The 115343-nt window shown below is 71.2% G+C and carries 54 protein-coding genes and 2 pseudogenes (2 of these 56 cut by a window edge); 26 read left to right on the forward strand and 30 right to left on the reverse strand.

Features of this window, described 5'->3' with window-relative positions:
• From OV427_RS32820 to OV427_RS32855, 8 genes are all read right to left on the reverse strand, one after another.
• Positions 1-5: the 5' end (the start) of an IPT/TIG domain-containing protein gene (locus OV427_RS32820; RefSeq protein WP_267860154.1), read on the reverse strand. It extends 4108 nt beyond the left edge of the window; 5 of the gene's 4113 nt are visible here — the first part of the coding sequence; it begins with the start codon at positions 3-5; its stop codon lies beyond the left edge, outside the window.
• A 45-nt stretch (positions 6-50) separates the two neighbouring features.
• The gene (locus tag OV427_RS32825; RefSeq protein WP_267860155.1) at positions 51-1268 is read right to left on the reverse strand and encodes a peptidoglycan-binding protein; all 1218 of its coding nucleotides are present in this window, start codon (positions 1266-1268) and stop codon (positions 51-53) included.
• Positions 1269-1270: 2 nt separating this feature from the next.
• Positions 1271-1660, reverse strand: a complete 390-nt coding sequence (locus OV427_RS32830; RefSeq protein WP_267860156.1) for a hypothetical protein — start codon at positions 1658-1660, stop codon at positions 1271-1273.
• Between the two features lie 222 nt (positions 1661-1882).
• Positions 1883-2425 (reverse strand): MarR family winged helix-turn-helix transcriptional regulator, encoded by a 543-nt coding sequence (locus OV427_RS32835; protein WP_267860157.1) that lies wholly within the window; start codon positions 2423-2425, stop codon positions 1883-1885.
• A complete protein-coding gene (locus OV427_RS32840) occupies positions 2422-3234 on the reverse strand; it encodes a DUF3014 domain-containing protein (protein WP_267860158.1) in 813 nt (270 codons plus the stop codon). The genes OV427_RS32835 and OV427_RS32840 overlap by 4 nt, the downstream gene beginning before the upstream one ends.
• A gap of 27 nt (positions 3235-3261) precedes the next feature.
• A complete protein-coding gene (locus tag OV427_RS32845) occupies positions 3262-3789 on the reverse strand; it encodes an OmpA family protein (RefSeq protein WP_267860159.1) in 528 nt (175 codons plus the stop codon).
• Positions 3790-3879: 90 nt separating this feature from the next.
• Positions 3880-5250: a sigma-54-dependent transcriptional regulator gene (locus OV427_RS32850; protein ID WP_267860160.1), complete on the reverse strand. Its 1371-nt coding sequence runs from the start codon at positions 5248-5250 to the stop codon at positions 3880-3882.
• Positions 5240-7342, reverse strand: coding sequence for an ATP-binding protein (locus tag OV427_RS32855; RefSeq protein ID WP_267860161.1), 2103 nt, complete (start codon positions 7340-7342; stop codon positions 5240-5242). The genes OV427_RS32850 and OV427_RS32855 overlap by 11 nt, the downstream gene beginning before the upstream one ends.
• Positions 7343-7797: 455 nt before the next feature.
• Here OV427_RS32855 and OV427_RS32860 point away from each other — a divergent pair, with 455 nt between their 5' ends.
• The 3 genes and pseudogenes from OV427_RS32860 (at position 7798) to OV427_RS32870 (ending at position 33685) form a co-directional block, all read left to right on the forward strand.
• The gene (locus OV427_RS32860) at positions 7798-17691 is read left to right on the forward strand and encodes a non-ribosomal peptide synthetase/type I polyketide synthase (RefSeq protein WP_267860162.1); all 9894 of its coding nucleotides are present in this window, start codon (positions 7798-7800) and stop codon (positions 17689-17691) included.
• Positions 17655-32840: pseudogene (locus tag OV427_RS32865) on the forward strand (amino acid adenylation domain-containing protein); the annotation flags it as partial. The gene OV427_RS32860 and the pseudogene OV427_RS32865, both read left to right, overlap by 37 nt.
• 275 nt (positions 32841-33115) lie before the next feature.
• Positions 33116-33685 carry a thioesterase domain-containing protein gene (locus tag OV427_RS32870; protein WP_267860163.1) on the forward strand — a complete coding sequence of 190 codons (570 nt, stop codon included), beginning with the start codon at positions 33116-33118 and terminating at the stop codon, positions 33683-33685.
• Between the two features lie 29 nt (positions 33686-33714).
• Here OV427_RS32870 and OV427_RS32875 read toward each other — a convergent pair whose 3' ends face one another.
• The 9 genes and pseudogenes from OV427_RS32875 to OV427_RS32915 all read right to left on the reverse strand — a co-directional run bounded on the left by OV427_RS32875 (position 33715) and on the right by OV427_RS32915 (position 70907).
• Positions 33715-34959 carry an acyltransferase family protein gene (locus OV427_RS32875; RefSeq protein ID WP_267860164.1) on the reverse strand — a complete coding sequence of 415 codons (1245 nt, stop codon included), beginning with the start codon at positions 34957-34959 and terminating at the stop codon, positions 33715-33717.
• A 2-nt stretch (positions 34960-34961) separates the two neighbouring features.
• Complete coding sequence (locus OV427_RS32880) at positions 34962-36560, reverse strand: MBL fold metallo-hydrolase (RefSeq protein WP_267860165.1); 1599 nt, start codon at positions 36558-36560, stop codon at positions 34962-34964.
• Positions 36561-36636: 76 nt separating this feature from the next.
• The gene (locus OV427_RS32885; RefSeq protein ID WP_267860166.1) at positions 36637-38292 is read right to left on the reverse strand and encodes a cyclic peptide export ABC transporter; all 1656 of its coding nucleotides are present in this window, start codon (positions 38290-38292) and stop codon (positions 36637-36639) included.
• 13 nt (positions 38293-38305) lie between these two features.
• Positions 38306-39469 (reverse strand): thioesterase domain-containing protein, encoded by a 1164-nt coding sequence (locus OV427_RS50855; RefSeq protein ID WP_420718375.1) that lies wholly within the window; start codon positions 39467-39469, stop codon positions 38306-38308.
• A 17-nt stretch (positions 39470-39486) separates the two neighbouring features.
• Positions 39487-45600, reverse strand: a pseudogene (locus OV427_RS50860) (amino acid adenylation domain-containing protein); the annotation flags it as partial.
• Positions 45597-47006, reverse strand: a complete 1410-nt coding sequence (locus tag OV427_RS32900) for a cytochrome P450 (RefSeq protein ID WP_267860168.1) — start codon at positions 47004-47006, stop codon at positions 45597-45599. The gene OV427_RS32900 and the pseudogene OV427_RS50860, both read right to left, overlap by 4 nt.
• Positions 47007-47008: 2 nt before the next feature.
• Positions 47009-67804, reverse strand: a complete 20796-nt coding sequence (locus tag OV427_RS32905; RefSeq protein WP_267860169.1) for a non-ribosomal peptide synthase/polyketide synthase — start codon at positions 67802-67804, stop codon at positions 47009-47011.
• 408 nt (positions 67805-68212) lie between these two features.
• Positions 68213-69805: an MBL fold metallo-hydrolase gene (locus OV427_RS32910; protein WP_267860170.1), complete on the reverse strand. Its 1593-nt coding sequence runs from the start codon at positions 69803-69805 to the stop codon at positions 68213-68215.
• A gap of 64 nt (positions 69806-69869) precedes the next feature.
• Complete coding sequence (locus tag OV427_RS32915) at positions 69870-70907, reverse strand: nucleotidyltransferase domain-containing protein (protein WP_267860171.1); 1038 nt, start codon at positions 70905-70907, stop codon at positions 69870-69872.
• Between the two features lie 153 nt (positions 70908-71060).
• Here OV427_RS32915 and OV427_RS32920 point away from each other — a divergent pair, with 153 nt between their 5' ends.
• Together OV427_RS32920 and OV427_RS32925 are read left to right on the forward strand one after the other, a co-directional pair.
• Positions 71061-71861 carry a hypothetical protein gene (locus OV427_RS32920; RefSeq protein ID WP_267860172.1) on the forward strand — a complete coding sequence of 267 codons (801 nt, stop codon included), beginning with the start codon at positions 71061-71063 and terminating at the stop codon, positions 71859-71861.
• A gap of 97 nt (positions 71862-71958) precedes the next feature.
• A complete protein-coding gene (locus tag OV427_RS32925) occupies positions 71959-72954 on the forward strand; it encodes an NAD-dependent epimerase/dehydratase family protein (protein ID WP_267860173.1) in 996 nt (331 codons plus the stop codon).
• Between the two features lie 149 nt (positions 72955-73103).
• On the opposite strand, the gene proC is transcribed toward OV427_RS32925, so the two are convergent.
• The 3 genes from proC to OV427_RS32940 are packed head-to-tail and all read right to left on the reverse strand — an operon-like array spanning position 73104 to position 74501.
• Complete coding sequence (gene proC, locus OV427_RS32930; protein WP_267860174.1) at positions 73104-73967, reverse strand: pyrroline-5-carboxylate reductase; 864 nt, start codon at positions 73965-73967, stop codon at positions 73104-73106.
• 17 nt (positions 73968-73984) lie between these two features.
• Entirely contained in the window at positions 73985-74134 is a 150-nt protein-coding gene (locus OV427_RS32935) for a hypothetical protein (protein ID WP_267860175.1), read from the reverse strand.
• A 34-nt stretch (positions 74135-74168) separates the two neighbouring features.
• Complete coding sequence (locus OV427_RS32940) at positions 74169-74501, reverse strand: MarR family winged helix-turn-helix transcriptional regulator (RefSeq protein WP_240360343.1); 333 nt, start codon at positions 74499-74501, stop codon at positions 74169-74171.
• Between the two features lie 153 nt (positions 74502-74654).
• Here OV427_RS32940 and OV427_RS32945 point away from each other — a divergent pair, with 153 nt between their 5' ends.
• The gene (locus OV427_RS32945) at positions 74655-75590 is read left to right on the forward strand and encodes an FAD-dependent oxidoreductase (RefSeq protein ID WP_267860176.1); all 936 of its coding nucleotides are present in this window, start codon (positions 74655-74657) and stop codon (positions 75588-75590) included.
• 2 nt (positions 75591-75592) lie between these two features.
• Positions 75593-75811, forward strand: a complete 219-nt coding sequence (locus OV427_RS32950) for a hypothetical protein (protein WP_267860177.1) — start codon at positions 75593-75595, stop codon at positions 75809-75811.
• Positions 75812-75965: 154 nt separating this feature from the next.
• On the opposite strand, the gene OV427_RS32955 is transcribed toward OV427_RS32950, so the two are convergent.
• Together OV427_RS32955 and OV427_RS32960 are read right to left on the reverse strand one after the other, a co-directional pair.
• Positions 75966-76565: a DUF2378 family protein gene (locus OV427_RS32955; protein ID WP_267860178.1), complete on the reverse strand. Its 600-nt coding sequence runs from the start codon at positions 76563-76565 to the stop codon at positions 75966-75968.
• A gap of 169 nt (positions 76566-76734) precedes the next feature.
• Complete coding sequence (locus OV427_RS32960; RefSeq protein WP_267860179.1) at positions 76735-77619, reverse strand: alpha/beta hydrolase family protein; 885 nt, start codon at positions 77617-77619, stop codon at positions 76735-76737.
• Positions 77620-77897: 278 nt separating this feature from the next.
• Here OV427_RS32960 and OV427_RS32965 point away from each other — a divergent pair, with 278 nt between their 5' ends.
• From OV427_RS32965 to OV427_RS32995, 7 genes are all read left to right on the forward strand, one after another.
• Positions 77898-78764, forward strand: a complete 867-nt coding sequence (locus OV427_RS32965) for a WGR domain-containing protein (protein ID WP_267860180.1) — start codon at positions 77898-77900, stop codon at positions 78762-78764.
• 27 nt (positions 78765-78791) lie between these two features.
• Positions 78792-79202, forward strand: a complete 411-nt coding sequence (locus tag OV427_RS32970; protein ID WP_267860181.1) for a hypothetical protein — start codon at positions 78792-78794, stop codon at positions 79200-79202.
• Complete coding sequence (locus tag OV427_RS32975) at positions 79199-79915, forward strand: hypothetical protein (RefSeq protein WP_267860182.1); 717 nt, start codon at positions 79199-79201, stop codon at positions 79913-79915. Before OV427_RS32970 ends, OV427_RS32975 begins: the two co-directional genes overlap by 4 nt.
• A gap of 133 nt (positions 79916-80048) precedes the next feature.
• Positions 80049-81749, forward strand: coding sequence for a substrate-binding and VWA domain-containing protein (locus OV427_RS32980; RefSeq protein ID WP_267860183.1), 1701 nt, complete (start codon positions 80049-80051; stop codon positions 81747-81749).
• A 55-nt stretch (positions 81750-81804) separates the two neighbouring features.
• A complete protein-coding gene (locus OV427_RS32985; protein ID WP_267860184.1) occupies positions 81805-82614 on the forward strand; it encodes a hypothetical protein in 810 nt (269 codons plus the stop codon).
• Positions 82611-83804, forward strand: a complete 1194-nt coding sequence (locus tag OV427_RS32990; RefSeq protein ID WP_267860185.1) for a substrate-binding domain-containing protein — start codon at positions 82611-82613, stop codon at positions 83802-83804. Before OV427_RS32985 ends, OV427_RS32990 begins: the two co-directional genes overlap by 4 nt.
• A 245-nt stretch (positions 83805-84049) precedes the next feature.
• On the forward strand, positions 84050-86044 hold the full coding sequence (locus OV427_RS32995; protein WP_267860186.1) for a glycoside hydrolase family 88 protein: 1995 nt from the start codon (positions 84050-84052) through the stop codon (positions 86042-86044).
• Between the two features lie 58 nt (positions 86045-86102).
• On the opposite strand, the gene OV427_RS33000 is transcribed toward OV427_RS32995, so the two are convergent.
• Both OV427_RS33000 and OV427_RS33005 read right to left on the reverse strand, forming a co-directional pair.
• A complete protein-coding gene (locus OV427_RS33000) occupies positions 86103-86984 on the reverse strand; it encodes an aldo/keto reductase (protein ID WP_267860187.1) in 882 nt (293 codons plus the stop codon).
• Positions 86985-87214: 230 nt separating this feature from the next.
• The gene (locus OV427_RS33005; RefSeq protein ID WP_267860188.1) at positions 87215-87997 is read right to left on the reverse strand and encodes a hypothetical protein; all 783 of its coding nucleotides are present in this window, start codon (positions 87995-87997) and stop codon (positions 87215-87217) included.
• A gap of 220 nt (positions 87998-88217) precedes the next feature.
• Here OV427_RS33005 and OV427_RS33010 point away from each other — a divergent pair, with 220 nt between their 5' ends.
• Genes OV427_RS33010 through OV427_RS33025 form a run of 4 tightly spaced genes read left to right on the forward strand, consistent with a single transcriptional unit; the run spans position 88218 to position 92054 of the window.
• Positions 88218-88934 (forward strand): RNA polymerase sigma factor, encoded by a 717-nt coding sequence (locus OV427_RS33010; RefSeq protein ID WP_267860189.1) that lies wholly within the window; start codon positions 88218-88220, stop codon positions 88932-88934.
• Between the two features lie 3 nt (positions 88935-88937).
• Complete coding sequence (locus tag OV427_RS33015) at positions 88938-89729, forward strand: hypothetical protein (RefSeq protein ID WP_267860190.1); 792 nt, start codon at positions 88938-88940, stop codon at positions 89727-89729.
• A complete protein-coding gene (locus OV427_RS33020; protein WP_267860191.1) occupies positions 89716-91398 on the forward strand; it encodes a caspase family protein in 1683 nt (560 codons plus the stop codon). The genes OV427_RS33015 and OV427_RS33020 overlap by 14 nt, the downstream gene beginning before the upstream one ends.
• The gene (locus OV427_RS33025; protein ID WP_267860192.1) at positions 91398-92054 is read left to right on the forward strand and encodes a carboxypeptidase regulatory-like domain-containing protein; all 657 of its coding nucleotides are present in this window, start codon (positions 91398-91400) and stop codon (positions 92052-92054) included. The genes OV427_RS33020 and OV427_RS33025 overlap by 1 nt, the downstream gene beginning before the upstream one ends.
• Positions 92055-92057: 3 nt before the next feature.
• Here the strand turns inward: OV427_RS33025 and OV427_RS33030 are convergent, their stop codons facing one another.
• On the reverse strand, positions 92058-92858 hold the full coding sequence (locus tag OV427_RS33030) for a hypothetical protein (RefSeq protein ID WP_267860193.1): 801 nt from the start codon (positions 92856-92858) through the stop codon (positions 92058-92060).
• A 120-nt stretch (positions 92859-92978) separates the two neighbouring features.
• Positions 92979-93425 (reverse strand): Spy/CpxP family protein refolding chaperone, encoded by a 447-nt coding sequence (locus OV427_RS33035; protein ID WP_267860194.1) that lies wholly within the window; start codon positions 93423-93425, stop codon positions 92979-92981.
• Between the two features lie 400 nt (positions 93426-93825).
• Between OV427_RS33035 and dnaE the strand changes: the two genes are divergently transcribed.
• From dnaE to OV427_RS33060, 5 genes are all read left to right on the forward strand, one after another.
• Positions 93826-97377 carry a DNA polymerase III subunit alpha gene (gene dnaE / locus OV427_RS33040; protein WP_267860195.1) on the forward strand — a complete coding sequence of 1184 codons (3552 nt, stop codon included), beginning with the start codon at positions 93826-93828 and terminating at the stop codon, positions 97375-97377.
• A gap of 56 nt (positions 97378-97433) precedes the next feature.
• Positions 97434-98261 carry a crotonase/enoyl-CoA hydratase family protein gene (locus tag OV427_RS33045; RefSeq protein ID WP_267860196.1) on the forward strand — a complete coding sequence of 276 codons (828 nt, stop codon included), beginning with the start codon at positions 97434-97436 and terminating at the stop codon, positions 98259-98261.
• Between the two features lie 28 nt (positions 98262-98289).
• Positions 98290-98553, forward strand: coding sequence for a hypothetical protein (locus OV427_RS33050; RefSeq protein ID WP_267860197.1), 264 nt, complete (start codon positions 98290-98292; stop codon positions 98551-98553).
• A 166-nt stretch (positions 98554-98719) separates the two neighbouring features.
• Positions 98720-99760: a prephenate dehydrogenase/arogenate dehydrogenase family protein gene (locus OV427_RS33055; RefSeq protein WP_267860198.1), complete on the forward strand. Its 1041-nt coding sequence runs from the start codon at positions 98720-98722 to the stop codon at positions 99758-99760.
• Between the two features lie 20 nt (positions 99761-99780).
• Positions 99781-100227 carry a hypothetical protein gene (locus OV427_RS33060; protein ID WP_267860199.1) on the forward strand — a complete coding sequence of 149 codons (447 nt, stop codon included), beginning with the start codon at positions 99781-99783 and terminating at the stop codon, positions 100225-100227.
• Here OV427_RS33060 and OV427_RS33065 read toward each other — a convergent pair.
• Positions 100211-102841, reverse strand: a complete 2631-nt coding sequence (locus tag OV427_RS33065) for a U32 family peptidase (RefSeq protein WP_267860200.1) — start codon at positions 102839-102841, stop codon at positions 100211-100213. The genes OV427_RS33060 and OV427_RS33065 overlap by 17 nt on opposite strands.
• Before the next feature lie 116 nt (positions 102842-102957).
• Here OV427_RS33065 and OV427_RS33070 point away from each other — a divergent pair, with 116 nt between their 5' ends.
• The 3 genes from OV427_RS33070 to OV427_RS33080 all read left to right on the forward strand — a co-directional run bounded on the left by OV427_RS33070 (position 102958) and on the right by OV427_RS33080 (position 111600).
• The gene (locus OV427_RS33070; protein ID WP_267860201.1) at positions 102958-103758 is read left to right on the forward strand and encodes an SDR family oxidoreductase; all 801 of its coding nucleotides are present in this window, start codon (positions 102958-102960) and stop codon (positions 103756-103758) included.
• A gap of 170 nt (positions 103759-103928) precedes the next feature.
• Complete coding sequence (locus tag OV427_RS33075; protein WP_267860202.1) at positions 103929-109493, forward strand: lamin tail domain-containing protein; 5565 nt, start codon at positions 103929-103931, stop codon at positions 109491-109493.
• A 151-nt stretch (positions 109494-109644) separates the two neighbouring features.
• A complete protein-coding gene (locus OV427_RS33080) occupies positions 109645-111600 on the forward strand; it encodes a M3 family metallopeptidase (RefSeq protein ID WP_267860203.1) in 1956 nt (651 codons plus the stop codon).
• Between the two features lie 95 nt (positions 111601-111695).
• On the opposite strand, the gene OV427_RS33085 is transcribed toward OV427_RS33080, so the two are convergent.
• The 3 genes from OV427_RS33085 to OV427_RS33095 form a co-directional block, all read right to left on the reverse strand.
• Positions 111696-112772, reverse strand: coding sequence for a hypothetical protein (locus OV427_RS33085; protein WP_267860204.1), 1077 nt, complete (start codon positions 112770-112772; stop codon positions 111696-111698).
• Positions 112773-112795: 23 nt separating this feature from the next.
• Complete coding sequence (locus OV427_RS33090; RefSeq protein ID WP_267860205.1) at positions 112796-113905, reverse strand: esterase/lipase family protein; 1110 nt, start codon at positions 113903-113905, stop codon at positions 112796-112798.
• A 262-nt stretch (positions 113906-114167) separates the two neighbouring features.
• On the reverse strand, positions 114168-115343 hold the 3' end of the coding sequence (locus OV427_RS33095; protein WP_267863519.1) for a glycogen/starch/alpha-glucan phosphorylase. The gene runs 1329 nt beyond the window's last position; only the last 1176 of its 2505 coding nucleotides appear in the window; the start codon falls outside the window, past its right edge; the stop codon is at positions 114168-114170.

Below are 115343 nucleotides of genomic sequence, written 5' to 3' on the forward strand. Positions count from 1 at the left end.
GCCAATTCGCCTCCGATGAAACTACGTCGAGCAGGGAGCCATCCGGTACTTCAAGGCGAGTACAGCTTCGCGAGCTGCGTCCGGGTCGGTTCATCGATTTCGCCCGACTCACGCAGGCCGTACTTCTTCTGGAACTCAGCGAGCGCGCGGCGGGTCAGCGGGCCCACTTCGTTGCGCTCCGAGCCGCACCAGAACCCGAGATTGAAGAGCCGCCCCTGGACGCCGGAAATCGTCTCGAGCGGGTCCAGGTGCGCGAACCGGAAATGATAGGTCTCGGGATGGGGCTCGGTGGCCAGCGTGAGCTCCATCGTCACCGCTTCGGCCGGGACGGCCTCGTCGAGCGCCCCGGCGCCATCCGTCTTCCCGGTCCAGGAATGCTCCGACCCGTCGCGGGTGGTCACCGTGATGAGGAAGCCAAGCCCGGAGCGTGCGGCGCCCTCCTCATCCTGGAAGCGCAGGCGTGCTCGCGCCTCGGCCCGCTCGCAGCGGAGCCGCGCCTCCTGACCGGTGCCGACCTCCACGAGGGTCGGCTGGCTCTCCGTCAGGTTGACGACGTCGTCGGGGGCGAGCACATCGGGGCTGCGCTGCCCCTGGTGGAGGTCGGGGTTGTTCTTCCACAGGGTCTGTGAGTCGAGGCCCAATCGGACGGCGAGCGTCCAGAGGGATTCGCCCTGCGCCACCTTGTATCGCCCCGACTCACCGGACGTGGAGGGCGCGGCCCACGCCGCATCGAAGGCCGAAGTCGCGCGGTCCCCCGGGAGCGGCCCGGTGCCTTCGAGCGCCCACGTGCCGACGCCGAGGGCCCGCACCTGATGGGTATCGGAGTCGAGCAGGCCTTCGAAGCGGACCCGTCCCTGGGAGTCCGCTCGCAGGGTGAGGATGCCGGCCTTCCCCTTGCGGCGGAGCTCGACGACGGCGCCCGCGACGGGGCCGTCATCGCTGGTGAGCACCACCTCGACCGCGTGGTTCGGGTGCTTCAGGGGGCAGCGTTGGACGGCGCTGCCCACCTCGCCTTCCAGCTTGGAGGAGGCGGCGTCGGCGGCCCGAAGGCGCGCGGCGCGCGCGCGTGACGCGTCCTCCGCGGGGGGCTCTTCGGGCTTCCAGATTTCGTGCGGACCGAAGCTCGTGCGCCAGTCCCGAAGCAGGTCCTCCGGCGCCGTACCCGTGCCGCTGAAGACCTCCGGCGAGGTGACCTCGCTGCTGGAGCCGGATGCGTGCGGCTCGTGGTGCGGGGACCAACTCGCGAAGCCGTCGTCAGAGGTTGCCATGGTTACATCCCCAGCACTTGTCTTTGCGTGGCCTTCGTTGCCGACTGCTCGAGCGATTGGAGGCAGCGCTCGTGAACGCGCGCCAGACGCGCGCTGGGGCTGCCCGTCGGCTCACGGAGCAGCTTCGCGGGCCATCCCAGCTCGGTATCGAAGGACCAGCCGAAGCACGCGGCCAGCTCGAGATAGCGGGCGCAGTCCCGGCGTGACGAGATTCCGTACTCCGCCGCCCGGTCGAGACAGCGCTCGAGCTCCTCACCCAGCTCCCAGTCCTGCAACGCCGCCAGCTCACCCGGAAAGTGGGTGCGGAGGTGGGTCATCATCTCCACCACGAACTGTTGCAGGCGTGCTCGAGAGAGGGAGCGCAGCTGACTGTCACGGATCTTCAGATGCACCACGCTCCTCGCAGGACGTTCACGCGGAGTCCTGGTCGCCTGGAAAAATACTACTTCCATGACGTTCGAGCGATAGGAATCGAGTCCGGCATCAGCGCGCGCCAATCTGTCCACTGAATTGCATCTTAGATACAATAGCAATTGAGGTGGATGACTCCACGGTGCGCGCGGCGGTGTCCCTGTTCTCCGGCCCGCAGCCGACCCTCCGCGGCATGTTCTGGGTCAGCGCTCGCCGCCAGGCGGCTCCACGCGGTGCAGCTCCTCGGAGAGCGCGGTGAGCAGCTCCCGCGCCTCCGTCAGGGACTCCGCTGGCATGCGCAGGAGCAGCCGCTGGGTGGCGGCCTCGACGGTGCCGGTGGCTGGGATGACCAGCGCGCTTCCCGGCCCGGTCACGAAGAGCAGCGCCCGGCGCATGTCACCCGGGTCGTCCTGGCGCACCAGATAGCCTCGCTTCACCAGCCGCTTCACCACGCCGGTGAGGGTGCTGGGGTGGACGTGGAGGACGCTCGCGAGCCGGGTGGCGGTGATGCCAGGGGACTGCTCCACCAACTGGAGCACCAGCCGCTGGAGGTCCGTCAGTCCCAGCACGGCCTCCATTCCCTTCGAGGCGGTGCTCAGGCCCTGGGCCACCGCCCACAGCAGCCGCATGAACTCCAGCACCTCGCCCAGGTCCGGCTGCGCGGGCACGGCGCCCGTGGAGCGGGCCGTGGCGACACGCCTCGCCTTCATGGGCAGGGGCTGACCCACCGGGGTTTCACGGGTCATGGCTGCCCGGCCTGCTCGGGTGAAGGCAGGCCCAGGGCTCCGGCCAGCTCCGAGAGCTTCGCCTGCACCTTGCGCATGTTCTCCGGCCCCATGCGCAGCAGGTGCTTCTCGGCGCCGCCCAGGGCCTCCAGGCGCGGGTCCGCATAGACGTAGAGCGCGCCCTTCGGGGTGAGCTCCACCGGGCCGCGAGGCACCTCGACGCGGGTGAGCCTGCCAATGGCCTGGGCCAGGGCCTGCTTCAGGCTCCGCCCGGGCGGGGCCATCTCCGCGTGGGCCGCGTCCAGCAGCGGCTCGAGCTCCTGGTACACGCGCTGCACGCCCTTCACGTCCACCGAGGCCAGGGCCCGGACGACGCCGTCGTAGCGGGCCTGTCCCTCCGGCGCCATGACGGTCCGCCCGGCGCGCTTCACGACGCGAAAGCCTCCGGTGGGCGCCATGAAGGACAGCGGCGCACGCGGGCTCTGTCCCTCGGCGACGAGGTTCGTGGCGGCGGTGAAGCGGCGGACGAGGTCCTCGGCGGACAGCCAGCGCAGGAAGTCCGCGTCGCTGGAGAGTCCACGCAGCAGCTCCCTCACGCGCGGGTCGGTTCCGGACAGCTGCACCGCTGGAGGGGCGGGGACGGCCGCGACGGGTGCCGCCTGCTCGGGCACCGGGGCGGGCGCGGGGGCGGGCTCGGGCGCGCGCAGCAGGTATGCGGCCACGCCTCCGACGAGCAGCACCACGACCAGGGCGGTGGCCACCAGCGGCCCGCGAGAGGAACGGGTGGATGGGACGGACGACGGCGTGGGCGCGTTCTCAGGGGTGTTCATGGGTGTTCTCGGGCGGGGAGGGAAGGGCTACAGCTCGCCCGCGCGGGCCTGCTCGGCCAGGCGGAAGGAGAGCTCGGCGCGGCGGTTCTTCTCCGGGGTATTCACGTCCGCCGGCCGCTCCTCGCCATAGGACACGACGGCGATGCGCTGGGGCTCGACGCCCAGGCGCACGAGGTAGGCGCGCACGATGTCGGCGCGGCGCTGCCCCAGCGCGATGTTGTACTCGGTGGTGCCCAGCTCGCAGGTGTGGCCCGACACCGTCACCTTCGCGAGCGAGCGCTGGCGCAGGGCCTGGGCGACGTGCTCCAGCCCGTCACGCGCTTCGGGTGCGAGCGTGGCGGAGTCGAGCGAGAAGTAGATGGGCGCGGAGGTGAGCGCCAGCAGCGCTTCGGTCTCCTCCCCGGAGGCCGGGCGGGAGGAGTCGTCATGCCGCGGCGTCGCGGGCGCGGAGGCGGTCGGCGGGGGACCGGCGTGGGAGGTGGAGCTGTTGGCGGCGCGGCTCGCACAACCGACGAGGCCGGCCGTCAGGAAGAGGCAGAGGAGGGTGCGGGTCATGCCCTGCTGTTTGAGCAAGGCCCATGCCGCGAGAGGTGCTCTCTGGAGGGACTCGCGAAGCCGCCTCCGAGGATGGCAAAGCGCAGCGTCCTAGCGTTGCGAAATGCCGGTGTCGGAGCGCCGTCTGTGAATGGTGGAGACATCAATCCCCAGCAGCTCCGCCGCGCGCGTCTTGTTGCCTCCGCAGCGGGCGACCACCCAGGCGATGTACTCGCTCTCGAGCTGCCGCAGTGGCACCACCTGCTCGTAGGCCGCGGCCAGCGGGTGGGGTTCCAGTGCACCCCCCGAGGCGTGATGCCGCAGGAGCGACAGGTCCACGGTGGACTGACTGCCGAGCACCACCAGGCGTTCGATGAGGTTCTCCAGCTCGCGCACGTTGCCGGCCCAGGGCATGCGCGCGAGCGCGGCGACCACGTCCGGGTCCAGCGCGGTGACGGGGGAGCGCGGGTTGCGGGTGCGTGCCCGGGCCACGAAGTGCTCGACGAGCATGGGAATGTCCTCGGGCCGCTCGCGCAGCGGAGGAATCCGCAGCGACACCACGTTGAGCCGGTAGAAGAGGTCCGCCCGGAAGCGGCCCTCCTTCACCCGGGCCTCCAAATCCTGGTGGGTGGCGGCGATGACGCGCACGTCCACGCTGCGAGAGCCGTCCGCCCCCACGGCCCGCACCTCGCCGTCCTCCAGCACGCGCAAGAGCTTCGCCTGGAGCTCGGGCGGCATGTCCCCGATTTCATCGAGGAAGAGCGTGCCGCCGTCCGCCTCGACGAAGAGGCCCCGGCGCGCGGTGGTGGCGCCGGTGAAGGCACCCTTGAGGTGGCCGAACAGCTCGCTCTCCAGCAGCGCGTGGGGCAGCGCGGTGCAGTTGACCGCCACGAAGGGCCCGGGCCGCCGGGGCCCCTCCGAGTGCAGTGCCCGGGCGACGAGCTCCTTGCCGCTGCCGCTCTCGCCGCGCACCAGCACCGGGGCGCCGGATTGGGCCACGCGTTCGATGAGCGCGTAGAGCGCCTGCATGGAAGCGCCGCGGCCGATGAGCGAGCCCAGGCCGCTGCGGTCGGCCACCTGCCGCTTGAGGTCGCGGTGCTCGGCGCGCAGGCGCCGCTCCTCCACCGCGCGCCCGACGTAGAGGAGCACCTCGTCCAGGCGGAAGGGCTTGGTGAGGTAGTGGTACGCGCCGCGCTTCATCGCCTCCACCGCGCTCTCCACCGCGCCGAAGGCGGTCATCAGCAGCACCGGCAGCTCGGGGTCGAGCTTCCGCGCCGCCGCCAGCACGTCCATCCCGTCCACGTCCTCCATGCGCAAATCGCACAGCACCACGTCGTAGAGGCGGGCGCGGAGCTGGGCGATGGCGTCCGCTCCGCCCGTTGCCAGGTCCACCCGGTAGCCCGCGTCCTCGAGCGGTGCCTGCATCATCTGCCCCATCTCCTCGTGGTCATCCACCACGAGGATGCGCGCGCTAGACGGCATGTCGCTCCTCCAAACCGGGGACGGCGGCCGTGGGCCACCGCAGCATGACGAGGGTGCCCAGGCCGGGCTTGCTGTCCACCTCGACGCGGCCGCCGTGGTTGCGGACGATCTGCGCCACCATGGTGAGGCCCAGGCCCGTGCCCTGGCCCCGCTTCTTGGTGGTGAAGAAGGGGTCGAACACCTGGTGCAGGTGCTCCGGGGCGATGCCGCGGCCATCGTCCTGGATTCGGATTTCCACCACGCCCGCCTCCGGACTCTCGCCCGCGCTCAGCCTCACGGAGCCTCCGGCGCTGCATGCATCACAGGCATTGAGGGTGAGGTTGAGCAGCACCTGCTGGAGCTGGTCCGCGTCGGCCGCGAGGGCAGGGAGCCGCTCGGGCACGTCGACCTCGAACCGCACGCGCCGGCGCTCCGCCTCCACGTGGAGCAGCTCCTGGAGGCCGCGCACCACGGGCGCGAGCGAGATGGCGCGAGCCCTGGCGGGCTGCAGGCGCGAGAGGTCCAGGAGCTGGCGGATGATGCGGCTCACCCTGTCAATCTGGGTGACGATGGCGCCGAGGCCCCGGCCCTGGGGATGCTCCGTCCCGCCCGCCTTCTGGAGCATGTACTCGGCGTGCCCGCGGATGATGCCCAGCGGAGTGCCAATCTCGTGGGCCACGCCCGCTGCGAGCACGCCCACCGTGGCCAGCTTCTCCGCGCGCAAGAGCTGGTCCTCCAGCATGCGCACGTTGCTCAGGTCCTCCAGCACCAGCAGGGAGCGGACCTCGCCATCCCGGTGCTCCAGCGGCACCGCGTGGACGTTGTACTGCCCCTTCTCGCTGAAGAGGTTGAGTGGCTCCCCATGCAGGCTCCGGACGCCGCCGCCCTCGCGCGCGGACGCCACCAGCGCTTCGAGCTGCTTCACCACGGCGGAGGGCGCGTCCGGAAAGGCCTCGGCGAGGCTGCTGCCCAGCACGGTGGCGGGCAGGCGCGAGCGGAGGGCCTGGTTCACCGCGCTGATGCGGCCCTCGTGGCTCAGGGCGAGGACGCCGGTGGGGATGTGGTCGAGAATCTTCTGTGTCTTCTCGTGCAGGTGCGCGAGCTGGGCGGCATGGCGGCGGCTCTCGCGAAGCTGCACGGCGCGGCGGTTGGCGAGCACGACGTACGCGCCGAACGTCACCAGGAAGACGGCGACGAGGAGCGCCGCCAGGGACAGGCGCAGGACGAGGGTGCGCTCGTGGGTGCGCAGCGCCCGCGTGGAGGAGAGCGTGGCGACGGACCAGGAGGACTCGCCGCTCATGCGCAGGGGCATGAAGGTGGCCACCACGTCGGCCGGCCCCAGGCCGAGCCGGTCCGCCTCGGCCTCGTCGAGCCTCAGCGTCCCGGACTCGCCGCCGCGCATGCGCTCCACCAGCGCGCGCAGGCCGGGCACGTGCGTGCTCCCGGCCTCCTCCAGGCGCGCGTACCAGGAGGCCAGGGTCGGGTCGCTCATGGGGGCGGGGGTGCCGTGGACGCCGAGCAGCAGCAGCCGGGTGTTCTCATCCACCGTCACCAGGCGCAGCGGCGCGAAGAGGGGCTCGGTGTCCACGAGGATGGCGACGGCGCCGCCGCCCCCGTCGGTGGGGATGGGGATGGCGAACACGCGCATCCACCCGGAGGCGGAGGAGCCCAGCGGGTGGGACGCGACGATGCTCCCCGGCGGCGCCGTGAGCGCCTGGCGCGCGGTGTCCGCCAGGGCCGGAGGGCGGACGGCATCGGCCGGCAGGTGGCGCGACCGATTGTCCACCAGGGTGAGCAGCTCGCCGCCATCCGGCCCGAGCACGGCGATGGCCCGGTACTGTCCCACGGCCTCCAGCAGGGCACGCAGCTCCCGGCGGTGGTCTCCGGCGGAGCCCGGCTGGGCGAGCAGCTCGCTCGCGAAGCGCAGGTTGTCCCCCAGGTCCTCCAGGGACTTGGAGACGCCGCTGGCGGCCTCCTCCAGCTGGGCGTGCCGCTCCTGGCCGAACTGCTCGACGAGCGCCTGGCGGTCCCGCTGGATGAACCACACCGCACCGCCCGCCACGCTGGCCAGGGCCATCAACAGCAGGAGGATGGGGACGAGGGGGCGTTGCATCGGAGGAGGGGCCAGACGGCTGCACAACGCAAGCGCGATGCCAGCCGTTCCCCCGCCTGGGGTGCGGCGCTCGGCGCCCGGGAGCCCTCGTAAAGCGCAACACCCGGCTGGCATTCTGCCAGCGTCGTCGGGGCGGCCCGCCTGCGGACAGGGGCGCCCCGCCTCGCTCGCCAGGCCCCCGGCCGGCCCGTCGGGTCAATTCCTGGCGGTGCCCGGGAAGTGCCTGGCCTGGCCGTGGGGCATGTCCGCGTGCCGTGCTCGCGGAGCGGCTGCGCCATTCCATCCCTTCCCCGGTCCACGTCGAGGAGGCCGGGGTTGAAGAGCCAGGCTTGCCAGCGTGGACTTCACGGCCGGTGACAGGCGGCCAGGTTCGAGGTGCCGGCCTCATTGTGGCGTATTCTCGACCTTCTGACAGGGGCGGAACTTCCGGGTTTTCCCTGTCCACGCCATCGACCATGCACGCGCCCCGAACCCTCATCGATCTCCTTGAAGAGCGAAGCCTCTCGCGCGCCGAGCACACCCTCTACACGTTCCTCGAGGACGGGGCCGAGCAAGGCACCACGCTGACGCGGGGCGCGCTGTACACGCAGGCGCGGCGCATCGGCGCGGCCCTGCAGGCGCTGGCGCCCGCGGGGGAGCGCGCGGTGCTGCTGTACCCGCCCGGCGCGGAGTACCTCGCCGGCTTCTTCGGGTGCCTCTTCTCCGGGCTGGTGGCCGTGCCCGCCTACCCGCCGGACCCGGCGCGGCTGGAGCGCACGTTGCCGCGGCTGCGCGCCATCATCGACGACTCGCGCGCCACGGTGGTGCTCACCACCTCCTTCATCGCCTCCATGGTGGAGGTGCTCTTCGAGAGCGCGCCGGATTTGAAGTCGCTGCGCTGGGTGGCCACGGACACGCTGGAGGAGGGGAGCGAGTCCGCGTGGCGCAAGCCGGAGGTGACGGCGGACTCGCTGGCCTTCCTCCAGTACACGTCAGGTTCCACCGGTTCACCGAAGGGCGTGGTGCTGAGTCACTCCAACCTGCTGAGCAACCTGGAGCTGATTCAAGGCGCGTTCGGCACGCGGGATGACAGCGTGGGCGTCATCTGGCTGCCGCCCTACCATGACATGGGGCTCATCGGCGGCATCCTGGTGCCGCTGTACCAGGGCTTCCACACCGCGCTGATGTCGCCGCTGGAGTTCCTCAAGCGGCCGCGCTTCTGGCTGGAGACGCTGACGCGGTTCGGCGGCACCATCAGCGGCGGTCCCAACTTCGCCTTCGAATTGTGCGTGCGCCGCATTCCCCCCGCCGAGCGCGAGGGGCTCGACCTGAGCCGCTGGGAGGTGGCCTTCTGCGGCGCGGAGCCCATTCGCGCCGAGACGCTGGAGCGCTTCACCGACGCCTTCGGGCCCTGGGGCTTCCGGCGCGAGGCCTTCTATCCCTGCTATGGCCTGGCCGAGGCCACGCTCATCGTCTCCGGTGGCGCGAAGGCGGCGCCGCCCCTGCTGCGCGAGGTGGACACCGCCGCGCTGGAGAAGGGGCGCGCGGAGCCGCCGAGAGGCGAGGCCCGGACGCTGGTGGGCTGCGGCGGTACGCTGCCCGGGCACCGCCTCCTCGTGGTGGACCCCGACCTGCAACGCATCTGCGCGGAGGGGGAGGTGGGCGAAATCTGGGTGAGCGGGCCCAGCGTGGCGGGGGGCTACTGGCAGCGGCCGTTCGAGTCGCAGAGCGTCTTCGCGGCGAGGACGAACAAGGGCGAGGGGCCCTTCCTCCGCACCGGAGACCTGGGCTTCCTGGACGAAGGCGAGCTGTACGTCACGGGACGGCGCAAGGAGTTGCTCATCCTCCGGGGGCGCAATCTCTACCCGCACGACCTGGAGCTGACGGTGGAGCGCAGCCACCCGGCGCTGCGGCCCGGGTGCGGAGCCACCTTCAGCATCGAGGTGGACGGTGAAGAGCGGCTGGTGGTGGTGCAGGAGGTGGACGCACGCAAGGTGACGGGGTCGATGGAGGATGTGGCGGGCTCCATCCGGCAGCGACTGGCGGAGACGCACGAGGTGCTGCCGCATGCGCTGGCGCTCATCGAGCCCGGCAGCCTGCCGAAGACTTCCAGCGGCAAGGTGCAGCGGCGCGCGTGCCGGGCCGCCTTCCTCGCCGGGGAGCTGCGCGAGGTGTACGCGTGGAGCGTGGCGCTCGGTGAGGCGCCTCCGCGTCCCATGGCCTCGGAGGAAGCCGCGCGCGAGGTGCCAGCGGAGCGCGTGGCGACCTCCGACGAGCCCGACACCGTGCGGAACGTTCCGGTCGAGCTGCCCCTCTCCGGGCACGCGGGTTCGACGGGCGCTGTCCCGGACACCGCGACGGCTGTGGCGTCCGGGAGCAGCGTGTCCGCGCAGGTCGGGACGGCACCCGTGAATCACCCGGACCCGGCGCCTGTCGCCGAGCGGGACGCATTGCTGGCGCGAGTCCTCGCGCGCGTGGCGGCCCGTCTGGGCGCTCGCGTGGAGACAGTGGATGCGGAGGCGCCGCTCACCCGCCATGGCCTGGACTCACTGGCCGCGGTGGAGCTGGCGCACGCCCTGGAGAAGGACCTGGGCGTGGCGTTGCCCGTGGAGTTGTTGCTGAGCGGCGCGAGCGCGTCGGAGCTGGCGCGGGAGCTCGCCGCACGGCGTTCGGCGGCGGGGCTGCTCCCGCCCATTCCCCGCGTGCCACGGACGGGGGCCCTGCCGCTGTCCTTCGCCCAGCAGCGGCTCTGGTTCCTCGACAGGCTGGAGCCGGCCAGCGCCTTCTACAACGTACCCGTCGTCTCGCGGCTGGACGGGACGCTGGACACGCCGGCACTGGAACGCGCGCTCCAGGCGCTGGTGCAGCGGCACGAAGCGCTTCGCACCGTGTTCGTCGAGGAGCAGGGCGAGCCCGTTCAACGCATCCGGGACTCGCTGTCCCTGCCGCTCGCGCTGGTCGACCTGCGCTCGCTGTCCGGGGAGCTGCGCGAGGCGGAGGTGCTCCGGCTCTCCGCGGAAGAGGCCCGGTGCCCGTTCGACCTGGCCCAGGGGCCGCTGCTGCGGGCCGTGCTGCTGCGAGAGGACGACGAGCGGCACGTGCTGCTGCTCACGCTGCACCACATCATCGCGGACGGCTGGTCCATGCGGGTGCTGGTGCGCGAGCTGGCGGAGCTCTACGAGGGCTTCCACTCCAGCCGCATGCCCGCGCTGCCCGAGCTTCCCTTGCAGTACGCCGACTACGCGGCGTGGCAGCGCGAGTGGCTGCGCGGCGAGCGGCTCGAAGACCTCCTCGGCTGGTGGCGCACGCACCTGGCGGGCGCGCCCCCCGTGCTGGAGCTTCCGACGGACCGTCCCCGTCCGAAGACGCAGTCCTACCGTGGCGCGCACGTGTCGCGGCGGATGGAGCCGTCCGCGTGGGCGCGCGTGAAGTCGCTGGCCCAGGGCGAGGGCACCACCCCGTTCGTCACGCTGCTGGCCGGCTTCCAGGTGCTGCTGCACCGCTACACCGGACAGGATGACGTCGTGGTGGGCGTGGACACCGCGCACCGGAGCCGCGCGGAGACCGCGGACCTCATCGGCCTGTTCGTCAACCAGCTCCCGCTGCGGGGGGACCTCTCCGGAGACCCGAACTTCCGCGAGCTGCTCGCGCGCCTGCGGCCCGTGACGCTGGACGCCTGGGCGCACCAGGACCTGCCCTTCGACGAGCTGGTGCGCGGCCTCAACCCCGAGCGCAGCCTCGCCCATGCGCCGGTGTTCCAGGTGAAGCTGGTGCTCCAGGACGCCACCCCCGCGCCACTGCGGCTGCCGGGGCTGTCGCTGGACAGCACGCTGGGGGACACGGGCGCCACCAAGCTCGACCTCACCCTGTCCGTCACCGACACCGCCAGCGGCCTGGAGCTGCTGTGCGAGTACGCCACCGACCTCTTCGACGCGGACACCGTCGGCCGCATGCTGGAGCAGCTCGGTGCCCTGCTCACGGAGGCCGCCGCCGCGCCGGAGCGCCGCATCTCCGAGCTGCCGCTGCTCTCCGCGTCGGAGCGCCGCCGCGCGCTGGAGGAGTGGAGCCACACCGCGCCCGCGATACCCGACGCCTGCGCGCACCACCTCTTCGAGGAACAGGCACGCCGCACTCCGGACGCTCCCGCTGTCTCCACGGGAGACCGCACGCTGACGTACCGGGAGCTGGACGCTCAGGCCAACCAGCTCGCGTGGCACCTGCGCGCCTCCGGTGTCGGCCCCGACGTGGTGGTGGGCGTGCACCTGGAGCGCACGCCGGAGCTGGTGGTGGCGCTGCTCGGAGTGCTCAAGGCAGGCGGGGCCTTCCTGCCGCTGGACACGGGCTACCCGCTCGCGCGGCTGGAGCTGATGCTGCGCGAGGCCCGCGTGCCCGTGCTCGTCACCCGCGAGGAGCTGGCCGACCGGCTGCCCTCGCAAGGCGAGCTGCTGGTGCTGATGGACTCGGAGCGTGCCGCACTGGAGCGCCAGCCCTCGACGGCACTGACGCCCGCGCCGGACGTCACTCCCGCGCACCTCGCCTACGTCATCTTCACCTCCGGCTCCACGGGGACGCCGAAGGGGGCGCTGCTCGCGCACCGGGGCCTGAGCAACACCGCCTGCGGCATCCGGGACGCGCTGGGCCTGCGAGCCGGTCATCGCATGTTGCAGCTCGCGGCCATCGGCTTCGATGCCTCGGTGTCGGAGGTCTTCTCCACGCTGCTCTCCGGCGCGGAGCTGTGCCTCGCGTCGCCCGAGTCGCTGCTGCCCGGGCCTCCGCTCCAGCAGGTGCTCGCGGAGCGTGGCATCACCACGCTGCAGGCCACGCCCACCTCGCTGGCTCCGCTGGAGCCGGAGGCACTGCCCGGCCTGGCCGTCGTGGCCTCCGTCGGAGAGGCGTGCACGCCGGCCTTGGCCGCGCGTTGGAAGCCCGGCCGTCGCTTCCTCAACTTGTACGGTCCCACCGAAGTGGCCATCTGCGCCACCATCGACCCGGACGTGGACCCGCTCCGGCCCTCCATCGGCCGCGCCATGGCGGGCGCCCGGGTGTACGTGCTGGACGCGCGGATGGCGCCGGTGCCTCCGGGCGTGCCGGGCGAGCTGTACGTGGGCGGCACGGGACTGGCCCGGGGCTACCTGCACCGTCCCGCGCTCACCGCCGAGCGCTTCGTGCCCGACCCGTTCTCCACGACACCCGGAGCGCGGCTCTACCGCACCGGGGACGTGGTGCGCCCGCTGGCGGACGGACGGCTGGAGTTCCTCGGCCGGCGTGACGCGCAGGTGAAGGTGCGCGGCGTGCGCGTGGAGCCCGGCGAGGTGGAGGCGGCGCTGGCCCAATACCCCGGCGTGCATCAGTCGGTCGTGGTGGTACGCGAGGAGCGCCTGGTGGCGTACGTCGTCACCGCCGAGGCCCTGGAGCCCGCGGCGCTGCGACGCTTCCTCAAGGAGCGGCTCCCGGAGGTGATGGTGCCCTCCGCCTACGTGAAGCTGGACGCGCTGCCGCTCACCCCGGGCGGCAAGATGGACCGCCAGGCCCTGCCTTCGCCCGAGTCGGTGCGTCCGGCGCGGGAGTCCGCCGCCGCCGAGCCCCACTCGGAATTGGAGCAGCGCATCGCCGAGGTCTGGGCGCGGGCGCTCCAGGTGCCGCACGTGGGGCTGCACGACCACTTCTTCGATGACCTGGGTGGCAGCTCGCTGCTGGTGGTGAAGGCCAGCACGCAACTGCGCGAGGCGCTGGGCCGGGACATCCCCATCACCCACTTCTTCGAGCACCCCACCGTGCACGGGCTGGCCGCGCGACTGGAGCGGGAGCAGCGCTCCGAGCCCGCCCCCGCGAAGGCACCCGAGCGCAGGGACCTGACGGACTCGGGCTCCGGCGACATCGCCATCATCGGCATGGCCGGTCGCTTCCCGGGGGCCGCGGACCTGGACGCCTTCTGGCGCAACCTGCGCGGCGGCGTGGAGTCCATCTCCCGCTTCTCGCCTGAAGAACTGGAGTCGTCGCCGCTGTTCCCCGACTCGCTGCGAAGCCACCCGGAGTTCGTCCCCGCGGGCGGTGTGCTGGAGGGTGCCGACGGCTTCGACGCGCGCTTCTTCGAGGTGTCCCCACGCGAGGCGCAGTGGATGGACCCGCAGCAGCGTCTCTTCCTCCAGTGCGCGTGGAATGCGCTGGAGGACGCCGGCTATGACCCGGAGCGCTCCGAGGGCCTCATCTCGCTGTATGCCGGCGCGGGCTCGTCGGGCGGGCACATGCTGTCGCTGCTCGGCCAGACGCGGAAGGACCCGGCCTCGCTGTTCGAGGCGCTGGGCACCACGACGGGCGAGAATGCCGCCACCAAGACGGCCTACAAGCTGAAGCTCGGCGGTGAGAGCCTCAACGTCTACACCGCGTGCTCCACCGGCCTCGTCGCCGTCCACCTGGCGTGCCGCAGCCTGCGCATGGGGGACTCGGACGTGGCGCTGGCCGGCGCGGTGAAGGTGTCGCTGCCGCAGCGCACCGGCTACCTCTATCAGGAGGGAATGATTCTCTCGCCCGACGGGCACTGCCGCGCCTTCGACGCGCGCGCTCGGGGCACCGTCCTGGGCAGCGGCCTGGGCGTGGTGGTGCTCAAGCGGCTCGACGAGGCGCTGCGCGACGGAGACCGCGTCTACGCGGTCATCAAGGGCTCCGCGCTCAACAACGACGCGGATGCGAAGGTCAGCTACACGGCGCCCAGCGTGCAGGGACAGCGCGAGGTGATTACCCGGGCGCTGTCCGCGGCGGGCGTGGACGCCGCCAGCATCGGCTACGTGGAAGCGCACGGCACCGGCACCCCGCTGGGGGACCCGATAGAGATTGCCGCGCTGACCCGCGCCTACCGCACGCACACCGACCGGACGGGCTTCTGCGCCATCGGCTCGGTGAAGACGAACATCGGCCACCTGGACACGGCCGCGGGCATCGCCGGCCTCATCAAGACGGCGCTCGCGCTGCACCACGGTGAGCTGCCCCCGAGCCTCCACTTCGAGCGGCCCAACCCGGAGATCGACTTCGAGAAGAGCCCCTTCTTCGTGAACACCACCCTGCGCCCCTGGCAGCGGGGCACGGAGCCGCGAAGGGCGGGCGTCAGCTCCTTCGGCATTGGCGGCACCAACGCGCACCTCGTGCTGGAAGAGGCGCCGTCGCGGGCGAAGGGGAAGGACAGCACGCGTGAGCGGCAACTCATTACGCTCTCCGCCCGCACCGCCTCCACGCTGGAGGCGATGTCTCGCGAGCTCGCGGACCACGTGGAGGCGCGCCCGGAGGTGGACCTCGCGGACCTGGCCTTCACCCGGGCCATGGGCCGCAAGGGCTTCGAGTTCCGCCGCACGGTGATTGCCCGGGACACCGCGGGACTCGCGCGGACGCTGCGCAAGACGGGCACCGTCTTCCAGGTGAAGGACCTGGAGGAGGCCCGCGCCGCGCGCGTGGCATTCCTCTTCCCGGGCCAGGGCGTGCAGTCCGTCCGGATGGCGCAGGGCCTCTACGCGTCCGAGCCCGCCTTCCAGCAGGAACTGGACGCCTGCTTCGCGCTCCTGCCTGAAGCGGGGCTGAAGGAAGACCTGCGTGCGGTGCTCTTCCCCGAGCCGGGCGCGGAGGCCCTCGCGCAGGCGAAGCTCGTCGAGCCCCGCTTCGCACTGCCCGCGCTGCTGTCGGTGGAGTACGCGCTCGCGCGGATGTGGATGGTCTTCGGCTTCCGGCCCTCCGCCATGCTGGGGCACAGCTTCGGTGAGTACACGGCGGCGTGCCTGTCCGGCGTGCTGTCGCTGGGAGACGCGCTGCGGCTCGCCGTGGTTCGCGGAGAGCTGATGTCGCGGCTGCCGCCCGGCGGCATGCTCGCGGTGGGGCTGTCCTCGGAGGAGCTGATTCCGCAGCTTCCCCCCGAATTGGAGCTGGCCGCCTTCAATGGCCCGTTCCGCTGCGTGGTGTCCGGTCCTCTGGAGCCGCTGGAGGCCCTGGAGCGCGAGCTCGGCGGCCACAGCGTGGCCATGATGCGCCTCTCCGCGGCCCATGCCTTCCACTCGCGCGCGGTGGAACCGCTGATGCCCGAGCTGGAGCGGGCGGTGGCGGGCCTCACCCTGAGGGCGCCGTCCATCCCGTACGTCTCCAGCCTCACGGGGACGTGGATTCACGCCGACGAGGCCATGTCGCCGCGCTACTGGGCCCGGCAGATGCGCGAGCCCGTCCGCTTCACCGCGGGCATGGACTCGCTGATGAAGTGGGGTTGCGGCTGGTTCATCGAGGCCGGCCCGGACCAGCACCTCAGCTCGCTGGCGCGGATTCGCCTGCGCACCGAGCGTCATGCGCTGGTGGTCGCCTCGCTCCCGAAGAGTGGCACCACCACCTCGGACGGGCGCACCCTGTTCGAGTCGCTGAGCGCGCTGTGGCGTGCCGGCGCGGCCGTCGACTGGGAGGGTTTCTACGCTCACGAGCAGCGCCGGCGAATCTCCCTGCCGGGCTACCCCTTCGAGGAGCGGAGCTTCCCCGTGGCGGCGCAGCCCATGCTCCTTTCGGAGCTTCCCGCGCCCGTTGCTCCCGTCGCGCTGGTGGAGAGCGTCGTCGTGGCGCCAGTGGACGCGGCGCCCCGGAGCGACATCGAGCAGCGACTGGTGGAGCTGTGGCGCGACCGGCTGGGCATCGCGGACATCGGCCTGGACGACAACTTCCTGGAGCTGGGCGGCAACTCGCTGATGGCGGCGCAGCTCCTCACGCGGCTGCGCGAGGCGTTCCGCGTCCAGATTCCCCTCAGTGACTTGTTCGAGGCCCCCACGGTGGCCAGCCTCGCCGAGCGCATCGAGCTGCGGCTCCAGGCCGAGCGGCCCGAGGGGAGCAGCGCCGCCGCGACGGCGATGCAGCCCGTTCCACGCACGGGCGAGCTGCCCCTGTCCTACGTGCAGGCGCGCGTCTGGGAGCTGGAGCTCCAGGCGCCGGGCAGCTCCATCTTCAACGAGCCGCTGGCGGTCCGCATCTCCGGCGCCCTCCAGGTCGCCCAACTGGAGCGCGCCTTCAACGGCGTCATCCGCCGGCATGAGTCGCTGCGCACCGTCTTCCAGCAGGCCGGAGACAGGGCCGCGCCGCGCATCCTGTCGGAGGTGCGCATCCCGCTTCCCGTGGTGGACCTGCGCGACTTCGCGGGTGACCGCGAGGCCGAGGCGATGCGCCGCGCGCGGCTGGAGCCGGCCGAGCCCTTCTCGCTGGACCGGGGCCCGCTGGCGCGGGTGCGCCTGTTGTGGCTGGAGCAGACCGAGTACGTCCTGCTCGTCACCATCCACCACATCGTCGCGGACACGCTCTCGCTGGTGAACTTCATCCGCGAGGCAGTGGCGCTCTACACGGGCTTCACGGTCGGCGTGTCCGTGCCGCTGCCCGAGCTGTCCGTCCAGTACCTCGACTTCGCGGTGTGGCAGCGCCGGGTGCTCGCGGATGGCACCCTGGCGACGCAGCAGGCGTACTGGCGCCAGCGGCTCGCGCAGCGGCCCGGGCCCCTCCCGCTGCCGCTGGACCGGCCTCGCGTCGAGGGTGCGCGCAGGCGCGGTGCGCGGCACTCGTTCGCCTTCTCCCGGAAGCTGGGCGCGGCGCTGAAGGCGTTCAGCCAGCGTGAGGGGCTCACGCCGTACATGACGCTGCTGGCGGGCTTCAAGGCCCTCCTGGCCCGCTGCTCGGGGCAGGAGGACATCCTCGTCGGCACCTCCATCGGCAACCGCACGCGGCCCGAGTTGGAGCCGCAGATTGGCTACGTGGCCCACGCGCTGGCCCTGCGCACGAGCCTGGAGGGAGACCCGGGCTTCCGCGAGCTGGCGCTGCGCGTGCGCGACACCACGCTGTCCGCCTTCGCCCACCCGGACGTGCCCTACGAGCAGCTCCTGGGGGAATTGGAGCCCGGCGAGGAGGCGAAGCTCTCCCGCCTCTTCGACGCCATCTTCCTGCTGCACACGCAGGACGTGTCCGCGCCCATGCTGGAGTTCCCCGGCCTGCGCCTGGGCTACTTCGACGTCACCGGCCTGCCCGCTCAGTACGGCACCTCGCTGGCGGACCTCACGCTGCTGATGCGCGAGGACGAGCACGGCTTCTCCGGCACGCTGGAGTACGCCGTCGACCTGTTCGACGTCTCCACCATCGAGCGCCTGCTCTCGCAGTTGGAGGCGCTGCTGTCGGACGCGGTGGTCTCACCGGACCGGCCGCTGTCGCAGCTCTCGCTGGAGGGCACGGCCGAGGAGCGCCAGTCCTCCGCGGCGGATGCAGTGGTCCGCGGGGCAAGCCGTTGTCTCCGCTCTCCGTGGCGGACGCGGCCGTGGAGCGCCGGTCCTCCTCGGTGGCGGTGGCCGCCGACGGTGTCTTCGCCCCGGCGCTGCTGACTGCGCGGGCGGAGCAGGCGCCAGACGCGGTGGCACTCCGTGCAGGGGCTCGGAGCCTGAGCTGGCGCGAGCTGCGAGCGCACGCGCACGCACTGGCGACGGAGCTGCGCGCCCGGAGCGTGGGGCCGGATGTTCCGGTGGCCGTGTGTCTGGAGCCCTCGCCCGAGCGGGCCGTGGCCCTGTGGGCCGTGCTGGCCTCCGGTGGCGCCTTCACGTCCGTCACGGAGGACGAGCTCGGTGCGCTGCCGGCGCTGGGCACGTCGCTCCTCGTCGTCTCCGAGTCGCTGCCCGTGCCTCCCGGCGTGGAGGCGGCGCGTGTAGTGCGGCTGTCCCTCTCCGGTGAGCCACGCCCGGCGTCCGCGCCTCCCTCCGTCGATGCGGACACGCTGGCCTGCCTGGTGCCGCAGGGCGAGGCGGGGCCGCGCGCGCGGGTGATGCTCAGCCACCGCAACCTCGTGCACCACTTCGCCGCGCTGGACTCGCGCGTGGAGGCGAGGGCAGGGGAGACGTGGCTCAGCACCGCCGACGGGGACCTGGAATTGCTGTGGGCGCTCACGCGTGGGCTCACGGTGGTGTTCCCCTCGAAGCCCACGGAGCATGCCGTTGCACCGCGCGCCGAGAGCGCACGGAGGCCGCTGGACTTCAGCCTCTTCTACTTCGCCAACGACACGGAGGTGTCCGGGCGCGGCCGCTACCAGCTCCTCATCGAGGGCGCGAAGTTCGCGGACACCCACGGCTTCAGCGCGGTGTGGACGCCCGAGCGGCACTTCCATGCCTTCGGCGGGCCGTACCCCAGCCCCGTCGCCACCAGCTCGGCGCTGGCCATGGTGACCGAGCGCATCGCCATCCGCGCCGGCAGCGTGGTGCTGCCGCTGCATGACCCCATCCGCGTTGCGGAGGAGTGGTCCGTCGTCGACAACCTCTCCAACGGCCGCGCGGGCGTGTCCTTCGCGACGGGCTGGAACGTCAACGACTTCGTCTTCGCGCCGGAGAACTTCCACCAGCGTCCCGAGGCCGTGCGGCGGGGCGTGGAAGAGGTGCGTGCGCTGTGGAAGGGCGGCACCGTGCGCCGCACCAACGGCAACGGCGCCGAGGTGGACATCTCCATCCGCCCCCGGCCGGTGCAGGCCGAGCTGCCCATGTGGCTCACGGCCGCCTTCAACCCGGAGACCTTCCGGCTGGCCGGAGAGCTGGGCGCGGGCCTGCTCACCAACGTGCTGGGCCTGGGCCAGGACTTCGAGGAGCTGTCGCGCAAGATTGCCCTGTACCGCGAGGCCCGCCGCAAGGCGGGGCACGACCGGGGCCACGTGGTGTTGATGCTGCACACCTTCGTGGCCGGCAGCGTGGAAGAGGTGAAGCGGCAGGCGCGCGAGCCGCTCATCCGCTACTTCCGCAGCTCGGTGGAGCTGTTCAACAGCCTGGTGGCCAGCCAGGGTCCGGGCCTCGATGTGCGCGGCCTCACGCCCGCGGACATGGACGTGCTGCTGGAGCAGGGCGTCACGCGCTACCTGGAAGCGGGCGGACTCTTCGGCACGCCGGAGACGCTCGCCGCGCGCGTGGAGCAGTTGCGCCAGTGCGACGTGGACGAGGTGGCCTGCCTCGTCGACTTCGGCCTCGGTCAGGACGTCGCGATGGAGGGACTGCGCCACCTGGACGTGCTGCGCCGCGAGAGCCAGCGCGGGCAGGTGGACACGGTGTCGTCGTGGGAGGAGTTGGCGCGTGCCGGGGCCGCGCGCCTCACGGCTTCATCGCTGGAGGAGGCGCTTCGCACCGGGACTCCGAGCCACCTGCGCCTCACGGCCGCGCTGGCCCGGACGCTCGCGGGGATGCCGGATGCGGCCACGGTGCTCGCGCCCGTTCGCACGCTGGTGCTCGAAGACGCGGAGCGGCTCCCCGTGGACCTCGCCGCCGCGCTGAAGGCCGCGACGTCGGCGCGCGTGGTGTCCCCCGTGTCCCTGCTCCCGGAAGCCCGAGTGGGGGCCATGCAGGCGCCTCGCGTCGTCCTGGACGGAGCCGGCCGCCGCGTCCCCGTGGGCGTGGTGGGTGAGCTGTTCCTCGGCGGAGACGCCGTGCCGCTGGGCTTCTGGAAGGCGCCGGAGGTGTCTCGCGCACGGCTGCGCGCGTCGCCCGAGGACACGGGTGTCCAGTTGTTCGGCACCGGCACGCCTGCCCGCTACCGCGCGGACGGGGCCGTGGAGGTCCTTACCCCCGCCATCCGCCGGAGCACACCTGCGTCGGTCCGGAGCGGTTCATCCTCCGCTCCCACGCATGGAGACCTCTCCGCGCGCTCCGGCACGGCCCCGAGCCGCCCCGCCATCCCCGCGCCTGGGGGCGTGGGGGGCCTCACCCCCTCCGCACACTCCGGGACGGCGCCGAGCAACTCCGCTGCTGTCCCCGTGCGAGCGGACGCGCTCATTCCCCGCCTGCCGCGAAACGGCGCGCTGCCGCTGTCCTTCGCGCAGCAGCGGCTGTGGTTCCTGGACCAGTTCCAGCCGGGCACCGCGCTCTACAACATCCCGTCCGCGATGCGGCTGGAGGGGACGCTCGACGTGGGCGCGCTCGGACGCGCCTTCGCTGAGTTGATGCGCCGGCACGAGGCGCTGCACACCACCTTCCAGGCGCGGGAGGGTGAGCCCATCCAGGTGCTCGCTATCGACAGCGTGGCGACCACGCTGGACCTGGTGGACCTGGGGGTCCTGTCGCCCGAGCAGCGCGAGCAGGAGGCCCTGAGGCTGGCGCGTGAAGAGGCCAGTCGTCCCTTCGACCTGTCCAGGGGACCGCTGCTGCGCGCGCGGCTGGTGCGCCTGTCGGAGTCGGAGCACCTGCTGCTGGTGACGATGCACCACATCGTCTCGGACGGCTGGTCCATTGGCGTGCTCATCCGTGAGGTCGTCGCGCTGTACGAGGCCTTCGTGGCCGGCCGGCCGTCGCCGCTGCCGCCGCTGCCCATCCAGTACGCAGACTATGCGGTGTGGCAGCGCGACTGGCTGAAGGGCCCGGTGCTGGAGGAGCAGCTCACCTGGTGGAAGGGCCGGCTCGAAGGCGCGCCGCCCGCGCTGGAGCTGTTCACCGACCGTCCCCGCACCACGGACACGAGCAGCCCCGGCGCGTCGCACCGGGTGCAGCTGCCGCTGGAGTTGATGCAGGGCCTGCGCGCCCTGGGCCGGCGTGAGAAGGCCACGCTGTTCATGGGGCTGCTGGCGGGACTCCAGGCGCTGCTGTTCCGCTACACCGGACAGGAAGACCTCTGCGTGGGCTCGCCCATCGCCGGGCGCACGCAGCCGCAGACGGAAGCGCTCATCGGCTTCTTCGTGAACACCCTCGTCCTGCGCACGCAACTGGACGGAGACCCGAGCTTCCAGGACGTGCTGCGGCGGGTGCGCGAGGTGACGCTGGGCGCATACGCGCACCAGGACGTGCCCTTCGAGAAGCTGGTGGAGGTGCTCCAGCCGCCGAGGCAGGCGGGGCACACGCCCTTCTTCCAGGTGACGCTGGTGCTGCTCAACACGCCCTCGGTGGAGCTGGCCGCGCGCGGGCTCACCTTCCGCCCGGTGGACGTGGACAGCGGCACCTCCAAGTTCGACCTCACCCTGGTGTGCACCGAGACGCCCCGGGGCCTGAGCACCGTGCTGGAGTACCGCAGTGACTTGTTCGAGGCCCGCACGGCCGCGCGGATGATGGAGCACCTGCGCACGCTGCTGGAGGACGCCGTGGCCCACCCGGAGCGGCGCCTGTCCGAGCTGGCGCTGATGCCGGAGGCCGAGCGCCGCAAGGTGCTGCTGGAGTGGAACGCCGCGGCGGAGGACTCCAATGACGAGCCCTGCGTCCATGAGTCCTTCGACGCCCAGGCCGCGCGGACACCTGATGCGGTGGCGGCGGTCTTCGACGGCGGCCAGCTCACCTACGCGGAGCTGGAGCGCCGCGCCAACCAGCTCTCCTGGCACCTGCGTTCCCTGGGCGTGCACACCGGGGACCGCGTCGCGCTGTGCCTGGAGCGCTCGCCGGAGATGTTGGTGTCCGTGCTGGCCGTCCTGAAGATGGGCGCGGCCTTCGTCCCCGTGGACCCGCAGTACCCCACCGAGCGCCTGTCCTTCATGCTGGAGGATTCGGGTGCGCCGTTGGTGCTCACGCAGTCGCACCTGCTCTCGTCGCTGCCCCAGGGCCTGAAGGCGCGCGTGGTCTGCGTGGACACGGAGGCGGATGCCTTCGCCCGCCAGCCCGATGACGCCCCGTACTGGCCGCTGTCGCCGGACGCCCTCTGCTACATCATCTACACGTCCGGCAGCACGGGCCGGCCCAAGGGCATCGCGGTGCCACACCGCACGCTGTCCACCGTGGTGGCCTGGCAGCGCGCGCGCTCCGTGCGAGCGAAGGCCACGACGCTGCAGTTCGCCTCGCTCAACTTCGACGTGTCCTACCAGGAGATGTTCGCCACCTGGTCCGTCGGCGGCACGCTGGCGGTGCCCACGCAGCAGGTGCGCCAGGACATGCCTGCGCTGCTCGACTTCATGGTGCGCCATGACGTGGAACGACTGTTCCTTCCGTTCATCGCGCTCCGCGCGCTGGTGGAGGCGGTGGCCCACGCGAAGCAGTTCCCACCGCGCCTGTGCGAGGTGGTGACGGCGGGCGAGCAGCTCCAGGTGACGCCCGCGCTGGTGTCCTTCTTCGAACGACTGCCGGACTGCGTGCTGGAGAACCAGTACGGCCCGTCGGAAGCGCACGTGGTGAGCGCGTACCGGCTGAAGGGGGCGCCGTCCTCATGGCCGCTGCTGCCGCCCGTGGGCAGCGCGGTGCCCGGCACGCGCCTGTACGTGCTGGACGTGCACGGCCGCCCCTGCGCCATTGGTGTGCCCGGTGAGGTGTACGTGGGCGGCGTGCAGGTGGCGCTCGGCTACCACGAGCGGCCGGAGCTGACGGCGGAGAAGTTCGTCCCGGACGCGCTCTCCGGCGTGTCGGGCGCGCGGCTGTACCGCACGGGGGACCGCGCCCGTTGGAAGGAGGACGGCGTCCTCGAATACTTCGGCCGGCTGGATGGCCAGGTGAAGGTGCGGGGCTTCCGCATCGAGCTGGGCGAGGTGGAGGCCGCGCTGCGCGACGCCCAGGGCGTGCGCGAGGCCGCGGCCATGGTTCGCGAGGACACGCCGGGCGACAAGCGACTGGTGGCCTACGTGGTGCTCCAGCCGGACACCGCGTGGGAGCCGGAGGCGCTGCGCCAGACGCTCGCGCGCCGCATGCCCGAGTACATGCTGCCGTCCGCGTTGGTGCGGCTGGACGCGCTGCCGCTGATGCCCACCGGCAAGCTCGTGCGCAGCCTGCTGCCCGCGCCGGACGTGGAGAGCCTGCGCGGCGAGGCGCCCCTCGTCACGCCGCGCAACCCGCTGGAGCAGGCGCTGGCGGAGGCCTTCGCCAGCGTGCTGAACCTCTCGCACGTCGGCGTCACCGATAACTTCTTCGCTCTGGGTGGGCACTCGCTGCTGGCCACGCAGGTGGTGGCGCGGGTGCGCACCGCGCTGGGCGTGGAGGTGGCGCTGCGGGAGATGTTCGAGGCCCCCACGGTGGAGTCGCTGGCACGGCGGCTCGAAGCACGGATTCCCGCGGGGCCGCGCCGGCCGTCCGCGCCGAGGATTGTCCCGCGCGCGGGCACGGGCGACGTGGAGCTGTCCTTCGCCCAGCAGCGGCTGTGGTTCCTGGACCAGTTCCAGCCCGACAGCGCGCTCTACAACATGCCGGCTGCCCTGCGGCTGGAGGGCGTGCTCGACGTGAAGGCCCTGGAGCAGGCCTTCACCGAACTGGTCCGCCGGCACGAGGTGCTGCGCACCACCTTCGACGCCGGGGACAACCGCCCCATCCAGGTCATCTCCCCCGTGCCGGACTGGACGCTGGAGGTGGAGGACCTGTCGTGGCTGCCGGCGCCAGAGCGGGAAGAAGAGGCGATGACGCTGGCGCGCGAGGAGGCGCGCCGTCCCTTCGACCTCACGGAAGGGCCGCTGCTGCGCACGCGGCTGTTGCGACTGGCCGAGCAGCACCACCTGCTGCTGGTGACGATGCACCACATCATCTCGGATGGTTGGTCCATCGCCGTGCTGACCCACGACATGGTGGCGCTGTACGAGGCGGCCCTGGCCCGGAAGCCTTCGCCGCTGCCGGCGCTGCCCATCCAGTACGCCGACTACACGGTGTGGCAGCGCGAGTGGCTCCAGGGCGAGGTGCTGGACTCGCAGGTCGACTACTGGCGCAAGCAGCTCGACGGAGCCCCGCCCGCGCTGGAGCTGCCCACGGACTGGCCGCGCACCGCGGAGACGAGCAACCCGGGCACCTGGCTCCGCGTGGAGTTGTCGCGGGAGCTCACGCAGGCGCTGACGGCGCTCTCCAAGCGCGAGGGCGCCACGCTGTTCATGGGCCTGCTGGCCGGGCTCCAGGCGCTGCTGTCGCGCTACTCGGGGCAGGACGATGTCTGCGTGGGCGCGCCCATTGCCGGCCGTACGCAGGCGGAGACGGAAGGGCTCATCGGCTTCTTCGTCAACACGCTGGTGATGCGGACGCGGCTCGACGGAGACCCGACGTTCCGCGAGCTGCTCGGTCGCGTGCGGGACGTGACGCTCGGTGCGTACGAGCACCAGGACGTGCCCTTCGAGAAGCTGGTGGAGGCGCTCCAGCCCCCGAGGCAGCCCGAGCGCACGCCCTTCTTCCAGGTGGCGCTGGTGATGCTCAACACGCCCACGACGGAGCTCACCGTCCCCGGGCTCACGCTGAAGCTGATGGAGCTGGACAGCGGCACCGCGAAGTTCGACTTCAACCTGACGGTGAGCGAGACGCCCGAGGGCCTGCGCGGCGCGCTGGAGTACCGCACCGACCTGTACGAGGACCGCACGGCCGCGCGGCTGATGGAGCACCTGCGCACGCTGCTGGAGGACGCGGTGGCTCATCCCGAGCGCCGCCTCTCCGAGCTGTCGCTCCTGTCCGAGGCCGAGCGCCGCAAGGTGCTGGTGGAGTGGAATGACACGGCGGTGGACACGGCTCGCGCGGCCTGTGTGCACGGGCTCGTCGCGGCCCAGGTGGCACGGACGCCGGACGCCGTGGCCGTCCGCTTCGAGGAGGAGCAGCTGTCCTACGCGGAGCTGGAGCGTCGGGCGAATCAGCTCGCGCACCACCTGCTCGCGCGGGGCGTGCGCCCCGGAGACAGGGTGGGGCTGTGCGTGGAGCGCTCGCTGGAGCTGGCGGTGGGCGTGCTGGGCATCCTGAAGACGGGGGCCGCCTACCTGCCGCTGGACCCGGCCTATCCGGTGGAGCGGCTGGCCTTCATGCTGGAGGACTCGGCCGTGCCGGTGGTCGTCACGCAGGAGCGCCTGGCTCCCGTGCTCCCGGCGGGTGCGCGCCTGCTGCTGGACACGGAGGCGGCGGCCATTGCCCGCCAGCCTTCCGAGGCTCCGGCGCTCGACGTGTCGCCCGAGTCCGCCTGCTACGTCGTCTATACTTCAGGAAGCACGGGACGGCCGAAGGGCGTGGCGATGCCCCACCGCGCGCTGTTCCACCTGCTGACGTGGCAGCTCGGGAAGTCCGTGAAGCCCGACGCCACGACGTTGCAGTTCGCCGCGCTCAGCTTCGACGTCTCCTTCCAGGAGCTGTTCTCCACGTGGTGCGCGGGTGGCACGCTGGTGGTGCCCACGGCCGAGGTGCGGCGGGACATGCCCGCGCTGCTGGGCCTCATGGCCCGGCGGGGCGTGGAACGACTGTTCCTTCCGTTCGTCGCGCTCCAGGCCCTGGCGGACGCTGTGGCCCAGGGCGCACCGTTGCCGGGACAGTTGCGGGAAGTGCTGACGGCGGGCGAGCAGCTCCAGATGACGCCCGCGCTGGTGTCCCTCTTCGAGCGGCTGCCCGGGTGCGAGCTGGAGAACCAGTACGGCCCGTCTGAGACACACGCGGTGAGCGCGTACCGGTTGCAGGGGGCTCCGGCATCCTGGCCGCGTCTGCCTCCCATCGGCGCGCCGCTGCCGGCCGTGCGGCTCTACGTGCTGGATGCGAGCGGCCAGCCCTGCGCCGTCGGCGTGCAGGGAGAGCTGTTCATCGGCGGCGAGCAACTGGCGCACGGCTACCCCGGACGCCCGGAGCTGACCGCCGAGCGCTTCGTGCCCGACCCGTACTCCTCCGAGCCGGGAGCGCGTCTGTACCGCACCGGAGACAGGGCCCGGTGGAAGTCGGACGGCGTCCTCGAGTTCCTCGGTCGCCTGGACGGCCAGGTGAAGGTGCGTGGCTTCCGCATCGAGCTGGGCGAGGTGGAAGCGGCCCTGCGAGATGCGCCCGGAGTGCGCGACGCCGCCGCCGTGGTGCGCGAGGACGTGCCCGGTGACAAGCGACTGGTGGGCTACGTGGTGCTCCCGCCCGACGCCGCCTGGGCGCCCGAGTCCCTGCGCGAGGCGCTGCGCAGCCGGCTGCCCGAGTACATGGTTCCCTCCGCGCTGGTGCGGCTGGACGTGCTCCCGCTGACGCCGAGCGGCAAGCTCGCCCGTCGCCAGTTGCCCGCGCCGGACGCCGACAGCCTGCGCGGCGAGGCCCCCTTCATCGCGCCGCGAAGCGCGCTGGAGCAGTCGCTGGCGGACGTCTTCGCCAGCGTGCTGGGCGTTCCGCGCGTGGGAGTCACCGACAACTTCTTCGCCCTGGGCGGCCACTCGCTGCTGGCCACCCAGGTCGTCTCGCGCCTGCGCGGAGTGCTGAAGCTGGAGGTGCCGCTGCGCGAGCTGTTCGAGGCGCCCACCGTGGAGGCGCTGGCCCGTCGACTCGAAGGCAAGGTCTCCACCGAGGCGCGGGGGATGTCGGCCCCGGTGATTGTCCCGCGCACCGTGGAGGCGGAGCTGTCCTTCGCGCAGCAGCGGCTGTGGTTCCTGGACCAGCTCCAGCCGGGCACGCCGCTCTACAACATGCCGTCCGCGCTGCGCCTGGAGGGCGCGCTCGACGTGACGGCCCTGGAGCGGGCCTTCACGGAGTTGGTCCGCCGGCACCAGGCCCTGCGCACCACGTTCCGCACCCACGAGGGGAGGGCGGTCCAGGTCATCGCTCCCGCCTCGCCGTGCCACTTCGCCATCGAGGACCTGGGACAGTTGCCGGAAGCAGAGCGGGAAGCGGAGGCACTGAGGCATGCGCGCGAGGAGTCGCGGCTGCCGTTCGACCTGTCTCGCGGCCCGCTGCTGCGCACGCGGCTGCTGCGCCTGTCCGCGGAGAAGCACCTGCTGCTCGTGACGATGCACCACATCGTCACGGACGGCTGGTCCATGGCGGTGCTCATCCGGGAGATGGCCGCGTTGTATGACGCCTTCGTGGCCGGCCGGCCGTCGCCGCTGCCGCCGCTGCCCATCCAGTACGCGGACTTCGCGACGTGGCAGCGCGGCTGGCTCCAGGGCGACGTGCTGGAGGCGCAGCTCGACTACTGGCAGAAGCAGCTCGCGGGCGCACCTCCCACGCTGGAGCTGCCCACGGACCGGCCGCGCACCGCGGACACGGACAGCCCGGGGGCTTCGCTGCCCATCGACCTGCCGCCGAGGCTGACGCGGGCGCTGGCGGCGCTCTGCCAGCGCGAGGACGCCACGCTCTTCATGGGGTTGCTGGCGGGGCTTCAGGTGCTGCTGTCGCGCTACTCGGGACAGGACGACGTCTGCGTGGGCGCGCCCATCGCCGGCCGCACACAGGCGGAGACGGAGGGGCTCATCGGCTTCTTCGTCAACACGCTGGTCCTGCGCACGCGGCTGGAGGAGAGCCTCTCGTTCCGCGAGCTGCTCGGGCGCGTGCGGGACGTGACGCTGGGCGCGTACGCGCACCAGGACCTGCCCTTCGAGAAGCTGGTGGAAGCGCTCCAGCCTCCGAGGCGGCCGGGCCGCACGCCGTACTTCCAGGTGGTGCTGGCGATGCTCAGCATGCCCGAGGCGAAGCTGGAGCTGCCCGGGATGCGGATGGAGAAGCTGGAGGTGGGCAATGGCTCCTCCCGGTTCGACCTCTCGCTCGTCTTCAACGAGACGCCGGCCGGGCTGCGCGGAATGCTGGAGTACCGGACCGACCTGTATGACGCGGCCACTGTCTCGCGGATGGTGGAGCACCTGGGCGTGCTCCTGGAGGAAGCGGTCTCCAAGCCCGACCATCACCTGTCCCAGCTCTCGCTGATGTCCGAGGTAGAGCGGCAACGCATCCTCGGACGGTGGAGCACCCGCGTGACGTCCCACCCGGTGGGGACGAGCATCCACGCGCTGTTCTCCGCCCAGGTCGAGAGGACTCCGGAGGCGGTGGCGCTGGTCTCCGGCGACGTCCAGCTCACCTACGCGGAGCTGGAGCGGCGGGCCAACCAGCTCTCCTGGCACCTGCGCTCACGCGGCGTGCGGCGCGGTGCGCGCGTGGGTGTCTGCCTGGAGCGCTCCGTCGACCTGGTGGTGGCGCTGCTCGGCATCCTCAAGGCGGGCGCTGCCTACGTTCCCATCGACCCGGGCCTGCCCGCGGAGCGCTCGGCGCTCCTGCTCCAGGAGTCGGATGCCGGCGTCCTCGTCACCCGCGAGGCGCTGGCGGACGCGCTCCCCACCGTCTCCAGCCTGCTCGTCCTGGTGGATGCGGAGGCCGCGCTCATCTCCACCTGGCCGGACACGGACCTCGCGCTCGACTTCGGTGGCGAGGCGCTGGCCTACGTCATGTTCACCTCGGGCAGCACCGGCCAGCCCAAGGGCGTCTGCATCCCCCACCGGGGCGTGGTGCGGCTGGTGAAGTCCGACCCGTTCATCCACTTCGGCGGCGAGCAGGTCTTCCTCCAGCTCGCACCCGTCGCCTTCGACGCGTCCACGCTGGAGGTCTGGGGCGCGCTGCTGCACGGTGCGCGGCTGGTGCTGGCACCTCCCGGCGAGCTGTCGCTGGAGGACCTGGGCGCGCTGCTCACCCGGCACCGCGTCACCACGCTGTGGCTGACGGCGGCCCTGTTCGAGCAACTGGCGCGGCACCAGGGCGAGGCCCTGGCCCGTGTGTCCCAGGTGCTCGCCGGGGGCGATGTGCTGCCGGCGCAGACGGTGCGCGAACACCTCGCGCGCCTGCCGGAGGGCGAGGGCGCGGTGCTGGTCAACGGCTACGGCCCCACGGAGAACACCACCTTCTCCACCACGCACACGCTGCGACGCGAGGACGTGGTGGGCATCTCGGTGCCCATCGGCCGGCCCATCGGGAACTCGACGGCCTATGTCCTGGATGCCTCGCTGAGCCCCGTGCCCGTGGGCGTCCCCGGCGAGCTGCATGTTGGCGGTGACGGCCTGGCGTGGGGCTACCTCCACCGCCCGGACCTCACGGCCGCGGCGTTCGTCCCGCATCCCTTCAGCAGCATCCCCGGCGAGCGGCTCTACCGCACCGGCGACAAGGCCCGCTGGCGCGCCGACGGCACGCTGGAGTTCCTGGGCCGCTCCGACTTCCAGGTGAAGGTGCGGGGCTTCCGCATCGAGCCGGGTGAGGTGGAGGCCACGCTGCGCCAGGCGCCCGGCGTGGAGGACGCCGTCATCCTGGCGCGCGAGGACGTGCCTGGCGACAAGCGCCTCGTGGCGTATGTCGTGGGTCCGGCGGCGGAGGACTTCCGCGCGCTGCGCACCTTCCTCGGGCGGAAGCTGCCCGACTTCATGGTGCCGGCTGCATGGGTCCGGCTGGAGGCGCTGCCCCTCAACGCCAACGGCAAGGTGGACCGTAGGGCACTGCGCGCGCCGGAGGCCCCCGTCTCCGACGAAGCGCGCTTCGTCGCGCCGCGCACGCCCGTGGAGGAGCAGCTCGCCTCGCTGTGGAGGGAGGTGCTGCACACGCCTCGCATTGGCATCCACGACGACTTCTTCGAGCTGGGTGGCCACTCGTTGCTGGCCACGCAGTTGCTGTCCCGCATCCGGAGTGCCTTCTCCGTGGACCTGCCGCTGCAGGCGGTCTTCGAGGCGCGCACGCTCGCGGAGCAGGCGGCGCGCGTGGAGGTCCTCACACAGCGTGACGCGCGGCTCCAGGCGGCGCACCCCCGGCCCATGCCGCGTCAGGCGCGCATGCCGCTGTCCTTCGCGCAGCAGCGGCTGTGGTTCCTGGACCAGCTCGAGCCCGGCAGCCCCACGTACAACATCCCCATCTCCTTGCGCGTCGAGGGCGCACTGGATGTGCCGGCGCTGGAGCACGCCTTCCAGGAGGTGGTGCGCCGGCACGAGGCCCTGCGCACCGTCTTCGTCGACACGCCCGAGGGGCCCGCGCAGACGGTGGTTCCCGACGTCGAATTGCTGCTGGCGGGCGCGGACCTGAGCGTCCTGCCGGCGGAGTCCCGTGAGCAGGAGACGCGCCGGCTGGAGGCGGAGGAAGCGCTGCGTCCGTTCGACCTGTCCCGGGGCCCGCTGCTGCGCGCGACGCTGCTGCGGCTCCAGGAGGAGGAGTACCTCCTGCTGCTGACCATGCACCACATCGCCTCGGACGGCTGGTCCATGGGTGTGCTGGTGCGCGAGGTGGTGACGCTCTACGCCGCGCACCGCGAGGGCCGGCCCGCGCCGCTCCCGAAGCTCACGGTGCAGTACGCGGACTACGCGGCCTGGCAGAGGGAGTGGCTCAAGGGCGACGTGCTGGAGGCGCAGCTCGCGTACTGGCGCCAGCAACTGGAGGGCGCTCCCTCCGTCCTGGAGCTACCCGCCGACAGGCCCCGTCCCGCGGCGCGCACGTACCGGGGCGCGCGGCATGTCTCGACGCTGAGCTCCGCGCTGGCGGAGAAGCTGGAGGCGCTGGCCCGGCGCGAAGGGGCCACGCTCTTCATGGTGCTGATGGCGGGCTTCCAGTCGCTGCTGCACCGCTACAGCGGCCAGACGGACGTGGTGGTCGGCACGGACGTGGCCAACCGCAACCACGGGGAGACGGAGGGGCTCATCGGCTTCTTCATCAACCAGCTCGTGCTGCGCCTGCGACTGGAGGGCAACCCCGTCTTCCGCGACGTGCTGGAGCAGACGAAGCGCGTGGCGCTGGACGCCTACGCGCACCAGGACCTGCCCTTCGAGGAGGTGGTGCGTGCGCTCAACCCGGAGCGGAGCCTGGCGCATGCGCCGCTCTTCCAGGTGAAATTCGTCCTGCAGAACATGCCGCTGACGCCGCCGGAGCTGCCCGGCCTGAAGCTGCACATCGGAGAGTCCGAAGCGGCCGCGTCCAAGCTGGACCTGACGGTGCTCGTCAGCCCCATGCCGGAGGGGCTGGTGTGCTCGTGGATGTACAGCACGGACCTCTTCGAGGCCTCCACGATGGAGCGCCTGTCGCGGCACTTCCAGCGGGTGCTGGAGGCCGTGGTGGCGGAGGAGGGCCGGCAGCGGCTGTCCGCGCTGCCGCTGATGACGGACGTGGAGCGGCACCGGGTGCTGGTGGAGTGGAACGACACCGCGGCGCCGTACGCGCGCCAGTGCCTCCACCACCTCATCTCCGAGCAGGCGGCACGGACGCCGGACGCGGTGGCCGTGGTGGCCGGTGACGAGCGGCTCACCTACGCGGAACTGGAGCGGCGGGCCAACCAGCTCGCGCACTGGCTGAAGTCGCTGGGCGTGGAGCCGGAGACGCGGGTGGGCCTGTTCGTGGAGCGGCGGGCGCACGCGCTGGTGGGCCTGCTCGGCATCCTCAAGGCGGGCGGTGCCTACGTGGCGCTGGACCCGGCGCATGCGCACATGAGCGAGCGCGTGCGGCACGTCCTCAATGACGCGCGGGTGCAGGTCATCGTCACCGAGGAGGCGCTGGCCAGCGAGCTGCCCTCCCAGGGCGAGTTCCTGGTCAGCCTCGACGCGGGGGACGGGCTGCTGGAGTCACAGCCCGAGAACGCGCCCGACAGCGGCGTGGTGCCGGGCAATGCCGCGTACGTCATCTACACCTCGGGAAGCACGGGACAGCCGAAGGGCGTGTGCATCGAGCACGGGCAGCTCGCCTGCTACGTGGCGGGCGTGAGCCGGCGGCTGGAATTGCCCCAGGGCATGAGCTTCGCCTCGGTGTCCACGCTGGCGGCGGACCTGGGCCACACGGCGCTGTTCCCCACGCTGTGCGCCGGAGGCGCGGTGCACCTGGTGGGGACGGCGGCGGCGGCCGACGCGGCACGGCTGTGGGCCTATGGGCGGAAGCACGAGGTGGAGGGACTGAAGATCGTCCCCACGCACCTGGAGGCGCTGCTCATGGACGAGGGCGCGAGCGAGTTGCTGCCGCGCCGCCGGCTGGTGCTGGGCGGAGACCGGGCGGAGTGGGCGTTGGTGGAGCGGGTCCACGCGCTGGCGCCGGAGTGCGAGGTGTTCAACCACTACGGCCCCACCGAGACGACGGTGGGCGTGCTCTCGGGACGGGTGGAGCGCGGCGAGAGAGTGCCGGGGACACGCTCGGTGCCGCTGGGCCGGCCGCTGGGCAACGTACGGGTGTACGTGCTGGACGGCTACGGGCAGCCGGTGCCTCCGGGCGTGCCGGGAGAGCTGTACGTGGGCGGCCAGAGCGTGGGCCGCGGCTACCTGGGCCGGGCGGACGGGACGGCGGAGCGCTTCCTGCCGGACGGCTTCAGCGGTGAGTCCGGTGCGCGGCTGTACCGGACGGGAGACCGGGTGCGCTGGCTGGAGGACGGCCGCATCGAGTTCCTCGGCCGCGTGGACCACCAGTTGAAGATTCGCGGCTACCGCGTGGAGCCGGGCGAGGTGGAGGCCACGCTCGCGCAGCACCCGGGTGTCAGCGAGTGCGTGGTGGTGGTCCGTGAGGACGTGCCCGGTGACAAGCACCTGGTGGCGTACGCGGTGGGCCGGGCGGGCCGGCCGCTGGAGGAGCCCGCCCTGCGCGAACATCTGGAATCGCGGCTGCCGGACTACATGGTGCCCTCGGCCTTCGTGGTGCTGGAGGCGCTGCCCCTGACGCCGAACGGGAAGGTGGACCGCAAGGCGCTCCCCGCGCCGTCGCGGAAGAGCTCCGAGGCGGAGTACGTGGAGCCGCGCACGGAGACGGAGCAGCGGGTGGCCGGGCTGTGGAAGGAGCTGCTCGGCGTGCCCCGCGTGGGCGTGCGCGACGACTTCTTCGACCTGGGGGGACACTCGCTGCTGGCCACGCAGGTGGTGGCGCGCGTCCGCTCGCTGTTCGACGTGCAGCTCGCCGTCATCGACCTGTTCGAGGCGCCGACGCTGGAGGGACTGGCCGCGCGAATCGAAGCGGGCACGACGTCGGACTCTCCGCTGGTGACGTTGCGGAGGGGCGGCGATGCGAGGCCCTTCTTCTGCGTGCACCCGGTGGGCGGCGGCGTGCTGGCCTACCTGGAGCTGGCGAAGCGGATGGACGCGGACCAGCCCTTCTATGGCTTGCAGGTCCCCACGGGCGGCTCCGGCGACACGGTGGAGCAGATGGCGGCGCGCTACCTGGAGGCCGTGCGCGGGTGCAGCCGGAAGGCCCGTACCTCCTGGGCGGCTGGTCCATGGGCGGCCGGCTGGCGTACGAGATGGCGCGGCAGCTCCGCGAGCGTGGAGAGGACGTGGGGCTGCTCGTCGTCATCGACGCGAGAGGCCGGGACGAAGTCCCCGCCGAGGAGATGGAAGCGGAGGTCGTGCTGGAGTTCGCCGGCCACCTGACCCGGCTCTCCGGCCTCCACCCGAGGGCGGCGGAGGTGCTGGAGTACGTGGACGCGGCGGAGCTGGCGGCGGTGCTGGAGGAACGGCCCGGTGCGGATTCCGCCCTGGACGCGGAGGCGTGCGCGGAGCTGCGGACCCTCTGGACGACGTTCGCGCGGAACCGGCGGGCGTCTCGCGGGTACGTGCCCCAGCCTCTCGACGGCTCACTGGTGTTGCTGCGCGCCGCGGAAGGCCCTCCGGGACAGGAGGAGGACCTCGGGTGGCGCGGGCTCGCGCGGAGTGGGGTGGAGGTGTACGAGGTGCCGGGCGACCACTTCAGCCTCGTGGCCATGCCGCACGTGGAGCACCTCGCCGCGCGGCTGCGGGCCCTGCTGACTCGGGCCCGCTCGGGAGCTTCGCTGCAGAAGGCAGGGTAGCCGGGCCTCGCCCTCGCGAGGCCCGGGCCCTACTCCGCCGCTCTTCCCACCAGCAGCGCGCCCGGCACCGGTGCCGGCGCGCCAGGCCTCAACAGCTTGCGGGCCGGGCGCTCGACGAGCTGGAAGAGGCCCACCGCGGCGACGAGGGTGCCCGCCATGGATGCGTACGGCCACCACGCGGCCAGCTCTCCGCCGCTGCGCTTGTACATCACCAGCAGCACGCACGGCAGCCAGTGAATCATGTACAGCGAGTAGCTCGCCTCCCCCATGAACACCATCCAGCGGTGCTCCAGCAGCCTGCTCACGAAGCTACGACGGGAGGCCAGCAGCAGTATCAACAGCCCGCACACCGGCGTGTAGAGCACGTACCACCGGAAGATCTGCAGCACTCCGGCGAGGAATCCCCGGGGCGACGGCAGCGCCAGCAGCAGCGCCACCAGCGCCACCAGGACCAGGGCCCACGTGTGCGCCTTCGCCTGCGTCAGCACCGCGGTCAGCCGGGGGGACACTCCCTGCCGCTGGTGGTGCAGGAAGAACGTTCCGAGCACGCAGCCCAGGAAGAACTCCCACACCCGCAGCAGCGGCGACATGTAGACGACGTGGTAGATGCGGCTCTCCATCCCCTTGCCGGGGGGGCTGAGGAGGAAGATCACCAGCGCGGTGGCGATCACCGCCACCACCTGGATGGCGAAGAGCACGGCGGCCGCCCGCGCCATGCTCCTCACGTCGTTCAGACGTGCCAGCACGTACCGCGCGAAGAAGGGCAACAGGAGATAGAAGAACAGCTCCGCCCCGATGCTCCAGGAGGGCCCGTTCCAGATGTGCGAGAGCCGGTGGGGGATGAAGACCTGGACCAGCAGCAGGTTGGACAGCCAGGAGCCAGCGACCTGCGCCTGGGTGACCTCCATGGCCAGGTCGCGCGCCATCAGCGCCGGGTACGCGTCCAGCAGGTAGAGGGTGATGGGCGTCACCAGCGCCAGGGTGGCCAGGTGGACCGGGAAGACGCGCCCCAGGCGCATCCGCATGAAGTCGCGCCACCGCAGCTGCCCGGATGCGAGAGTGTCGCGGTAGTTATAGGCGAGGAGGAAACCGCTCAGCATGAAGAAGCAGTTGACGGCGGCCGAGCCCTGCGCCAGCAGCGTCTTCAGCAGGGGCGGGACGGCAATGAGCGGAAGGTAGTGGCACGCCAGGACGATGAGGGACATCACGAAGCGCAGTCCACTGAGCGCCTGAATCGGGGGAGTCTTGTCGAGCGTGGCTGCGGGCATGGCCATCCTCAGGACTCCAGGAGCAGCTCGGTGGGGCCGTGGAGCCGTTCTGCGGTGAGGCCTCGGGCCCGGGCCTCGGTGAGCAATCGCTCCGACTCCTTCATGCGCGGAGCCTCGGGAGGACTGGCCGGCCCGATGATGTGCTCCATCCAGGGCTCCAGCCCCATGGCGTAGTTGTAGAGCCGCGTGGAGCCCAGCAGCTCGAGGATGCGCAGGCCCTCGCCCGTGTTGCTGCCACGGCAGCGCCGGTTCTTCTCCAGCTTGCGGTCGCGCTTCTTGGGGAAGAGCGCCTCGAGCGTCCAGGTGTGCGGGGCGCCTTCGATTTCGGTGTTCATGAAGACCGTCTGGACGGGGCCGAGGTTCTGGCGCATGTGCCGGTAGACGGCGTCATCCACGCACATGGAGTCGGCGGCGAAGAGGAGCTGCTGCTTGCCGGTGCGCACCACGTACGAGGACTTGGCGTGGCCGATGTCACCGTGCTCGCCGAGGAAGGGCACGGCGATGAGCTCGCCGTCCGGCAGGGGGATGGACTCGTAGGTGTCCAGCTCCAGGACGTTCTGGAACCCCAGCGAGCGGGCCAGCAGCTTGGGGGAGTAGTCACCGACCAGGAAGCCATTGCAGCGCGGCACCACCAGGTGGCCGATGCGGTGGCGCAGCCGCAGCAGCGTGTCGATGGCGAGGTGGTCCGGGTGGCTGTGCGTGATGAGCGCGTAGTCGATGCGCGGCGGCAGCTCGTGGAAGGTGAGCCGCGGCATGCCTCCGCCGCTCGGCTTCGCGCTGACGACCGGGTCCACGAGGATGGTGATGCCCTTCCACTCCACCAGGGCGCAGGCGTGCCCCAGGTAGCGCACGCGCGGCCCCGGGCCCTCCCACGGCGTGTACCGCGAGGGCGGCGCCTCGGTGAGCAGCGGCAGCAACTGCTCGTCAGAGGTGACGGCCTGGCCCAGCACATCGCGCAGGTAGCCGAGCGGCCGGGGCGACAGGTCCGTCTCGAAGAGGCGGCTGACACGCTCCTCGGAGAAGGGCACCGCCCAGTCAATCTGCCCGGGCTCCATCAGGTAGGGCGTCGTGAAGAGGTGGGGGCGGCTGGAGTCCGACGCCAGCGGGAGCAGGCGCAGCGATTGGAGCTGCGGCTTGTGGTAGGCGCTGCGGTACAGCGCTCCCTCCATCACCCGGACGAAGGGCCGGTTGATGTAGTCGTACGAGAGCTCGACCAGTCCGCGCAGCGGCTCGGGCAGCTTCTCGTAGAGGGGCTCGAGTGACTGGCCCTTCGCTTCATCCACCAGCCAGCCCTGGAACTCCTCGAGGGCCTCGGCCAGCCGTGCCCGGTCGGCCTGGGCCTCCTGCATCTGCTGCAGCAGGGCCTTCACCTCGCCCGCTCGCTCCGGGGCGATGCCGACGAAGGTGCCGCCGCTGAGGGCCTGGTCCTTCGCCGCCCGCGCGTGGAAGTCGGGCGTCTGGAGGTAGGCCTTGAGCAGTGGCACCTGGGACTTGTGCACGTGCAGGCTGGCCGGAATGGGGGCCACATTCATCCACCACGCAGTCCAGCTCTGAACGAGTGGTGCGACGCAGGTGTGATCAGCCAATCGATAGGTGGACTCGGACATAGCGGGTGTCGGCGGGTGGAGTGGGGCTGCTCTTGGGTTGGGGTGCTTCAGCTGGACTGTGGGAAATGGGGACGTCTCACGACGCGAGCTGCCGTGCTCCCGCGGGAGCCGGCTCCGTCTGGGGCCGCAGCTTGCCGGAGTCGAGGTGCAGGAGCCGGTCCGCGACGTGGAAGTAGCGGTCGTCATGGCTGATGACCAGCACCGTCTTGCCCGCGCGTTTCATCTCGGGAAGGAGCTCTTCGTAGAAGACCGTCTTGAAGATGGGGTCCTGGTCCGCGCCCCACTCGTCGAAGACGTAGATGGGGCGGTCCTCCAGCCAGGCGGTGAGCAGCGCCAGTCGCTTGCGCTGGCCCTGGGACAGCTCGGTGGTGGAGAGGGAGCCGTCGTCGCCGAGCTGCACCTTGTGGTTCAGGTGGAGCCGCTCGAGGTACTGCCGGGCCCTGGGGACCAGGCCGGCGGGCGCGAGTCCCAGCAGGGAGTCGAAGAGGTAGTAGTCGGAGAACACCGTCGAGAAGCACTGGCGGTGCTCCTCACGGTTGTCCACCGTGATGGGGACACCATCGAGCCGAACCTCGCCGGACTCCGGTGAGTAGAGCCCGGTGACCAGCTTGGCGAGCGTCGTCTTGCCGCTGCCATTGCCTCCCACCAGGAAGACGAGCTCGCCCTTCTCCAACGTCAGGGAGATGGGCCCCAGGGTGAAGCTGCTGTCCTCGCGCTCCCGGTGGTACGAGTGGGTGACGCCGCGCAGCTCCAGGCGGGTGAAGGAGGCCCTCGGCGCGGGGAGGGCGCGAGCGGACTCCGACAGGCCCTCGACCAGGCCGGAGAGCTGCTCCACCTTGCGCAGGGCCACCTGGCCGCGGCTCAGGAAGGGGATGTTGGTCATGAGTGCATCCAGGGGCTGTTGCAGGTACAGCACGGTGAGGGTGTAGCTCACCAGCAGACCCGCGCCGCCCTGCTCCCCGTAATTGGGAAGGACGAAGAGCATCAGCCCGATGAAGGCGAAGAACAGGAACATCCCCCAGCTGCTCGCGGCGGAGAAGAGGCTGAAGCCCAGGACGTTGAGCCGCCGCAGCTCGCTGGTGAGCCCCGTGAGGTTCTTGTCCAGGAAGGCCTCGCGCCGGCCCGGGTGCAGCTTGAGCTCCTTGATGCCGTGGATGATGGCCTCGAAGAGCTTGTACAGCCCGTCCTGCTTGTCCCGGGAGGCGCGGATGTATTTGAGCGCCCGTGACATGGGCAGCCGGTACGACACGAAGCCCACCGCCATGAAGGCGAGCAGCCCCAGCAGGACGGTCGGCGACAGCCAGGCCAGGTACAGCAGGCAGCCGACGAGGATGGCGGAGTTGATGAGGATGTGGGGGATGCACAGCAGGCTGTTGCTGATGGTGTTCACGTCATCCGTCAGCACCGCGAGCAGCCGATGTCCTCCGAACTCCTCCAGCCGCCGGAGCGGGGTGGAGATGATTTGATGGGCAAGCTGCATGCGCATCTTCTGGAGCATTTCCTGCTGGAGATTGTTCAGGAAGAGCTGCGAGGCGACCCGGGCGACCAGCGCCACCAGCCCGATGCCGACGAAGCGCAGGGCCGTGGCGGCGGTGGCGGGGACGGAGCGCTCCAGCAGGGAGTTGATGAGGGAGATGAGCCCCGCGCTGGCGGCGCCGGAGAGCACGCCGCACAGGACTGGCAGCACGAGGCTGCGCTTCGAAACACGCAAGAAGAACTGGATGAGAGTCATGGGTTCCCCTTGCTCAAGCCGCACTGGACGCGGAGGAGGTGTTCCCCTCTCGCGCTCGCTCCAACAACTCCCGCAGCCGCTCCGCCACCTGCTCCACATGGGGTGGGGCGATGAGACTGAAGTGGTCTCCGGGCACCTCGTGCACCTCCACCTTCGAGGCCAGGGCGCCCCAGCCCAGGTCCTCCGCCAGGCCCTCCCGCGGCCCCTCCGCCGCGCGCAGCAGGACGAGCGGGCCCGGGTAGGGCCCGGGCAGGTACGCGTGTGAGGCGCGCAGGTTGAGGGAGAAGACCCGCCACAGCGCGCGCAGCTCGGAGAGCGCTTGCGGCGGCAGGTCCGCCCCCGCTCCCGGCGTGTCCTCCAGGAGTGCCTTCAGCTCCTCCGCGTCCACCTGCCCCAGCAGCCCGGCGGCCTCGGGGTTCAGTCCGGACAGGCGCGACAGGTGGTCGGCGAACAGGAACACCTCCCGGGCGAGGGCCTCCGCTCCCTCCAGCCTCTGCCCGTCCTCGTGGCTCCGGGCGTCGATGATGGCCAGCAGCGCCACCGTCTCTCCGCGCTGCTGGAGCTGGCGGGCCATCTCGTAGGCCACGCGTCCGCCCATGGACCAGCCGCCCAGCAGGTACGGCCCGTGGGGTTGCACCTCCTGGATGGCGTCCACGTAGCGGGTGGCCATCGCCTCCAGCGTGTCGTGCGACTCCTGCCCCGTGGGGGACTGCAGGCCGTAGAAGGGCTGCTCCGGATGCATCCGCCTCGACAGCTCGAGGTAGGCCAGCACGCCACCGCCCACCGGGTGCACGCAGAAGAAGGGCGTTCGGGGGCCCCCGCGCCGCAGCGGCACCAGGGCCGACTGCGAGGGTGCACCCGCGTCGATGCGTGCCGCCAGCGCCTCCAGGGTGGGCGCCTCGAAGAGGTCGATGACGGCCAGCTCCACGCCGAAGGTGCCGTGGACGCGCGCCACCACCTGCGTGGCCATCAGCGAGTGGCCTCCCAGGTCGAAGAAGTCATCCCGAGCGCCCACGCGCGGCACCTTCAGCAGCTCCTCCCAGATGGCGGCCAGCCGCAGCTCGGTGGCGGTGCGCGGCGCCACGTGGTCCGCGCCCTCCCGGACCCGCACGGGAGCGGGCAGCGCCTTGCGGTCCACCTTGCCGTTGGAGGTGAGCGGCAGCGCGTTGAGCACCACGAAGACGGAGGGCATCATGTACTCCGGCAGCCGCTTCTCCAGGAAGCGGGCCAGCACCGGTTCCTCCAGCGCCTGCCCCTCCCGGGCCACCGCGTACGCCACCAGCCGCTTGTCGCCCGGCTGCTCCTCGCGCGCCACCACCACGCACTCGCGCACCGAGGGGTGGGCTCCCAGGGCCGCCTCCACCTCGCCCAGCTCCACGCGGTACCCGCGAATCTTCAGCTGGTGGTCCACCCGGCCCAGGAACTCGATGCGCCCATCCTCCAGCCAGCGCACCTTGTCTCCCGAGCGGTACAGCCTCGCGCCCGGCTCCGGGCTGAAGGCGTCCGGGACGAAGCGCTCCGCCGTCAGGTCCGTCCGGCCCAGGTAGCCGCGGGCCACGCTGGCGCCGCCAATGTAGAGCTCGCCCGGCACGCCCACCGGTACCGGCTGTCCGTCCCCGTCGAGCACGTACACCCGCACGTTGCCCAGCGGCCGGCCCAGCGGCACCGACTGCGCGCCAGGCGCGCGCACCCCACGCTCCACCCGGCCGCACAACACACCCACCGTCGTCTCCGTGGGGCCGTAGTGGTTGAACACCTCGCACGTGGGCGACAGCGCATGCACCTGCTCCACCAGCGCCCAGTCCGAAATGTCTCCTCCCAGCACCAGCCGCTGGCGCGGCAGCAGCTTCTCCGCCCCCGGTGCCGACAGCAGCGCGCCCAGGTGCGTGGGGACGATCTTCAGGCCGTCCACCGCGTGCCGCGCGCCGTAGTCCCGCATCCGCCCCGGGTCCGCCGCCGTGTCCTTGTCCACCAGGTGCAGCGCGCCTCCCGAGCTCAGCGTGGGGAAGATGGCGGTGTGCCCCAGGTCCGCCGCCAGCGTGGACACCGAGGCGAAGCTGGCCTGCGGCGCCAGCTCCAGCCGGCGGGTGACGCCCTCCACGTAGCAGGCCAGGTGCCGGTGCTCGATGCACACGCCCTTGGGCTGTCCCGTACTGCCCGAGGTGTAGAGGACGTAGGCGAGGTTGCCCGGCCCCACGCGGCTGGACGGAGCCTCCTCCGGCTGCGCCTCCAGCATGCCGTCGTCCGCGTCCAGGCTGACGAGGAACCCGCCCTGCGCGGGCAGCTCGTCCATGAGCGACTCCTGGGTCACGATGAGCTGCGCCTTCGCGTCGCTCAGCACGTGCCGCATCCGCTCCCGGGCATGCGTCTGGGACGGGTCCAACGCCACGTAGGCGCCGCCCGCCTTGAGGATGCCCAGCAGGCCCACCAGCGCATGCACCGAGCGCTCGACGAACAGGCCCACCCGAGTCTCGGGCATCACCCCCAGGGCCTGCAGGTAGTGCGCGAGCTGGTTGGCCTTGCGGTCCAGCTCACCGTAGGTGAGCTGTCCGTCCGCGGCCACCACCGCCACCGCCTCCGGCACGCGCGCCGCCTGCTCCGCGAACAGCTCGTGGAAGCAGCGCGACGGGTAGGGCGCCGCCGTCTCATTCCACGCCACCAGCTGACGGTGGCGCTCCGACTCCGACAGCAGCGGCAGCGTGGAGAGCCGCTGCTCACCGCCCGTGGCCACCACCGCCTCCAGCACCCGCTGAAAGTGCAGCGCCATGCGCTCCATCGTCGGAGCGTCGAAGAGGTCCATGCTGTACATCCACGCGCAGTACAGCCCCTCGGGGGAGGGGCTCACCAGCACCGTCAGGTCCAGCTTCGCGGTGGCGGGGTCCACCGCGTCCGACTCCATCCGCAGCCCGGGCAGCTCCACCACGGAGCGGGTGGTGTTCTGCAGCACCAGCTTCACCTGGAAGAGCGGCGCGTGCGCCATGCTGCGCTCGGGGTTGAGCGCCCGCACCAGGTCCTCGAAGGGCAGGTCCTGCTGCGCGTAGGCGTCCAGCGACACCTGCCGCGCCTGCGCCAGGAGCTGGCGGAAGGTGGGGTTGCCCCCCAGGCGCAGGCGCATGACGAGCTGGTTGACGAAGAAGCCGATGAGGGACTCCGTCTCCGCGTGGTCCCGGTTGGCCACGTCCGTGCCCACCACGATGTCCGTCTGCCCGCTGTAGCGGTGCAGCAGCGCCTGGAAGGCGGCCATCAGCGTCATGAAGAGCGTGGCGCCCTCGCGCTGGGAGAGCGACTCCAGCGCTTCGGCCAGGGGCGCGGGCAGCAGCGACAGGTGGGTGGCGCCGCGGTAGGTGCGCACGGCCGGCCGGGGCCTGTCCGTGGGCAGCTCCAGCACGGAAGGGGCGTCCTCGAGCTGCTTGCGCCACCACTCCAGCCGCGCCTCCAGCACCTCGCCGCGCAGCCACTGTCGCTGCCAGATGGCGTAGTCCGCGTACTGCATGCCGAGCTCCGGCAGCGGCGAGGGCCGGTCCTGGCGGAAGGCCTCGTAGAGGGCCGCCATCTCCCGCACCAGCACGCCCATGGACCAACCATCCGAGATGATGTGGTGCATGGTGAGCAGCAACGAGTGCCGCTGCTCCTCGAGCCGCAGCACGGTGGCGCGCAGCAGCGGGCCGGTGGACAGGTTGAAGGGCCGCCGTGCCTCCTGGGTGGCCACGCGCCGCGCCTCGGCCCCGCGCTCCGACGCGGGCACGTCGCACAGGTCCACCACCGCCAGCGGCATCACGGGGGCGGGGGAGATGACCTGGACGGCTCGCCCTGCTCGGCGTGGAAGGTGGTGCGCAGCGACTCGTGGCGGCGCAACAGCTCGTCGAAGGCGCGCTGCAGCGCCCCGACGTCGAGCGCTCCCTCCAGGCGCAGCCCCGCGGGGATGTTGTAGTAGGCGGTACCGGGCTCGAGCTGGTCCAGGAACCACAGGCGCTGCTGGGCGAAGGAGAGGGGAATCGAGCCCGTCCGCTCCGCGCGCCTGGGAGCCGGGACGCGGGTGGAGGAAGCGGCGTTGCCTTGCGCGGCCTCGACCCGGGCGGCGAGCGCCTCCAGGGTGGGGGCCTCGAAGAGGGTGCGCAGGGGCAGCTCCACGCCGAAGGTGGCGCGGATGCGCGAGGCCACCTGGGTGGCCAGCAGCGAGTGGCCACCCAGCTCGAAGAAGTTGTCGTGCACGCCCACCCGCTCGACCTCCAACAGCTCCGCCCACATGGCGGCCAGGTCCGTCTCCAGGGGCGTGCGCGGGGCCACCTGGCTCGTGCTCGCGGGCTGGTGCTCCGAGCCGGGCTCCGGCAGGGCGTCGCGGTCCACCTTTCCGCTGGAGGTGAGGGGCAGGGCCTCCAGGGGGACGAAGGCCGAGGGCACCATGTACTCGGGCAGCTTCCCCTTGAGCCAGGTGCGCAGCGCGGTGGCGTCGGCCGTCTGGCCCTCGCGCACCACCCCATAGGCGACGAGCCGCTTGTTGCCGGACGCGCCCTCGCGCGCCACCACCACCGCCTCGCGCACGGCCGGGTGTCCCAGCAGCACGGCCTCCACTTCACCGGGTTCGATGCGGTAGCCACGCACCTTCACCTGGAAGTCGGCGCGGCCCAGGTACTCGATTTGGCCGTCGGCGAGCCAGCGCACCTTGTCACCGGTGCGGTAGAGGCGGGCTCCCGGCGCGCCGTCGGCGTCCGGCACGAAGCGCTCGGCGGTGAGCTCGGGGCGGCCCAGGTAGCCGCGGGCCACACCCACGCCTCCGACGCACAGCTCGCCCGCCACACCCACCGGCACCGGCCGCAGGTGCGCGTCCAGCACGGCCACCCGCACGTTGTGGAAGGGGCGGCCGATGGTGATGCGCCGCGCGTCCACCGCGTCTGTCAGCGTGGCGCAGATGGTGGTCTCCGTGGGGCCATAGGCGTTGATGAAGCGCCGGCCCGGCTGCCAGCGCGCCACCAGCTCCGGCGTGCAGGCCTCACCCGCGGACACCACCGTCTTCAGTGTCTCCAACCCTTCCGGCTCCAGCTGGGCCAGCACCGAGGGTGTGAGGGTGGCGGCGGTGATGGCCTGCTCGCGCAGCACCTTCACCAGCGGCGTGCCCGGCATCAGCTCCTCGCGGGGGGCGAGGCACAGCTCCGCTCCGGCGAGCAGGGGCGGGAAGATTTCCCACACCGAGGCGTCGAAGGCCGCGGAGAAGAACTGCAGGACACGGCTGCCGGGGCCAAGGCCCATGGCGTCAATCGTCTGCAGCGCCGTGTTGGCCAGGCCGCGGTGGTGCAGCAGGGTGCCCTTGGGGCGGCCGGTGCTGCCCGAGGTGTAGATGACGTAGGCGAGCTGGCTCTCGTCGCCCCAGGCCTCCAGGTCCTCGGTGGACTCGCGCTCCACGCGCGCCCACTGCTCGTCCAGGAGGATGAAGGCACCCCGCCGCTCCAGCAGCACCTCACGCTCCGAGTCGGTGAGCGTTACCGGGGCGAAGGCGTCCGAGGTGATGAGCTCCAGGCGGTCGGGAGGAAGGCCGGGGTCCAGGGGCAGCCAGGCGCCGCCAGCCTTGAGGGTGGCGAGCATGGCCACGATGAGCTCGGGCGAGCGCTCCAGGCAGATGGCGACGAGCACCTCGGGGCCGACGCCGAGCCGGCGCAGGTGGCGGGCGAGCTGGTTGGCGCGGGTGTTGAGCTCGCCATACGTGAGCGTCTCAGCGCCGAAGCGCAGGGCCACGGCGTCGGGGGTGCGGCGCACCTGGGCCTCGAAGAGGCGGTGCACCTGGGTGGGCCGGGGCAGCTCTCGCGGGGCCGGGCTTCCCGCCGCGAGCAGCCGCTGGCGCTCGGTCGGGGTGAGCAGCGGCAGCGCGGACAGAGGGGCTTCGGGGCGGGCGCAGATGCCCTCCAGCAGCACGCGCAGGTTGCCCACCAGCCGGGACGCGGTGCTCTCGTCGAACAGGTCGACGTTGTATTCCAGGCTGCCGAGCAGCGCCTCCGGGCTCTGCACCATGGACAGGGCCAGGTCGAACTTCGCCACGTGGCTGTCGGCCGCCAGCGGGCGCAGCGTCAGGCCCTGGGTCCCCATGGAACGGGGCTGGGGTTGGTCCAACACGAACCACACCTGGAAGAGCGGGCTGTGGCTGAGGTCCCGCTCCGGGTGGAGCTCCTCCACCAGCTTCTCGAAGGGCAGGTCCTGGTGCGTCTGGGCTTCCAGGACGGTGGTGCGCACCCGGGCCAGCAGCTCGCGGAAGGTGAGCCCGGCGGAGAGGCGCGCGCGCAGCACCAGGGTGTTGACGAAGAAGCCGATGAGGCCCTCCGCTTCGACGAAGCGGCGGCCGGCGATGGGCGAGCCGACGGCCAGGTCATCCTGGCCGGAGGTGCGGTGCAGCAGCACCTGCCAGGCGGCCAGCAGGAGCATGTACGGGGTGACGCCCTCGCGCTGGCAGAGCGCCTGGACCGACTCGGACAGCTCCCGGGGCAGCTCGAAGGAGACGCTGGCGCCGCGGAACGCCCGCGTCGGCGGACGGGGGCGGTCGGTGGGCAGCTCCAGCAGGCCCGGCATTCCCTCGAGCTGCTGCTTCCACCAGGAGAGCTGCCGCGCCAGCTCATCGCCCTGCAACCACTGGCGCTGCCAGAGGGTGTAGTCCGCGTACTGCACGGGCAGCGCGGGCAGGGGGGAGGGCTTGCCCTGGGAGAAGGCGGCGTAGAGGGCGGCCATCTCCTGCACCAGCACGTTCATGGACCAGCCATCGGAGATGATGTGGTGCATGACGAGCACCAGCACGTGCTCGGTGGCGGAGAGCCGCAGCAGCGTGGTGCGCAGCAGCGGACCCTGGGAGAGCTCGAAGGGCCGGAGCACCTCCTCCTTGAAGAGCCGGAGGGCTTCGGCCTCGCGCTCCGCGGCGGGCAGCGCGCTCAGGTCCACGCGCGTCAGGGTGACGGGGGTGGGGGAAGAGACAGTCTGGGTGGGCGTCTCCTGGTGGGCCTGGAAGGTGGTGCGCAGGGACTCGTGGCGGCGCACCAACTCCGTGAAGGCGCGCTCCAGCGCTCCGGTGTCCAGCGGGCCCTCCAGGCGCAGGGCCGAGGGCAGGTTGTAGAGCGCGGTACCGGGCTCGAGCTGCTCGAGGAACCACAGGCGCTGCTGGGCGAAGGACAGCGGCAGGGGGCCGTCCCCGCGGGGCTGGGGCGCGAGGGACGGGAGCGCGGACGCCGTCTGCGGGGTGCTCTGCTGCCTGGCGCGGAGCTGCTTGAGGAGCAGGTTGCGCTTCTCGGGGGGAAGACTTGCCAGACGCTTGAGGATGTCGCTGTCGCTCATGACGAGACGGCCTTCGGGCTCGGAGAGGAGTCACGCGCCACGGAGGGCGCTGGATGGAGGGTGGCCTTGAGGCCGAAACGGGGACGGTAGGTGTTGCTGGCCACGGGCGTGACGGGATGGCCCGGGACGAGGCGGACCTGGAAGCGCGGCAGCAGCGTGGCGAGCACCGCCACGATGAGCGTCAGCGTGTAGCCATTGCCGACGCACATCCGCTGGCCGCCGCCGAACGGCATCCAGGCATGGCGGTGTCGCTGCTCCTTCTGCTCGGGGAGGAAGCGCTCGGGGTCGAACCGCTCGGGGTCCTTCCAGAACGAGGCGTGGCGGTGCAGCAGCCACGTGGGGATGAGCACCAGGCTGCCGGCGCGGACGGTGAAGCCGGCAATCTCGTCGTCCTCCTGCGCGCGGCGCATGAGCTGCCAGGCGGGCGGGTACAGGCGCAACGTCTCCTCCACCACCGCGCGCGTGTAGCGCAGGGCCTGGAGTTGCTCGCCGTCGGCCGAGGGACGTCCCCCCAGCACCGAGGCCAGCTCCTCACGCACGCGCTGCTCCACCTCCGGGTGGCTCATCAGCGTGTACCAGGTCCAGGTGAGCGCCACCGACGTGGCCTCGTGGCCGCCGACGAGCAGGGACACCAGCTCGTCGCGGACCTCGGTGTCCGTCATGGGCTCGCCCTGCGTGTCCCGGGCCTCGATCAGCATGCCCAGGATGTCGTCCCCGGCGGAGGGGGCCTTGCGGCGCTCGGCGATGAGGCCATGGAGCGAGGCGTTGAGTGCATCCGTGGCGGCGTCGAACTGCTGGCGCCGCGAGCGGGGATACCCCAGCCGCCGCAGCACGAGCTTCCAGAGCGAGTCGCGGGCCTTGGCATGCGACTTGTGGGAGAGGAACGCCACGCTCGCCTGGAGCCCTGCATCGCGCTCGTACACACCGCGCGAGAACAGCGAGGCGCCGAGCAGGGTGGGCACCAACAGGCGCATCTGCTCCAGCAGCTCCACGGGCTCGCCGGTCCGGGCGGGCTGTTCCCAGCGCTCGGCCAGGGCCTCGGTGCTCAGCACCATGTCCTCCACCATGCGGGCCAGCCGCGAGCGATGGAAGGCGGGCTGCACCATTCGGCGCTGGCGGAGCCAGACGGCGCCGCTGCTCTGGAAGATGCCATTGCCCATCAGCCGGCTGGGCCGCTTCTCCGGCGCGGGGTAGTTGCGCGCGTTGTCCGCGAGCACGCGCTGCACATGGTCCGGGTGGGCCAGCATGTAGAGCGGGCCCTGCTGCGTGTTGAAGTAGGCGATGTCCCCGTACTTCTGCTGGGTGCGCACGAGCGCGCCGAGGGGGTCCTTCACCTGCTCGTTGAGGCGCAGCAGCCAGTGGCCATGGTGGCCGGGCGGCAGCACGGCTTTCTTCGGAGCATTCATCGTCATTCCTGGGACTCCGCCTTGCCGGTGTCGGACGGCTCCGAGGCCAGGAGCTGTTGGACCTCGTCGCCGTCCATCTTCTCGAGCTCGGCCATCATCGTGGCCAGCTCGTCGCCCGGGACCTGGGCCATGGCCTCGAGCAGGCGCAGGGAGAGCTTCTCCACGGTGGGCGCCGCGAAGAAGTCCTTGAGGGGCAGCTCCACCTGGAAGGCCTGCCGCACGCGCGAGACGAGCCGCGTGGCCAGCAGCGAGTGGCCGCCCAGCGACAGGAAGTCGTCGTGGACGCCCACGCGCTCCACCCCGAGCACCTCGCTCCAGAGTCGGGCGACCTCCTGCTCCATCTCGTCGCGCGGGGCGACGTACGTGGCCGCCTGCGAGCGCGAGCCCTCCGGAGCGGGGAGGGCCTTCCTGTCCACCTTGGCGTTGGCCGTGAGCGGGAGGGCCTCCAGCTCCACGAGCGCCGAGGGCACCATGTATTCGGGCAGGTGGCCCTGCAGGAAGGCGCGCAGCGCGGCGATGTCGAGCCGCTGGCCGGGAGCCGGCACGGCGTAGACCACCAGGCGCTTGTCGCCGGGCGCGTCCTCGCGCACCACCGCCACGGCCTCGCGCACCGAGGCGTGGCGCAGCAGCGTCGCTTCCACCTCGGCCAGCTCGATGCGGAAGCCGCGCACCTTCACCTGGTTGTCCAGGCGGCCGAGGAACTCCAGCACCCCGTCCTGCCTCCAGCGCGCCAGGTCTCCGGTGCGATAGAGGCGGGCGCCGGGCTCGCTGGAGAACGAATCGGGGACGAAGCGCTCGGCCGTGAGGTCCGGACGCGACAGGTAGCCGCGCGCCAGGCCCTCGCCGCCGATGTACAGCTCCCCGGGCACGCCCACGGGCACCGGCTGGCAGGCGGCGTCCAGCAGGTACACCCGGGTGTTGGCGATGGGCGAGCCGATGGGCACGGCGCTTCCCACCTGCTCGGGCCGCGTCATCCGGTGGCAGGAGGTGAAAAGCGTGCTCTCGGTGGGGCCGTAGCAGGCGGTGATGGGGATGCGCAGCTCCTCCATCACCCGGCGCACATGCGGCGCGGAGACGACGTCGCCGCCGGTGAGCAACTGGCGCACGCCCTTCAGGCCCTCCAGCTTCAGGTCCACCATCTGCGAGAAGAGGCCCGCGGTGAGGTGGAGCGTCGTCACCCGGTGCCGTGTGAGCACCTGGGTGAGCAGCTCCAGGTCGCTCGGGGACTGGGGCGGGAAGACGACGAGGCGTCCGCCGAAGAGCAGCGGACCCCACACCTCGAGCGTGGAGGCGTCGAAGGAGATGGGGGCGATGAGGAGGAACGTCTCCTCGGGGCCCAGGTGGGCGTAGTGGCTGCCGTGGAACAGCCGCATGACGGAGCGGTGCTCGATGGCGACGCCCTTGGGCCGGCCGGTGCTGCCCGAGGTGAAGTCCACGTAGGCCAGGTTGCGCGAGCCGACGCCCGAGTCCGGTGCCGTGGTGGGCTGGCCCGCCAGCGCCAGCTCCTCCACCAGCAGGCCTGGGAGCTGCGCGGAGACGGGGAGCTGGGTGCTCAGCGCGCGCGAGGTGAGCAGCAGCCGGGGAGGCGCATCTTCCAGCATGAAGGCCAGGCGCTCCGCCGGGTAGGAGGCGTCCAGCGGCAGGTAGGCCCCGCCCGCCTTGAGGATGGCGAGGAGCGAGACGATGAGCTCCACGGAGCGCTCCAGGCAGAGAGCGACGAGGTCATCCGGCCCGACGCCGTGCGCGCGCAGCAGGTGCGCGAGCTGGTTGGCGCGGGCGTCCAGCTCCCGGTAGGTGAGGCGCTGCTCACCGAACTCCAGGGCGATGGCCTCGGGGCGCAGGGCCACCTGCTGCTCGAAGAGGTGGTGGATGCAGGACTCGCCCGGGAAGTCGGTGCGCGTCTGGTTCCACTCCACCACCACCTGGCGGCGCTCGGCCTCGGAGTGCAGGGTGACGTCTTCCAGGCACCGGGTGCCGGAGGCCGCCAGTCCCTCGAGCGCCCTGCGCCAGTGGCCCAGCACCCGCTCCATGCCGCCGCGCTCGAAGCGGGGCGACTCGTAGACGGCGCGCAGGCGCAGCGCCGCGCCCGGGAGCACGGACAGCGTGAGTGGGTAGTTGGTGGCCTCGAAGCCCTGCACGTCCTCCACCTTCAGCGAGGGGGTGGACAGCACGGAGGTGTCGAGCGGGTAGTTCTCGAAGACGACGAGCGACTCGAAGAGCGGCGTGCCGCGGGGCAGGGTGCTGGCGGACTGGATGTGGACGAGCGGGGTGTGCTCGTACTGGCGCTGCTCGAGCTGGGTGGCCTGCAGTGCCTGGAGCCAGGGCAGCAGGGGCGCGGTGGCGGAAGGAATCCGCACGCGGGTGGGCAGCGAGTTGATGAAGAGGCCCACCATGGACTCGGCGCCGGGAAGCTCCGCGGGCCTGCCGGCGACGGTGTTGCCGAAGAGCACGTCCTGCTCGCCGCTGTAGCGCGACAGGACGAGGGCCCAGGCGGCCAGGGCGAGCGTGTGCGAGGTGAGCTGGTGCTGGCGGGCGAAGGCCTGGAGCGCCGTGGTGGCCTCGGGGGACAGGTCCAGCTCCAGCGTGTGCGGGGTGGGGGGCTGTCCCGCGAGCGGCGCGGCGCGCGTGTCGGCGGGCAGCGGCGTGGGAGCGGAGAAGCCCTCCAGGTACGAGCGCCACCAGGACGTGTCCGCCTGGGTGTCGCGCCGCTGCAGCCAGGCGATGTAGTCGCGGAAGGGCGGCGGGGACACGGGCGGGGGCGAGCCGCCAGCGCGCAGCGTGTCGTAGAGGGAGAACACCTCGCCGATGAGCACGCCGAGGCTCCAGCCGTCCACCAGCAGGTGGTGGTGGCTCCAGAGGAAGCGCCAGGTGTCCCCGGCCAGCCGCGCCGCCGTCAGGCGCGTGAGCGGAGCGCGGTTCAGGTCGAAGCCGCGCTGCTTCTCGTCGCCCAGCAGTTGCTCGAAGCGGGCCTGCTGCGCGGACGCCGTCAGCTCGCGCCAGTCCAGCAGCTCGAAGGGCAGCGCCGCGTGCGGGTGCACCACCTGGAGCGGCGTCTCCAGCGCCTCCCAGTGGAAGGAGGAGCGGAGGATGGGGTGGCGCCCGAGGCACGTCTCCCACGCCTGGAGGAAGGCCTTCAGGTCCAGGCCGCCGCGCACCGTCCACGAGAGCTGCTCGAAGTACGCGCCCGACTCGGGGGCCAGCAGCGCGTGGAAGAGCATGCCCTGCTGCATGGGGGAGAGCGGGTAGATGTCCTGGACGTCCGGCCCGGTCCGCTGAAGCAGCGCGTCCAGCGCCGGCTGGGTGAGCGGTGCCAGGGGGAAGTCGCTCGGGGTGAAGCGGCGGGCGTCCTCGGAGTGGCGCGAGGAGATGAGGGTTCGCAGGTGGTGGAGGAAGCGCCCCGCGAGCCGGTCGATGGTGGCGGCCTGGTGCAGGTGGGTGCTGTAGCCGAAGGACACGCGCAGGCACCCGCCGAGCACGGAGCCATTCACCTCCAGCGGGTGGAAGCGCGTGCCGGAGGGCGCGGTGAGGGGGCCAATGGGCTCGTCCGCCAGAGAGAAGAAGCGGCTCGAGGCCACGGTGGCATCGAGCTGCCCGAGGTAGTTGAAGGCCACCTGCGCGGCGGGGAGCGCTTGCAGCCGGCGGGCCGTCTCGGCGGGCCCCATCCACCGCAGCAGGCCGGCGCCGAGGCCGTGGTGGGGCAGGCGGCGCAGCGAGTCACGCACGGCGCGCAGGCCGTCTCCCGTGGAGCCACCGGAGAGCACCGGCAGCAGCACCGGCGTCAGGCTGGTGAACCAGCCGACGGTGCGGCTGAGGTCCACGTCCGGGGAGAGCTCCTCGCGGCCGTGGCCCTCCAGGTCGACGAGGACGTGGGACTGTCCGGTCCACTCGGCCAGGGCCTGGGCGAGCGCCGTCAGCAGCACCTCGGTGATGTGCGCGCGCCATGCGGAGGGGACCTCCTGCAGCAGCAGCTTCGTCTCGTCGGTCTCCAGGGAGATGGAGACGGACTGCTCGGAGGCGCGGGTATTGGGGCCGGTGGCGTCGGCAGGCAGGGGCGCCACGTGCTGTCGGGCCTCGTCCAGCCAGAGGGGCGCCTCGGCCTCCAGGGCCGGCGAGCGGGCATGGGACTCCAGGCGGCGGGCCCAGGCCTGGAAGGAGGTGCTCCGGGCCGGGAGCATCACCGGCTGGCCCTGCTCCAACTGGGAGTAGGTGGACTCCAGGTCCTCCAGCAGCACGCGCCAGGAGACGGCGTCCACGGACAGGTGGTGGACGGCGAGCAGCAGGCGCTGCTGTCCCCCTCCGAGGTGGAAGAGGGCGGCGCGCAGCAGGGGCGGCTCCGACAGGACGAAGCTGGCCTGGAGGCGGGTGGCCTCGGCCTCGAGCGCCGCGGCGCGCGCGTCGGCGGGGAGCGAGGAGAGGTCCACCTGGAGGAGCTGGAAGGAGAGGCCCTCCATCCCCACGTTGTCCTGCACCCACTCGCCGTCCACCTGACGCAGGCGCAGGCGCAGGGCGTCGTGGTGGCCGAGCAGGTGGCGCAGCGTGTCCTCCAGCCGCGAGGCCTCCAGCGGCGAGCGGGTGGCCAGCAGCACGGACTGGTTGAAGTGGTGGGCGTGCTCCGCGTCGTGATGCAGCAGGTGGCGCTGGATGGGGGTGAGGGGCACCGGGCCGGTGATGGGGCCCTGCTCTCCCACGGGCGCGGAGGCGGTCTTCACCACCTGCGCGAGCTGGGCCACCGTCTGGTGCTGGAACAAGTCTCTCGGGGCGAGCACGAGGCCGGCCTGCCGGGCGCGGGCCACCACCTGGAGGCTGATGATGGAGTCCCCGCCGAGGGTGAAGAAGTTGTCGTGCACGCCCACGCTCGGGATGCCGAGCACCTGCGCCCAGATGTCGGCCAGGCGCTGCTCGACGTCATCGCGAGGGGCGACGTGGGTGGACTGCCGCTCGCCGCCCGTGGTTTCCGGAGCGGGCAGGGCCTTCCTGTCCACCTTGCCGCTGGAGTTGAGGGGCAGGGCCTCCAGCGTGACGATGGCGGCCGGCACCATGTACTCGGGCAGCTTGCCCGCCAGGGCGGAGCGCAGGGCGGAGGTGTCGGCCTCCTGGCCCTCGCGCGCCACCACGTAGGCCACCAGCCGCTTGCGGCCGGGCACGTCCTCGCGCACCACCACCACGGCCTCACGCACCAGGGGGTGCTGGAGGAGCACGGACTCCACCTCACCCGGCTCGATGCGGAAGCCGCGCAGCTTCACCTGGAAGTCGACGCGGCCCAGATACTCGAGCTCGCCCTGGGCCAGCCAACGCACCTTGTCTCCCGTGCGGTAGAGGCGGGCCCCCGGCTCGGCGGAGAAGGGATGCGGCACGAAGCGCTCGGCGGTGAGCTCGGGGCGGCCGTGGTAGCCACGGGCCAGGCCCACGCCGCCGATGTAGAGCTCGCCGGGCACGCCCACGGGGACGGGCCGCAGGCCGGCGTCCAGCACGTACGCCTTCACGTTGTGGAAGGGGCGGCCCAGGGTGACGCGCCGGGGGTCCACGTCCGTGTTGACGGCGGCGCATACGGTGGTCTCCGTGGGGCCATAGGCATTGACGAAGCGCCGCCCCGGCTTCCAGCGCGCTACCAGCTCGGGCGTGCACGCCTCTCCGGCGGAGACGAGCGTCTGGACGCCGCTCAGGCTCTCGGGCTCGAGCTGCGCCAGCACCGACGGGGTGAGCTTCAGCGTGGTGATGGACTGCTTCTCCAGCACCTCGAGCAGCGGGGCCCCGGGCATCAACTCCTCGCGCGAGGCCATGACGAGGCACGCCCCGGACAGCAGCGCGGGGAAGACCTCCGACACCGAGGCATCGAAGCTGATGGAGAAGAACTGGAGCAGCCGCCGGCCGGGCCCCAGGTCCATGAAGTCCAGGGTCTGCAGGGCGGTGTTGGTCAGGCCCCGCTGCTGCAGCAGCGTGCCCTTGGGACGGCCGGTGCTGCCCGAGGTGTAGATGACGTAGGCGAGGTTGTCCGCGGTGAGCGTGGTGTCCAGGTCCTCTTCGGACTCGCGCTCCACGCGCTCCCAGTGCTCGTCCATGAGGAAGACGAAGCCGCGCCGGTCGAGCAGGTGCTCCAGCGAGGAGTGGGTGAGGAGCACCGGGGACAGGGCATCCGAGGTGATGTACGCGAGGCGCTCCTCGGGCAGGGTGGGGTCCAGCGCCAGCCAGGCGCCGCCGGCCTTGACGGTGGCGAGCATGGCCACGATGAGCTCGGGCGAGCGCTCCAGGCAGATGGCCACGAGCAGCTCGGGGCCGACGCCGAGCCGGCGCAGGTGGCGCGCGAGCTGGTTGGCGCGGGCGTTGAGCTCGCCGTAGCTGAGCGTCTCGGCACCGAAGCTCACCGCGGGGGCGTCGGGAGTGCGGCGGACCTGCTCCTCGAAGAGGCGGTGGACGAGCGCGGGCTCGGGCAGCTCGCGCCGGGCCTGGTTCCACTCGACGAGCATCTGCTGGCGCTCGGTCTCGGCCTGCATGGGCAGCTCGGACACGCGGGTGTCCAGCGAGGCCACCACGCCCTCCAGCAGCATCCTCAGGTGCCTGACCATGCGCACCAGGGTGCTCTCGTCGAAGAGGTCGGTGTTGTAGTCGAAGGTGCCGCCAATCCCCTCGGGGTAGTCCGTGAGGAAGAGCGCCAGGTCGAACTTGACGACGCTGCTGGCGTGGTCCAGCACGCGCATCGTCATGTCCCCGCTGCGGAAGTCCGCCAGCCGGGGCTCGTCCAGCACGAACCACACCTGGAAGAGGGGGCTGTGGCTGAGGTTGCGCTCGGGCTGGAAGTGCTCCACCAGCTTCTCGAAGGGGATGTCCTGGTGGGCGTAGGCGCCCAGCGTCGACTCACGGACCTGACGCAGCAGCTCGCGGAAGGAGGGGTTGCCCTCCATGCGGGTGCGCAGGACGAGCGAGTTGACGAAGAAGCCGGCGAGCCCCTCCAGCTCCGCGAGGCGGCGGCCGGCGATGGGCGAGCCGACGCTGACATCGTCCTGGCCGGAGTAGCGGTGCAACAGCACCTGGAACACGGTCAGCACGAGCATGAAGGGGGTGACGCCCTCGCGCTGGGCGAGCGCCTTGAGCCCGGTGGACAGCTCACGGGAGAAGGCCAGCGGGAGGGAGGTGCCGCGGAACGTCTGGACCGCGGGGCGGGGCCTGTCGGTGGGCAGCTCCAGCACCGGCGGCGCGCCGGCGAGCTGCTGCTTCCAATACGCGAGCTGGCGCTCCAGCTCCTCGCCCACCAGCCACTGGCGCTGCCACACCGCGTAGTCGGCGTACTGCACCGGCAGCTCGGGCAGCGGCGAGGGTTGACCCTGGACGAAGGCCGCGTACAGGGCGCTCATCTCGCGGATGAGCACGGTGACAGTCCACCCGTCCGAGACGATGTGGTGCATGACGACCACCAGCAGGTGCTCGGTGTCCGTCAGCTTCAGCAGGGTGGTGCGCAGCAGCGGACCCGTGGCCAGGTCGAAGGGCCGCTCGCTCTCCTCGCGGGCCAGACGCAGGGCCTCGGCCTCGCGCGTGGCGGCGGGCAGCGCGCCGAGGTCCACCCGGTTCAGGGCCCGGGCCGTGGGCGCGCCGATGACCTGGTGGGCCTCGCTTCCCTGGGTGCGGTAGGTGGTGCGAAGCACCTCATGGCGGCGCACCAGCTCCGCGAGGCTGCGCTCGAGGGCCGACACGTCGAGCGGGCCCTCCACGCGGATGGCCGCGGGCATGTTGTAGGTGGAGCGCCCGGGCTCGAGCTGCTCGAGGAACCACAGCCGCTGCTGGGCGAAGGACAGCGGCAGCGGCTGCTCGCGCGAGGCGCGCTCGAGGGCGGGCAGCCGTGGCCCCGGCGAGCCGGTGGCGGCGGCGGCCTCGAGCTGCACGGCCAGCTTCTCCAGGGTGGCGGACTCGAAGAGGGTGCGCAGGGGCAGCTCCACGCCGAAGCCGGCGCGGATGCGAGCCATGACCTGGGTGGCCAGCAGCGAGTGGCCGCCGAGCGCCATGAACTCGTCGTGCAGCCCCACCTGCTCCACGCCCAGCAGCTCGCTCCAGATGGCGGCCAGCCGCCGCTCGGTGTCCGTGCGCGGGGCCACGTACTCGGAGGAGGCCGCGGTGTGTGCGCCCTCCAGGGCGGCCAGGGCCTTGCGGTCCACCTTGCCGCTCGTCGTCAGCGGCAGCGACTCCAGGGGGACGAAGGCCGCGGGCACCATGTAGTCGGGCAGCCGCGACAGCAGGGCGGCGCGCAGCGTCTGCGGCTCCACCTGCGCACCGGACCGCGGCACCACGTAGGCCACCAGCCGCTTGTCACCCGGCGCGTCTTCGCGCAGCGCCACCACGGCCTGCGCCACCGCCGGGTGCTCGCAGAGCACGGACTCGATTTCGCCCAGCTCGATGCGGAAGCCGCGCAGCTTCACCTGCTCGTCGCGCCGGCCGAGGAACTCCAGCTCCCCGTCCGCCATCCACCGCACCTCGTCTCCGGTGCGGTAGAGCCGGGCTCCTGGCTCCGTGCTGAAGGGATGGGGGACGAAGCGCTCCGCCGTCAGCGCCGGCTGACCCAGGTAGCCACGGGCCACGCCCGCGCCGCCCACGTACAGCTCGCCGGCCACGCCCACGGGCACCGGCCGCAGCGACGCGTCCAGCACGTACACCTGCACGTTGGGCAGGGCCCGGCCAATGCCGAGCTGCTCGGGCCGCACCGGCCCGCTCACGGTGGCGCAGATGGTGACTTCCGTCGGGCCGTAGGCGTTGAGCAGCGTCCGCCCGGACGACCAGCGCCGCGCCAGCTCCGGCGTGCACGCCTCGCCCGCGGAGATGACGGTCTCCAGCTTCGCGAGGCCCTCCGGTTCCAACTGCGCCAGCACCGACGGCGTCAGCGTCACCGCGGTGATGGACTGCCCCTCCAGCAGCGAGCGCAGCGGCTCGCCAGGCATGAGCTGCTCCTGGCTCGCAATGCACAGGCACGCCCCGGCCACCAGCGTGGAGAACACCTCGCACACGGAGGCGTCGAAGCCGACGCTGGCGAACTGGAGCACCCGGCTGTCGGGCCGGTAGCCATGGGCCACGGCCACCTGCCGCGCGGTGTTGGCCAGGCCGCCGTGGGTGAGCAGCGTGCCCTTGGGACGGCCGGTGCTGCCCGAGGTGTAGATGATGTAGGCGAGGTTGCTGCCCACCACGTGGGTGTCCAGGTCCTCGTCGGACTCGCGCTCCACGCGCTCCCAGTGCTCGTCCATGAGGAAGACGTAGCCGCGCCTGTCGAGCAGGTGCTCCAGCGACGAGTGCGTGAGGAGCACCGGAGTCAGCGCATCCGAGGTGATGTACGCGAGGCGCTCCTCGGGCAGGGTGGGGTCCAACGCCAGCCAGGCGCCGCCGGCCTTGAGGATGGCCAGCATGGCCACCACCCGCTCCACGGAGCGCTCGAGGAACACGGTGACTCGCACCTCGGGGCTCACGCCCACCCGGCGCAGGTGGCGCGCGAGCTGGTTGGCGCGCTCGTTGAGCTCTCCGTAGGTGAGCGTCTCGGAACCGGCGCTCACCGCGGGGGCGTTGGGCGCGCGGCGCACCTGCTCCTCGAAGAGGTGGTGGGCGAGCTGCTCTGTCTGGTTGCCCGGCGTGCGGCTCCACGCGCCCAGAATCTGCTGCCGCTCGGCGTCGGACAGCAGGGAGAGCGCACCCAGTGTCTCGCGCGGGTAGGCCACCAGTCCCTCGAGCGCGGTGCGCCAGTGCGCGAGCAGCCGCCGCATGTCGTCGCGGCGCAGGCGCGGCTCGTCATGGGAGAGGCCCAGCCGCAGGCGCTCACCGGGGACGACGGCGAGGGCGAGCGGGTAGTTGGCGCGCTCGTGCGTCAGCACGTCGCGGATGTCCAGCGAGGCCTTGTGCTTCAGCAGGGCCGCGTCGAGGGGGAAGTTCTCCACGACGAGCAGCGACTCGAAGAGCTGGGTGCCGCGGGGCACCTGACTCCAGGACTGGATGTCCACCAGGGAGGCGAAGTCGTGCTGGCGCAGCTCGGCGAGCTGCTCCTGGAAGGACTGGAGCCAGGGCAGCAGCGGCGAGGCATCCGAGGGCAGCCGGACGCGGATGGGGAGCGAGTTGATGAAGACGCCCACCATGGCGCCCGAGCCGGGCAGCTCGGGAGGACGGCCGGAGACGGTGGTGCCGAAGAGCACCTCGCGCTCGCCGCTGTAGCGCGAGAGGACGACGGCCCACGCGGCGAGCACCAGCGTGTTGAGGGTGACCTGGTGCTGGCGCGAGAAGGCCATCAGCGCGGCGGTGGCCTCGGCGCCGAGCTGCTGCTCGTGGGAGTGCAGCGCGGGCGTCTGCCCCGCGGGAGGGGCGGCATGGGTGTCGCCCGGCAGGGGCGTGGGCTCGGTGAAGCCGGCGAGCGCGGAGCGCCAGAAGCTCTCGTCGGCGGAGGCCTCGCGCCGGCTCAGCCAGGAGATGTAGTCGCGGAAGGGCGGGCGCGAGTCGAGCCGGGCGGAGCCTCCGGAGAGGGCGGCCTCGTAGTGGGCCAGCACGTCCTGGAAGATGAGGCCGAGGCTCCAGCCATCCAGCAGCAGGTGGTGGTGGTTCCAGAGGAAGCGGTGGGTGTGCTCGCCCAGGCGCACGGCCGTGAGGCGCATGAGGGGCGCCCGGCGCGGATCGAACCCGCGCCGCCGGTCCTCCTCGAGGAGTTGCTGGAAGCGGGCCTGCTGCTCGGAGGCGGGCACGCCACGCCAGTCGAGCGTCTCGAAGGGCAGCGTGGCGCGGGCATGCACGGCCTGGAGGGGGGACTCCATTCCCTCCCAGTGGAAGCTGGTGCGCAGGATGGGGTGGCCATCCAGGCTGGCCTGCCACGCCGCGTGGAAGGCCTGCAGGTCCAGCCGTCCCTCCATCGTCCAGGCCATCTGCTCCAGGTAGGCGTCGGAGCCGGGCGACAGCATCCAGTGGAAGAGCAGGCCGTGCTGCAGCGGGGAGACGGGGTAGAGGTCCTCGAGCTCCGGGCCGGTGACGGCCAGCAGCGACTGGAGGGCGGAGGGCGCGACGCGGGCCAGGGGGAAGTCGCCCGGGGTGAAGCGGCGGGCGTCCTCGGAGTGGCGCGAGGAGATGAGGGCGCGCAGGTGATGGAGGAAGCGCCCCGCGAGCCGCTCGATGGTGGCGGCCTGGTGCAGGTGCTCGCTGTAGCGGAAGGCCAGGCGCAGGCGCCCGCCGAGCACGGAGCCAATCACCTCCAGCAGGTGGTCTCTCGTGCCCGCGGGAGCGGCGTGGGGGCCGGTGTCCTCATCGGTGAGGACGAAGAGGGCGCTGGTGGCGGCGGACGTGTCGAGCTGGCCCAGGTAGTTGAAGAGGACGGGGGCGCCGGGCAGCGCGCGCAGGGGCCGGGCGATGGCATCCGGGCCCATCCACCGCAGGAGCCCGAAGCCGATGCCGTGGTGGGGCAGGCGGCGCAGCGAGTCGCGCACGGAGCGCAGGCCCTCGCCCGGAGTGCCCTGGGCGGGCACCCGGAGCAGCACGGGGGCCACGGAGGTGAACCAACCCACGGTGCGCGAGAGGTCCACGCCCTCGGCGAGCTGCTCCTGGCGGCCATGGCCCTCGAGGTCCACGAGCATCTCGGCGTGTCCGGTCCACTCGCCGAGCGTCTGGGCGAGCGCCGTCAGCAGGACGTCATCGAGGCGCGCACGCCAGGCGGAGGGAGTCTCCTGCAGCAGCAGGCGCGTCTCGTCCTGCTCGAGCTGGACGGAGACGGCGCGCTCGGAGGCGCGGGTGTTGGTGCCGGAGGTGTCGAGCGGCAGTCCGGGGAGTTGCCGCTGAGAGGGCTCCATCCACAGGGGCGCCTCGGCGGCGAGCGCCTCGGAGCGGGCGATGGACTCCAGGTGCCGCGCCCACGCCTGGAAGGAGGTGCTCTTGGGCGGCAGCGCCACCGGCCGGCCCTGGGCAAGCTGCTGGTAGACGGACTCGAGGTCCTCCATCAGCACGCGCCAGGACACGGCGTCGACGACGAGGTGGTGGAGGCAGAGGAAGAGCTGCTGGGGCTCGCCCCCACCGGAGACGAAGAGGGCGGCGCGCAGCAGCGGCGCCTCGGAGAGACGGAAGGAGGACTGCAGGCGCGAGGCCTCGTCCCTCAGGGCCGCGGGCCGCTCATGGGCGGGCAGCGCGGAGAAATCATGCACGTGCAGCGGCACGGAGAGCTGCTCGGGGGCGGCGTGCTCCTGGTGCCACGTGTCGCCCTGCCGCGTCAGGTGCAGGCGGAGCGCGTCGTGGTGCGAGACGAGGGCCTGGAGGGCCTGCCGCAGCAGCGGGGCCTGGAGGGGCTGGCGGGCCCGCAGCAGCACGGACTGGTTGAAGTGGTGCGCGTGCTCCGCGTCGTGGTGCAGCAGGTGGAGCTGGATGGGGGTGAGGGGCACGGGGCCGGAGACGGGGCCCTGCGAGGCGGCCTCCACGGGAGCGGCCGTCCGCGCCACCGGGGCGAGCCCGGCGATGGTCTGGTGCTGGAAGAGCTCCCTCGCGGACAGGAGCAGTCCGGCCTGACGGGCGCGGGCCACCACCTGGAGGCTGATGATGGAGTCGCCACCCAGCTCGAAGAAGTTGTCGTGGATGCCCACGCGGGGCACGCCGAGGAGGGCGCTCCAGATAGAGGCCAGACGCTCCTCCACCTCGTTGCGCGGCGCCACGAAGGCACGGCCGGAGGTCAGGTGCGTGGCGGCGGGAGCGGGCAGGGCCTTCCTGTCCAGCTTGCCGTTGGGGTTGAGGGGCAGGGCCTCCAGGGGGACGAAGGCCGACGGCACCATGTACTCGGGCAGCGTCTCCTTCAGCAGGGAGCGCAGCGCGGAGGACTCCATGGACTGGCCCTCGCGCGCCACGACGTAGGCCACCAGGCGCTTGTCGCCCGGAGCGTCCTCGCGCACCACGGCCACTGCCTCGCGCACCGCGGGGTGGCGCAGCAGGGCGGACTCCACTTCACCCAGCTCGATGCGGAAGCCGCGCAGCTTCACCTGGGAGTCGATGCGGCCCAGGAAGTCGAGCGAGCCATCCGCCAGGAAGCGCACCCGGTCGCCCGTGGCGTAGAGGCGCTGGCCGGGCCGGGCGCTGAAGACGTCCGGGATGAAGCGCTCGGCGGTGAGCTCGGGCGCGTCCAGGTAGCCGCGGGTGATGCCGGCGCCGCCGATGTAGAGCTGGCCGGGCACGCCCACGGGCACGGGCCGCAGCGCCTCGTCCAGCACGTACACGCGGACGTCGCGGATGGGGCGGCCGATGGACACGCGGGACGTGGGGCCGCTGGCGGCGAAGCGGTGCACGGTGGTCCACACGCTGCCTTCGGTGGGGCCGTACTCGTTGTGCAGCCCGGCCTCGGGCAGCAGGGCGTGGTGGTGCTCCACCAATTCGGCCGGGCACGACTCACCGGCGACGATGGCCGCGCGCAGCGTGGCCAGCTCTCCGGGCCGGGCCTGCTCCAGCAGCACCCGGTAGAAGGACGGCACGGTGAGCAGGTGCGAGACGCGCTCGCGGGCGATGAGCGCCGTGAGGGCGTGCAGGTCCTGCTGCGTGTCCCCCTCGGGCAGCACCAGGGTGCCACCCTCGCACAGGCTCCAGAAGACACCCGCCACGGAGCTGTCGAAGGCGATGGAGGACAGCAACAGGTAGGCCGAGGGCGGCGCGCCGTAGTGCGCGTTGCGCGCCCGCGTGGAGTGCACGAGGTTGCGGTGGCTGACCACCACGCCCTTGGGCCGGCCGGTGGAGCCGGAGGTGTAGATGACGTAGGCGGCGGTGTCGGGCGACTGCGCGGAGGCGAGCGGCCCGGCGGCGCACGCGGCGATGGCCTCGGCGTGGGTGTCCACGCAAACGACGGGGCACGCGGCGGACGGGAAGAGGTCGAGCAGGGCGCCGCGGGTCACCACGGCGCGCGGCCGCGAGTCCTCCAGCAGCAGGGCCAGACGCTCGCGCGGGTAGGACGGATCCAACGGCACGTAGGCGCCGCCGGCCTCGAGGATGGCGAGCAGGGCCACGACCAGCTCGGTGGAGCGCTCCAGGCACAGGGCGACGCGCACCTCGGGGCCCACGCCCAGCGAGCGCAGATGCAAGGCGAGCTGGCGGGACTGGCGCGACAGCTCGCCATACGTGAGCGAGTGCGCGCCGCACACCACGGCCAGCGCGTCCGGGGTGCGCGAGGCCACCGCGGCCACGAGCTCGTGGACGAGGACATCATGGGTGAGGCCGGAGGGCGTGCCGCCACTCCACTCCCCGAGCAGCAGGTGGCGCTCGTCAGCGGTGAGCAGCGAGAGGCTGTCGAGCGGAGCCTCGGGCCGGGCCACCACGGCCTCCAGCAGCACGCGCAGGTGCTGGACCAGTCGCGTGGCGGTGCTCTCGTCGAACAGGTCGGTGTTGTACGCCAGTCCGCCAGCGAGCCCGCCGTCGGCGAGGAATCCCACGTCCAGGGTGAGCTCGAACTTGGCCACGCTGGTGTCCACCGGGAGGGGCGTCAGGGCCAGTGCCGCCTCGCGCAGGGTGGGAACGAGCGCGTCCTGCAGGGAGAACATGACCTGGAAGAGCGGGGTGCGGCTCAAGTCGCGCACGGGCTGGAGCTCGTCCACCAGCTTCTCGAAGGGCACGTCCTGGTGCTCGTAGGCGCCGAGCGTCGTCTCGCGCACCTGGGCCAGTAGCGCGCGGAAGGAGCCGCCCGCGGAGAGGCGCGAGCGCAGCACGAGCGTGTTGGCGAAGAAGCCGATGAGGCCCTCGAGCCCGGCATGGCGGCGGTTGGCGATGGGGGTGCCAACGCTGACGTCCTCCTGGCCGGAGTAGCGCGCGAGCAGCGTCTGGAAGGTGGCCAGCAGCACCATGAAGGGCGTGACGCCCTCTCGCTGGCAGAGGACCTTCACGGACTCCATCAGCTCCCGCGGCAACACCACGGGGACGCTGGCACCGCGCGAGGAGAGCACCGCGGGACGGGGCCTGTCGCCGGGCAGCTCCAGGGCCATGGACGCCCCGGCGAGCTGCTGCTTCCAGTACGCGAGCTGCGCGTCGAGCACCTCGCCCTGGAGCCACTCGCGCTGCCAGAGGGCGTAGTCCGCGTACTGCAGGGGCAGCTCGGGCAGGGGCGAGGCCTGGCCCTGGCGGAAGGCCTCGTAGAGGGCCGCCAGCTCTCGCACCAGCACGCCCAGGGACCAGCCGTCGGAGACGGAGTGGTGCATGTTGAGCAGCAGCACGTGCTCGGCGCCGGAGAGCCGCAGCAGCGTGGTGCGCAGCAGCGGACCGGTGGACAGCTCGAAGGCGGTTCGCGCTTCCTCGCGGGCGAGGCGGAGGGCCTCGGCCTCGCGCTGCGCCTCGGGCAGTTCCGTCAGGTCCACCACGGCGAGGGGCCGCGGGGCCGCGGGCGCGATGACCTGGACGGCCTGGCTCCCCTCGGAGCGGAAGGTGGTGCGCAGCGGCTCGTGGCGGCGCACCAGCTCATCGAAGCTCCGCTGGAGGGCGGAGGCGTCCAAAGGCCCTTGCAGCCGCATGGCGGCGGGCATGTTGTAGGTGGCGGTGCCCGGGGTGAGCTGGTCGAGGAACCACAGTCGCTGCTGGGCGAACGACAGGGGCGGCGGGCCCGAGCGCTCCATGCGGCGCGGGGCCGGCAGCCCGGAGGACTGTCCCTGGCGGGCGGCGTCCAGGCGCGTGGCGAGTGCCTCGAGGGTGGGGGCCTCGAAGAGGGCGCGCAGGGGGAGCTCCACGCCGAAGGCGGAGCGGATGCGCGAGGCCACCTGGGTGGCCAGCAGCGAGTGGCCACCCAGGGAGAAGAAGTCGTCCTGGCGGCCCACGCGGGGGACTTGCAGCACCTGGGCCCAGAGGGTGGCCAGCAGCTCCTCGGTGGCGGTGCGCGGCGGCGTGTACTCGTGGCTCGGGGCGAGCCCGGAGCCCTCGGGCACGGGCAGTTGCTTGCGGTCCACCTTGCCGTTGGGCGTCTGCGGGAAGGCCGCCATCGGCACGAAGGCCGAGGGCACCATGTACTCGGGCAGCTTCTCCTTGAGGAAGGAGCGCAGGGCGGCCACGTCCAGCACCTGCCCGTCCTGGGGCACCACGTAGACCACGAGGCGCTTGTCACCCGGCACGTCCTCGCGTGCCATGGCCACGACGGACCGCACGGAGGGGTGCTGGAGGAGCACGGACTCCACCTCGCCCAGCTCGATGCGGAAGCCGCGCAGCTTCACCTGGAAGTCGATGCGGCCCAGGAACTCGAGCTGGCCGTCGGCGCGCCAGTACACCCGGTCACCGGTGCGGTAGAGGCGCGCGCCCGGCGTGGGGGAGAACGCATCCGGCACGAAGCGCTCGGCGGTGAGCTCGGGGCGGCCGAAGTAGCCACGGGCCAGACCCAGGCCGCCCAGGTACAGCTCTCCGGGCACGCCGATGGGCACCGGCCGCAGCCGCGCGTCGAGCACGTAGGCCTGGGTGCCGGGCAGCGGGCGGCCGATGTGCGGCGTCGCCGTCTCGCCGGGAGAGATGGCCGTCCAGGTGGAGTAGGTGGTGTCCTCGGTGGGGCCGTAGAGGTTGTAGAGCACCTTCACCGCGGCGGCGGCGTGGATGCCCTGGGCCAGGGGCGCGGTGAGGGGCTCGCCGCACAGGTTGACGGTGTGCACCGTGTGGGGCACGGCGCGCTGGCGCACCAGCTCGGCCATGGCCGAGGGCACGGTGTTGATGAGCGTCACCTCGGAGACGGCGGGCAGCGACGGCAGGGCCAGCGCATTGTCGGCCAGGTAGACGCAGCCGCCGCACGCGGGAGGCACGAACAGCTCGAAGACGGACAGGTCGAAGCAGACGGAGGTGGAGGCCAGCACGCCGGCGAGCTGCGCCGGGGTGAAGGTGTCGAGCGCCCAGCGCACGAAGGCCACCGCGCTGCGGTGTTCGAGCGCCACGCCCTTGGGGCGGCCGGTGGAGCCGGAGGTGTAGAGGATGTAGGCCAGGTCCCCCGTCCCGTTGAGGCAGGGCGGGCGCGTGGTGGGGTGTTGCTCGAAGGCGCCGGGCTCGTCGAGCAGCACGAGGGTGGGGGCGTTGAGCTCGCGGGCCAGCGGCACCAGCGAGTGCTGGGTGAGCAGCAGCGGGCTGCGCGAGTCCTCGAGGGTGAAGGCCAGCCGCTGGGTGGGGTACGTGGGGTCCAGCGGCATGTACGCGCCGCCGGCCTTGAGGATGGCGAAGAGGGCCACCGGGAGCAGCTCGGTGCGCTCCAGGCACAGGGCCACGGGGACACCGGGGCCCACGCCCAGCGAGCGCAGGTGCCAGGCGAGCCGGTTGGCGCGCTGCTCGAGCTCGCTGTAGGTGAGGCGCCGGGTGCCCGCGACGAGCACGGTGGCGTCCGGGGTGCGCTCCACCTGGCGCTCGAAGAGCTGGTGCAGGGCCACGTCCACGACGGGGGCGGGCAGGGCGCGGTTCCACACCTCCACCACCTGGCGGCGCTCGGCCTCGGGCAGCAGGGGCAGCTCGGACAGGGGCGCCTCGGGATGGGCGAGCACCCCGTCCAGCAACACGCCCAGGTGCTCCACCAGGCGGGCCGCGGTGGCGGCGTCGTACAGGCTGGTGGCGTACTCCAGCGAGCCCGCGAGTCCGTGCTCCGACTCCGCGAGCTGCAGGGTGAAATCGTACTTGGCGCTGTGGCTCTCCAGCTCCACGCCACGCAGCGCCAGGCCGGGCAGACGGAAGCCCGGCAGCGGGTCCGGATGGAGGATGAGCATCACCTGGAAGAGGGGGCTGCGGCTCATGTCGCGCACGGGCTGCAGCGTCTCCACCAGCTTCTCGAAGGGCACCTCCTGGTGGGCATAGGCGCCCAGCGTCACCTCACGCACCCGCGCGAGCAGCTCGCGGAAGGAGGGGTTGCCACCCAGTTGCGTGCGCAGCACCAGGTTGTTGACGAAGAAGCCGATGAGGCCCTCCGTGCTGGCGCGGCCGCGGCCGGCGATGGGCGAGCCGATGCTGATGTCGTCCTGGCCGGAGTAGCGGTGCAGCAGCGTCTGGAAGGCGGCCAGCAGCAGCATGAAGGGCGTGACGCCCTCGCGCAGCGCGAGCGCCTGGAGCCGCTCCCACTGCTCGCGCGACAGCCGCACCGGGTGGCTGGCGCCGCGCGAGTCCTGCACGGGCGGACGGGCCCTGTCGGTGGGCAGCTCGAGCTGGGCGGGCGCTCCGGCGAGCTGCCGCTTCCAGTACGCGAGCTGGGTGTCCAGCACCTCGCCCTGGAGCCGCTGGCGCTGCCAGACGGTGTAGTCCGCGTACTGCACGGGCAGCGCGGGCAGGGGCGAGGGCCGGCCCTGGGAGAAGGCCTCGTAGAGGGCGGCCACCTCGCGCACCAGCACGCCCATGGACGCGCCGTCGGAGACGATGTGGTGCATGCACAGCACCAGCACGTGCTCGCTGTCCGACAGCCGCAGCAGCGTGGTGCGCAGCAGCGGGCCGTGGGCGAGGTCGAAGGGGCGCAGCGCCTCCTGGTACGCCAGGCGCAGCAGCTCGGCCTCGCGCTCCGGGGCGGGCAGGGCGCTCAGGTCCACCCGTCCCAGCGTCACGGTGCCCTCGGCCCGCACGTGCTGCACGGGCTGCTCCTGCCCGGCCTGGAAGGTGGTGCGCAGCACCTCGTGGCGCCGCACCACCTCGGTGAAGCAGTGCTCGAGCGCCGCGGCATCCAGCGTGCCCTCCAGCCGCACGGCGGCGGGGAGGTTGTAGCGCGGGCTGCCCGGCTCGAGCTGATCCAGGAACCACAGCCGCTGCTGGGCGAAGGACAGCGGCAGCGGCCGTTCGCGAGCCTCCGCCGTCCGCGGCGCCAGCACGTCCGTGCGCGCGCCCTGCCACAGCCGCCGCGCCAGCTCGGCCAGGGAGGGCCCGCTCAGCAGCGCCTCCATGGGCAGGGCCACGCCCAGCCCCTTCTCCACCTCGTACGTCACCTCCACCGCGGCCAGCGAGTCCACGCCGTAGCGCGTGAGCGGCTCGTCCCGCTCCAGCTCCTCCGGGGCCACCTTCAGCCGCTGGGCCAGCCGCGTGCGCAGCCACTGCTCGAGCGCCTCGAGCGTCTCGGGCCGGCGCTCCTCCTCCCCGGTGGCGGGTGCCGGCGGCACGGAGGCCGGGGCGTCCGCGTCCCGCCGGCCCTCCCACGCCTCCACGAGGCGCAGCTCCCCGGCCAGCCAGGCCGCGCGGGTGGCGCGCCGTTGAATCTTCCCGCTGGACGTCTTGGGCAGGTTGCCGGGCTCGATGAGCACCAGGGCATGGAGCTGCAGCTCATGGACCTCCGCCACCCGCTGGCGGAGCTCCCGCACCACCGTGTCCATCTCCAGCGGCTGGCGGCGCGTGTCCGCCTCGTACACCAGCACCAGACGCTCCTCGCCCTCCACCTCCACCGAGAAGGCCGCGCCGCACCCGGCCCGCAGCGCGCGGCTCGCCTGCTCCGCCGTCAGCTCGATGTCCTGCGGGTGGTGGTTGCGCCCGCGGATGATGATGAGGTCCTTCAGGCGGCCGGTGACGAAGAGCTGGCCGTCCCGCAGGAAGCCCTGGTCTCCGGTGCGCAGGAAGGGCCCCGCGCCCTCCGCCGTCCGCGCGTGGAAGTCCCGCACGGTGTCCTCGGGGCGGCCCCAGTAGCCGCGGGCCACGCTCGGGCCCTTCACCCAGATCTCCCCCACGTCCCCGGGCGCGCAGCGCGCGTGCGTCTCCGGGTGGATGACGAGCACCTCCTGGTCCTGGAGCGACACGCCGCAGCCCACCAGCGTCTGGGCCCTGGGGTGCGTGGGCTCCGCCAGCACCACGCGGCCTTCGCGCAGCCGCTCCACGTCCAGCGGCTGGAGCACGGGGGGCACGCCCACGTCTCCGCCCGAGACGATCAGCGTGGCCTCGGCCAGGCCGTAGCACGGGTAGAAGGCCTCGCGGCGGAAGCCACTGCATGCGAATGCCCGCTCGAAGCGCTCGAGCGTCTCGGGGCGGATGGGCTCGGCGCCGCAGAACGCCACCTCCCAGCGGCTCAGGTCCAACGCCTGCCGCTCGGCCTCGGTCGTCCTGCGCACGCACAAATCGAAGGCGAAGTTGGGCCCGCCGCTGATGGTGCCCCCGGTGCGCGACAGCTCCTCCAGCCAGCGCAGCGGGCGGCGCAGGAAGGTCATCGGCGACATGAGCGAGGTGGAGAAGCCCCCGTACACCGTGCCGAGGATTCCGCCGATGAGCCCCATGTCATGGTACGGCGGCAGCCAGATGACGCCCGCGCTGCCCTCGTGCATCCGGAACGCGCCGTGGATGAGCTTCAGGTTGTGCAGCAGGTTGCCGTGGCTGAGCTCCACGCCCTTGGGCGTACCCGTGGAGCCCGAGGTGTACTGGAGGAAGGCCAGCGAGTCGCGCCCCTGCTCCGGCCGCTTCCATCCCGCCTCCGTCCCCTCCGGCAGCTCGTCCGTGGCCATCCAGCGCAGCGCCTTCAGGTCCGGCGCCGTCTCGAAGAGCATCTCCCCCATGGAGAGGATGAACGAGGTGGTGAGGACGACGGTGGCCTGGGCGTCCTGGATGATGGCGCGCAGGCGCGGCAGCGTGCGCTCGAGCCGGGTGGGATCAGGCGGATAGGCCGGCACCGCCACCACGCCCGCGGCCAGACAACCGAAGAAGCCCGCCACGTAGTCCAGCCCCGGAGGGTAGAGCAGCACCGCGCGCTCGCCGGCCGCCGTCACCTGCTGCAGCGCCGCGCCGATGCGCCGCGCACGCCGCAACAATTCCGCGTTGCTGAGGACCGTCTCGTCCCCTGGCTCATCCTCGACGAAGGTGAAGAGCGGAGCCTCACGGCGCGACTCGGAACGCTCTTCAAGCAAATCCAGCAGCGTGTTCGCCTCGGAACCAGGGGCGGACGGCTTCATGTCAGGGGGCCTCAGGACGACTGGTGACGGCACCGTCTCGAGCGAGCGGCGCAACGGCACGAAAATGTGTGTTGGTTTAAACGAATGTTTTGTTTCCAGCAATGCCTGAAAAATTTGCTAGGGCAGTGCAAAGTTGATTACCCGCAGTCGCGGTGCACGGGTCGCGCTTTCGGCTTTTCTCAGGAAAGAAGACAAGGCCGAGAGCCTCCGAAAGCGCGCATCGACCCCATGCGGTTACGTCCGCAAGGGGGTCTCGGATTCGCACTTCTCAGGAGTGGCACCCGTCGCAGCGGGATGCGGAGCTGGCGCGAGTCTGGCGCGCTTCGGGCATCACCGGGCCGAGGTCCAGTCAGCACCGGGACGCGGACCCAGGGGCTGTCCGGCCCCGGGTCCGAGGTCCGAGATACTTCAGCGCAGGAAGAACTCCGCCTGGCCGTACGGCAGGCCGGTGGTGATGCCCTGGCCGCGGCAGTACTCCATGAGCTTGCGCGACTCGACGAGCTGCGGCGAGTTCTCGTGGTAGCCCATCACCATCACATGTCCCAGCCAGGGCTCCTGACCCATGGCGTAGATGTAGACCTGCTGGGGCTTGAGCCGCTGGACGATTTCGATGGCCCGCACGGCGTTGGAGCCGTTGAGCCGCCGGGACTGGTCCATCTTGCGCGACAGCGGGGTGGGCAGCAGCGGGCCGTACATCCAGCTGAGCGGGCCGCCCTCGGACTCCATGCCCAGGAACATCACGTCGATGTTTCCCACCGCCCGGTGGATGTGATCGTACAGGTGCGGCTCGAGCGCGTTGGAGTCCGCGGCCATCAGCAGCGACCGGCCCCCGAGCTGGATGAGGTGGGCGATCTTCGCCTGGATGTTCAGGTCGCCGTGCTCACCGATGAAGGGCAGGCCGAGGAGCCGTCCGCCCGGTAGCGGCAGGGTCTCCATCTCGCTGAGGGCCACCACGTTGCGGAAGCCGGTGTTCTGCAGCATCAGCTTGAGCGAGGGGTCCACCAGCCCGCCGCCGCTGCTGGCCGGCACCACGAGGGTGCCGATGCGGTGGCGCAGCTGGAGCAACGGCTCGAACATCAGGTGGTCGGCATGGCCGTGGGTGATGAGGACGTAGTCGATGTGCTCGGGCAGGTCCGCGTAGGTGTAGCGCGGCAGCTCCGAGGGGAAGTCGTAGCTGACGACGGGGTCCGTCAGGATGCTGACGTCGCGCGTCTCGATGAGCACGCACGCGTGGCCGAAGTAGCGGATGCGCACGCCCTCGCCGTCATACCTGGAGGCAGGGCGCGGCGGCTGGTCCGTGAAGAAGGTGGAGAACGTCTCGTGGTCCTTGGCCTCGACGCCCAGCGCCTCGCGCACCGGCCCCACCGGCCCGGGCGTGCGCCGCATGGAGAAGAGCTGATCGATGGCTTCGTTGCGGTAGGGCGTCTTGACGATGAGGCTGCCGTCGTCCGTGTCCAGCCGCGGCGTGCTGAAGACATACGGGCGCGCGTCGCCGTGGACCAGCCGCATGCACAGGCTCTGCGAGGACTCGCGGTGGAAGGGGCTGAGGTAGAGCAGCGACTCGAAGAAGCGCGGTGAGGCGCGGTTGTTCAGGTCGTACGTCAGCTCCACGTAGCCGCGCAGCAGGTCCGGCACCCGCGGGTACAGCTCCTCCAGCGAGAAGCCCTCCGCGGTGGACAGCAGCTTGTCCAGGTCCAGCATCGCCTGGGCGTACTTGAGCGACAGGGCCTCCTCGCTCAGGGTGCGCTCCAGCAGCGCCTTGACGCCCTCCACCCGGTCCACGCCGTAGTTGAGGTAGGGGCCGCCGCGGAGCGCCGGGCTCTTGAGGGCCGCCACGTGGATGGCCGGGTTGGCCACGAACGACTCCATGATCTTCACATGGAGGTTCGCCACGAAGAGTGGCGCCGTCATCGGGGACACCAGGTACCACCACGCGTACCACTGGTTGTACAGCGGCTCGGTGACGACGTTCTGCTTCAGGTACAGCGCCGGCTCGGACATCGGTATTTCTCTCGGAACGGCTGGGGTGTGTGGACCGGCGTGCGGTCCATTCAGGGGATTCGGCTCAGGCCGCGGGGCGCACGGGGGCGCCGTGCTTCTCCAGGCGGGAGATGGCCTCCCGGGCCTCCTCGCGCAGGGGCTCCTCGGCCGTGGCGGCCTGCTCGCGCAGCGCGGTGAGGACCTCGTCTCCGGAGTAGAGGATGAGCCCCAGCCTCCGGGCGGCCATCACCCGGTCGCGCATCTCGCCGGCCCGCAGCTCGGCCAGCAGGTAGTCCTTGTAGAGGCCCAGGAAGTGGTTCTCCGCCTCCAGCATGCGGGCGCACAGCGCGCGCAGGTGCTCGCGCTCCTTCGGGTCGGCGGGCACCCGGTAGCCCCCGCGCGTGCGGCACGCGTAGATCTCCTCGAACAGCGGTGTCCACTCGTCGTTGATGAGCTGCCGGTGGGCCTCGATGGCCGAGCGCTTCGAGAAGGTGTAGGCCTCCGCCTTCAGTGACACCAGCGCCGTGGCCAGGCGGCAGGCGAGCGTGACGAGCTCCTTGATGCTGCGGTGCCGGGTGCCGTCCGCCTCCACGTGCTCGCGGTGGTCGTAGCCGTAGAGCTCGCCCTGGGCATCGGGGAAGGAGAACGGGTGGCGAAGCGGCTCATCGTCGGCGTGCGCGCGGCTGCGCTCCATGAAGATGAAGGGGCGGTGCATGCAGTAGCGCAGCCACTTGTCCTTGGGCATCAGGGGGATGCGCTCCCGGATGTCCTCGCCCATCAGCAGCAGGGAGGACTCCTTGAGGTTCACCTCCCCATCCTCGAGCAGCCGCGCCTCCTCCGTCGCGCTGACGTCCAGTGGCATCCGGCACAGCGGGCCGACGTAGCGGCGGAAGAGCTCGAAGCGCTCCAGCTCCCCCTCGTGGAACCGGCCCTTGAAGATCATGACGACGTCGATGTCGCTGGCCCCCACGGCCTCGCTCGTGGCCTGGCTGCCCACCATGAAGTACGAGAGGACGCGGCCCGGGAAGGCCATCTGCGCCAGCCCGACGAAACCGTAGAGGGTGGCATTGACGTTCATGTCCTCCGTCATGCCCACCAGCGTTACGTCTTCCACTTCCATCATGGATCGGGGTCCTTCGTCGGAATGTACGGTGTTGGAGTCGCGGTGCGCGGGCCAGGCCATCCGAAGGAAGTCCTTGCGGGGGTTAGCATCGCCGGGCGGCACCAGGGGCCGCAAGACCACGGTGATGGCGACCACGGCCGTGAGGGTGGGCCCATGGTATCGTCGCGTCCGCCCATGGCCCGTCGCTTCACGTCTACAGAAGAAAAGGAATTGCGTCCCCTGCTCGAGTCGGGAACGCCCATTCCCATCTCCGAGGTGCGCCGCATCCTCGGGTTGGAGGAACTGCCCCACGCCCACCTCCTGGCGGAGGACACCTGGCTGCTCGGGGGCCGAGTGCTCAGGTGGCTCAGCGGGGAGATGCGCGGCGGGCGGGACGGCGGTGACTACGATTTGTTCTGCGGTTCGGTCGCCGCCTTCGAGCGGACGGCGCGGCGCATGCTGGAGAGCGGCTACAAGCCATGCAAGGGGAGGGCGTACGCCAACCTGTGGCAGTGGCTGGTGGGAACGGCGCTCGGCCGCGATGCGCACGCCCGATGTATCAGCGACGAGAACCGCGCCACGCCCGGGCAGGAGCTGCCCCGGCTCCGGCGCTTCGCGGACGGCAGCGAGATGTACGTGCTGCAGTTCCATTCGCCCGAGGGACATGTGCTCCAGTTGGTGCACCTCCCGTCGCTCTTCCGCGAGGGCGTCCCGCTGCACAACCAGGTGGCCTTCACCGACCTCAGCATCTGCCAGTTCACCCTGGACGACCGCCACCTGCATGCGGGGCCGCACTCCTGGGTAGACTTCCTCGACCGCCGCGTTCGCGTGGTCGAGATGGCCCGCCCGCACCGCACGGCCCTGCGCCTGGTCAAGTACGGCCTCCGGGGGTTCCGTCCCTACGTGTCGACCGTGGGGACGGTGTACGGCGCGTGGTTCGCGGAGGCGCTCGGGCGCCGGCAGAGTGCCCGGTAGGGTGCGGGGTTCGCGGACGACGCGTCCAACCGTCGGCTACCTCGCCGGACGCGGGTGGTGCTAGGAGCGCCGGGACTTTCATGACAGGGAGCGGTCCATGCGGGCGTTCGTCACCGGCGGTTCGGGCTTCGTGGGCAGGAACCTCATCGCGGCGCTGAAGGCGCGCGGGGACTCGGTGCGTGCGCTGGCGCGCTCCCCGTCCTCCGTGGCGGCGGTGACGGAGTCCGGCGCCGAGCCCTTCGAGGGAGACCTGTCCGACGCGGACAAGCTGAAGCCCGGCATGGAGGGCTGCGACACCGTCTTCCACGCGGCGGCGTACGTGAAGGGGTGGGGGCCTCGCGAGGAGTTCTACGAGGCCAACGTGCGCGGCACGGAGCGGGTGCTGGAGGCGGCGCGCGCGGCGGGCGTGAAGCGGTTGGTGCACGTCAGCACGGAGGCGGTGCTGGTGGACGGCACGCCGCTGGTGAATGTGAACGAGACCTGGCCGATTCCGGAGCGCCCCATCGGCAACTACCCCTCCACCAAGGCCGAGGCGGAGAAGCGGGTGCTGAGCGTCAGCTCCCCGGACTTCGTCACCGTGGCGGTGCGCCCGCGCTTCATCTGGGGGAAGGGGGACACCTCCCTGCTGCCGGAGTTCATCGACGCGGTGAAGGCGAAGCGCTTCGCGTGGTTCGGCGGCGGGCGCTACCTGTCCTCCACCTGCCACGTGGCCAACTGCGTGGAGGGCATGCTGCTGGCGGCGGAGAAGGGACGCGGAGGCCAGGCGTACTTCCTCACCGACGGCGAGCCGGTGGTGTTCCGCGACTTCATCACCGAGATGCTGCAGTCGCAGAACGTGGACGCGGGCACGCGCACGGTGCCGTATGGCCTGGCGGCGACGCTGGCCACCCTCGGGGACATGGTGTGGGGCGCGTTCCACCTGAGCAGCCGGCCGCCGCTCACCCGTGCCGAGCTGCTGCTGGTGGGGCGAGAGGTGACGGTGAGCGACGCCAAGGCCCGCGAGGAGCTGGGCTACGAGGGCCGGATGACGCGCGAGGAAGGGCTGCGCGAGATGCGCGCGGACTACAAGGCGAAGGCGCCGCGCACGCTGTAGGGGACGGCTCCACGATGAACGCAGCCCCGTGCGTGGTTCCTGCGCGGAACGGGGTGGAGTCGTTCCATGTGCCAACGGGGATGAATCGCAGGCCCTCCGCTGGCGGCGCGAGCGTCATCACCCGGTCCACCACGGTGCGCTGGAAGAGGTCACTTCGGCGCGGTGGCGACGGCGCTGGCGTGACGGGCGGAGGCGTCCGCGCGCTCCTTCGCGCGTTGGATGGCGACGGACACGGCCTCGCCCACGGCGCGGGAGAGGCCATGGGTCTCCAGCGCGACGAGGCCCGCCTCGGTGATGCCGCCCGGGGTCGCCACCTCGGCGATGAGCTTCTCCGTGGTGGCGCCCGGTTCGGCCAGCAGCTTCGCCGCGCCGATGAGCGTGCCCCGCGCCAGCGCCTCCGCCTCCGAGGCCTCCATCCCGTGGTCCCTCGCGGCCCGGGCCAGCGCCTCCACGAAGCGGAACACATACGCGGGCCCCGTGCCGGACACGCCCGTGCAGACCGTGAGCTCGGCCTCGGAGACCCACAGCGTCCGGCCCGTCGCGGTGAATAGTGCCTCCGCCGCCCTCCTCGCGGCTTCTGTTCCCCGGGTGCCCTCCGTGAGCGGCGTCACGCCCTCGCCCACGCCCACGGGGGTGTTGGGCATGGCGCGCAGGACGGCGACCCGGGATGGCAGCGCCGCTTCCAGCTGCTCCAGTCGCACGTCCGCGGACAGCGACACGACGACCTGGCCCTCCTCCAGCGCGGGGGCGATGACCTCCATCAGCTCCGTCATCTGGGCCTGGCGTACCGAGAGCAGGACCACCGCCGCGCCGCGCACCGCCTGGGCGTTGTCGGTCAGGACGTGCACGCCGTGGCGGGAGCGCAGCTCCTCGCCGCGCTCGGGCCGGCGCACGGTGACGCGCAGGTCGGACGGGCGCACCTGTCCGGAGCGGAGCAGGCCCCGGATGATGGCCTCGGCCAGCTTGCCGCCGCCGAGGAGGACGATGGGCGTGGGGACGGGTGGGGTCATCATGGTGGGCACGCTCCTCGCTAGAGCTTCACTCCGACGGTGGTCCGCGACTGCGTGCCCGGTGCAGGCACCGTCGCGGGCGGAGTGCTGTCATAGGTGAGATTGAAGCCCAGGCCCACCGTGACGCGCGGGTGGGGCGTCGCGGGAAGGCTCCAGCCGGTTTCCGCCAAGGCCCTGCCCGGTGGAGACCCTGTCGGGATGGCGTCAACCCTCTGCTTCAAGGTTCCGGACGACGCGCTGCAGGAACTCGCGCAGGAGCGCCTTCTCCTGCTGTGTGAAGCCCGCGGTCGCCTCGTCCTCTCCTCGCAGCAGCGCCGCTTTCGCCTCGGCAATCCGGGCGCGGGACTGGGAGGTGAGCGAGGTGAGGCTCCCTCGCTTGTCTTCCGGGTTGGGTTCGCGCCGGATGACGCCGTCGCGCTCCATGCGCGCGAGCATCTCCGCCATCGTCGGCTGCTCCACGCGCGCCAACTCCGCGAGCGTCTTCTGCGACAGCGCTCCTCCGTCCTCGAGCGCAATCAGCACGGGAAGCTGGCTCATGCCGAATCCCAGCGGGCGCAGGCGTGCCTCATGGAGGCGCATGAGCAGCCGCGACGCTCGGTTGATCCAATACGCCGACGTGGCTTCGGGGTTCCAGGCGCGTGGCTTTCGATCCGATTGCATAGGTACCTATTTATTATTAGTAAGGGGCCTATGCAAACTGGAAAGCGCATTGGAATCGTAGGTGGAGGGCCGGGAGGGCTGACGCTCGCGCGAATCCTGGCGACGCGGGGCATCGGCTCCACGGTGTTCGAGCTGGACGCGCACCGGCTGTCGCGCCCGCAGGGCGGCTCGCTGGACCTGCACGCGGACTCGGCCCTGGTCGCGCTGCGCCACGCCGGGCTCGAAGCGGGGTTCAAGGCGCTCGCGCGCTACGAGGACCAGGGCGACGCGCTCTATGACGACCAGGGGACGCTGCGCTTCTCCCTGGGAGGAGACCCGGACGGTGACCGGCCCGAGATTGACCGCGAGCACCTGCGCACGCTCCTGCTCGACAGTCTGCCGCCTGAGACGATTCGGTGGGGAAGCAAGGTGCGCGCGGTGGAGCCCTTGCCGGATGGGCGCCATCGCGTCGTGGGTGCCCGCGGTTCGCTCGGGGAGTTCGACCTCGTGGTGGGAGCGGACGGTGCGTGGTCCAGGGTGCGACCGCTCGTGTCGGATGAGGAGCCTCGCTACACGGGGGTGTTGTTCGTCGAGCTGAGCATCGACGATGTGGACGCGCGGCATCCCGACCTCGCCGCACTCATCCCTCGTGGCAAGGTCTCCGTGGTCGGCAACTGCCTGGGCCTCATCGCGCAGCGCAGCAGCAACGCGCACGTCCGCGTCTACCTCATGTTCCGCGTGGCCGAGGACTGGCTCCAGCAGGGCGGGGTGGACCTGTCCTCCCCCGGGCGTGCTCGCGAGACGCTCAAGGCGCGCTTCGCCGGGTGGGCGCCTTCGCTGCTCCGGTTCATCGACGTGTGCAATGACACCATCGTCCCGCGACCCATCGTCGCGCTCCCGGTGGGGCACCGGTGGACGCACCGGCCGGGCGTGACGCTGCTGGGAGACGCGGCGCATGTCATGCCGCCATTCCCGGCGAGGGTGTGAACATGGCCATGCTGGATGCGGCGGAATTGGCGCTGGGGCTCGTCGAGGATTCCGACTGGAGTCGCGCGGTGGCGGCCTACGAGGCGCGCATGTTCGCGCGGGCCGCGGACGCGGCGGCGGGCGCGATGGAGGGGCTCGACTTCGTGTCGGAGCACGCGCTCGCGCACGTGCTCGGGCACTTCGAGGAGATTCAGAGGATGGTGGAAGCTCCCCATCCCTGAGCCGGAAGCCCGTGCCCCAGGGTGGGCCTCCACGGCTGGAGGGTCCGTACCGTGTCCGGGACGGCGCTGCTCGTAGTGGGGGGCGCGCCTCCCAGAGGCAGGCCCCACTCGAGCCAGCGAGTCGCGGAATCAACCTGTCCGCGCGCGGTGGACCCTACAGGCCCACGTGGAAGGTGGTGAGGGCGCGGCCCTCGTCGTGGTCGGCGAGGGTCAGCCGCGCGGTGGGGGCTCCGCCGTGCTGGAAGGCGTAGGTGAGCAGGCCCCGCGCGAAGTGGGGTGGGTCCGCCAGGCGGCGCGGGTGGTGGGTGAACTCGGGCACCGGGTGCAGCCGCAGCTCCCAGCCGCCCTCGTCGCCGTGGGGACGCACGGAGACGTCGAGGAAGTTGTTGGTGGAGCGCAGTGCGCGAGACAGGCGCAGCAGCATCTGCTCGGTGCCCACCACCTGGGCGAAGCCCTGGAGCACCGTGCCCATGCGGGCCTGGATGAATCGCTCGGCGAAGGCGTGGCCCAGCGCGTACTCCGCCTCGTCGCGCTCCAGGTGGGGCAGGGTGGTGCCCGCCAGCATGCGGATGGTGGCCGGCCACACCGAGCAGGGGTAGGCCGCGTGCAGGGGGCGGCTGGCGAAGACGCCCTGCCGCTCCAGGGTCTTGAGGGTGAGGGGCATCAGCGGCGCTGCTGTCGCCAGCAGGGTGTCCAGCGCGTAGCCGAACACCATGGGCTCGCGGCAGGGGGCCCGCATCGTTGCCAGTGTCATGAGGTCGCTCTTTCAGTCGGGAGCGCCTTCGCGCTCCAGGAATGAGCGGGAGACTGCCGTCCCCGCCTGTCCCTGGTGTTGCGCGTATATGAAGAAGCGTTAACGGAAGTTGCCCCGTTTTCGCGTCTTTCACTCGCTCAGCGTGTCATGCCCCGTGTCCGTCGGGCGCTCAGGGCAGGACGCCGTGCGCGCGGTACCAGTTCCTCACCCGTGAGAGCATGGTGGTGTCGAAGGGAATCTGCGAGTGGGTGTAGCCCGCGTAGACGTGGAGCTGGTGGGGGGTTCCGCTCGTGGCCAGGATGGAGTTCAGCGTCTGGTCCAGCGAGAGGTCGACCACCGTGTCCGCGTCGCCATGGTGGAGCTGGTAGGGCGTGGTGATGTTCGCGGCCGCGTCCGGCGTGGTGGCGTTGGGGCCCGAGCTTACGCCTCCGGCGGTGTGCGAGCCAGCGCGGAAGTCCGCCGGGTACGTTCCCAGGAGCTGGCCGGTGACGAAGCCCCCCATGCTGTGGCCATGCGCCGCCACCCGGGAGAAGTCGATGTTGCCCACGCAGGACAGCAGGTCCCTCGCCTTGTGCGCGCGCAGCACGTTCTCCGGAGAGGCCCCTTCGCCGCCGCTCGGGAGCGTGCCGGCGGCATCGGCGGCATGGGTATAGGTGGTGCCGATGGCCACCAGACCCCAGCCCACCATCGTCTTCGCCACGGTGGCCGAGTAGCCGCGCGCGGTGCCTCCCTTGCCGTGGCTGACGACGACCGCCGGGAACGGTCCGGTCCCGGTCGCGGGCTTGAAGAGGATGCCCTTGAGCACGTAGTGCACGCCTGAATCCACGGAGTCGTAGGTCCAGGTGGCGCCGGTGGCGGACGTCGGGCTTCCGGTGACGAGGAACTTCGAGCAGTCCGCCTGGGGCGTGGAGGGCGCGAGGGCCTGCACCCGGGTGCCGGCCTCCTCCGCCGTGAGCCCATCCGGCGCTGACTCGGCGCCACCACAGCCGGACAGCCACAGCAACAACGCACCGCGACTCAGAAAGGAAACACCGGGGTGGCTCCACGTCTTCATTCCATGGACTCCTTGTGTCGTGGCCTCGGTCCTTCGACCGGGTCCCGTCAGAACACCTCGCGAGGCGAAAGGTTGCGCGCAAAGGAGGAACCGGGGCCCTGTCGCGACGTGAGGCGCGAGCAGGCCTGGGGCGCTGAGGGGCAGGAGGGCCTCCACGGCCGTGTTCCCCGTCCCGCACCTTCGAGCCTTCGAATCGCAATGCCGAGCCTGAGCCTTACCGGACGTCCCTGAAGCAGGTTAGCGTGCGCCGGACGCCGTCGCCCGAGGAGGAGAGCGCCATGCGCAGGTTCGAGTTCGTCGAGGGCAGCAGCTCCAAGTTCTGGGAGCCGGAGCTCAAGGGCAGCACCTTCACCGTCACGTTCGGCCGCATCGGCACCGCGGGCCAGCGCAAGGAGAAGGCGTTCCCCGACGAGGCCTCCGCCCGCCGCGAGTACGAGAAGAAGGTCGCCGAGAAGCAGCGCGAGGGCTACGTCGAGGTGACGGCCGGCGCCGCGGCCACCACCGCCGAGCCCCCGCCGCCCCCCAAGCCCGAGAAGGCCCCGCTGCCCCGCCGCATGCCGCGCGCCAGCCCCACGCCCGAGGCCGTGAAGGCCGCCGCCGACGCGCTGGCCGCCCTGCGCGCCCGGCTCGGGTGGCGCAGCTGGGAGGTGACGTCCCGTGCCCGTCGAGCCCGTCGTACCCTGCGCGCGCTCGGCGGTGTGGACCCGGCGGCGCACCCGGAGCTGGCGGGCACCTTCACCGCGCTGATGGAGCGTGTGGTGGCGCCTCCGAAGGAAGGCCGCCTTCCGCTGCGGCACGCGCTGTCGCTGCTGGGCGCGGTGGACGTGGCGGCCTTCATCCGCGCCTCCGAGGTGTGGCGGCGCGCCGCGGCACCGGCCGCCCCCGCCGCTGCCGCCGTCTCCCAGCAGGCCGCGTCCCTGGGCGAGCCCGAGCTGGCGCTGCGCCTGGGCATGCTACTGGCCGAGCGCCCGGGCCTCGGCGGTGGCCTGTCCGAGGACGGCTGGGCGAAGCGCTGGGCGGAGCTGCGGCCCCACGTGGAGTCACACCTGACCTCCGCGGGCGGCTCACTGGCGGCCTGGGTGAAGGGCGTGGACGCCGGGGGCGACGCGCACCTCGCGAAGCGCCTGGCCCGCCTGGAGGCCTGAGGCGCCGCCGGTGCTACCGTGCGGTGCATGACGAGCACCACCCCACGAGGGCTGCTGGCGGCGCTGTTGCTGCTGGCGGCAGGCTGCGCCTCCGAGAGCGGCGCGACGCGCGGCGGCAACACTTCGGACGCCGCCGTGCAGGAACTGGAAGCACGCAACCAAGCCCTGCGCGAGGAGCTGCGCCGCAAGCAGGCGGAAATCGAGCAGTCCTTCGCCGCCACCACCCAGGCGGAGGCCGCCGCCGGGCTGCGCGGCCTGGACTGCGCGGGCGTCACCGCCGCCAGCGCTCCGGCGAAGGGCATGCCGCGCTCCGGCACCGTCCACTCGAAGGTGAAGCTGAGCCACCGCGCCTTCCAGATGACGCCGAGCTTCTCCGCCGCCCGCACCAACGGAGGCTGGAAGGTGTCGCCGGGCAACTGCCAGGTGTCCCCGCAATGAGCGCGCGAACGAAGCTGTACGCCGCCTGGGGGCTGCTTACCGCCGCCGTGCTGCTCGGAGGCTGCGCCGCGGACCCGCGCGTCCGGATGAGGGCATTGAAGGACGAGAACGGGCAGCTCACCCGCGAGGTGCAGGCCGCCGACCAGTCGGTGCAGGCCTCCGCCGCGTACCTCGCGGAGCTGCAGTCCCCGGCGAAGGCGGGCGGGGCGTTCTCGCTCTACTTCACGCCCGAGGCGCTGGATCGGATGGCGGCGCAGATGGTGCCGTACCGGATGCCCGGCCGCGACTTCAACAGCAAGCTCCAGGGCGAAATCGTCGTGGAGCGCGTGACGGACTTCCAATTCCTCTCCCGCAACCGGCTGCGCTGCAAGGCGCACATGCGCGGCGAGAAAATCAAATACACCGGCAGCGTCCCGTCCTTCGCGAAGGGCCAGGTGAAGGACTTCGAGCAGGCCGTCACCAAGGGCGCCATCGCCGACATGGAAGTGGAGCTCACGCTGGACGGAGCCCGCGTGCTCGCCCGTGCCCAGGCCACCGACATCCGCCTCAAGGCGAAGCGCGACTCCAGCGCGGAGAGCCGCCTCCAGAGCGAGATGAACAGCAAGGCGCTGCGCCTGCCGATGGTGTTCGACATGACGCTCCAGGCCAGCGGTGCCGCGCCGCGCCGGCTCATGGTGACGGGCAACCACGTCGTCGTCACCTACGCCCCCTAGGCGGGCAGGCCCCTTTCGTGACGTTGCTGTGACAGGGGTGCAAAGACGAGGTGAGCTAGAGGTGGGGCTCCTTGTGGTGTGACGTCGGGACGTTTCACAGTGGTGACCGACGCCGCAGGGGGAGAACCCGCCGATGTGGAAGCTTCAACTGGGATGTCTCGCGCTGGCCCTGCTGGCGGCCTGCAAGTGCGGTGGTGGTGGCTCGTCGGGTGAGACGGGCACCACCGGCCGCGCGGCCGCGAAGCCCGCCAACGCGGTGGTGCTCACCGTCGCCTACGGCAGCGAGAAGAAGACGTGGCTGGAGGAGCAGGCGCGCGCCTTCGAGGCCAGCGGCGCCACCACGAAGTCCGGCCGCCCCATCCGCGTCGAGGGCAAGGCCATGGGCTCGGGTGAGGCGGTGCAGGAAATCGTCTCCGGCCGGCTGAAGGCCCACGTCTACAGCCCCGCCTCCAGCGCCTACCTGCCCCTGCTCAACAGCGCGTGGACGCAGGCCACCGGGCGCACGCAGCCGGTGGTGGGGCAGGGCGAGCCGGTGCTGCTGTCCCCCATCGTCATCGCCATGTGGAAGCCCATGGCGGAGGCGCTCGGCTGGCCCGGCAAGCCCCTGGGCTGGGCGGATTTGATGAAGGTGGCCGCCAACCCGCAGGGCTGGGCCGCCTACGGCCACGTCGAGTGGGGCCGCTTCAAGCTGGGCCACACCCACCCTGAGTTCTCCAACTCCGGCCTGCTGTCGGTGCTCGCCGAGGCCTACGCGGGCGCGGCCAAGACGCGCGGCTTGAGCGCCGCGGACGTGGAGTCGCCGAAGACGCTGGAATTGCTCCAGCAGATTGAAGGCACGGTGGTGCACTACGGCAAGTCCACCGGCTTCTTCGCGGACAAGATGCTCCAGCGCGGCCCGGGCTACATCTCCGCCGCGGTGCTCTACGAGAACCTCGTCATCGAGTCCTACGGGAAGCAGACGGACGCGCCCTTCCCGCTGGTGTCCATCTACCCGGTGGAGGGCACCTTCTGGTCGGACCACCCCTACGCGACGCTGGACGCGGAGTGGGTGGGCGCGGAGGAGCGCGAGGCCGCGGACGCCTTCCTCGGCTTCCTCAAGGGCCGCCCCGCGCAGGAGCGCGCGCTGGCGCTGGGCTTCCGTCCAGCGGACCCGGCCGTGTCCATTGGCGCGCCGGTGGACGCGGCGCACGGCGCGGACCCGAAGCAGCCGCAGACGCTGCTGGAGGTGCCGGAAGCGGACGTGCTGGAGAAGCTGCTCGCCGTGTGGCGCCAGACGAAGAAGCCCACCGACGTCACCTTCGTCTTCGACAAGTCCGGCAGCATGCAGGGCCGCCCGCTCGCCGAGGCGAAGCTCGGGGCGAAGCGCTTTCTGGAGACGCTGTCGGACCGCGACGAGGTGACGCTGTTGTTCTTCGACAACAACGTCTATCAGCCGGTGGGGCCCCTCGCGCTGGACGCCCAGGGCCGCGCGGAGCTGGCCGGACGCATCGACAACACCATCGCCTCGGGGGGCACCGCGCTGTACGGCGCCACCCAGGCCGCCTACAAGGTGGCCCAGGCCCGCGCGCGGCAGTCGCCGGGCCGCATCCACGCCGTCATGGTGATGACGGACGGACGCGACGAGAGCAGCAGCATCACCCTCAACCAGCTCAAGCAGGGCCTTGGCTCCAGCGACGAGCAGGACGCCGCGGTGCGCGTCTTCACCATCGCCTACGGAGACGGCGCGGAGGGCGGAGTGCTGGACGGCATCGCCGAGGCGGGCAAGGGCTCCAGCGCGAAGGGCAGCGTCGAGGACATCGTCCAGGTGTACCGGGACATGGCGTCGTTCTTCTAGGACGGGCAAGGGCACGGGACGGACATGGCCGGCGGCGCACGAGACAGGGAATGCAATGGCCGAGCGTGAGTCCGCGCTGGTGCGGCACTTCCCTCGCGTCCTGGCGCGCTCGGCGGGCGGCGCCGTCAACCTGACGGTGGCGGGGGCCGGGGCGCTGAGTGCGGCGGCGCTCCACTCGTGGCCCGTGCTGGCGCTGGGCGGCGTGGCCTACGCGGCGCTGGTGGCGTGGGACCTGGTCACGCCCGGCTTCTGGCGCGATGCGCTCAGCGGAAACTCGAAGGAAGAGGTTGCCGCCCGCCTGCCCGACGCGGACTCGCTGCGAGACGCCCGCGTGCGCGACGCGGTGCGGGCCATCGCCGCCGCGCGCGCCCAGTTGGAGCGCACGCTGAAGGAGGCGCCGGAAGCGGTGCGCTCGCACCTGGGGCTGGTGCTCTCCTCGTTGCACGAGCTGGAGGGCCGCGCGGCGCGGCTGGCGGTGCGGGGCGAGGAGCTGGCGCGCTTCCTGGGGCAGGTGGACCCGGGGACGGTGCGCGAGCAGATCCGCCTGGCCTCGGAGCAGGCCGCGGGCACGCGCGACGCGGAGGCGCGGGCCCAGTACGAGAGCGCCCGCGCGGCACGCGAGGAGCAACTGGCGGCCCTGGTGGACATCGACGCGGCGCGGGAGCGGGTGCTCGCCAACCTGTCGCGCATCGCCGCCACGTACCAGGGGCTGCCCGCGAAGGTGATGCGCCTGCACGCGCTGGATGCGCAGGCCACGGAGAGCATGTACGGGGACCTCAACGAGGAGCTGGGCCGGATGAATGGAGAGCTCGGTGCCTTCGAGGAGACCCTGAAGTCCTTCCATGAGGTGCGAGTCGGCACATGAAGCCCAAGGTCCTCATCATCATCGGGTTCCTCGCCGCGGTCGGCGGGGTCTTCTATCTGACCGCCCAGCGCGGCGTGGGCTCCCAGGGTGGCACCGCCCCTCAGGGTTCCGAGCCGGCCGCGCGCGGTGAGGTGACGGAAATCTCCTTCCTCTACAGCACGGAGAAGAAGGACTGGGTGGAGTCCGCCGCGGCGTCGTTCCAGCGCGAGCACCCGGACATCAAGGTCAGCCTCGTGGGCAAGGGCTCGCTGGACGCGGCGCAGGCCATCCTCGACGGCCGCGAGAAGCCCACGGTGTGGAGCCCCGCGGACAGCGCGGTGCTGCGCATGCTGGAGTCGGACTGGGCCACCGAGCCCTCGCGCGGGCCGCTCTTCGCCACCGACGGCGAGGGCGCGCCGCAGCCGCTGGTGATTACGCCGCTCGTCTTCGTCGTATGGGAAGACCGGGCGGAGGTGCTGCAGAAGGCCAACGAGGGGAAGGCCGTGTCGTGGAAGGCCATCCACAAGGCGGTGGCCAGCGACCAGGGTTGGCCCGCCATCGGCGGCAAGCCGGAATGGGGCTTCGTGAAGCTGGGCCACACGGACCCGACGCGCTCCAACTCCGGGCTCCAGGCGCTGTTGCTGGCGACGCTGGAGTACTACAACAAGCGCAGCGGCCTGACGGTCGGTGATTTGCTGGACCCGAAGTACCAGGAGTGGATGAAGCAACTGGAGAAGGGCGTCACCCGCTTCGAGACGTCCACGGGCACGTTCATGACGGACATGGTCCGCTTCGGCCCGTCCAAGTACGACATCGCCGTGGTGTACGAGAACCTGGCGATTTCGCAGATTGCCAACGCCCAGGGCCGGTGGGGCAACCTGAAGGTCTACTACCCGGCCCTCACGCTGTGGAGCGACCACCCCGCGGGCGTGCTCCAAGGCGACTGGGTGACACCGAAGCAGAAGGCGGCGGCGCTGGAGTGGCTGCGCTATCTGCGCAGCCGGCCCGTGCAGGAGCGAGCGCTGGCCTTCGGCTTCCGGCCCGCGGACCCGGCGGTGCCGCTGAAGACGCAGGACGCGAGCAACCCCTTCACGCGGCTCGCGTCGCACGGCATCCAGGTGGACGTGCCCCCCGTGGCGGAGGTGCCCGAGGGTCCCGTCGTTCGTAACCTGCTCACCATGTGGTCCCGCGTGGTGGCCGCATCGCGGTAGCGGGCAGGCGGCCAGCGCCCGCTTTCCAACCGACGGCATCGTGACAATCCCTTGCACGGGCCCGGGGACCTCGTCCCTGGAGCCGGGGAGAAGTCATGGAGCCGGTCTTCACATCGGCCCGGAATGCTCCCCATCCAGGTGCCCGCCACTTCGTAGACCGAGCAGCCGGACGGTGAGTCAGGGGGAGTCCCTGGCCGCGCCGTGCGTACGCCGTCACCTTGCCCGGCGGATGGGAGGGGGTACGCATGACATCCGGTCAGTATTTGAAAAGAATTGTCGCGGTGCTGTGTCTGGGAATGCTGGTGCTGGTTCCCCGGGCAGAGGCCTTCAGCGACGCGGACGCGGTGAAGGTGATTGGCTTCGCGCGCAGCCAGCTCGCGGACACCACGGTGGAGATGCCGGACGCGACCTGGTCGCCCAAGGCGGGCCAGTCGGACGGGACGTGGAGCCGGAGGCGCAACACGGACCTCATCGAGTGGACGCAGGGCTTCTTCCCCGGAAGCATGTGGTTCATGTTCCAGGTGGGCAGCGAGCCCCTGTGGAGGGACCGCGCGGACCGCTGGACGCGGACCCTGGAGCTGCAGAAGACCAACCGGCAGACGCACGACCTGGGCTTCAAGCTCTTCCTCAGCTTCGGCAACGCGTACCGGCTCACCGGTGACACGTACTACCGCGACGTGTTGCTCACGGCCGCCGAGTCGCTCGCGTCCCGGTACAACTCGCAGGTGGGCATCATCAGTTGCTGCGACTGGAACTCCGCCTGGCAGGTGCCGCTCGTCACCGACACGATGATGAACCTGGAGCTGCTGCTGTGGGCATCGCAGAACGGCGGACGACCGGAGTGGCGGACGATGGCCGTCAACCACGCGCTCAAGACGCTCCAGGACGCGGTGCGCGCGGATGGCAGCTCCTTCCACTACGTGGATTACAGCCGCACCACGGGGGCCATCCGCTCCCGGGGCACCTACCAGGGGTACTCGGCCAGCTCCACCTGGGCGCGCGGGCACGTGTGGCTCATCTATGGGTACACCATGGTCTACCGGTACACGGGTGACACGCGCATGCTGGACGCGGCGCGCAAGGTGACGGACTGGTACCTGGCCCGCCTGCCTGCGGACATGGTGCCCAACTGGGACTTCAACGCGCCCACCCTGTCGAAGGACTCCTCCGCGGCGGCGGCCGCCGCGTCCGCGCTGCTGGAGCTGAGCAGCCTGGAGACGGACGCCACCCGCAGGACGCGCTACCGCGACGCGGCGCTGCGCACGCTCGACTCGCTGGTGTCCTCCGCGTACTTCGCCGAGGGCACCAACAGCCCGGGCCTGCTGCTGCACGGCGTGGGGAACTTCCCGGCGGGGAAGGAAATCAACACCACGCTCATCTACGGCGACTACTACTTCCTGGAGGCGGTGCTGCGCTTCAACCCGAAGCCGCCGTACCCCTGGTACTCGAAGACGTCCTTCTTCCAGAGCCAGCACCTGCTCGGCACCACCAACACGGGCGTGCGCACCATCGAGTTCGACATCAACCCGCGCGCCTTCCCGCAGGACGGCACGGTGGGCTACGCGGACAGCTCCACGGAGATTGCCGGGTACGGAAGCCTGCCGCTGACGGTGCGCATGAACACGGATGGCTACTTCGACGTGCGCAACGGAGGAGGCTACTCGGTGCTCACCCGGGTGCCGTACGTCTCGGGGCAGACGTACCACGTGCGCATCCTCGTGGACCTGCCCGCGCAGCGCTACAGCGTCTGGGTCCGCCCGCCGGGAGGGAGCGAGATTCGGATTGCCGACCGCTATGTCTTCCGCACCGGAGCCCCGGCCATCAACGACATCGGCCGGGTGTCGGTGAGGACGGTCATCGAGAACAGCGACTTCCGCGTGCTGGGGCACAAGGTGGTCGCCGGTTCGGCAGCGACTGTCACCGCCCCCGAGCCCGAGGCCGAGGTGCTCCCGGCCTCGCTGCTGGACAGCATGGGAGGCTTCGAGCGGGACGAGGCCGCCCGCGAGGACGGCGAGGCCGCGGGGCCGCGCGAGGGAGACGGGCCGCCGGGAGTGGTGGAGGACGCCACGCCGCCGCCGGACCCGGCGCCCACTCCGGCTCCGGACGAGAGCGTGCCCGACGTAGTGGTGGATGAGTCCGTCGGGGGCTGCGGCGTCACGGCGGCGGCGCCCCTCCCGCTGGCCCTGCTCACGCTCGCGGGCCTGGCCCTGCGCGGCAGGCGCAGGCGCGCGGCACGCTGAACCCAGGCTGAATCCGGCCTCTCTCCGCGACCTGCGAGCGGAGGGAGGCCGCGCCGTTTCAAATCATCCCGTCCCAACCAGCGTCATTGCGGCGGAAGGCGTCGCGGATGGTGTCGACGAAGTCCGTGGGCAGCGGGCCCTGCTCCAACGCCCGCAGGTTCCGCCGCAGGTTGTCCATCCGCCCGGTGCCCACGATGCAGGTGGACACGCCGGGCACATGGGCGGCGAAGCGCAGCGCCAGTTCGCCCCAGTCCAGTCCGTGCGAGTCGAGCGCCAGGGTGCGCATCCGGTGCCAGTACTCACCGATGTCATGCGCGCCGGGGCGCTCGTTGAAGCGCCAGGGGGCATTGCCCAAAGGCCGCTTGGCGATGACGCCCACGCCCTTCTCCCGGGCCCATGCCACGCCCCGGTCGATGGCGCGCTGGTCGAAGAGATTGACGGAGGTCTGCACCACGGTGAAGGCGCCGGTGCCCAGCGCGTACTCCAGCGCGGCATTGTCCCCGGAGTAGGCGGCGGCGCGCACCTTGCCTGCCTCCACGGCGCGCACCAGGGCGTCAATCAAGCCGGGCCGCTGGAGCACGTCCACGGGGCACGAGTGGAAGTGCACCACGTCGAGCACGTCGGTGCGCAGCCGCTGGAGGGCCTGGTCCACGCCGCGGGTGATGCACTCGGGCGTCCAGTCCTCCACACCCGGCACGCCGTAGCCGCACTTGGTGGACAGGACGAACTCGGAGCGGCGGCCGTGCAGGTGCCGGCCGATGCGCTCCTCCGACAGCCCATAGCCGGGCGCTGTGTCGACGAGGTTGATGCCCGAGTCCAGCACGCCGTGCAGCAGCGCGGCGGCGTCCGCCTCCGCGAGGTCCGGACTGCCCACGTGTCCCGCGCCAAAGCCGAGCACGGACACCTGCAGTCCCGTCCTTCCCAGGGGGCGGCGCTCCATGGAACCTCCTCGCGTGGCCCGGAATGGCCGCGCTCCAACCGAGGTCCACAGCATGGCACGGGGGCAACGGTGTGGCACCCAACGAGACACCACGCCACCGCCCACTGCTCACGCGAGAGGGGATGCGCCGACCAGGTCCGCGGGAGCAGGTCTGGTCAGCGGGAACCGCGCGGAAGCCCGAGCTTCCGGCTGGGGAGGTGATGCCCCTGAAAGGGCATGCCCCGGGTGGTTCAGTCCTCGTCGTCCTCGCCGCCGTGGTGGTCGCCGCCGTTGTCGTCGTCGTGGTCCTCGCCGCCGTTCCGGTCATCGTCGTCGAAGGCGTCGATGGAGTTCTTGATGTTGTTCTCGATGTCCGAGCGCGCGCCGCTCTCGCGCGGGTCCAGCCGCCCGCCGCTGGAGCCGGTGAACCAGCCGCTCGGGTCGATGTTGATGGTGACGTTCTGTGTGTCCTCGGCGGTGATTTCGAAGCTCGCCTCGCGCTCCTGCTCCACCGTCAGGCTGGAGACGAAGCTGAAGGGCTCTCCATCAATCGTGCCGTCGATGATGATGGATGCCCCGCGCTCGGCCATCTCCTTCAGGCCGGCGTTGTCGCCCGCGTCGTCCACGGACACCTTGCTGATGTCGAACTCGATTTCGTCGTACGTGCCCGTCTCCACCTGCACGTCGCGCAGCTGCACCACCGTGCCTTCGAGCCCCGCACCGGACAGGTCGATGAGGAAGGGGCCCGTCTCGTCCTTGCGCTCGCCGCCGTGGTCGTCCGCCGTGCCCGCGTCGTTGGAGCCATCGTCGTCGTCATCACCCTCCAGCTCGAGCTCCAGCTCCTTCACGGAGAGCCGCACGCGCTCCACGGTGATGCCGTTGGACAGCGTCAGCCGCTGCTCGGACTGACGGGGGACCGAGGCGGTGCTCTTCGCGGCGCCCACGCGAGTGCTCAGGCCGACCGCGGTGGGCTCGCTGCCACTGCAGGCGGACAGCAACAAGACGGACGCGCACATTCCCAGGTAACGACGCATGGCTTTCTCCTGATGTGGGGGCTGTCGGTCCGCGGCACCTTCCGGCCCGCCGCCGCGGCGATGTCCCCTTGCGAAAAAGAAGGAGTCGCGACGCGAAAATCGGCCACACGTACCTCGGGTGCCGCGTGGAGGCGGAGGGCCGCACGTCGGGTGCGTGTGGCCGAAAAGGGGCCTCGTGACTCCTTCCCTGGCGACGGAGTACTCAACGGGGAGACATGGCGTGTTTCCGCAGACCCAACGCGGTGTCGCCGGGGGCTTGTCCCTCCGGGTGCACCCCTACGTCCGGCCGCTCGCGCACGGAGCCGCGCGGGCACGGCTTCGCGCATCCCACCACAAGGTGGACGTGCTCCGGGGCGGTCGTTCCGTGACGGAGGAACAGGTCGCCGCCAGCATCCAGCGCGCCGCGCGGGGTGAGCAGTCCGCGTGCCGCGAGCTGTACCAGCGCTTCCACGCCTCGGTGCGCCGCGTGGCGCTCGGGTATTCGGCGCTGGGGCCGGCGGAGGTGGAGGACGTCGTCCAGGAGTCCTTCGCCCGCGCCTTCCGCGAGCTGCCGCGCCTCCAGCACCCGCGAGCATTCAGTCGCTGGCTCGTCACCATTGCCCGTCACCACGCGCAGGCGCTCAGCCGGGGCGCGCAGGTTCGCGCCCGCGCGACGGAGGACCTGTCCCATCAGGTGGACGTGGCCGCGCCGGCGGTGCCGCCCTCGCTCGAGCTGGAGCGGCGGGTGGCGGTGGTGCGCGCGCTCATCGAAGGGCTGCCCGAGGGCCCGGAGAAGGAGACGGCCCGCCTCTTCTATGTGGAGGGCGAGCTGAGCGCGCGGGAGATCGCCGACAGGCTGGGCCTGGGCAAGAGCGCGGTGACGATGAGGCTGGAGCGCTTCAGGGCGCGGGTGAAGCGAGAGCTGCTGGCGCGGCTGCTGGCCGCGGAGGTGGAGTGAGCCATGGGCGACACCGTCAGGCACCTGGACGCGGAAGGTTGGCGCGCACTGCAGCGCAAGGAGCCAGGGGCCGTGGCGTACTTCGCCGCGCACCTGGCGACGCCCTGCGACGTCTGTGAGGACTTCCTCGCGGTGGAGTCGGAGGAAGACGCGGAGGACACCCTGGGTCTCGACGCATTGGCGGACGAGGCGCTCGGTGAGCTGCGCGGGCCCGCGCGAGAGGACGCGGTGGGCTGGGCCCGCCTGCGCCGTCGCCTGGGGACGCCGAAGCGCACGTGGCTGGCAGGAGCGGCGGCGGTGGCGGCGATGGCGGCCGTATTCGCCATCTCCCTCCGGCCCGAGGTGCTGACGCCCCAGCCCGGGTCCTCACAGCGCCTCAAGGGCGGCGTGTCGCTGGTGCTGGAGCTGGCGGCGATGGCGCAGCTTCCCACCGGCGAGACACCCCCGGTGACCGAAGGCACGGTGCTGCCGCCCGAGGCGGTGGTGCTGCTGCACTACCACGCCAGCGAGGCCTCCGACGCGCTGCTGGTGCGAGAGGCCCCGGGCCTGCCCACGCAGGTGCTGGGGCGCTACGCGCTGGAGCCGGGCACCCACCCCCTGCGCGAGGGCGCGGACCTCGCGGGCGTGTCGCTCGAAGGTGAGCATGGGCCGGTGACGCTCGTGTTGGTGGCATGGCCGAAGGGCCCCGGCTCGCGGGAGGCGATGGAGCAGGCGGCCGAGCAGGCGACAGTCCCTCCAGAGGCGGTGCAGGCCCGGCTGCGCCTGCGCGTGGAGCCGGGGCATGCTGCGCCCTGAGGAGCCCTGTCTGGCGCGTCCGCTGTCCATGCTGTGCGTGTTGCTGGCCTTCGCGCTCTCCGCCTGTCGCACGGCGGAGTCGGGCGAGAAGGGCCGGATGGTGCGCGTGCGCCAGGAGGACGCGCCGGCCTCGGCACAGGTGGGCGAGCGGCACGCGCTGCTCATCGGCATCCCCGAGTATGCGGACCCGTCGTGGCACCGGCTGCTCTACGCGGGCAAGGACGCGGAGGACCTGGGGCGCGTGTTGGCGGACCCGGCGCGCGGCGGCTTCAAGTCGGTGACGGTGCTGGCGCGGCCGGAGCAGACGACGCGCCAGGCGATTCTGGGCGCGCTGCGAGCGCTGGAGTCCCGACCCTGGCGCTCGCAGGACGTGGTGGTTGTCTACGTCTCCGCGCACGGCACGCTGGCGCGAGACTTCTCCGGCGAGCTGCAGCGCTACCTGGTGACGCAGGACACCGCCTTCCGCGATGTGCCCGGCACCGGGCTGGAGATGGCGGAATTGGAGAGCGCGCTGGAGCGGCTGGGCTCGCGCCGCCGCGTGCTCGTGCTGGCCACCTGCCACAGCGGCACGGGCAAGTCGCTGCTGCCCCCGGCCGTTCGCGACGAGCTGGCGCGCACCAAGGCCGCCTTCCTGCCGAGGCCGCTGGAGGAGGCGAGCCGCGCGTCCATCATTCTCTCCGCCAGCGACTGGGGCGAGGCGGCGCGCGAGGACGACGCGCTGTCCAATGACATCTACACGCACTTCCTCATCGAGGCGCTCGACGGCCGGGGCGACAGGAACCGCGACGGCGCGGTGAGCGCCACCGAGGCGCACGACTGGGCCCGCCGCAACACGTGGGCCTATACGAGTGGCCGTCAGCGGCCGAGCGCGCAGATTCTGGAAGTGGGCGCGGACCCGGTGTTGCTCGCGGGCGCGCTGGAGCGTCCGGGGCAGCCCGAGGTCTTTTCGTACAGCGCGCGCCTGGAGGGCTTCACGCTCAAGGTGGACGGCGAAGTCGCGGGCGAGCTGCCCGGCGGCGTGGTGGTGCCGGAGGGCAAGCGCCGTCTGGAGCTGCGCAAGGGCGGGCGGGTGCTGTGGGAGGACACCGTGGCGCTGGAGGCCGGGGAGCGGCGCGAATTGGAGGCGCTCGTGTCCCGCGCCTCTTCCGGGCCCCGGCGCACCGTGGCGTTGGAGGCGGGCGCGCTGGGCTTCCTCGACGCGCGCAGCCGGGAGCAGGTGCTGCCGGCGTCGGTGCTCGCGGGCGCGGCGCTGCGGCTGGACGGAGTGTTGTTGGACGGGCGGCTGGATGTCTGGGTGGACGTGGCGGCGGGGCAGGGGCGTGAGGTGCTCCGGTTGGACCCGGGAGGCTCGGTGCCGGTGCGCCACCGCACGCTGCTGCTGGGCGCCGCGGTGGGGCCCTCGTGGTGGTGGGGGCCCGTGGGCTTCTCCACCGGCCCGCGTGTGGCCGGTCTATGGCTCCAGCGCTCCTTCCAGTTGGAGTTGTTGAGCCGGGACGAGCGCTACCTCACGGTGTGGCCCGGCTGGATGGCGGGACTGTCCTGGCGCTTCAGCCCGGCGTTCGTGGTGGATGCGAAGGCGCAGTTGCTGTGGGCCTATGTCCCGGTGGACGGGCAGACGCGCATGGTGGGCTTCGGAGGCCTGATGCTGGGCGGAGGGTATCGGTTCTGATGCGCACGCCAGGACGGAAGAAGGCACTCGGCCTGCTGTGGCTGGCCCTCGCGGGCTGCGGCGGCTTCAACAACGTCCCGCTGGAGTCCGGCACGGTGCGCGGGCGAATCGTCGGCGCCGAGGCCGACGTGGCGATGGTGAGCCTGCTGGGCCAGCCCGAGCTGCGCGTCGGGGTGGATGCAGACGGCCGCTTCGAACTGGCCGGCGTGCCCGCCACCACCGTGGAACTCTTCGTGGTGGCCTCGCGCACGCGCGCGGCCCGCTCGAAGGTGGTGGCGCAGGGCGCACGCGTCACCGACGTGGGCGACATCCAGCCCGGGCCCGGCGCCTTCATCACCGTGCGCGTGTCGGACGGCAATGGAGGCATCCCCTCCCGCGCCGAGGTGGAGGTGGATGGCACGGTGCTGGACGACATCAAGGTGGACGCCACCAGCGGCGAGGTGCGCGTGGGCCCGCTGCCCGCCGGCTGCTACGAGCTGGAGGTGAAGGCGGACGACGTGGAGGACGTGGAGGAGGACGTCTGCGTCCGCGAGGGCGAGGAGCTGGTGCGCTCCATCATCCTCCAGTCCGATGGCCACGGTGGGGACGACGACGGCGGGAGCGATGACCCCGATGGCGGCAGTGACGACCCCGACGGCGGGGACGACCACCCGTGAGCGTCACCGGCCTCCGCGCGCCGCCAGGTCGATGAAGCCGCGAATCCAGATGAGATTCACGGCGTGGCACTTCGCCAGCGGCGTGGGCGTCGTGGTCTCCAGCGCCGTCGCGAAGGGGACGCCCTGGCGCATGTACCAGTCGGTGATGCTGCCGTCGTGGTACTCGATGAGGCCGTCCGCGTCGGTAACGTTGTTCTCGTCCACCTTCTGGTTGCGCACCACGGTGACGTGGCGGGCGGCCGCGTCCACCAGCGGGCGGTAGGCCTTCTTGTCCCCGAAGGTGTACGCGTACGTCGCCTCGCCGCCCAGGTAGTTGTCCTGGTGGATGTCGAGCGCGGCGTTCGGCGGCGGGAAGCGCGCCAGGTCCGAGCGCACCGCGCGCGTCTCCTTCGGGCCACCGTCGAACAGCACCCAGCGGAGGATGGGCTGCGGGCGGTTCAGCTCGCCCTTCCACTCGCCGGGCGCCACCTCGTAGCGCATGAAGTCGTTGTTGGGTTTCTCACCGCTGCGGTTGTAGCGGGTGCCGTCCTCGAAGCCGGAGGGGTTGATACACGGGTAGACGCGCAGCCCCACGCCGCGCTCGCGCGCGTAGGCCACCACCTCCGGGAAGTGCTCGGCCAGCGTCAGCGGGCCGGCGGGTTCCTCCCCATGGAAGCCGGAGGTGATGACCAGCCAACGTTCACCCGGGACGGTGAGCCGGAAGAGCGGGTACTCGAGGCCCCCTTCCGTGACGCGGCCGTACTCGGCGACCTCCGCGAGCGTCACGAAGGAGCGGATGCGCTGGGCGTAGTCGGTGTAATTCACGGCTTGAAGCTAGCCGTGGCGCGGCCGGCCGCCCACCCATTCCCACCTCCGTACGGGGGCGGGGCGTTCAGTGCTCCACTGCGCCCGGGCCCGTCTTCGGTGACGGGCCCGTCCGGGCGTTCACTTGACGCCCGTGCGCTCACGGAACTCGGTGGCCAGCTCCTTGCGCTGCTCCGGCGTCAGCGTGCCGTGCACCTCCAGCGCGGCATCCGTCATCTTGTGGGCGAAGGCGCGCATGGCGTCGATGCGGGCGTCCACCAGCGCGTGCAGCTTCTGCGCATCCGGGGTGTCCGACGCGAGCTGGGTGAAGGCCTCCTCGCGCGCCCCGTGCTGCTCCTCCATGAGCTTCACGCCGTCGTCGAACAGGCGGTCCTTCACGGCGTTGATGGACTGGCGCTGCGCATCGGTGGCGTCCAGGTCCTCCAGCTTGTCGTTCAGCCGCCACGTCACCATCTGCTTGATGCGCTCGGGGTTGTGACCCCAGCCGTGGCCGCCGCGGAAGGCGAAGCCGCTGAGGAGGACGACGGCGAGGACGGCGGAACCGGCAATGGCGAGCTTCTTCATCATGACACTGTCTCCAGGGGCCAGGAGGGCCCGGAAGGGGTTGTCGACAGTGCCCAATGTGCCGTTCGCCCGTTTCGTGCGCCTGTACGGGGCGTGAAGAAGTGTGAAGCGTGCCGGGCCGACGCCCGGACCGTCACCCGGGCCCGCCCGGCTGCCGGGCAGGAGGCCGCGCAACATCCCGGAATCGCAGCGGCGGACGCCTGGACGGGGGCACGGAAGCGGGCGCCAGCAGGGCCGCGTCGTTAGTTTCTTCCGTCCCCGCTTCCGCTCATGGCAGAAGAGGCTCCAGGGCCGATTTATCGGCTCCGCCGTCGCCTACCTCCAGAGTCTCGTTACTGGACTGGCGAGCAGGGGAGCGCGGCCCTAGTGTTCAGCATCTCTCCCCCTGGAGTGGCACGAGCCCATGTCTTTCACCCACCTCCACCTGCACACCCTCTATTCGCTCCTCGACGGGGCGATTCGGATGAAGGACCTCATCAAGACGGTGAAGGAGAAGGGGATGACCAGCGTTGCCGTGACGGACCACGGCAACATGTTTGGCGCCATCGACTTCTACAAGAAGGCCAAGGACGCCGGCATCAAGCCCATCCTCGGCATGGAGGCCTACGTCGCGGGCCCCAAGGGGCGCGAGGACCGCTCGGAGAAGGTGTCGCACCACCTCATCCTCGTGGCGAAGAACGCGGAGGGCTACGCGAACCTCCGCTACCTCTCCTCCACCGCGTACATGCAGGGCTTCTACTACCACCCCCGCATCGACAAGAAGGTGCTGGCCGAGCACAGCAAGGGGCTCTTCGCCCTCACCGCGTGCCTCGGCGGTGAGGTGACGAGCGCGTGCTTCCGCGGCGACATGGACCACGCCCGCCGCGCCGCGCAGGAGTACAAGGACATCTTCGAGCCCGGGCACTTCTTCCTGGAGGTGCAGTCCAACGGGATGCCCGAGCAGGACAAGGCCAACGAGAACCTCAAGCAGCTCTCGCGGGACATGGACATCCCGCTGTGCGCCACCGCGGACGCGCACTACATCAAGCGCGAGGACGCCCGCGCGCACGAATTGCTCATGTGCATCGCCAGCGGCAAGACGCTGGCGGACGGCAAGCGCATGAAGCACTCCACGGACAAGCTCTACGTCACGAGCCCCGCGGAGATGCTGGAGGCCTTCAAGGACATCCCCGAGGCCGTCCACAACACCCAGCGCATCGCCGAGCAGTGCAACCTGGAGCTGAAGCTGGGCAAGCCCATGCTGCCCACCTTCAAGGTGCCCGACAGCCACACTCCGGACAGCTACATGGCGGAGCTGGCCTACGAGGGCCTGCGCGAGCGCTTCCAGGAACTGGCCGCCACCGTCACGTACCCCATCGACCGCGAGGTGTACCTGGACCGCCTGAAGCTGGAGATTGGCGTCATCCAGAAGATGGGGTTCAGCGGCTACTTCCTCATCGTCCAGGACTTCATCAACTGGGCGAAGAAGCAGAACATCCCCGTGGGCCCGGGCCGTGGCTCCGGCGCCGGCAGCCTCGTGGCCTACGCGCTGCGCATCACGGACGTGGACCCCATTCCGTACAACCTCCTGTTCGAGCGCTTCCTGAATCCGGAGCGCGTGTCGATGCCGGACTTCGATATCGACTTCTGCCAGGACCGCCGCGACGAGGTCATCAAGTACGTCGGCCGCAAGTACGGCGAGATGAACGTGGGGCAGATCATCACCTTCGGCTCGCTCAAGGCGAAGAGCGTGCTGCGTGACGTGTGCCGCGTCTTCGCGCTGCCGTTCAGCGAGGGTGACCGCATCGCCAAGCTGGTGCCCGAGGTCCTCAACATCACCTTGAAGGAGGCCATCGAGATGGAGCCTCGCCTCAAGGAGATGATGGAGACGCCCACCAACCTCGGCGAGGTGGAAGGCCGTCCCGTCACCACCAAGGACGTGCTGGAAATCGCGCTCGCGCTGGAGGGCCTGCACCGCCAGCCCGGCATGCACGCGGCCGGCGTCGTCATCGCCGACAAGCCGCTGTGGGAGTTCGTGCCCGTCTACCAGCCGCCCGGTGAGAAGACGCTCATCACCCAGTTCGCCAAGGACGAGGTGGAGGCGGCGGGCCTGGTGAAGTTCGACTTCCTCGGCCTGAAGACGCTCACCGTCATCCAGCACGCGCTGGACCTGGTGAAGCGCAACCACGAAAAGGACATCCCCCGGCACGAGATTCCGCTCAACGACGACAAGGTCTGGGAGCTGATGGCCAAGGGCGACACGGCCGGCGTCTTCCAGATGGAGTCGAGCGGCTTCACGGAAATGGTCGTGAAGCTCAAGCCGAACTGCTTCGAAGACGTCATCGCCGCCGGCGCGCTCTACCGCCCGGGTCCGCTGGACTCCGGCATGGTGGACGTCTTCATCAACCGCAAGCACGGCCGGGAGAAGGTGTCGTATCCGCACCCCGCGCTGGAGCCGGTGCTCAAGGACACGTACGGCGTCATCGTGTACCAGGAGCAGGTGATGCAGATCTCGCAGGTCCTGGGTGGCTACACCCTGGGCCGCGCCGACCTGCTCCGCCGCGCCATGGGCAAGAAGAAGGCCGAGGTCATGCAGGCCGAGCGGGCCGGCTTCCTCGAGGGGTGCGCGAAGAACAGCGTCGACCTGAAGGTGGCCGGCGAAATCTTCGACCTCATGGAGAAGTTCGCCGAGTACGGCTTCAACAAGAGCCACTCGGCGGCGTACGGCCTCGTCACCATCCACACGGCGTGGCTGAAGGCGCATTACCCGTGCGAGTTCATGGCGGCCCTTCTCTCCAGCGAGAAGGACAACACCGACAAGGTGGTGAAGCACATCAGCGAGGCACGCGAGTCGGGCCTCGCGGTGCTGCCGCCGGATGTGAATCAGTCGGACCTGCACTTCGGCGCGGTGGAGGGGAAGATCCGCTTCGGCCTCGGCGCCATCAAGGGCGTGGGCGAGGGCGCGATTGAGTCGATTCTGGAGGCGCGCAAGGACGGCTCCTTCAAGAGCCTCTTCGACTTCTGCGAGCGCGTAGACGGCCGCAAGGTCAACCGGAAGGTGCTGGAAGCGCTGGTGAAGGCGGGCTCCTTCGACTTCGAGAAGCGTCCGCGCCGGCAGATCTTCGACACGATTGAGAAGGCGATGAACCGCGGCTCGTCCAGCCAGAAGGACAAGGCCGCGGGGCAGAGCTCGCTGTTCGGCATGCTGGCCGGCCCCTCCTCGGGCGGTGGCGCACTGAAGGACGAGTACGTCGCGGTGGAGGAGTGGACGGAGAAGGAGCGGCTGGCCCTGGAGAAGGAGGCCATCGGCTTCTACGTGTCCGGCCATCCGCTGCACCAGTACGACAAGGAGCTGAAGCGCTACGCGAAGCCGATTACGGCGGTGCAGCGGGCGCGGAAGGACGACAAGCTCACGGTGGCTGGCGTCGTCACGGTGCTGCGCGAGCGGCCCACCAAGACGGGCAAGCGCATGGCGTGGGTGACGATTGAAGACCTGTCCGGCTCGATTGAGCTGGTGTGCTTCCCGGGCAAGGACGGCACGCGCAACGTCATGGGCCGGGATGGCAAGTGGGCGAAGCAGGGGCCCAAGCCGGGCTTCGAGAACTGGGAGCACCTGCTCAAGTCGGATGACCCCATCCTGGTGACGGGCACGGTGCAGATCAGCCAGCGCGACGAGGAGTCGCCCACGCCGGAGCTCATCGTGGACGACATCCAGAGCCTCAAGTCGGTGCGCGAGAAGCGCACGAAGCGGCTGGAGTTGCGCGTGCCCGCGGACCTGCTCACCGAGGAGCGGGTGGCGAAGCTGCAGGAGCTGGCGAAGAAGTACGCGGGCGCCACGCCGGTGGCCGTGAGCGTGCTCTTCCAGGGTGAAGGCGAAGCGCTCATCGGCAACACGTCCATCAAGGTGCAGGTGAATGACGACCTGCTACACGCGGTGGACCGGCTGTTCGGCATGCGGGTGGTGGAGTTCGGCTGACCGCCGGCGCCGCATCTGGTCAAGTGCCGTCCAGCTCATTTCCGCGGGAGGAATGGATGGACGGCACGTACAAGTCAGTGCGCATCGAGAAGGGCGAGGGCGTCGCCGAGCTGGTGCTCACCGGCCCGGGCAAGGGCAACGCCATGGGCCCCGACTTCTGGCGGGAGATGCCCGAGGCGCTGAAGGCCCTGGACGCGGACGACAGCGTGCGCGTCGTGCTGGTGCGCGGCGAGGGCAGCCACTTCACCTACGGGCTCGACTTGATGGGGATGATGGAGTCCCTCGGGCCGCTGCTCACTGCCGAGGGCAACCTGGCGCTGGAGCGCACGAAGCTGCTCAAGCTGATTGGTGACATGCAGCAGGCCACGGAAGGGGTGGCCCGGTGCAGGAAGCCCGTCATCGCCGCGGTGCACGGCTGGTGCATCGGCGGGGGCATGGACCTCATCGCCGCGTGTGACTTCCGGTACTGCTCGCAGGAGGCGAAGTTCTCCCTGCGCGAGGTGAAGGTCGGCATCGTCGCGGACCTGGGCGCGCTGCAGCGGCTGCCGCGCATCATCGGCGAGGGCAATACGCGCGAGCTGGCCTACACTGGCGGGGACGTGGACTCGGCGCGAGCCTTGCGCATGGGGCTGGTCAACGAGGTGTTCGCCACGCCGGAGGCGCTGCTCACGGAGGCGCGGGCCACGGCGCGGCGGATTGCGGACAACCCACCGCTCGTCGTGCAGGGCGCCAAGCAGGTGATGGAGTACTGCGCGGACAAGTCCATCGCGGATGGCCTGCGCTACGTGGCGGTGTGGAACTCGGCGTTCCTCCAGTCGCATGACCTGACGGAGGCCTTCTCTGCCTTCGCCGAGCGCCGGCCTCCTCGCTTCCAGGGTCGTTGAGGAGCCCGCCAGACAGAGAGGAGCACGCATGGCACCGCGTCGGCTGTTCGAGTATCGCGTCGCCCAGTCGCAGGAAGGGCGGATTACGTTCATGGACGGTCAGTGGGCGGGAAGCATTCCCCTCCAGGATGCGTCCCGGCATCCCAAGCCCTTCGAGTACTGCGCCCAGGTGCCGGAGTGGCTCCAGGCCCAGGGACAGAAGGGCTGGGAGCTGGTGTCCGTCACGGTCGAGGTGGCAGGCGGGCAGAACCTGACCCGCCTGTACCTGAAGCGTCAGCTGGACTCTGACTGACGGAGCGCTGGTATCCGGCAAGGTCGAAGCGGCGGGTGGGCAGAACCTGACCCGGCTGTACCTGAAGCGCGAGGTGGGCTGACGGGGTGGGGGGCTTCCGCGAGCGTGACGTCGATGCGAGGATCTCCTCATCATCATCGTGCACGTGCAGCGGGAGCCTGTCGCAATGACGGAGAGCATCGCGTTGCTGGGATATGGGCGCTTTGGTCGCGCCCTCTCGGGGTTGCTACTCGAAGCAGGCATCCCGCACCGGGTGCATGACCCAAGGCAGCCGGAGGTTCCCCCGGAGCTGCGCGTGGGCTCGCTCGCGGAGGCGGTGAGCGGCGCGAGCCTCGTGGTGCTGGCCATGCCGGTGGGGGCCATGCGTGCGGTGCTCCAGGAATTGCGCCCGCACCTGGCGCCCTCGCAGACGGTGCTCGACGTGGGGAGCGTCAAGGTGAAGCCGGTGCAGGTGCTGGCCTCGGTGCTGGGCCGGGACATCCCCTGGGCCGGCACACACCCGCTCTTTGGCCCCGCGAGCCTCGCGCGAGGGGACAGGCCCCGGCGCACCGTGGTGTGCCCCAACGAGCTGCACCCGGACGCCGTGCGGCGGGCCCGGGCGCTGTTCGAGCGGCTGGGGTGCGAGGTGACGGAGATGACGCCGGACGAGCACGACACGCTGATGGCTCGGACGCACGTGCTCACGTTCTTCCTGGCGCACGGCCTGATGCGCGCCGACGCGGGGAAGGGCCTTCCCTTCGCGCCGCCGAGCTTCCTGCCCATTGCCCGCCTGGTGGAGTACGCGAGCACGGAGGTTCCCCACCTGCTCGGCGTCGTGCAGTCGGAGAACCCCTACGGCCGCGACGCGCGCGTAGCGCTGATGGACGCGCTCACCCGGTTGCACCTGGAGCTGGAGGCGTCGAGGGCGTCGGACAGCCTCGCGGCCTCCGAGGCCATTCCTGCGCCCCCCGGGCTGGCCGAGATTCGCGAGCGCATCGACGGGGTCGACCGCGAGCTGGTGGAGTTGCTGGAGCGCCGCGCGCGCCTCGTGCAGCAGGCGGCGCAGGTGAAGTCCGAGCATGGCCTGCCCTTCCCGGACCAGGAGCGCGAAGTCAGTCTGCTGAAGCTCCGGCGTCAGTGGGCCTCGGAACAGAAGGTGGACGCCGACGCCGTGGAAGACGTGTTCCGCGCCGTGCTGCGCTTCTCGCGCCGGGCGTCACGCGACTGATTCGAGCCAGGAGGCAACACATGGCCGGAGCGAAGCCCGTGGAGGAGGAGCGAGCCGAACCGGTGATGACGGAGCTTGGCTCCCTCTGGGGAAGGGACACCCTCTTCCTGGATGAGGTCGACTACAACCATCGGGGCCAGTGCCTGACCCTGCGGGGGACGCTGGATGGAATGCACACGAGCGTCGCTCACCCATCCAGCGATATCCCCTTCGAATTCCGGTTCCGCCAGTTCGTGCTCGTCCAGGTGACGGAGCTGGATATCAGCGGGTTCATGGGCCGATTCAAGGGGCGGGGCATCTTCTTCGAACTGAAGAACTCCCGTTGGCTGGCGGAGGCACGACAGCTCGGCCACTCCGACAAGGCGACGCCGAAGCACCGCCACTACATCGTCGCCACCTACGACGATGTCTTCGAAGTGGTCTGCACCAGCGTCGAAATCAAGCTCGACGTCAACGCTGCACGGTGAACGTGGGGTTGAGCACCTTCATGGTGCCCTTCGTCACGCCGAACTGCTCGTGCACGGCCGCACGGCGCACCGTCTCCGCCGGGCCGATGCGGCCCGCGAGCAGGTCCTGGTACGCGGACAGCACGCGCGTGGCCTCCTCGCGCGACTCGCGGACGAACTCCACCCGGTAGCGCCGCACGCCGCGCTCCAGCAGCCGGGGCACCAGGGACGCCGCGCTCTGCGCCTGCGCGTTGAACACCGTGTTGCGGCATCCCACGTCCACCACCACTGGATGCTCCAGCCCCTTGTGGTCTCTCAGGGACACGCGGTGCTGCTCACACGGCCGTCCGCAGCTCCGGTAGTCCCTCCCGTGCGACAGCGTGTGTGAATACACGCAGTGCTCCGTGTGGAACGTCGCGATGTGGTGGTGCACCGTCACCGTGAAGCGCTCCGCCGGCAGGTGCTCCAGCATGGCCTCCAGCTGCACCGCATCCAGGTCATGCGCGAAGGTCAGCGAGTCCAACCCCAGCCCCAGCAGGTGCAGCGCCGTCATCGAGTTGGTGACGTTGAGCGAGAAGTCTCCGTGCAGTGCCGGGCGCGGCTCCCCGGGCGCGGGAGGCCGCTCCAGGAAGTGCATCATCGCGCCCCAGTGCCGCACCAGCACCGCGTCCGGCTTCAGCTTCTGGATGCGCGCGTCGTAGCCCTCCTCACCCGGCTTCTGCACGCGCACCGTCGCAATCGTCACCTTCAACCCGGCCGCGCGCGCCCGCTCCACCGCGCGCTGCAGGCCCACCAGCTCCATCCAGTCCAGCTCCACCTCGGGCAGCCCCGCGGCGATGACGGCCTCCAGCTGCTCGTCCGTCCGGCACAGCGGCAACAGCCGCGCGCCCTCGGGCACGGGCGTCGCCACGACGCGCTCGCGCAGGGACGCGCGCAGGCTCTCCAGCGTGGAGCCCTCGTTCACCGTGCGCACCGGCCCGCGCGCCACCGCCTCCGACAGCTCCGCCACCAGCCTGCGCCGCAGCGCCTTCAGCTCCGACACCGGAAGGTGCAGCCCTGGTGCCAGGCCGGACGCATCCAGCCCCGCGAGGTGGAACGGCGTCCCGCCCAGTGCCGCCAGCTTGTCCTTCAGCAGCACCGCGTCCATGCCGCCACCGCGCGCCTCCGCCAGCGGCACTTCGCTCGACACCGAGCACACGTGCCCGCCGCGCGCCTTCCCCGTCACCGCCAGCGGCGCACCGGCCGTGCCGGACACCACCAGCTCCAGCGACACGCGCCCCTCGGGCTCGCCCTGCGCCAGCAACTCCTCCGTGCGCTTCGCCAGGGAGGGATCGCTCGTCACCCACACGCGCTGGCCCGGCGCCACGCGCGCCAGATCCGGCCCCGGGTTGCCGAAGCCCAGCACCCAGCCGCGCCCCTTGCGCTCCACGCGGAACAGCGGACCGCCGGGCTCGTGCTTGTCCTCCGGGTGGCCCGCGTCGAACACCACGCCCATGCCGGGGCGAGGGGACAACTCCGCCGCCATGGGGGCTTCGCCCTCCAGCGGCGAGGACACCTTGCCCTGCGGCGCGTCCGGACGCGACTGCTCCTCCTGTCCCAGTCCGCCCGTCCAGGGACGTCCCTCCGCGTCGTCCACCACGCGCACGTCGCGCCCGTGCACCGACTCCACCCGGCCCAGGTACGCGCCGCGGTGCTTGGGGAAACGCCCCTCCACCAGCGTCTGGTGATCCGAGCCCGCGAAGAAGCCGTGCGAGAAGCCCCGGCTGTACGACAGCGTCATGTCCGCGAGGTCCTTCTTCAGCGCGCCCGCGTCCGGCTTCCCCTCCGCCACGCCGTCCACCCAGCGCCGGTAGCCCTGCACCGCCGTGGCCACGTACTGCGGCCCCTTCTGCCGACCCTCAATCTTCAGCGAGTGCACGCCGATGTCCACGAGCCGCGGTACCGCCATCACGCCCGCGAGGTCCTTGGGGCTCAGGAGGTACTGCACGTCCCCCAACTCGCGCGTCTGGCCATCCACCACCAGGTCATACGGCAGCCGGCAGGACTGCGCGCACTGCCCGCGGTTGGCGGAGCGCCCGCCCCACGCCTCGCTGGTGAGGCACTGGCCGCTCCACGACATGCACAGCGCGCCGTGGATGAAGACCTCCAATTCGATGTCCGTCTCCGACGCCAGCCGGCGAATCTCCGCCACCGACAGCTCGCGAGGCACCACCACCCGCGTAGCGCCCAGACCCCGGGCGAAGCGCGCTCCCTCTGCGCTCGAAATCGTCATCTGCGTGGAGGCATGCACCTCCATCTGGGGACACACCGCGCGGGCCACCAGCGCCACCGCCGGATCCTGGACGATGAGCGCGTCCACGCCCGCCGCGGCCACCCGGCGCAGGATGTCCTCCACCACGGACAGTTCCGGCTCGAACACCAGCGTGTTCAGCGTCAGGTACGCCCGCGCCCCGGCGCGGTGCACGAGCGCCAGCGTCTGGGGCAGGGTGGCGAGCGAGAAGTTCTCCGCACGGGCGCGCGCGTTGAAGCCTTCGTCCAGCCCGAAGTAGACGGCGTCCGCACCACTGGCCAGCGCGGCCTTCATCGAGTCGAGGTCCCCCGCGGGGGCGAGGATTTCAGGACGGCGACGGGTCATGTCGCGTCCTCTAACACAGCACCCCAGCCCCTGCCGTCCATCACGCGAAGCCAATGGCGCGGTGCGCTAGGTTCTGGTCAAGTCGCCGCCTGGTCGCTTCCAAAGGAGACGGGTCAATGGCTGATGGCGTGTTCCGGGACGGGCTGCTTGCGGGCAAGGTGGCGTTCATTTCCGGCGGCAGCAGTGGCATCAACCTCGGCATCGCCGAGGCCTTCGTGAAGGCGGGCGCGAAGGTGGCCATCAATGGCCGCAACGTGGAGAAGCTCGAAGGCGCGGTGAAGGGCCTCCAGGCCCACGGCACCGCCATGGGCGTGGCCGCCGACGTGCGCGACTACGCCGCCGTGGAGAAGGCCCTCCAGACGGTGCGCGACGCGTACGGCGAATTGGACATCGTCGTGTGCGGCGCCGCCGGCAACTTCCCCGCGCCCGCGCTGGGCATGTCCTCCAACGGCTTCAAGGCCGTGATGGACATCGACGTGCTGGGCACCTTCAACATCAGCCGCGCCGCCTTCGACCACCTGCGCAAGCCCGGCGCCTGTCTCATCAACATCTCCGCGCCCCAGGCCTACCTGCCCATGGCCATGCAGGCCCACGTGTGTGCCGCCAAGGCCGGCGTGGACATGCTCACCCGCGTGCTCGCCATCGAATGGGGCGGCTCCGGCGTTCGCGTCAACGCGATTACCCCCGGCCCCATCGATGACACCGAAGGCATGCGCCGCCTCGCCCCCAACGAGGAGGGGAAGCAGAAGATCATCCAGGCCCTGCCCCTGCAGCGCTTCGGCAAGAAGGAGGACATCGCCCGGCTCGCGCTCTTCCTCGCGTCCGACGCGGCGTCCTACATCACGGGTTCCATCATGGTCTGCGACGGCGGCCAGTCCCTCCTGGGCGGCGGCGCCCTCATGGCCGCCCTCATGTAACCCCGCGTCACGACTGGGCGACGTGCCCCTGACGGCACCGTGAATTTATATTGGTGCTGCAAGTTTGCGGTCGGGCACTACTTCCGGGAGGACGATGTCTGATAGAAGGCGATGCAACCCCGCGCGGGGGGAATTTTTCGCGCGGGGTCTGCTCGCTTCCGGAGACATCCATGTCCCGTCCGTCTTTCTCGCTGGCCCGGTTCCTCGGGCTGAGCGTGCTGTGCCTGGGCGTAGCTCTGGGCTGTGGTGATGGCACCGAACCGCAGCCCACTCCGACACCGAAGCCGCTGCCCGACGCGGCCCTGTCCCGGGTGGAGGTGAGCCGCGCCGCGCAGGTGCTCGCCGACGGCGAGGACCGCGTCACCGTCACCGTCACCGTGAAGCAGAAGGACGGCGCGCCCATGGAAGGGCGCACGGTGCGCGTGGAGGTGTCCGGCGACGGCAACACCGTGACGCAGCCGGCGGCGAAGACGGACGCCGAGGGCAAGACGACGGCCTCCGTGGTGTCCACCGGCGCGGGCTCGAAGACGGTGACGGCTTCCGTGGAGGCAGAGGGCGGCGCGGTGGTGCTCGGCACGCGCCCCGTCATCGCCTTCGTCGCCCCACGTCCCACGCGGCTGGCCTTCTCCGCCACCGCGCTGACGGCCACGGCCGGCGTGCCCATCGGTGACCTGGAGGTGTCGCTGAAGGACGCGCAGGGCCGCACCGTGACGGGCGCCACCGACGAGGTGACGCTGTCGCTGGCCGCGGGCCCGGGCAACGCCGCCCTTGAGGGCACGCTGAAGGCGCACGCGGTGGACGGCGTGGTGCGCTTCACGGAGGCGGTGCTGAAGAAGGCGGGCACCGGCTACCAGTTGAAGGTGGAGGCCGCGGACCTGGAGGGCGCCACCAGCCCCACCTTCGCCGTCGCTCCGGCCGCGGCCGCCTCGCTGGAAGTCACGGGCCTGCCGGCCGTGGCCACCGCGGGCGCCGCGCAGAGCGCGGACGTGACGCTGCACGACGCCTTCGGCAACGTGGCCACCGGCTACGTGGGCACGCTGGCGGTGACCTCGTCGGACGCCACCGCCGCGCTTCCCGCCGCCCACGCCTTCACGGCGACGGACAAGGGCCACTTCACCTTCACGGGCATCACGCTCAAGCACGCGGGCGCCCAGCACGTCACCATCCAGGACGGGACGCTCGCGGCGCTGACGTCCAGCAAGGACGTGGGCGTGGTCGCCGGTGGGGTCGCCGCGCTCGTCTTCACCCAGACGCCTGGTCGCACCTCCGTGCGCGCGACGCTGCCCCCGGTGACGGTGGCGCTCCAGGACGCGTATGGAAACCACGCGGCCGTCGGCGCGCCCCTGGTGACGGTGGGCCTGTCGGGCAACGGCACCGGGCTCGGCGGCGTCCTCGAGGCCGCCCCGGTGGACGGCGTGGCCACCTTCTCCAACCTGCGGCTGAACGAGGAGGGCGGCGTCATGCTCGTCGCCTCCGCGCAGGGCCTCACCTCCGACACGAGTGATTCCATCGACGTGGTGGATGACGTCGTCCCCGCGACGCCGTCTCTCGCCGCGGGCGCGTCCACGCCGACCAGCGTCACGGTGACGTGGCAGGCCGTGGGCGACGACGGCACCGAGGGCCGGGCGACCTCGCAGCAGGTGCGCTACTCGGTGAGCCCCATCACCAGCGACGCCCAGTTCGACGCGGCCACCCCGGTGGGTGGTGTCGGCGCTCCGGCCGCGGCGGGCACCGCCGAGTCGGCGACGCTCACGGGCCTGTCCTCCAGTCAGACCTACCACGTGGCGCTGCGGGTGACGGACAACCGCGGCAACTCCGCGCGCTCCGCCAGCCTGGCGGTGCAGACGCAGGAGCCGGGGGTGGCGCAGTTGTTCTTCACCCAGGAGCCCATCGGCGGCGTCGCTGGCCAGGCGCTGGCCGAGTTCCGCGTCGCCTTGAGGGACGTGAATGGCAACGTCGTCACCACCGCCACCTCGCCGGTGACGGTGTCCCTGTCGAGCGACCCCGGCTTCCAGCCGGTGACGGTGGCGCCCGTCAACGGCGTGGCGGCCTTCACCGGCGTGATTGTGAAGAAGGCGGACAACTCGCACCGCTTCGTCGCCAGCGCCAACTCGCTGTCGGTGACGAGCGTCCCGGTCATCGTCGAGGCGGCCGCGGCCAGCCGCCTCGCGCTCACCGGACTCGTGAGCCCGGTCACCGCGGGCGCGCAGGGCAGCCTGGAGCTCACCGCGTATGACCCCTACGACAACGTGGCCACCGGCTACACGCACGCGGTGCACTTCACGTCGACGGACGCCCAGGCGGCCCTGCCGGGTGACTACACGTTCACCGTGCAGGACCAGGGACGCCACGTCTTCGGCAACGTGGCGCTGCGCACCTCGGGCGCCCAGAGCGTGACGGCGACGGAGCTGAACGCCAACCCGCTCACCGCCACGCTCGCGGTGGAAGTGACCAGCGATGCGGCGGACCACCTGGAGCTGGCGGGCCTTCCCGCGGACGTGACGGCGGGCGGGTCGCACCTGCTCACCTTCAGCGCGAAGGACCGCTTCGGGAACCTGGTGACGGGCTACTCCGGCACGGTGCACTTCACGTCGAACGACGCGCAGGCGGTGCTTCCGGCGGACTTCACCTTCGTCCCCGCGCGCGACGCCGGCCAGCACGAGTTCTCCGTCACCCTGCGCACCTCGGGCTCGCGCTCCGTCACCGTGACGGAGCAGGGCGCCTCGGGGCTGAGCGTCACGGCGAGCACGAGCGTGGCCCCGGCCGTCGCCCACCACATGACGCTGGCACTGTCGACCGTCACTCCGGTCGCGGGCCAGCCCGTGGATGCGACGGTGACGCTGCTCGACGCCTTCGAGAACCAGGCCTCGGGCTACCGGGGCACGGTGGGCTTCCAGCTCCAGGGCGATGCGCAGGCCACCGTGCCGGGCGACTACGCGTTCACCGCGGCGGACGCCGGCAAGCACACCTTCAGCGTGACGTTCGCGGCCGTGCGCAACAGCCTGCTCGTCGCCCGGGACGTGGTGGACTCGCAGCTGCAGGACGAAGAGTCCGTCAGCGTGCGGCCCGGTGTGCTGACGGAGCTGCGCGTGGCGAGGGTGCCGGGCCCGGTCGTCGCGGGCCAGAACAACCTCTTCGTCGTCACCGCATATGACGGCTTCGGCAACGTGAAGACGGACTACACGGGCACGGTGGACATCACCACCACGGACCCGAATCCGGGGACTCTGGAGTCCCGCACGTACCTGGAGACGGACCGCGGCGAGTACACGCTGGGCGCCACCCTGCAGACGGCGGGGCCTCAGACGCTGACGTTCCGGGACGCCGTGCGCAACGTGTCCGTGACGAGCGACGTCACGGTGGAGGCGGCGCAGCCGGTGCGGCTCGCGGTGCTCAATGCGCCCGCGACGGGCTCCGTGCGCCAGTCGCTCTCGCAGCTGCGCGTGGCCCTTCGGGATGCCTATGGCAACACCCCGCCCGTCACCGCGCCGTCGGTGACGGTGCACCTGGTTGGCGGTCCCCTGGGCACCACCCTGGGAGGAACGTTGACGGCGGCTCCGGTGGATGGCGTGGCCACCTTCACCAACCTCACCGTGGACCAGGAGGGGACGTTCAGCCTCGTCATGGACACGGCGGACATGGGCATCACCGGGACGGACACGGAGGTCGTCATCACCGACGACCAGGCGCCCGCGACCGCGACCTCGTTCTCCGCGACGCTGGATGAGGACCGCGTCGCCCACCTGTCGTGGGGGGCCACGGGGGATGACGGCACGGATGGCGTGGCGCACCACTACGAGCTCCGCTACAGCACGAACCCCATCGACGCGGGCAACTTCGGCAGCGCGACCCAGCTGCCCACCAACGCGCCGCAGCCGAACGGCTCGACGGAGGGGACCACCGTCCAGCTCCCGTCGCAGGAGGCGACCTGGTACTTCGGTCTGCGCGTCGTCGACGGCGCGGGGAACGCCAGCACGCTGGTGCTGGCCTCCGTCGACGTCCCCGGCCCCTGCTCCGGTGTCGTCTGCCCGCCGCGCGCGCCGGAGTGCGGGCCAGACAACCTGAGCCGCGTGACGTTCACGAGCGCGTGCGAGGTGCAGAACGACGAGCCGGAGTGCGTGGACACGCCCACCCCGGTCCTCTGCACCGGTCAGGACGCCGTCTGCTTCGAGGGCGCGTGCAACACGGCGCCGCCGCCGGCCGCGGGCGAGCTGGCCATCAGCGAGGTGATGCACACGCCGAGCGTTGGCACCGCCGAGTACCTGGAGCTGACCAGCACCGTGGACGGGCTGCGCAACATCACCAACCTGCTCGTCACCTACGATAACGGCGCGGGCGGCACGGAGAGCTTCGCGGTGCAGGCGCCGGGCGACCGGCCCACGATTGTCCGGGGCCATGGGACGTTCGTCGCGGCGAGCAACACGGACGAGGCCACCAACGGCGGCGTGCCGGCGCAGTACAGCTTCGCGGGAGGCACCTTCGCCATCGGCAGCTCGGGGCGCCTCACGCTGAAGCAGGGCGCCTCCGTGGTGGTGGACGACCTCGTGTACACGCCGTCCTTCCCCCAGACGACGGGCCGCTCCATGAACCTGTCCTCGGTGGTGGTGGGGACGGCGGCGCACCAGTACAGCTGGTACTGGTGTGACTCCAGCGCGGGGCTCGCGGGCGGGGACCGGGGTACGCCGGGCCAGCCGAACGAGACGTGCGCGGTGGCCATCAACCCGCCGGTGGACTACTGCGCCATCCAGTTCCCGAAGACCATTGCCGCGCCCATCCAGCAGAACACGCCGCAGACCATCTACAGCCAGTTCTACGACGACCAGATCTCCAACCGGAACCAGAACGGCAACGACCGCTTCCCGTTCATCGTCGCCGAGCTGGGCTACGGCACGGACGCCAGCGCTCCGCAGGACTGGACGTGGGGGCCCGCGCCGTTCAACGCGTCCTACAGCCCGTCCGGTTCCAACAACGACGAGATGGTGGGTACGTTGAACATCGGCACGCCCGGCAGCTATCTGTACGGCTTCCGCTACCGCTTCACGCAGGGGCCGGCGGGCGCGCAGGACTGGGTGTACTGCGACCAGAACGGCGTCGTGTCGGGCGGGTCGCCGCAGTACGGCACGGTGACGGTGGCCCCGCCGCCGACGCCGCTGACCAACCACGTGGTCATCAGTGAGGTCTGCGGGGGGACCACTGCCCTCTCGACGGACGAGTTCATCGAGCTCCACAACCCGACGAACAGCGACGTGAACATCGGCGGCTGGTTGGTACAGTACAAGTCGGCGACGGGGGCCGCCTATTCCGGCAGCGTCACCATCCCCCCGGGCAAGGTCATCAAGGCGCGCGGGTACTTCCTCGTCGCCAACACCGCCTTCCAGGGAGGCAGCACGACGGCGGACGTGACGTACTCCTTCGACATGTCCGCTTCCACCACGGCTGGTGGCCACGTGCGCATCGGTCCGGGGCTCACCACCAGCACCTCGGACGTGGCGGTGGACAAGGTGGGGTGGGGCACTGGCAACAGCCCCGAGGGCACGGCGGCTCCGTCCCATCCGGCCAGCGGTGGCAGCCTCGAGCGCAAGGCGGTGTCCACCTCCACCTCGGCCACCATGGCGGTCGGCGGGGCCGATGCCGCCCGCGGCAACGGCACCGACAGGGACAACAACTCCCTGGACTTCGTCACCCGCGCCGCGCGCCAGCCGCAGAACTCGGCGAGCCCGACCGAGCTCCCGTAGCCCACTGAACCGTTGAGTCGTCCAGGAGGCCGCACCCGGCACACGCCGGGGCGGCCTCCTGCTTTTCGGGCACGGAAGGCTGCTGCCATGCCGGGGCGCGCGCATTACCTTTGGCGCCCAGCCTTCCCGTCACCAGGTCCAGGAGAAGACAGTGCCCGCCGAGACGCTCGTCCCCGACGCCGCCCGCCTCATTACCTGCCCGCCGACCGAGTTCCGTCGCTCTGGAGAGGAGGCCATCGCCGCGGCCCGTGCCGGCATCGCCCGCCTCAAGGCCCTCCGGCCGCCCTACGCCGTACGGGAGGTGCTGGAGGTGTACGACGAGGCAATGGCCGCGCTCGACGACGCCAGCTCACGCGCCGCCGTCGCCCGCCACGCCCACCCGGACGCCGCCATGCGCGAGGCCGGCGAGGCGGCCGAGCAGGCGCTCGAGACGCTCATCAACGACATCCGCATGGACCGGGGTGTCTACGACGTGCTCGCCTCGCTGGATGTGGCCGGCGAGGATGCTCCCACGCGCAAGTGGATGGAGAAGGTGCTGCGCGAGTTCCGCCGCGCCGGCGTGGACCGCGACGCCGCCACCCGCGCCCGCGTGAAGGAGTTGCAGGAGGAGCTGGTCCGCATCGGCCAGGAGTTCAGCCGCAACATCCGCCAGGACACCCGCACGGAAGCGCTGCCTCCGTCCGCCCTGGAGGGACTGCCCGACGACTACGTGCGTGCCCACCCGCCCGGCACGGACGGCCAGGTGCGCATCACCACGGACTACCCGGACATCGTCCCCTTCATGACGTACTCGCGGGACGCGAAGGCCCGTGAGACGATGTGGCGTCTGTTCCGCCTGCGCGGCCACCCCGCCAACGTGGACGTGCTCCAGCGCATGGTGGCCCGCCGTCACGAGCTGGCGACGCTGCTGGGCTACCGCAACTGGGCGGCCTACTCCACGGAGGACAAGATGATTCGCGACGAGCAGGCCGCCGCGGACTTCATCGAGAAGATTTCGGCCGCCTCTGTCGCGCGCATGAAGCGCGACTACGACATGCTGCTGTCCCGCAAGCGCCGCGACGTGCCCGACGCCCCGCGAGTGGACCCATGGGACCAGGCGTTCCTGGAGGACCGCATCCGCGCCGAGCAGTACGCGTTCGACTCGCAGGTGGTGCGCCCCTATTACGAGTACACGCGCGTGAAGCAGGGCGTGCTCAACCTGACGGCGCGCCTGTTCGGCGTCACCTACCGCCACGTCCCGGACGCGCCGGTGTGGCACCCGGACGTGGAGGCCTACGACGTCTACGAGGGCGCCACGCTGCGTGGGCGCTTCTACCTGGACATGCACCCGCGCGAGGACAAGTACAAGCACGCGGCCCAGTTCACCCTCACCAGCGGCAAGACGGGGCTCCGGCTGCCGGAGGGCGTGCTCCTGTGCAACTTCCCCCGGCCCGGCGCGGAGCCCGCGCTGCTCCAGCACAGCGACGTGGAGACCTTCTTCCACGAGTTCGGCCACCTCCTGCACCACATTTTCGGCGGCCACACGCGCTGGGCGGGTGTGTCCGGCGTGCGCACGGAGTGGGACTTCGTGGAGGCCCCCTCGCAGATGCTGGAGGAGTGGGCGCGCGATACCGCGTGCCTGCAGACCTTCGCCCGGCACTACCAGACGGGCGAGCCGATTCCCGCGGACATCGTCGCGCGCATGCGCCGCGCGGAGGAGTTCGGCAAGGGGCTGTGGGTGCGCCAGCAGATGTTCTACGCCGCGCTCAGCCTGGAGCTGTACCGGCGCGAGCCCGGAAGCGTGGACGCCACCGCGCTCGTCCGTGAGCTGCAGGGGAAGTACACGCCCTTCCCGTACGTGGAGGGCACGCACTTCCACCTCTCCTTCGGGCACCTCGACGGGTACTCGTCCAACTACTACACGTATATGTGGTCGCTGGTCATCGCGAAGGACCTCTTCACGGTGTTCCAGCAGAAGGGGATGCTGGAGCCCGCACCCGCGCAGGCGTACCGCCGCGAGGTGCTGGAGCCGGGTGGCTCGGACGACGCCGCGCGGCTGGTGCACGCCTTCCTCGGCCGCGACTACGACTTCCGCGCGTACGAGGAGTGGCTCAACAAGGCGGCCTGAGCGGCGGAGGGCGCGCCGCTACACCGTCGCCGCGTTTCCGGTGTGCTTCACGCTGACGCGGATTCGCGAGACGAAGGGGCGGGAGCGCCCCCGCTTCAGTTGCGTCCCCACACCCGGGGGCGCTCGTAGCGGAAGAAGCCTCCCGCCTCCTCCTGGCCGATGATGTCCGCCTCGGTGCCGAAGTAGCGCGTGCGCACCTCCTGGAGGCGCGTCTCCAGCGCTTCGCCGGACAGCTCCTTCGCCAGCGCCGCGCGCTCCTCCATGTACCGGGCGCCCGAGTCCCAGCGCGTGTCGCGCGTCCTGTCCAGCGAGTCCCAACGCTGGAGCGCCTCCTCGTCCATCCCCATCTCCTTGCGGATGGTGCGCAGGTTCTGCGAGCGCTCCGCGGGCTCCATCTGCGTCAACTCACGCTGGATGGAGGACAGGTCCAGGAAGCGGTTCATCAATTCCTGCTGGTGCCGGGCGAGGTACGCGTCAGCCGCCACGCCTTGGGTCTCCTTGATCTGCTGCTTGTACGTGGACAGCTTCTCCGTGACGGTGGCGCCCTCCATCGCGTCGAGCGAGCGCAGCGTGTCCGCCAGGGCCTGGTTCTTCATCTCGGCGGCCCACAGGCGCTCCGCGACGTCCTTGCCGAAGAGCCGGTTGCGCGCGTCCCAGACGGCGGCACGGCGCTCCTTCTCGCCGAGCCCGCGCAGGTACGCGTCATTGTCCTTCACCCACTTCTCGTAGTCCTCGCGGTTGCGGAGCATGGCGGCCAGCTCCTCGTACCGCTCGGGGAAGGCCTTCTTCAGGAAGGCCAGCAGCTCCTCGCGCCAGCCGTCGGGGTTGCGCTTCTGGAAGAAGCGCATCAGCTCTTCCAGCATGCGCATCTGCACGGACGGCTCGTCCAGCCGCGCGCCGTAGCGCTCGCGCATGGCGGTGACGAGCGCCTCCAGCTCCGCGTCCCCGGCCTCCTGCGGGGACGCGGCGGGCGCGGCCCCGGCGGCGCCGCTGGCGGTGGTGGCCAGCGGCGCGGGGGAGGGGAGGGCTGCCCGAGGACGGGTGTCCGGAGAAGAGGGACGGGCGGGTGTGGGGTCCACGGCCGCCCGGCCCGGCGTGAGGAGCCCCACGCCGGCGAGCAGTCCGAGCACCGCCACCACGCCGCCCAACATCACCTTCGTCCGCGTACGCATCCCGTCCCGTCCCTCTCGTGCGGCTAGTCGTTCTTCGCGACGTAGTTGAAGATGGCCGCGTAGAACTCCATCTCGTCGAACGTGTCCGGCCCCAGGCCGATGACATCCAGGTGGTCCTGGTTGATGAGCGACGACGAGGACGTCATCTGGAGCGAGCTGGGCGCGTTGATGTTGGCGACGTAGCCCAGCGCGGAGTCGATGCTGAGCGAGTTCAGCACGAACAACTGGTCGTTGTAGCGCAGCCGGTAGCCCATCTGCTGCGAGTTGATGCCCACCAGGCCGTCGTCGTCATCCTCCTGCTTCCAGCCGTCGCCCTTGCCCGCGGCGCCGTCATTCTCGCAGTCGTCGACGCAGTAGCCGTCCCCGTCGATGTCGAAGAAGAAGCCGCGCAGCAGGTACAGCGCGGGATTCACGCTGAGGCCGGACTGGGCCGTCATGATGGACGCGTAGTGGGACGCGTAGGACGCGCTGACCGGGTAGTTCTGGTTGAAGAGCTTCGCGCCCGTCGCCTTGCCGTCGTTGGCGTCATAGTCGTTGTAGACGAGCGCCTTGGTCGCCGCGTAGCCGTCATTGCCCGGCCCGTAGACGACGTCGCCGTAGATGCGGAACAGCGCGTCGATGACGCTGGTGACGCCGGGACCCAGGTCGAGGATGAACTTGGCCACCGGCGAGCCCCGGTGCGGCGAGGAGATGCTCAAGAGCACCTTCACCACCGTGTAGCCCTTGCGCTCGCGCAGCACGCGAGCGGCCTTGCGCGCGTCGATGCCGCCCTGCGAGTGGCCCACGAGGTTGACGTACTTGACGCCCTTCGTGGCCATGTAGCCTTCGATGTCGTTGGCCAGGTCCAGGCCACGGACATCCGAGGACTGGAGCGGCTGCACCGCGGCGACGAACGACTGCTGCCCGCTGTCGATGTCTCCGTTGCAGCTCACCTCGAGGAACTCGTTGCACGGGTCCCCGACGTAGGTGCCGTAGTCGTCACCCCAGTAGTCGAGGCCGAGGATGTCGTCGAAGCCGCCCAGGCCATGCGCGAAGACGACGGGATAGGTGGTCCGCTCCGCCGCGGCTGAAGCCGGGAGGGACAACCCGAGGACGGCCAGGACGGCCAGGAACAGCGGACGCTGCTGCTTCATACGGACTCCTGCGCGGGGGGAACGATGCACTGCGCACTGCGGAAGAAACAATCCCAGGCGTGTCCAGGACTTCCAGAACAGGAAGGCGAATCCGGAACACCGGGAGTGTTAGTGCCCGCGATTGATTTTCCAGTCAATACAATGCGCTGTGTTATCGCGTAGTGCTGTGCGTCAGAGCACAGCCGCCTCGTCCCGGAGGGCAGTATCGCGCACCGCGTCAGGGCCTCTGCCGCGGCTCACCCGCGGCAGGCCGGCCCGCCCGTCACAGCTCCACGGGGGTCTTCTGGATGTGCCAGATCTCCTCGGCGTACTGCTTGATGGTGCGGTCCGAGGAGAAGATGCCGCCGCGGGCGACGTTGATGATGCACTTCTTCGCCCAGCCCTCCGCGTCCTGGTAGGCGCGGACGACTTCCTCCTGCTTCGCCATGTACGCCATGAAGTCGGCGAGCACGAAGTAGCGGTCCTCGTCGAGGAGGCTGTCCACCAGCGGCTTGAAGAGGTGCTTGTCCTCCGGAGAGAAGAAGCCGGTGGAGATGAGGTCCAGCGCCTCGCGCAGCTCCAGGTGCCGGTTGTACTCGTCGCGCGGGCGGTAGCCCTCGCGCTTGCGGGCGATGACCTCGTCCGCCGTGAGGCCGAAGAGGAAGAAGTTCTCGTCGCCCACCGCGTCGCGAATCTCCACGTTGGCGCCGTCCAGCGTGCCCAGCGTCAGCGCGCCGTTGAGCATCAGCTTCATGTTGCCCGTGCCGGACGCCTCCATGCCCGCCGTCGAAATCTGCTCGGACACGTCCGCCGCGGGGATGATGCGCTCGGCCAGGCTCACCCGGTAGTTGGGCGCGAAGACGACCTGCAGGCCCGTGGTGCCCGCGTCGCTGTTGACCACCTCGGCGATGCCGTTGATGAGGCGGATGGTCAGCTTCGCCAGGTGGTAGCCCGGCGCCGCCTTGGCGCCGAAGATGAACGCCCTCGGGTGGATGATGGAGGACGGGTCCCTGCGGGCCTTCATCCACAGCGCCACGATGTGGACGGCGTTGAGCAGCTGGCGCTTGTACTCGTGCAGGCGCTTGATCTGCACGTCGAAGATGGCGTCCGGGTTGAGCTGCACCCAGCGCAAGTCACGGATGTGCTGGGACAGGTCTTCCTTGTTGGCGCGCTTCACGTCCCGGAAGGCCTTGCGGAACGCCGGGTCCTCCGCGTGCGGCTCCAGCTTGCGGAGCTGGTCCAGGTCCGTGGCCCAGCCGTCGCCAATGCGCGAGGTAATCAGCTTGGACAGGCGCGGGTTGCACCACGCCAGCCAGCGGCGCGGGGTGACGCCGTTGGTCTTGTTGTTGAACCGCTCCGGGTACATGGCGGCGAAGTCCGGCAGCACGTCCCGGCGCAGGAGGTCCGTGTGCAGCGCGGCCACGCCGTTGACGCTGTGGCTGCCCACCACCGCGAGGTG

It is taken from the genome of Pyxidicoccus sp. MSG2 (assembly GCF_026626705.1).
In the GTDB taxonomy this organism is placed as follows: domain Bacteria; phylum Myxococcota; class Myxococcia; order Myxococcales; family Myxococcaceae; genus Myxococcus.

Bases quoted from the DNA above. Each gene is read 5' to 3' on its own strand.
- OV427_RS32980 (WP_267860183.1), top strand. From the start codon at position 80,049: ATGTGGAAGCTTCAACTGGGATGTCTCGCGCTGGCCCTGCTGGCGGCC.
- OV427_RS33055 (WP_267860198.1), top strand. From the start codon at position 98,720: ATGACGGAGAGCATCGCGTTGCTGGGATATGGGCGCTTTGGTCGCGCC.
- OV427_RS32960 (WP_267860179.1), bottom strand. From the start codon at position 77,619: ATGAAGACGTGGAGCCACCCCGGTGTTTCCTTTCTGAGTCGCGGTGCG.
- OV427_RS32875 (WP_267860164.1), bottom strand. From the start codon at position 34,959: ATGGCCATGCCCGCAGCCACGCTCGACAAGACTCCCCCGATTCAGGCG.
- OV427_RS32855 (WP_267860161.1), bottom strand. From the start codon at position 7,342: ATGCAACGCCCCCTCGTCCCCATCCTCCTGCTGTTGATGGCCCTGGCC.
- OV427_RS32925 (WP_267860173.1), top strand. From the start codon at position 71,959: ATGCGGGCGTTCGTCACCGGCGGTTCGGGCTTCGTGGGCAGGAACCTC.
- OV427_RS33070 (WP_267860201.1), top strand. From the start codon at position 102,958: ATGGCTGATGGCGTGTTCCGGGACGGGCTGCTTGCGGGCAAGGTGGCG.
- OV427_RS32975 (WP_267860182.1), top strand. From the start codon at position 79,199: ATGAGCGCGCGAACGAAGCTGTACGCCGCCTGGGGGCTGCTTACCGCC.
- OV427_RS32950 (WP_267860177.1), top strand. From the start codon at position 75,593: ATGGCCATGCTGGATGCGGCGGAATTGGCGCTGGGGCTCGTCGAGGAT.
- OV427_RS32955 (WP_267860178.1), bottom strand. From the start codon at position 76,565: ATGACACTGGCAACGATGCGGGCCCCCTGCCGCGAGCCCATGGTGTTC.
- OV427_RS33045 (WP_267860196.1), top strand. From the start codon at position 97,434: ATGGACGGCACGTACAAGTCAGTGCGCATCGAGAAGGGCGAGGGCGTC.
- OV427_RS32995 (WP_267860186.1), top strand. From the start codon at position 84,050: ATGACATCCGGTCAGTATTTGAAAAGAATTGTCGCGGTGCTGTGTCTG.
- OV427_RS32940 (WP_240360343.1), bottom strand. From the start codon at position 74,501: ATGAGCCAGCTTCCCGTGCTGATTGCGCTCGAGGACGGAGGAGCGCTG.
- OV427_RS32885 (WP_267860166.1), bottom strand. From the start codon at position 38,292: ATGACTCTCATCCAGTTCTTCTTGCGTGTTTCGAAGCGCAGCCTCGTG.
- OV427_RS33005 (WP_267860188.1), bottom strand. From the start codon at position 87,997: ATGCGTCGTTACCTGGGAATGTGCGCGTCCGTCTTGTTGCTGTCCGCC.
- OV427_RS32880 (WP_267860165.1), bottom strand. From the start codon at position 36,560: ATGTCCGAGTCCACCTATCGATTGGCTGATCACACCTGCGTCGCACCA.
- OV427_RS32835 (WP_267860157.1), bottom strand. From the start codon at position 2,425: ATGACCCGTGAAACCCCGGTGGGTCAGCCCCTGCCCATGAAGGCGAGG.
- OV427_RS32845 (WP_267860159.1), bottom strand. From the start codon at position 3,789: ATGACCCGCACCCTCCTCTGCCTCTTCCTGACGGCCGGCCTCGTCGGT.
- OV427_RS33050 (WP_267860197.1), top strand. From the start codon at position 98,290: ATGGCACCGCGTCGGCTGTTCGAGTATCGCGTCGCCCAGTCGCAGGAA.
- OV427_RS32920 (WP_267860172.1), top strand. From the start codon at position 71,061: ATGGTATCGTCGCGTCCGCCCATGGCCCGTCGCTTCACGTCTACAGAA.
- OV427_RS32840 (WP_267860158.1), bottom strand. From the start codon at position 3,234: ATGAACACCCCTGAGAACGCGCCCACGCCGTCGTCCGTCCCATCCACC.
- OV427_RS32860 (WP_267860162.1), top strand. From the start codon at position 7,798: ATGCACGCGCCCCGAACCCTCATCGATCTCCTTGAAGAGCGAAGCCTC.
- OV427_RS33065 (WP_267860200.1), bottom strand. From the start codon at position 102,841: ATGACCCGTCGCCGTCCTGAAATCCTCGCCCCCGCGGGGGACCTCGAC.
- OV427_RS33015 (WP_267860190.1), top strand. From the start codon at position 88,938: ATGGGCGACACCGTCAGGCACCTGGACGCGGAAGGTTGGCGCGCACTG.
- OV427_RS32970 (WP_267860181.1), top strand. From the start codon at position 78,792: ATGACGAGCACCACCCCACGAGGGCTGCTGGCGGCGCTGTTGCTGCTG.
- OV427_RS33020 (WP_267860191.1), top strand. From the start codon at position 89,716: ATGCTGCGCCCTGAGGAGCCCTGTCTGGCGCGTCCGCTGTCCATGCTG.
- OV427_RS33075 (WP_267860202.1), top strand. From the start codon at position 103,929: ATGTCCCGTCCGTCTTTCTCGCTGGCCCGGTTCCTCGGGCTGAGCGTG.
- OV427_RS32965 (WP_267860180.1), top strand. From the start codon at position 77,898: ATGCGCAGGTTCGAGTTCGTCGAGGGCAGCAGCTCCAAGTTCTGGGAG.
- OV427_RS32985 (WP_267860184.1), top strand. From the start codon at position 81,805: ATGGCCGAGCGTGAGTCCGCGCTGGTGCGGCACTTCCCTCGCGTCCTG.
- OV427_RS33025 (WP_267860192.1), top strand. From the start codon at position 91,398: ATGCGCACGCCAGGACGGAAGAAGGCACTCGGCCTGCTGTGGCTGGCC.
- OV427_RS32850 (WP_267860160.1), bottom strand. From the start codon at position 5,250: ATGCCGTCTAGCGCGCGCATCCTCGTGGTGGATGACCACGAGGAGATG.
- OV427_RS32905 (WP_267860169.1), bottom strand. From the start codon at position 67,804: ATGAAGCCGTCCGCCCCTGGTTCCGAGGCGAACACGCTGCTGGATTTG.
- OV427_RS32870 (WP_267860163.1), top strand. From the start codon at position 33,116: ATGGGCGGCCGGCTGGCGTACGAGATGGCGCGGCAGCTCCGCGAGCGT.
- OV427_RS33085 (WP_267860204.1), bottom strand. From the start codon at position 112,772: ATGCGTACGCGGACGAAGGTGATGTTGGGCGGCGTGGTGGCGGTGCTC.
- OV427_RS33000 (WP_267860187.1), bottom strand. From the start codon at position 86,984: ATGGAGCGCCGCCCCCTGGGAAGGACGGGACTGCAGGTGTCCGTGCTC.
- OV427_RS33090 (WP_267860205.1), bottom strand. From the start codon at position 113,905: ATGAAGCAGCAGCGTCCGCTGTTCCTGGCCGTCCTGGCCGTCCTCGGG.
- OV427_RS32900 (WP_267860168.1), bottom strand. From the start codon at position 47,006: ATGAATGCTCCGAAGAAAGCCGTGCTGCCGCCCGGCCACCATGGCCAC.
- OV427_RS32990 (WP_267860185.1), top strand. From the start codon at position 82,611: ATGAAGCCCAAGGTCCTCATCATCATCGGGTTCCTCGCCGCGGTCGGC.
- OV427_RS33035 (WP_267860194.1), bottom strand. From the start codon at position 93,425: ATGATGAAGAAGCTCGCCATTGCCGGTTCCGCCGTCCTCGCCGTCGTC.
- proC (WP_267860174.1), bottom strand. From the start codon at position 73,967: ATGATGACCCCACCCGTCCCCACGCCCATCGTCCTCCTCGGCGGCGGC.
- OV427_RS32915 (WP_267860171.1), bottom strand. From the start codon at position 70,907: ATGATGGAAGTGGAAGACGTAACGCTGGTGGGCATGACGGAGGACATG.
- OV427_RS33060 (WP_267860199.1), top strand. From the start codon at position 99,781: ATGGCCGGAGCGAAGCCCGTGGAGGAGGAGCGAGCCGAACCGGTGATG.
- dnaE (WP_267860195.1), top strand. From the start codon at position 93,826: ATGTCTTTCACCCACCTCCACCTGCACACCCTCTATTCGCTCCTCGAC.
- OV427_RS32825 (WP_267860155.1), bottom strand. From the start codon at position 1,268: ATGGCAACCTCTGACGACGGCTTCGCGAGTTGGTCCCCGCACCACGAG.
- OV427_RS32945 (WP_267860176.1), top strand. From the start codon at position 74,655: ATGCAAACTGGAAAGCGCATTGGAATCGTAGGTGGAGGGCCGGGAGGG.
- OV427_RS32910 (WP_267860170.1), bottom strand. From the start codon at position 69,805: ATGTCCGAGCCGGCGCTGTACCTGAAGCAGAACGTCGTCACCGAGCCG.